Here is a 106648-nt window from a genome sequence, read left to right on the forward strand (position 1 = left end):
CATCCTTAACCTCAACTGCGACGAACAAGAGAGAAACCCAAGCTCCAGACGAGGCAGTTAAGAAGGTAAGCAAGCCGAAGGGCAATAAAACTTCGTCAACGGCTATGCTCAACAAAGACTTGGATGTATCTGGCCTCAAGGATTATTTTTCTGAGTTCGACACGAAAAAGGCCGCGGAACAAGCACTGATATTCACGATGTTTCTTCGTGAGGTCAGAGGGATAGTTCCATGCACCGCCGACGACATCTATACCTGCTTCTTTACTATGAAAGATCAACTCAAACTCCCCTCAATGACGAGCCTGTTCAACAACGATCGCGCGCGCACGGGATTTTTCAAACGTGTGGAAAATGGAAAAGTTGAGATCACGCAAATCGGCGAGAACCACTTCAATCACAACCTAAAGAAGATCGAGTCCTCGGACGACTAGTCAGTAAATCCCGCCTTCGACAACAGTTCTTCTATTGAAGCTCGGTAATCCAGCGCAATCTTGTCAATATCGCCGCGCCGGGCATTAAACTCGATCCTGTGCGCGGAGAAATTCCCCAAGTTCCGATAAGCTTCTAGTCGGGACTTGGTATTTCTTGATAACTTCAACGTAGAGTTAGTCTTTGCATCATTGACTATCGCCTCAAGTTTTTTGTGAGTTCCATCATTAGTCAGAATAGTGTTTTCAATCCCGAGTTTCCGATAACTTAGTATTATCAGAACTTCGAAAAGGCGCCTCATGAGCACTGCGCAGCCGTCAAATATATTGTTCTCAAAACTAGCATTAATCTGATCAGCAAGGCGCGAAAGGTAGCTAGGGCATGATGCATAAATCGTGCTCGGAATTATTAGGTCGCCCGAAATAATTTCTTCCGATTTCTTGCTAAGCTCAGGATACTCAGCGTCAAGTTCCTTTAGTGTGCTCGCGTGGAGTTTGACAAGTCGCTTCTCTGACGCCTTAATGAACCGCCTTGAGCTGGCAATTTTCTTGCTAAGTCTTGAAAGGTTCGGTCTGGGGTAGTGCAACTTTGCATTGGCTTCGATCACTGAGGTGAGTTCAACTTCCGACTTTTCTTCTCGGCGAAGCAGATAGAATGCTAACAACTCGATACGCTCAATTTCTTGAGCGGTAGAAAGGTTGGCTCGTTCGGCAAAAGTCTCTAAATTCATGACGTTACAGTTTGCAGAAATTTACGAGAGGCGCAACCTATTGGATGGCGCCTCGCCCCCCCAACACAGGGCAGCGCCCGAACCGAGGGGTGGGCGTAAAGCGCCCGCCCCGTGGGGGCGGTTCGGGCGCTGCCCGTGACGAGCACGGGCGGTCTGTGGCTGTTGCCCTTCCCGGCTCCGTCTGCGTAGGCACCGCCTTCCGAACGAGGCCCCGGATCAAGTCCGGGGCGGAGTTCGTTCCCCCCCTCACTCCTCCCCGAACGCGATCATCTTCGCGACGATCTCCTCTTCCGTCGTGCCGAGCCGGGCCAGTTCGCACTGGGCGCTGGTCAGGTCGGTGTGGGCTTTCACCTGGGCGAGGAACAGGTCGAAATCGCCAAGCTCCGGGCGGTCCCCGGCGCGGGTGGGGTTGGCGTCCTCCGGCCCCTTGACGAACCGGGCAAGCCGCGCGTGGACGAAGCTTGCCAGCACGTCGTTCATCCGGGTCTGATACCCCGGCCCCATCGCGCGGAAGAATTTGACCACGCTGTCCTCGACCCTCAGCGTCACGCGCGTCTTGCGGTCGGGGCAGCGGGCGGTGCCGATCTCGTGCCATGCGTCGGGGATCTGGGTGCCGGCACGGGTCCGCTCGGCCAGGTCCCATTCGACCTGCCGCATCACGTCGATCATGTGGCTGTGGTGGATACGCTCTGTCTTGGTCGGTGTGCGGGCGGCGGGCATCGCGGTCTCCTTGTTCAGATCGCGGCCAATATCGCGCCGATCCGTTAAGAAGGTGGAAGGCCACCGCGCGTATGCACAGGGTGTGCACAGGCGGTGCACGCCCCCTGCACGCCGGTCACACGCCGGTTTTCGGGAAAAGTGACGTTACGTCGCTTCGTCTTCCAGATGCAGCTTCATGTCCATCAAGACGTGCTGAAGCGCCAGCGTTTCGCGCAGCAGCCGCTTGGCTTCATTGACCGTAATGACCCCGTCTTCGATGGATTGACCATACTCCGTCATCAGCATCGCAAACCGCTGCGACAGCGCGATCACGTCGGAATTGACACCACCCTCGGGGGAGTTCGGGCCACGGTCGTCATAGGAAAGCGTGATTCCGCGAAGTTCTGCTAAGGCACTGGTAACATGAGGATATCTCGCCGCTGCTTCCAGAGATGCCACCGCGTCAATCGGCATGAAGCGGTCCTGATGCTCCTCCGCGTCAGAGTAATATCGCCCGAGCGTCGCCTTCGATTTCCCCGCCAATTCGCAGGCCGCTTCGATGCCCACGTCCTTGACCAGCGCCTCGGTATGTTTCTTCAGATAAGGGCCTAATTCCGCCATACAAATTCTCCTGTCCCCGCGGGGAAATACACTCGCCTTTTCCCATTAATGAGGTTGCAAGGTTTTGTCATTTATAAACCGACCCTAACGGTTTGGGATTGTATGAGTACCCGACCTCCCCATTGTCGGTTTTGGTTAGGGGTCCACTGCGTCGCTGCCATGTGGGATGACAGCGCCGGGAAACCGGACAATGCGCGGTGGGTCCGTCAGTAAGCGAAGGTGCGCAGGCCCGGATGACCACAAGCCACCACTTGGTCCGGGTTTGAAAGTCCCCCAACTGACGGGCTCACCGCCCATCGCGCACCGGATGGCGCGACTCTCTTGAACTTTGACGCGCCTTGGCCATAAGGAAGTATGGCAAAACTCTATTTTCATTACTCTACCATGAATGCCGGGAAATCGACTGTTCTTTTGCAGGCGGCCCATAACTACCACGAACGCGGGATGGAAACCTACCTTCTGACCGCGCGTTTCGACAACCGTGCGGGAGAGGCAAAGATCGCCTCTCGGATCGGGATCAGCATGGCGTCCGACACGTTTGAAACGGGCGAAGATCTTTTCACCAAAATCGAAACCCGCCTGTCCGATGGCCCCTGCGCCTGCGTGTTTATCGACGAAGCCCAGTTTCTTGAACCCGAACAGGTCTGGCAACTCGCCCGTGCTGTCGATGACCTGAAAGTGCCAATCATGTGCTACGGGCTGCGGGTCGATTTTCAGGGGCAGCTTTTCCCCGGCTCGGCAACGCTGCTGGCGCTCAGCGACGAAATGCGAGAGGTCCGCACAATCTGCCATTGCGGAAAGAAGGCCACGATGGTCGTGCGGCTTGGCCCCGACGGGGCGGCGTTGCGCGATGGTGCGCAGGTCCAGATCGGCGGGAATGAAACCTATGTTTCCCTGTGCCGCAAGCACTGGCGCGATGCGATGAACGGCGCGCCCCCGCCGCGTTAAACCGCCGGAACATTACCGCTGTCACTACGTTGATCCCTTGTAGGAAAGGAGGTCAGCAATGGACAGATTAGCCATCGTCCTCGCCGTTATAAGCGGCAGTAGCATAGCGGGTGCAGCGGTGATCGCCGCCCTCGCGCTCGGCTATTATTCATGGGTTTCTATTGCGATTTGCGTCGCTATCGGTGCTATCTTCGCGTGGCCGACCGGTCGGATGATTTCACGTCGGATCAAGCGCAACGATCCCGAGTGGAACCCGCGCCATAAGCCGGGTGACTTCGGCGTTGTCCCCCCGGCGGACGCACCGGAAAACTAAGGAGTCACACCCGGTTGGGCGGATCGTTCCCGTCGAAAAACGCGATGAGGTTTTCGACCGCCATCAGCCCCATCGCCTCTCGCACCTCAAGCGCGGCGGTGCCGAGATGCGGCAGGAGCGTGACGTTTTCAAGCGCCAACAACTCTGCCGGAACGGTCGGCTCTTTCTCATAAACATCAAGGCCCGCGCCCGCGATAACTCCGCTTTTCAGGGCGTCGATCAGCGCTGCTTCGTCAACGATATCACCACGGGCGATGTTCACCAGATGCGCCGTGGGGCGCATCGCGGCAAGCGTTTTCTTGTTGATCAGATGGTAGGTTTCCGGCGTCGCGGGCACGGCGATCACGACGATGTCGGCGGTCGCCATCACCTCCTCCAAACTGCCCAATTGGTGCGCGGAAACGCCCACGTCATCCACGGCGGAGCGGTTGTGGAACACCACATCCATGCCAAAGCCTGAATGCGCCCGTTTCGCGATGGCCTTGCCGATGCGCCCCATCCCAACGATACCGACGGTCTTGCCGGTCATGTGAAGGCCAAGCATTTGCGTCGGATGCCAGCCGTTCCAGTCGCCCCGGCGCAGCATCCGTTCGCCCTCACCCGCGCGACGGGCGGTCATCAACATCAGCGTCAACGCAATATCGGCGGTCGCGTCCGTGACCGCACCCGGCGTGTTGCTGACGGTGATCCCGGCGGCGGTCGCTGCGGCGACATCGATGTGGTTATAGCCAACCCCGAAATTCGCGAGCATTCGGCAACGCGGCGTTCCAGCCTTGGCAAATGTCTCAGCGCCCAGCGGATCGCCCAGCGTCGGCAGCAGCCCGTCATAGGCCAACAGCGCGACGACGACATCGTCCTGCGCCATCGGCTGCGTATCCTCGCGGATCGTAACGTCAAACCGCGCCTTGGCGGCTTCTAGCACCCGGTCCGGCAGGGGCCGTGTGATCAGAACCTTCTCGGTCAATACATCCTCCCGCCCAGTGGGACTTCCTTATCGGGGGTGAGCAGGACGACCTCATCGTTCGCGTCCGGCACTCCGAGGACGAGCACCTCGGACATGACCTTGCCGATCTGTCGCGGCGGGAAATTCACCACGCCTAGCACGCGTTTTCCCGGCAATTCCTCCGGCATGTAATGCGCTGTGATCTGGGCGGAACTTTTCTTTTCCCCAATCTCAGGACCGAAATCGATCCATAATTTGATCGCGGGCTTGCGGGCTTCGGGGTAAGGTTCGGCCCGCGTGATCTGGCCGACGCGGATGTCGACCTTCAGAAAGTCATCAAAGCTAAGATCGCTCATGCGCCGAGCTCCTTGCTACGGTCCGTCGCCGCCTTCACCGCCTTGTTCAAAAGCGCGGGAAAGCCTGTATCCGCGTTCATCAGCACTTCAAGCGCGGCTGCGGTCGTTCCCGCGGGGCTGGTGACGTTGACGCGCAGTTGCGCGGGATCTTCGTCAGAATCCTCGGCCAATTGGCCCGCCCCGCTGACCGTCGCTTTCGCGAGGGTCATGGCAAGATCGGCGGGCAACCCCTGCGCCTCCCCGGCCGCGGCAAGCGTTTCGATCAGGTGAAAGACATAGGCGGGGCCGGAGCCGGACACCGCCGTCACCGCATCCATCTGGTCCTCGGTCTCCAAGCGCACCGTCTGGCCGATGGCGGACAATAACGCCTCGGCCAGTTGCAAGCTTTCTTCGGTGATGTGGTCGTTACCGATGATCGCCGTAATCCCGCGCCCAATCGCCGCCGGTGTGTTCGGGATCGACCGGATCACCGGAGTCTGCGCGCCAAGCGTGTCTTCGTAGTATTTTATGGTCGTCCCCGCCGCGACCGATAGGAAAACCGTGTCGCCATTCCCCAGCTTCTTTAGCGACGGCAGCGCGTCGGCCATCATCTGCGGCTTGACCGCGACAAGGACGATGGCGGGGTTGTCGGGCAAGGGGTCATTCAGGTGCAAACCGTCACTGGCAAGCCCGGTCAACCACTCGGACGGATGCGGGTCAACGATCCACACCGCCTCTGGCCGCAGCCCACTGTCCAGCCAGCCCGAAAGCATGGCCGACCCCATTTTGCCGCAGCCCAGCAGAACCAGACCACGGCTTTCCAAATCATCAAAACTCATGCTGTCCCCCGTTGTTTCGGGGGAAGACTAGGCGCGGCCGTAAGCCTCTGCAATGGCAACTTGCAGTGCGTCTTCCGGGGTGCGGTCGGCCCAACTGACCAGTTGAAATGCGGGATAGAACCGTTCGGCTGACCCGACGGCGGCGTTGATCATCGTCGTGATCTGCTCTGGCCCCGCGAACTGACCACCGGCCAGCATCAGGCCGTAGCGATAGACCATCAGCCGTTGATCGTGCCAGTAGGTGAAGGCGCCCGACCAGCACATATCGTTGGTGCGGTTCAGCGCCTCATATAGCTCTGGCAGGCGATGCTCCGGCGGCTCCATCTCAAACGTGCAGATCAGGCGGAGCGTTTCGTCGTAGCCCGACCATGCAAGGGTGATCGAATAGGTGCGCCATTGCCCTTCGACCGCCATGGCGATCTGGTCATCAGCGACGCGGTCGAAATCCCATTCGTGGTGTTCGGCAAGTGTTTCAACAATATCAATTGGATGTAATTCGTCTGTCTGAATGTACTGCTCTGAGAGTGACATGCCCGGCCTCTTTTCGCTTTAGCTACAGGTGGGTGGCAGCCCACCAGAACTGGGTGTCGTTACTAAGATATGCAGGTTCCCCCCGCTATTCTTACTATATATGGTGTCGTGAACCCGGAGTCCTGTAAAGACATTTTTTGGATTTATCCCCAGACAATGTGCGAAATGACACTCTATCCACAGGGCTAAGCCGCATTGTTAACAGCCAGTTAACAAAAAACGCGCCCGGCAAGGGCGCGTTGCGTCGGTGACGAATTGTAGTGTGGCTTACTTGCCTTCCAGCGCCTCGATCCGGGCCTTCAGCGCTTCGTTTTCTTCCCGCGCCTTCTGGGCCATGGCGCGCACGGCGTCGAACTCTTCCCGCGTGACCAGATCGCGGTCGGCCAGCCATCGGTCGATCCAGCTTTTCATCGCGGTCTCGGCCTCATCCTTCGCGCCCTGGGCCACGCCCATCGCGTTCGTCATCAGCTGAGAGATGTCGTCAAATACCTTGTTGCGTGTCTGCATGGCGTCCTCTGGCTTTGCTTGCCGACTATATGGGGGTGTCAGGGCAAAATCACAAGGTTGACTTCACCTTGAGCGAACATCAGGAAGGCGACATGATCGGTCTTATCCCCTTCCCCGATATCGGGCCTGACATTTTCACCCTCGAAATCGGTGATTTCGCCTTTTCGCTCAGATGGTATGCGATGGCGTATATCGTCGGCATCATAATCGGTTGGCGGATCGCGGTTCGCGCAGTGAAAAACGCGAGCCTTTGGCGCAATGACACGCCGCCGATGACCCCTTCGCAGGTCGAGGATTTTTTGACTTGGATCGTGCTTGGTATCGTTCTGGGCGGGCGACTTGGTTTCGTTTTGTTCTATCAACCCGCCTATTACCTGCAAAACCCGGCAGAGATTTTGATGATCTGGCAAGGCGGCATGTCCTTCCACGGTGGGATGATCGGCGTAGTCCTTGCCGCGTTGATCTATTGCCGACGTCACTGGCTACCGGTCCTGAGCGTCGCCGACATGATGGCCATCGCGACCCCGCCGGGCTTGTTGCTGGGCCGCATCGCCAACTTCATCAACGCCGAACTTTGGGGGCGTCCGACCGACGCGCCTTGGGGTGTCGCGTTTCCCGGCGCGGCGGCGCAGGATTGCCCGGATGTCGTCGGCCTGTGCGCGCGTCATCCCTCGCAACTTTATGAAGCCGGGCTTGAGGGGCTGATCCTTGGCGGCGTTCTACTCTTCCTCGCCTGGTCTCGCGGCTGGCTGAAAGTGCCGGGGCAAATCACCGGGGCGTTTGGGGTTGGCTATGGCCTATCGCGCTTTATCGTCGAATACTTCCGGCAGGCCGATGCGCAGTTCATCACGCCTGACAATCCGATGGGTCATGTCCTGTCTCTCGGCCCGGTCGGAATGTCGATGGGGCAGCTTTTGTCCCTGCCGATGATTATCCTCGGAATCGCCCTCATACTCTGGGCGCGCCGCAGGGTATGACGGCGTTGCTGCCGCATCTTCTCGCGCGGATCGCGCAGGACGGGCCCCTGACAGTGGCCGACTACATGGCGGACTGTCTGCTGCACCCCGACCACGGCTATTATGCGACGCGCGATCCGTTCGGCGCGGATGGAGATTTCACAACCGCGCCCGAGATCAGCCAGATGTTTGGCGAGGTTCTGGGCCTCTGTCTTGCCCAAACATGGCAAGATCAAGGGGCGCTGACTTCCTTTACGCTGGCAGAGCTTGGCCCCGGTCGTGGCACCTTGATGGCCGACATCCTGCGTGCAACCGCACGGGTTCCGGGGTTCCACACCGCCGCGCGGGTTCATCTGGTCGAAGCCTCCGATACCCTGAAACGCGTTCAACGCGAGACGCTCTCCGCCAACGACGTGACCTGGTGCGATACGGTTGCAGACCTGCCCAACGCACCGCTTTTCCTTGTCGCCAACGAATTCTTCGATGCCCTCCCGATCCGGCAGTTCATTCGCGCGGGCGACGGCTGGCGGGAACGGCTGGTCGGGGCTGAGGGGAACGCGCTATCCTTTGGAACGAGTGCCGCAATGCCGGTTGACGCTTTGTCCGACCGGCTTGGCGATACGGCAGAGGGTGATCTGGTCGAAACCTGCGCACCTGCCCTTGCGATCATGTCGGACGTTGCCGACCGCATCCACCGCTTTGGCGGCGCGGCGCTTATCATCGACTACGGCGACTGGAAATCGCTCGGCGACACATTGCAGGCTGTGAAAGGTCACGCATACGACCCGGTCCTTGCCCATCCGGGGGAGGCTGACCTGACCGCCCATGTGGATTTCGAGGCACTCGCCGGGGCTGCCGCCCCTCTCAGCACAAGCCGGATGACGCCCCAAGGCGTGCTGCTGGAACGGCTGGGGATCACGGCCCGCGCGCAGCAGCTTGCCAAGATTCTGACCGGAGACGCCCTCGAAAACCACATTGCCGCACATCGGCGCTTGACGCACCCCGAGGAAATGGGAACGCTCTTCAAAGCGATTGCCGTTCACCCCGACGGCACCCCGACACCGCCCGGATTTGACCCATGACGCTGGAAATCTTGACTGCGGATACGTTAGCCCCCCTGCGGCACGGGTTCTTTACCCGCAAGGGCGGCGCATCCTCGGGCGTGTTCCACGGGCTGAACTGCGGGTTCGGATCGACGGATCAGTCGGACATCGTCACGATCAACCGCGCCCGCGTTGCCGAGGCGATGAAGGTTGAACCTTCGCACCTCGTCACTGTCCATCAAATCCACTCCGCCGATGTAATTACCGTTGACGGGCCGCATGACACGCCGCTGCCCAAAGCCGACGCGATGGTCACTGCCACCCCCGGCATGGCCCTGTCGGTGCTGTCGGCGGATTGCCAGCCGGTGCTGTTTGCAGACCACGATGCGGGCGTCATTGGCGCGGCCCATGCCGGATGGCGCGGCGCACTTGATGGCGTGCTTGAGGCGACGATCGACGCAATGGTCGACCTTGGGGCCGAACGCGGGCAGATCAACGCGGTGATCGGCCCGTCGCTCAGCCAACAGGCCTACGAAGTCGGGCCCGAGTTTGTTGAGGAGTTTCTGGACCACGACCACGACAATGGCCGTTTCTTCGCCGGCGGCAAAGGGGACCGCGCGCAGTTCAACCTGCCCGCCTTCGGGCTGCATCGGCTGAGAGAGGCGGGCATAAATTCCGCCGACTGGCTGCATCATTGCACCTATTCCGACCCTGACCGATTCTATTCCTACCGCCGCTCGATCCACGAAAAAGAGGCGGATTACGGGCGGCTGATTTCGGTTATCCGCCTCTAACACCGCCCCAATAGACACATCCGCCCGCTTTCGCGCCCCGAAACAGTCCGTTTCGTTGACAATCGCGCGTTTCTTCGGTCATCGTTTATCCAATCTCTCTGCATTTTTCGGTGGGGGCCGTCCGCAGTAATGAGATCGCCGAAAGGACAGATCGCATGCACGTCCCACCCCTCGCGCCCAGACCGGCGCAACAAACGGGCCTTGTTCCCGTTGGCCGCGCCAATCGTACACCCACCCCACAGCGAAACGGCCTTTTGCGCCGCTACCATGTCAGCAGCCTGAACGAAGCGGGCCACCTGACCGATTTTCAGCGCATCGCGCCCGCCCTTCCGGTGTTTGAGGCGGCGTTCTCCGCCTTTGCTCGCGGATCGATTGTGGCGACTGATGAAGGCCCGGTCGCGGTCGAAGACCTGATGCCCGGCATGAATGTTCAAACGGCCTGTGGCGACTATGCCAAGCTGGTCTGGATCGGATCGACCGCCCATGTCCCGTCGCAAACCCGCGATGGCGAACACGCCCGGTTGACCCGGATTTCGGCGGACAGCTTCGGTCTGGGGCGGCCAATGCCTGACCTGCTGCTCGGGCCATCGGCCCGGCTGTTTCAGGAAAACACAAAGCTATCGTCGCAAATGGGCAGCAAATCCGCCTGCCTTCCAGCGGCTGGTTTTGTCGACGGCGAAACGGTCATCAGCGTGACGCCGGTTTCGTCTGTTCAACTGTTCCACCTCGGTTTCGAAAGCCAGCAGATCATCCATGTCAACGGGCTTGACTGCGAAAGCTATCATCCCGGCGCGACCACCGATCAAATCCGAACGGACGAAATGCTGTCCGTCTTCCTGTCGCTGTTTCCGCATTGCCGGACGCTGGAGGATTTCGGCCCGACAGAAGTGCCAAGCCTGACGCTGGACGAAATGGAGCGCTTTCACGCAGCCTAGGAGGTTTGTTGAAGGCGGCTTTCCAGAACATCGAACGGCACGCCGGGGTCGTCTTTCGCGCCCCGGATGACCAGCGATGTCTTGACGCTGGCGACATTGTCGGCGGCCGTCAGGTCTTCGGTCAGAAAGTTCTGGAACGTCGACAGGTCCGGCGCGACGCATTTCAGGACGAAATCAACCTCGCCGTTCAGCATGTGGCATTCGCGGACCAGCGGCCATTCGCGGCAGCGTTCTTCGAATGCTGACAGGTCCGCCTCGGCCTGACTGACCAGCCCGACCATCGCAAAAACCTGCACCTCAAACCCCAAGGCACGTGCATCCACGTCCGCGTGATAGCCCTTGATGTAGCCAGATTCCTCAAGCGTGCGCACCCGGCGCAGACAAGGTGGTGCCGAGATTCCGACACGTTTGGCCAGTTCGACATTGGTCATGCGACCGTCTGCCTGAAGCTCCGCCAGGATCATGCGGTCAATCTCATCAAGTTTGGTGCCTGCCATTGAACGCCTCCGGTCTTTCGCAGATTGTAGGTGAAGCAACCCACCTGCGCAATTATATTTCAAGAATGCGCAATTAAGTTATATTTACCCGCAAGATCAAGCGTTTTTGTCAAAGCCGCCATGCGGGGGGTTTTAACGCCCGCGTCCTGCGTCTATATCGGCTCGGATTGCTGCAAACAATGGGGCCGACATGGCAGAGACTCGTCACACCAAAGTTCTGATTATCGGCTCCGGCCCGGCAGGTTACACCGCAGGCGTCTACGCCGCCCGCGCGATGGTCGAACCCCTACTGGTGCAGGGAATCGAACCCGGCGGACAATTGACCACGACGACCGAGGTCGAAAACTGGCCCGGCGATACCGAGGTGCAAGGCCCCGACCTGATGGTCCGCATGGAGGCGCACGCAAAAGCGATGGGGTGCGAGGTTGTGGGCGACATCATCACCGACCTTGATATTTCCAAGCGCCCGTTCACGGCGACCGGCGACAGCGGCACGATTTATACCGCCGATGCGGTGATCCTCGCCACCGGCGCACGGGCGAAATGGCTGGGCCTTCCATCCGAGGAAAAGTTCAAGGGATTCGGCGTGTCGGCCTGCGCGACCTGCGACGGGTTCTTCTACCGCGGGCAGGAAATCGCGGTGATCGGCGGCGGCAATACGGCGGTCGAAGAGGCGCTGTTCCTTACCAATTTCGCCTCCAAGGTCACGCTGGTCCACCGCCGCGACGAACTTCGCGCCGAAAAAATCCTGATCGACCGGTTGATGAAGAATGACAAGATCGAACCGCTCTGGGATCATGTGCTGGAGGAGGTCGTGGGCGACGAAAACCCGCTTGGCGTCACCGGCATCAAGGTGAAGCACGTAAAGACCGGAGAGATCACGGACATTCCGGCCAAGGGCGTCTTTATCGCGATCGGCCACGCCCCGGCGAACGAATTGGTGAAAGATACGCTGGAAACCCATATGGGCGGCTACGTCGTGACGAAACCCGACTCAACGGCGACGTCGGTTCCCGGTGTTTTCGCCGCGGGCGATCTGACGGACTATAAATACCGGCAAGCGGTGACATCCGCTGGCATGGGCTGCATGGCGGCGCTGGAAGCTGAACGCTTTTTGGCGGAGGATGAGGGATAATCTCCTCGTTTTTGCCAAATGGCGCGGGTTTTTGGTCTCATTTCCCGAAATCAGGCCGCTAACGCTTGAATCTGTCCGCTTGGGCAGGCTAAGCCGCGCTCAAAACCGGGATGTCCGATCCCGACCAGCTACGAAAGTAATACCATGACGATGTCGCCGAACCTCGCTCCTATTCCCGAACTCTATGTTTCCTATGATTCCGCGCAAAAGCTGAAAGTCGAAGCGGGCCAGCTGACAAGCTGGGATCTGACCCCGCGCCAGATTTGCGACCTGGAGCTTTTGATGAATGGCGGCTTCAACCCGCTGAAAGGGTTCCTGAGCGAAGAGGATTACGACGGCGTCGTCAAGGATATGCGCCTTGCCGATGGCAAGCTATGGCCGATGCCGATCACGCTGGATGTGTCTGAAAAATTCGCCGAGGGCCTAGAGATTGGGCAGGACATCGCGCTGCGCGATCAAGAGGGCGTGATCCTCGCCACGATGACCGTCACGGATAGATGGGAGCCGAACAAAGCGCTTGAGGCAGAAAAGGTCTTTGGTGCCGATGACACGGCCCATCCGGCCGTGAATTACCTGCATAATCAGGCGGGCAAGATCTACCTCGGCGGCCCCGTGACCGGTATTCAGCAACCGGTCCACTACGATTTCCGTGCACGCCGCGACACGCCCAACGAACTCCGCGCGTATTTCCGCAAGGTCGGCTGGCGGCGCGTGGTTGCGTTCCAGACCCGCAATCCGCTGCATCGCGCGCACCAGGAACTGACCTTCCGCGCCGCGAAAGAGGCGCAGGCGAACCTGCTGATCCATCCGGTTGTCGGCATGACCAAACCGGGCGACGTCGATCACTTCACCCGCGTCCGCTGCTATGAGGCCGTGCTTGATAAATACCCTGCCGCCACCACGACGATGAGCCTTCTGAACCTCGCCATGCGCATGGCAGGCCCGCGCGAGGCCGTCTGGCACGGCCTGATCCGCGCCAATCACGGCTGCACCCATTTCATCGTTGGTCGCGACCACGCCGGCCCCGGTAAAAACTCCGCCGGAGAAGATTTCTACGGCCCCTACGACGCGCAAGAGCTTTTCCGCAAGTATCAGGACGAGATCGGCGTCGAGATGGTCGATTTCCGGCACATGGTCTATGTGCAGGAACGCGCGCAATACGAACCCAATGACGAGATTGCGGATAAAGACAAGGTTACGATCCTTAACATCTCAGGCACCGAACTGCGCCGCCGCCTGGCCGAAGGGCTGGAAATCCCGGAATGGTTCAGCTTCCCCGAGGTGGTCAAGGAACTGCGCCGCACGCGGCCTGCCCGGTCAAAACAGGGCTTTACCGTGTTCTTCACCGGCTATTCCGGGTCCGGCAAATCGACGATTGCCAATGCGCTGATGGTCAAGCTGATGGAAATGGGCGGCCGCCCCGTGACGCTGCTTGACGGTGACATCGTGCGCAAAAACCTGTCGTCGGAGCTGGGTTTTTCCAAGGAGCACCGCGACCTTAACATCCGCCGCATCGGCTATGTCGCGAGTGAGATCACCAAGAACGGCGGCATCGCGATCTGTGCGCCTATCGCACCCTATGCGACGACCCGCCGTGCGGTGCGCGAGGATGTCGAAGCGTTCGGCGCGTTTGTCGAAGTCCACGTCGCGACCTCTATCGAGGAATGCGAACGTCGTGACCGCAAGGGGCTCTATAAACTCGCCCGCGAAGGCAAAATTAAGGAATTCACTGGAATTTCAGACCCCTACGACATTCCAGAAAACCCCGAACTGCGGGTCGAAACCGAAAATGTCGAAGTCGACAATTGCGCCCATCAAGTGCTGTTGAAACTTGAAAACATGGGCCTGATTGCTGGCTGACGAGCGAACCCAAAAATAACAACGGGCCGGGTAGGTTTCCCTACCCGGCCCGTTTTCGTTTCATCCACCCAACTTATGCTGCGGACGAGACGTTTACGATCATATGATTGCTTCACGCGGAAGCGCCATCCGGCAGCGCGGAAACCTACGAGTTGCGCTTGAGGAAGTCGTCGACTTCGCGCTCTGCCTCTTCGCGGGCCTTGCCATAGCGTTCCTGAACCAGACCGATCAGGCGTTCACGATCGCCTTCGGCTTCGGTCAGTTCGTCATCCGTCAACTCGCCCCACTGCTGTTTCGCGGCGCCTTTGATCTGTTTCCAATTACCTTTTAATTCGTCGAGATTCATTGTCGTTCTCCTTTCGGTACTATTGACTGCACTGATTGGAAAACGCGCCCCTCCCGCCCAAAGTTCCAGACAAAAATGCCGCTACGCGGAACCCGGCCGGACCACCGCGCGTTAGCTTTTTAACAAGAGGACCGTCCGCATGAAATCCGACGCAGCGCCCCGCTGGGCGATCGTGACTTTGGCCATCGTCGCGGCATTTGCTGCGTTGAAACTCGCCTCCGACATCTTTGCGCCAGTGACGCTGGCGTTGGTTGTTGGCGTGGTTCTTTCGCCGGTAACCGATCGGCTCGACCGGATCGGGGCACCGCACTTGCTCGGGGCGCTCTTCGGGTTGCTGCTGGGTCTTGGAGTGCTGTTCGCGATCATCCTTGGCTTTGGCCCGCTGGTCGGACAGGCGGTTGACGAAGCCCCCCGCATCTGGGCCGAACTGCGCGATACGATGGACTGGATGAAAGACCTTGCGCGCGGCTTTGACAATATGTCGGATGAGGTCAACCGCGCCATCGACCCCGAAAACACGGGCGCGACCCAGAACGGAGAAGCCAAGCTCGGCCTGCCAACCCTTGGCGATATTCTGTTCCTCGCCCCCGGTCTTGTAGCCCAAGCCCTGCTATTCGCCGGAACACTGTTTTTCTTCCTGCTGGGCCGGATCGAGATTTACGATTGGCTGTCGGCCAACACGCTTCCCAACACGCCCATCACGCAAAGCAGCAACCGCCTGCTATGTGCCGAACGTGTCGTCGCCCGTTATTTCCTGACCATCAGCATGATTAACGTGACCTTCGGCATTTTCGTCGCGGCGATGACCTATGCGGTCGGGTTGCCCTCTCCGGTCCTCTGGGGGCTGTTTGCCGCGTTGATGAACTACATCCTCTACCTTGGCCCGGCTATTGTCGCCGTGTGCCTGCTTGTCGCCGGGGTCATCGTGTTTGACGGGCCGATTGTCGTCTTGCCTGCGGGGCTGTTCGTTCTGATGAACGCGACCGAAGGGCAATTCGTGACACCGGGGTTGGTGGGGCGCGAAATGGCCGTAAATCCGCTGCTGGTTTTTCTATCGCTGGTGCTGGGGCTGTGGCTGTGGGGGCCGATTGGCGGCCTCGTCGCGATCCCGATCCTGATGTGGAGCCTTGTGATGTTCGGCTTGCTTAATCAGGATCAGACCATCTCATCCGGCAGGACGGGCACGGGTGTTCCGAACTCCTCAGCCGAAGCGACGTTGTAGGGCACGATAAAGCCGCGACGATTTTCGGGCGCTGCTTTCGCGTTGGAGTGCGCGAGCGCTACCCAAGCGTCAAACGCGGTCGAAAGGTCAAAGAACGCATGCCCCGCGTCCTGCGGCAACCAGTGGCAAAACACGCGCCTGCGCAGTTCAGCAACGTCGCCTTCGGCGTCCAGAAAAATGCCAGCCTCCGTGTCCCAATTCATGCTGCGCCCGTTCAGATTGGCCGAGGATACGACGGCCCGATCATCGTCAAAGATCGACACCTTGGCATGAACGTAGACCAGCGGCGCGCGGGCAAGCGTATCGCGGTCGCTCGTTTGCTTTTCAACCGGCTGAACCGGAGAGCCGATGAACATCCGATCCCCGAACGCTTTTTCGAGGATGCGAATACACTTCGCCTGCAAATGCTCACCGAACTTGGCATCAAGCCCATCGCTGTTTTCAAACGCCACATCCTCGGGCGCGGCGGGCAATATCAGCAGCAGGCGAAGGTTCGGATTTTTCCGCGCGGCCTCCGCCATGTGGCGGGCCAGTTTCGCGTCCCGGAAAAACTGCGTTTCGAAATAAAGCAGGTGACGTGTGGCGTCGATCAGATCCCGCTGGCGGTCTGACAAATCTGTCCGCAGTGGGTTGGGCGACAGATGCGCGATGTTCCAGCGCCGCTTGGCCGATAGCGTCGTCAGGAAATGGGCGTCAGCGTCCAGACACTCCCGATCCCCGGCGACCACCTGCCCGAAGGTTTCCAGATGCAGCGCCGCGCGGCTTGCCAGTTCGGCGTCTTCGATCAACAACTGCACGTCGTGCCAGGTGCGTTCCGCCGGGCGGTCATGGGCCTTCGTATCGTATCTTCGTTCATCCACATCCAGCCCGCCAATGAACAGTTTTGAGCGATCAAAAACCGCAAGCTTCTGATGATGCGTCACGGGATAGAGCGGCGGCAGCGAAAACCAGCGCGGCACCAGCCTTCCGTCGCGTTCGTCGATCACCCGGCGAAGACCCGGCATGTCACGAAGGCGGTTATCCCTGACCTTGCGGTCCAGCGCGTTCAGGTCGTCTAGCTGCTCTTTCAGTTTCGAAAACACTTTTGGCGCAAAGGCCAGCCGGGGGATCAGTCCGGCCCGCGCCGGGTGCATGCCGGGGATGACGCTCAGATCCGCACCCTTCCCTGCGATTTCCCGCGCGGCGGTGAACAGGCGGATGCTGTGCCATGTCGATTCATGCAGATCCGGCGCACCGATCGGGTCAAAGTCTGACAGCACAAACCGCAACCGGACGCCACGTTTCAGCGTATGCACGATCAGATCAAACCACGTCTGCCCGACCGCGCGCGCTTCATCTGACCGAAGGCGCGTTGACGGGTCAAAGACACGGAACCCTGCCGAAACCTCCTCCCTCGCATCAAGAAAGCAACGCTCAAGCGCGGGGAAGGCTTCTTCGGCGGTTATCAGAACCTCAAGCTTGCGGGGCATCGGATAACTCCTCCGCATCCTCCGCATCCTCCGCATCCTCCGCAGAGAAATCTGCAATCTTGAACACGACGCTTATCGTATGGCTGTCGTCAGTGACGTCGGTTTCAACGTCAGATTCCAATTGCATGGCAAAGGCGCGGATCAGTTGTTTGCCAAGTCCGGTGCTGACGACCTCCTTGTCTTGCACCAGCGGCGTCCCCAGCGAATTTGAAACCTCAAACCGCACCATCTGACCCTCAAGCGCTTTCAACTCGACACGCACCCAGGGGTCGCGACCCTCTGGCCGACCGATGTATTTCAGCGCGTTCGTCGCAAGTTCGCTCGTCAGCAGGGACAGCGGCACCGCCTGATCCGGATAGATCGTGACCGGGTCCATCGACACCTTGGTTTCCACGCCGACCCCGGCGGGCAGCGCCAGAATCAACAGTTGATCGACAATCTCACCCAACAGCTGATCCGCGCGCACCTGCGACAGGTTCTGCGTCATGTAAAGGTTCCGGTGGATCGTCGCGAGGCCGAGCACACGGTCCTGCACTTGCCGCAGGGCGGCGGTCGCCTCGGGGCTTTTCGATTTGCGGACCTGCATGTTGATGATGGATGAGATCAGTTGAAGGTTGTTCTTCACCCGATGATGAACTTCCTTCAGCAACACGTTCTTTTCATGAAGGGAATCCTCCATCGCCGCTTCATCCCGCATGATCGTGTCCGCCATATCAAGGAAGGTGCGGTCGATCTCCTGAAGCTCCTCCGGGGCAGAGCTTAGCGGGCGCGTATCAAGGGCCCGGTTGCCGCCGGCAAAGTTCGACATCTTCTTGCGCAACTGGCCGATATGCTTGATGACAAGCCGGTGCACCGCGAAATAGGCAACGACGAGGCTGACAAGCCACATCAGCGCCGGGAAGATCGCAGCGACGCGGGTGAAGAAGGTGGGCTGCACGATCTTTTGCTTCGGGGACCAAACGCCGAGCGCGTAAACGGTGTTCGGCACGATGGACAGAACAGTGAACGTCCGTTCCTGCCCATCGCGGGTCGTGCCGCGAAACACGAAATCCTCGCCGGTGACGAACTCGGCCAGATCACGCCCCAAAGGTAGCCCTCCAAGCTGGGTCTGATCCTCTTGATCCGATGCAAGAACGTCGCCGTCTTGATTGAAAAGAAACAATTTCTCTGGCCGATCGCCTTCTTCGCCAACGGTATTCAAACGAAGTCGACTCCGCGGGATCGATAGGGTGATGAACCCCCGCAGATCCCCTTGTTCAAAGGCCGGATGATTGATGAGCAGAACGGACAAACCCGTAATCGCGCCCGCCCCACGGGCCTGAAGAACGGGACGCGGGGCCGCCATAAGGGCCTCGACTCGCTTGGAATCCGTTAAGTCTCTCGGCGCGCCCATAGAGGCGCAGTTCATCTGCGCCCCGTCATCGATGAAGCCTGCAAAGACCAAACCACCGTCGGAATCAACGATGCGCCGCATGAACTCACTGCAAGCCTCGTCATCGTTGTTGGCCAGAAGAACCGTCTGCCCCAGTGACTTCGCCACACCAAACCCGCGCTGAATCTGTTGCCGTGCGATATCGACAGCGTCGGACGTTCGGCCAAGCATGGCGGCCTCGGTCAGACTGTTGATCTGATCGGCGACGCGGACAGTTTGGTAAACGGCAACGGCCCCAAGCGGTAGCAACACCAGCGCCAGCATCGCGACGATACGCGTCGCGAGTGCGTTCAGCAGGCTCCTCCCGCTCATCTGCTAGACGTGCGGTTGCCTGACATCACGGCCATCGTTGACTGATCCGTCATCTCCATCGCCTCGTTCTCATCAAGATGCAGCAAAACGGTCAGCCGCTCGCGGCCCCTGTTTGCGCGGCTCTTGATTGTGCCGACGGCGACACCGCACATTTCCGCAGCCTCTTCGTAGGAAAAGCCCGACGCGCCGACCAGAACCAACGCTTCGCGCTGCTCATCCGGAAGCTGCTTGAATGCCTCCTGAAAATCCTGAAGGGCAAGCCGCCCGTCATGATCGGGTTTCTGCGCCAGTTGTTCGGCATGGACGCCGTCAACGTCTTCGACTTCCCGTTTCGCTTTGCGGCGACCGGAATAAAACGTGTTGCGCAAAATGGTGAACAACCAAGCCCGCAAGTTTGTCCCGACCTCGTATTTTTCGATATTCGACCAGGCTTTGACGATGGTGTCCTGAACAAGGTCATCCGCCGCGGACCCGTTCCGGGTCAACGACAGCGCAAAGCCGCGTAGGGCTGGAAGATGCTCTACCAGCTCCTCTCTGGGGTCTTGGGCGCTCATTTTTCTGACTCTTGCTTTTTCAGCTGATCGATCAGGTCTTTGAAGCGATCAGGCAGTTCTTCATCGACCTTTTGCTGAAACACACGACGCAAATTCTCATCAATCTGCTGATCGATTTTATCTTTTTCCTTATTTTTCTTGCTCTTCATAAAGGTTCTTGCACCCGCATTGCCGAAGCCTCACATTTACCATACGCGCACGTAATTTCTTCGGAACCTAACGCGCTGAATCGGCGTTTGGTTCCGAAGAATATCAATAAGCAGGTGAAATAATGTCTCACTCTTCTGACACCGCGGACTTTGCGACTCGCATCGCTGGTGAGCTCCCGTATCTGCGTCGGTACGCCCGCGCCTTGACCGGAAGCCAGCGCAGCGGCGACCAATACGCCCTTGCCACGCTTGAGACGATGGTCAACGATCCCGACGGCGTCAACCGCGAAGTTTCTCCGAAAGTCGCGCTATTCCAAGGGTTTCACGCGATCTGGATCAGTTCGGGCGCACCGGTTGAGAACGAGGAAGAGGGCATTCGCGGCCGTGCACAAAGCCTGATGAACAAGCTGACCACGAACACGCGCGAGGCGTTGCTGCTGCATGTGATCGAAGAATTCAGCTATTCCGATATCGCGAAAATCATGCAGATTGATCAGGGCGAGGTCGAAGAATACATCCTGATCGCCCAGCGGGAACTTGCGGACACAATCAGCGGTAAGGTTCTTATCATCGAGGATGAGGCGATTATCGCGATGGATCTGGAAAGCATCGTGTCCGATATGGGCCACCGCATCACCGGCGTTGCCCGGACCCATCAGGGGGCGGTCGATCTTGGCCAGAAGGAGCGCCCGGACCTGATCCTTGCCGATATCCAGCTTGCCGATAACTCGTCCGGCATCGACGCGGTGAATGATCTGCTTGAAACACTCGGCGACGTGCCGGTGATCTTTATCACCGCCTTCCCCGAACGGCTGCTGACGGGTGAACGGCCGGAACCGGCCTTCCTGATTTCCAAGCCCTATACCGAAGAACAGGTGCGGCTGTCCGTCAGCCAAGCCATGTTCTTTGCATCCACGGAAACGCTGAACGTCTGATCGCGCGATCAGTGACAAAAAAGAAGGGCGGCCCGCTATGGCCGCCCTTTTTCGTTTCAATCCAATTGCCTGTTAAGGCGTTTTGCCGCGAAGCGCCCGTGCAACCATCGCGATCACGAACAGGACGATAAAGACGAAGAACAGGATTTGCGCGATGCCAGCCGATGCCGACGCGATGCCGCCAAATCCGAACACCCCTGCGATCAACGCAACCACAAGGAAAACCAAAGCCCAATACAGCATGTCGTATCCTTTCTGTTTGTCAGATGCGCCGATGGCGCGATTAGTGATAAAACGTCTAGTCTTTTCATTCGGTTCCGCGAAAAATCTATGGCCCCGCGACGGAACAATCCGGCAACTGGCGCGTTTGCACCGTGAGAATTGACTTGTTTAAGGAGAATATGATGGCTCGTTCCTCAACGAACAAAGCCCCGACGACCGAAGACCTTGGCGCGCAGATGGAGGCGCTGAAATCCGACCTAAGCAATCTGACCCGCACCATCGCCGACATGGGCAAGGCGCAGGGCCAGCAGTTTGCCGACACCGCAAAGGCCCAAGCCGACGCTGCCCGCGAGGCTGGCGAAGCGCAGCTTGCCCGCGCTCGGGATCAGGCCGTCCACATGACCAACCAAGCGGATGAGTTCGTGACAAAGAACCCGGCTGCGGCAATGGGGATCGCGGCGGGGGTTGGGTTCCTCGTGGGTATGATGGCGACCCGGAAGTAGGGCCGCGCATGTTTGATGCAGTCAAGCAATCCGCAGCCCGTGCAGCGCGCAAGACGGCTTTGTCCGTCGGTGCGCTGATCGCGTTGTGCGTTGGTATCGGGTTTCTGACGGCAGCGGGGTGGATACACCTGTCGCTGGCGCATGGATCGTTGACCGCCGCGCTGGTGATCGGGTTGATCTATGTCGGCATCGGTCTGGTGCTGATCGCTGTCGCAGGCTCCTCCGCCCCCGAAACGGTGGACAACCCGCGTGCCAGTGCGCACGCCGCCGAACCCGACGCGGAAACGCCGAACAATCTGCCGCCCTTGGCGCAAGCCTTTGTTTATGGGCTGAACGCCGGGGTGAAGGCAAAGCGCAGATAGGCAATGAAAAACCCGGCCCTTCGCGGGGCCGGGTTTTCTTTCCGTCAAATCCTGAAATCTCAATCCTGTTCGGCCAGCGCCTCGGCCACGCGACGTTCGATGCTGTTCACGGCGTGGTGGGTCAGGTTCTTTGGCACTTCGGCCACCAGTTTGCTCTGCACCTCCTGATGCAACCCGTCGCGCAGACGGCCCAGAACCTCTGGCCCGGCGACGATCACCAGCTTGTCAAAATCCCCGCGATGCGCCCTTTTGTAGAGCATATCGGAAAGATCCTCAGCGAACCGATCCTTGGCAAGCTCATGCCAATCCGTGTCCTGAACGGCAGAACGGTGGACGCTTGGCCCGTCGTTGAACCGACCCGGCCTGTTGGCGGATTGCTCCTCATCCGAGGGGTTTTCCTGTTCTTTCTTCCGGCGAAGTTCGAAATGCGGGTTTTGCGCATCGCCAATATTTTCAAGGAATAACGCCTTTTCGCTATCTGCGACCAGAACCCACGTTCCAGTATCAACTTTCAAAGGGGCCACGGGTCAGTCCTCCTCCTCATTCTCTTTGGTCACACGGGTTGCGCCGGCGGGGCGTTCCTTTGCCCGCTTCAGCTCGTCCTTTGAGCCGATCTCGCGTGCGAGGCGACCACCTTCGCGGCCCTGCCCGCTGACGGCCCCGTCCTCGCCCAGAATTTCCTCGGACTCTTTGTGCTTGTCGTTTGATCTGTGTCGCTCAGCCATCGTGCCCTCCTGAATTGGGTGAATGTCTGGGGACTCAACCCGCAACTGTGGGTGCGGGTTCCAAATTTGGGTGGCAATATCGGCGTGGTCAGGCGGTCGATCCGTCAGGACTCATCCCGCACCAGATGATCTGCGACATAGGCGCCGCGCTGCCCCATCGGGCGGTCGGGGCCGACGGTGCTGTCGCGCCTTGTGCGCAACTCAAGCTGCGCGTTGACGACGGCGCCCATCAGCACGACATAGGCGCTGATATAGAACCACATCAGCAAGGCAATCACCGCACCGATGGAACCATAGACTTCGTTGTAATTCCCGAAATTCGACAGGTAATAGGAAAACGCCACCGACAGCGCACCCCAGATGACCACAGCGACAACCGCGCCGGGGCTGATCCAGCCGATCCGCGCGTGCCGCCGGTTCGGGCCGAACCGATAGACGATTCCCAAACCAAAGATCGCAACCAGAAACGCGATAGTCCAGCGCGTCACCTCAAGCACATTCGTGGTGAAGTCACCCAGCGGAAAATACGCGATGGCAAGCGGCGCAATCACAACGCTGGTCATGGAGATCAGGCCGACCCCCACCAGCGCGAGCGTCAGCAGAAGCGCCGCGATATAGTGCTTTAGGCCGGGTCGATTGCTTTCTCGATAGATCGCGTTCAAGCCGCGGATCAACGCCGCAACCCCCGCCCGCGCGGACCAGATCGCCGCGAGGGTCGAAATCAGGGTCGTCCACCCCAGCGTGCTTTCATTCGCGCTAATCAGGGCGTTGACCTGCCGCTCCAATATCCGAAAGGCTTGATCCGGCACGAAACGGGCCAGCAATTGCAGCTGGCTTTCGATCACCACCGGGTCCGCGAAAATACCCCAGATCGAAATCAGCGCCGCGATGCCGGGGAAGATTGCAAGCATGGAAAAGAACGCAACCCCCGCCGCGATCAGGCCGAGGTTGCGATCATCAGATACCCGCGAAATGTTCTTCGCGGTGTTGATTAGTCTTTTATATGAAAGGGTTGGACCCTCGATCATGTCACCTATACGTGGCTCGCCGTGCCGCGTGGCCCAGCAATCAGCCAGATAATAAAGCCGACGATCGGCAATACAACGACCAACAGCGTCCAAAGGACTTTCTTACCGGTCGATACGGACGATCCAATGATCGACACGATTGCCCAAATATCGAGGGCGAGGATGATCAGGCCACCTAATCCGCTCAGTTCCATCATGGTTGCTCTCCTTCGCAACAGTTCCGTCAATCAAGGCGGGCGGAAGATCCGCGACCGGCCTCGGGTCTGGCTAATCAACGTGAAGCGGCGGTGTTTGGTTCCTCGGCAATGTGACGCCGGGGCGTGGACCAAAACAAAAAACGGCCCCACCGATGCGATGGGGCCGTCTGGTTCGGTTCAGAAAGCGTCGGTTCAGGCGGACGCCTGTGCCTTCTGAATATCTTTCTTGATTTTCAGCGCATTGGCGGACAGTTCCGAATCCTTGGCTTTCGCCAGGAACCGATCCAGACCACCACGGTGATCGACGGTCCGCAGAGCGGCAGCGCTGATCCGCATCTTGAACGCACGACCCAGAGTCTCAGACTGCAGAGAAACGTCGTTCAGGTTCGGCAGGAACCGGCGCTTGGTTTTGTTGTTGGCGTGGCTGACATTGTTGCCAGACATCGGCCCTTTTCCGGTCAGTTCGCAGCGGCGCGACATGGGGTTCTTCCTTGTCTTTATGGGGTCTGAGTGCAGAGCCCGATAACACAAACGGGCGCCGCGGCGGCAGCGCCCTGAATTTCGTCTGCGGTCAATACGCGGAATCACCCGGAGCGTCAAGCAGGACTGCGCAATCCAAGACGAATTCGCGACGGTGCCGATTTCAGCCCGATTTTCCAAGATGCGCAAGCACCTGACCGGCAGCCTTTCCCGGGGCAATCGCGCCCTCCGCGACCTCCTCCCCCAGCGTTTGCACCAGCGTCTTGGTCGCGTCATCGCGGCTAAGCTGGGCGAGCAAGGCGTGGCGCAGTTCTTCTTCGAACCAATGGCGGGCTTGGGCAGCGCGGCGCGACTCCCAATGCCCGCTTTCCTTGCGCCAATCGGCAAGCGCGGTCATCTCCTCCCACGCGGTTTGTAGGCCGTCCTCGGAAACGGCGGACACCGCCATCGCTTTCGGGAACCCCTCCGGGTCTTGCGGGCGTTTACGCAGCAGCCGCAGCGCCCCCGAATAGTCCGCACAGGTCCGGGTTGCCGTCGATTTCAACTCTCCATCCGCCTTGTTCACAAGGATCATGTCGGCGATTTCCATGATCCCGCGCTTGACACCCTGAAGCTCATCGCCGCCCGCCGGGGCCATCAGCAGAACGAACAGGTCCGACATCTCTGCAACCATGGTTTCCGATTGCCCGACGCCGACGGTTTCGATCAGGACAACGTCGAACCCCGCTGCTTCGCACAGCGCCACGGCCTCTCGCGTGCGGCGTGCAACGCCGCCAAGCTGGCTTTGGCTGGGTGACGGGCGAATAAACGCGTTTGGATCACGCGACAGGCGTTCCATCCGGGTTTTGTCGCCAAGGATCGACCCGCCGGAGCGTGCCGACGACGGATCAACCGCCAGAACCGCGACCCGCAGGCCCTGCCCGGTCAGCATCAGGCCAAATGCTTCGATAAACGTCGATTTTCCGACGCCGGGCGTGCCGGACAGACCAATCCGAAGCGCGGATCGGTCTGTATCGCCCAGCGCGTCTTGCAGGGCGAGCGCGTCGGCGCGGTGATCGTCCCGCCGGCTTTCGATCAGGGTGATCGCTCGGGCCAAGGCGCGGCGTTCCCCTTTTTTGACGCGGTCCGCAAGATCAGAAAGGTCCATGATTCCGTCCGATATCGTTTTGTCTGTGTCGCGGCCAAGGCCGGTCGGAGTCACCTTATGCCTTCCAGTTCCCGATATGAAAAGCGACAGATTTGCGCATTTGACCTGAAATCCCGCAAGGCCCCACGCTTGCAACCCCGCCCGCCATTCTGCACAACCAAACCACCCCACCTGCCGGAGCGTTGATGCCAACCACCCCCCGCCTGCCAATCGAAGACGCCCTACCCGCGCTGATCGACGCACTTAGCGGCACTGGTCGGGCCGTGTTGCAGGCCCCACCCGGCGCGGGGAAAACGACGCGCGTGCCGCTTGCGATGCTCGACTCCAAGCTCACCGAAGGGCGGATTTTGATGCTTGAACCCCGCCGCCTCGCTGCCCGTGCGGCGGCGGAACGCATGGCGCAAACCCTTGGCGAAGCGGTCGGCCAAACCGTCGGCTATCGCATCCGGGGCGAGGCGAAGGTGTCAAAGGCGACGCGGATCGAAGTCGTCACCGAAGGCATCCTGACCCGGATGATCCAGTCGGACCCGACGCTAACCGGAATCGGCGCGGTGATCTTTGACGAATTCCACGAACGGTCCCTGAATGCCGATCTTGGGCTGGCGCTGGTGATTGAGCTGCGTGACGCGTTCCGCGACGATCTGCTGGTTCTGGTTATGTCCGCAACGCTCGACGCCGCACCGGTTGCCAAATTGCTGAACGATGCCCCCGCGGTGGCATCCGAAGGGCGGGCCTTTCCGGTTGAAACCGAATGGCTCTCCAAACCACTGCCAAAAACCAAACGGTTCCCCGAGGCCGTCGCCGACCTGATCCAAAAAGCAGTCGCGGAAACCAACGGCAGCCTGCTGGTGTTCCTACCCGGCGAAGGCGAAATCCGCAGGGTTGAGGCGTTGTTGCGCCCCGCCCTGCCGGATGACTGCACCCTTCGCCCGCTTTACGGCGCGATGCCGTTCAAGGATCAGCGCGCGGCCATTCGGCCAGCAGAGTCCGGTCGCAAAATCGTGCTCGCGACTTCCATCGCTGAAACTTCGCTGACCATCGAAGACGTCCGCGTCGTGGTTGATGGCGGCCTTGCCCGACGGGCGCGGTTTGATCCCGGCTCCGGCATGTCGCGTCTGGTGACGGAACGTGTGACGAAGGCCGAGGCCGAGCAGCGCAAGGGGCGCGCCGGGCGCGTTGCCGAAGGCCGTTGCTATCGCCTCTGGACCAAGGGCGAAGACGGCGCGCTTGCCGCGTTTGCCCCGGCAGAGATCGAATCCGCCGACCTGACCGGCCTCGCGCTGGAACTCGCGCTGTGGGGGGCACGGTCGCCGGACGACCTCGCGTTTCTGACCCAGCCGAACCCCGGCGCATATGCTGAGGCGTGCGCGCTGCTGACAACTCTGGGCGCGCTCGACGGTGAGGGGCGCATCACAGACCACGGGCGCACGCTCGCCGCACTTCCGCTCCATCCGCGCCTTGCGCATATGCTCGCCGTGGCTGGCCCCGATGCCGCGCCGCTCGCGGCCTTGCTAGCAGATCGTGACCCGCTTGGCCGGGGCGCGCCTGTCAGTCTGTCCCTGCGCCTTGAGGCCATACGCGATCCACGCCGCTTTGCCGATCAACACAGCTTTGCCGTGAACCGGGGCGCGGTCGAGCGCATCAAGTCCGAGGCCCGCCGCCTTGCCAGCCTGACCAAAACCAAACCGAAACGCGCCTACGATCCGGCAGAGATGGCCGCCCTCGCCTACCCAGACCGTATCGGCCTGCACCGGCCCGGCGACGCGCCGCGTTGGGTTCTCTCCGGCGGCAAGGGGGCGGTGATGGATGCCGCCGACCCGATGGCCGCCGCCCGTCTGATCGTCGCAACGGACCTTGACGGCGACCCGAGGGAGGCGCGGATCAGACAGGCGAATGAGATCGGCGAAAGCGCCGTGCGCGACCTGTTCCGCGATCAGATCGTCTGGCGCAAGCGCTGCGATTGGTCGAAACGTGACAGGCGCGTTGAGGCGCGGGAGGAAGAAGCGCTTGGCGCAATCGTTCTGTCAGACCGGGTATGGAAGGACGCGCCGCCCGACCAGCGCGCGCGCGCCGCGCTTGATGGAATCCGCGACCTTGGCCTGCCAATGACCCCCGCCGCCCGCCGCTTCGCGACCCGTGTGGAACTTGTGCGTGGTGGTGGCGACGATTTTCCCGATATGTCGGAAACCGCCCTGCTGGCAACAGCGGAGGATTGGCTGCTGCCGCACCTCACCCGGATCAAAACCGCGCAGGATATCCGCGCGCTCGACCTGACCGAAGCGCTGCGGGCGCGGCTGGACTGGAACCAGATGCAAGACCTTGATCGCCTCGCGCCCAGCCACTTCAAGACCCCGCTCGGGAACCGTGTTCCGATAGATTATGACGGTGAGGCACCGGGGATTGAGGTTCGCTTGCAGGAACTGTTCGGCGTCACCCGCCACCCAACCGTGGGAGCGAACCGCACACCGCTGCGGATAACACTGCTTAGCCCGGCCCGGCGCCCGGTGCAGGTCACGATGGACCTGCCGGGCTTTTGGGCGACGTCTTACGCCGATGTGCGCAAGGATATGCGCGGCCGTTACCCAAAGCATCCGTGGCCCGAAGACCCGACCGAGGCCGATCCGACACTTCGCGCAAAGCCGCGCGGCAGGTAGATCAGATCAGCCGGACCTGCGTGCCGACCGGCGCAAGCTCATAAAGCTCAGCGATCTTTTCGTTGTAGAGCCCGATGCAGCCCGACGACGACCGCCGCCCGATCTTGCGCGTGTCATGCGTGCCGTGGATCAGATAGGCGGGCCAATCCAGATACAGCGCGTGCGTGCCCAGCGGATTGTCCGGCCCCGGCGGCATGTATTTCAGCGACGGGTCACGCGCCAGCATGTTCTGCGTCGGCGTCCAGTCGGGACCAACCCGCTTGCGAACCACCTTGGTGTAGCCACGCTTCGTCAGCTCTTCGGACATCGGAACGGATGTCGGATACAGCCGATAATCCGATCCATCCGCAGACCAGTAATGCAGCGCCCTCGATTGCGTATCCGCCAGCAGGGTCGCAACGCCAAGGCTGTCAAAGTGATCTTCCCAGCGCTGGGTTCGGAAGCTTGAGATATTGCGCCGCGCCTCAGCCGTTCCGCCAACGACGGTCGGGTCCGTCGCCTGTGCGCGCAGAACGCTCGGCATCGCAAGCGCGCCGCCGACCATCGCCAACATACGCCGACGAGAATGTTTATCTTGTGTCATCTACTCTGCCCTCAATCCTTTGGGGTTGGTTGAGCGCAATCTAGGCAGCCATATCTTTGCTGCAAGTGCGAAAAGCGCGAATTTACCCGCCCTCACAACAGTTTGATCGGCGACATTTGCGTTAATTCCCGTGGATAATTTTGCAATCATTGAAAAATACGTTATCTTATAAGGATAACAATAAAAACGAGCACAAGAAGTCAGGTTTTGAGATGTCTAACGTATTCATGAAAGCGTGGACCGATATGGTCCAGCCAATGCTGCAACGCCCGAATAGAATTCAGGTTGCAGCCCTGTGCCATCGCGTCGTCGATGGCGAAAAGAAAGTTCTTTTGGTCACAAGCCGGGGCACCGGCCGCTGGATATTGCCGAAGGGTTGGCCGATGGACGGCATGACAGCCTCTGGCGCGGCTATGCAGGAAGCCTGGGAAGAGGCTGGCGTAAAGGAAGGCCACGTCAATCCGCAGGCGCTTGGCAGTTTCGACTTTGAAAAGGAACTCGACACTGGCGGCACGGTGATTTGCACCGCCGAAGTGTTCGGAGTTGAGGTTGAGAAGCTGACAGATACGTTCCCCGAAGCCGATGAACGCACCCGCAAATGGGTAACGCCGGAAGAAGCCGCGAACATGGTGAGCGAGCCGGGCCTGCAAGAGATTCTACGAACCCTGTAGCAGAAGCGCGACGCCCGCTTTCTTTCATGACGTTTTTGCAATAGTTTTGCGACAAGCCTGTTGAATTGGCGTCGCTTCCCCGTTAGCCGTGCGCGCACGTCTATGGGGGATATGGACTATGTCGAACGCGCCGAAAGGCAACCAGTGGAAGACGCTGGACAAAGACCTTAACCGCATCAGCCAAATGGAATATGCGACGATGGCTGTGTCCAAGCCGTTGGTCGCGCCGGGCATTGCGCTCGCCTTCATGGTTGTCGCAGGGATCGCGGCGGCGCTGTTCTTCAACGAAACCCCTGTTTCCTTTGTCGTTGTGACCGCTGCGGTCTTTGGCGCTTACATGGCGCTGAACATCGGCGCGAACGATGTGGCCAACAATATGGGCCCGGCGGTCGGTGCGAATGCTTTGACAATGGGCGGCGCGATTGTGATCGCAGCCCTTTTTGAAAGCGCCGGGGCATTGCTTGCGGGCGGCGACGTGGTTGGCACGATTTCCAAGGGAATCATCGCGCCCTCATCCGTCGCGGATTCGGGCGTGTTCATCTGGGCGATGATGGCGGCGCTAATATCCTCGGCGCTTTGGGTCAATCTGGCGACCGTTTTTGGCGCGCCGGTGTCGACCACCCATTCGGTCGTCGGTGGCGTGATGGGGGCCGGGATTGCCGCCGCGGGCCTAAGCGCCGTGAACTGGACAACGATGGGCGCAATCGCCGCGAGTTGGGTGATTTCCCCAATTCTCGGCGGAGCGATTGCCGCGGGTTTCCTCGCGCTGATCAAGGCCAAGATCATCTATCAGGAAGACAAGATCGCCGCCGCCCGCCGCTGGGTGCCTGTGCTGATCGCGATCATGGCGGGTGCCTTCGCGGCCTACCTGTCGCTGAAGGGGCTGAAACGGATCATCAAGATCGACATCGGCACGGCGCTGCTGATCGGGGCCGGGATCGCCGCGCTGTCCTACGTTATCAGCGCCCCGCTGATCGCGCGCCAGTCCGAAGGGATGGAGAACCGCAACCGCTCTCTCAAAACGCTGTTCGGCTTGCCGTTGATCATCTCAGCCGCGCTGCTTTCCTTTGCCCACGGCGCGAATGACGTTGCGAACGCGGTCGGACCACTTGCCGCCATCGTCCACGCCGCCGAATTCGGTGATTTCGCCGACAAGGTCGCGATCCCTACATGGGTGATGGTGATCGGCGCTTTCGGTATCTCGTTCGGGCTGTTCCTGTTTGGGCCAAAGCTTATCAACATGGTCGGCAGCCAGATCACCAAGCTGAATCCCATGCGCGCCTACTGTGTGGCGCTATCCGCCGCGATCACTGTGATCGTGGCAAGCTGGCTTGGCCTGCCCGTCAGTTCGACCCACATCGCCGTCGGTGGTGTGTTCGGCGTCGGGTTTTTCCGCGAATGGCACGCCGAACGCCGCGCCCGCGCGCATAGTGCGTCGCGCCCGCCGGAACTGCGGATCGCCAAGGAAGAACGCCGTCGCCGCAAGCTGGTGCGTCGGTCGCATTTCATGACCATCGTGGCAGCGTGGGTGATTACCGTTCCGGCTGCGGCGGTGATCTCCGGGTTGATTTTCCTGATCCTGAACGCCCTGCTCGGCTGAGAAGGCCGCGCCCGGTCCAGACGGCTGGATTTGAGTATTTTTGGCAAGATGAAACTGGGGGGTTAGTCCCACCACGGGCCGTGATGCGCGCCTTCTGCGTCGATACGTTCAAAGCCATGCGCGCCGAAGAAATCCCGTTGCGCTTGGATCAGGTCGGTGGTGCCCCGCGCCTGCCGCATGGAATCAAACCACGCGAGTGACGCAGAAAACGCCGGGGTTGGGAGCCCTGCGCCAACCGCCGCCGAAACCACACGTCGCATGGCCGCGACGCCGTCCCGCAGCGGTGGAACGAAGGCCGGGGCCAGAAACAGGCGGTCTTCAGGAAGGTCAGAGCGGAACGCGTCCGCGATATCGTCCAGCAGCGCCGAGCGGATGATGCACCCCGCCCGCCAAATCTCCGCCACGACCGCGCGGTCGATGCCCCATTCGTATTCGTCTGACGCCGCGCGCAGGATCTGAAACCCCTGCGCATAGGCAATGATGCGGGCGGCGAGAAGCGCGGCCTCCAGATCGCTTTCGGAAAGGTCGACGGTGCCGGTGCCATCGTAGATGCCCGACGCGTATTCGCGGACCTGCTTTTCCGACGACCAGCTGCGCATCCCGACGGCCGCTTCGATCGCCGATGCAGACTGGCCGAGGCTGAGTGCTTCAATCACCGTCCAGCGCCCGGTGCCTTTCTGCCCGGCCCGGTCGAGGATCGCGTCAACAGCCGGCGCGCCGGTTTTGCTATCGGTTGCGGAAAGCACCTTGGCCGAAATCTCCATAAGGTAGGAGTTCAGCGGACCATCATTCCAGCGGGCGAACAGTTTGGCGACATCAGCCGGGAACCAGCCCGCGCCGTTGCGCAGCAGCCCCCAAACCTCAGCAATCAACTGCATGTCGGCGTATTCGATGCCGTTATGCACGGTTTTCACGAAATGCCCTGCCCCGTCCGGGCCAAGGTGGGCAACGCAAGGGGTGCCTTCGAACTTGGCGGAGATGGCTTCGAGGATGGGTTGCAACTGCGTCCAGCTATGATCCGTGCCGCCGACCATCATCGACGGGCCATTGCGCGCACCCGCTTCGCCGCCGGACACGCCCATGCCGACGAAGTGCAAATCCTTCTCGGCCAGCGCGGCAGAGCGGCGGCGCGTGTCGTGGAAATTCGCGTTCCCGCCGTCGATGATCGTATCGCCGGGCTCAAGCAGCGGAGCCACGCGTTCGATCATCGCATCCATCGGTTTGCCCGACGGAATCATAAAAAGGATCACCCGCGGGGTCGCGATATCAGCGATGAAATCCACCAGCTTGTGATGCGCGTGAAGGTTGCCGGAAAGATCATCAGCCTCTTTGATGAAATCCTCAATCCACGAGGTTTCGCGGTTAGTCACGGCGACCTCAAACCCGCTATCGGCCATGTTGAGCGCGAGGGCGCTGCCCATCGTGCCAAGCCCGTAGACCCCGATCTGTGCCTTGTCCGTCATCGCGCCGCACCTCCCCCTTTTTCCGGAAAGACCCTATCGGCTGGCGCCCCGCGCGCAAGCGGGAATGGATCGCCTCAGCGTTCGAGGCACCAGCGCATGATCGCCTTTTGTGCGTGCAGCCGGTTTTCTGCCTCGTCGAAGATCACTGAATTGGGGCCGTCCATGACGCTCGACGTCGCTTCGTCATCGCGGTGCGCGGGCAGGCAGTGCATGAACAGCGCGTCGGGCTTTGCCTGCGCCATCAGCTGATCGTTCACCTGGTAGCCGCGCAGCTGGTTATGCCGCCGTTCGCGCGCCGATTGCGGGTCGTGCATCGACACCCAGGTGTCGGTCACGATCAGATCAGCACCCTGCGCCGCCTTGTGGGCATCGCGTTCGATTTCGATATCGACCCCCTTTGACCGGGCGAGTTCCACAAACCCCGGTTCGGGGTCGAGCGTTTCGGGACCGGTGAACGTCAGGTTAAAACCGAACTGCCCCGCGGCGTGGATGAAGGACGCGCAGACATTGTTGCCGTCACCGGACCAGACGACCTTCTTGCCCTTGATCGGGCCGCGATGTTCCTCGAAAGTCAGGATATCGGCCATAATCTGACACGGGTGCGTGCGGTCGGTCAGTCCGTTGATGACGGGGACGGTCGCGTATTCCGCCAGCTCCAGCAGGGTCTGTTCTTCAAACGTGCGGATCATGATGAGGTCGACATAGCGCGACAGCACCCTTGCGGTATCGGCAATCGTCTCGCCGTGGCCAAGCTGCATATCGGCGCCCGAAAGCACCATCGTCTGCCCGCCCATCTGCCGCACGCCAACGTCAAAGCTAACCCGCGTCCGGGTGGAGGGCTTTTCGAAAATCAGCGCGACAATATGATCCTTCAACGGCAGATCATCGTCAGGCGCGCCTTTCGGGCGACCATCGCGGGCGTTCTTGATCCGCGCGGCGTTGTCTATGATGCCGCGCAGTTCATCGGGGTCGGTTTTGTGGATGTCCAAAAAATGTTTCATGCGTTGGCACCCCTTTCGACGGCCAAAGCCGCTAGGTCAAGGCGCGCGACCGCCTCGGCTATTTCGTCATCCGTGATGGTGAGCGGTGGCAGCAAGCGGATCACGTTGTCGGCGGCCGGGACGGTCAGAACCTCAGCGTCATAGCCGGCCTTTACCACATCCGCATTCGTCGCCTTGCATTTCAGGCCAAGCATCAGGCCAGATCCGCGCACCGACTCAAACACATCGGGGTGCGACGCGACCAGCCCCTCTAACTTTTGCCGTAACAGGCCCGCCTTGCGGTTCACTTCGGTCAGGAAATCTTCGCTGGCAACCTCCTCCATCACGGCGCAGCCGACGGCGCAGGCCAAGGGATTGCCGCCATAGGTCGATCCGTGGGTGCCCGCGGTCATGCTGCGGGCCGCATCCTCAGTCGCCAGCACCGCGCCGAGGGGGAAGCCGCCGCCGATGCCTTTCGCCACCATCATGATGTCGGGATCAATCCCGGCCCATTCATGCGCGAACAGCTTACCGGTCCGACCCATGCCGCATTGCACTTCGTCCAGGATCAGCAGCGTGCCGGTTTCGTCGCAAAGGTCGCGCAGCCCTTTCAGGCAAGCGTCGGGCAACGGGCGGATGCCGCCCTCGCCCTGCACGGGTTCGACCAGAATGGCGGCGACTGTGGCGTCCATCGCCTCGGTCGCGGCCGCGTGGTCGGCAAACGGAAGATGGATAAAGCCGGGCAGCAGCGGGCCGAAGCCCTTTGTCATCTTCTCGGACCCCGCAGCGGCGATGCCCGCAGCAGATCGGCCGTGGAACGACCCGTCAAAGGTGATGATCTTCACGCGCTCAGGCTGATCTTTGTCGTGCCAGTATTTGCGTGCCATCTTCACCGCCAGTTCACACGCTTCGGTGCCGGAGTTCGTGAAAAACGCGGTGTCCGCAAAGGTGTGTTCCACCAGCAAATCCGCCAGCTTTTGCTGCGCCGGAATGTTGTAAAGGTTCGATGTGTGCCACAGCGCGTTCGCCTGCTCACCCAGCGCCGCGACCAGTTTCGGGTGGGCATGGCCCAGCGAATTCACCGCGATCCCGGCCCCAAGGTCAAGGAAACGTCGGCCATCCGCCTCGATCAACCAACTACCTTCGCCTTTCACGAAAGTCAGCGGTGCGCGCGCATAAGTCGGCAGGACGGAGGGGATCATCGCAATATCCTTCTACAAGAAGCCAATGGGTGCCTTAGCGGCAAGCTCAAGTCAATATTTTCGGGGGGTTGCACCGGAAACGGCGCGGGAACACGGGCAGCGGGGCGTCAGGCGCGGATGCGTCGGCGTCGGGTCGCTGTCATATGCAAAATCGTGTTCATACCCGCTGCATAGGGTGAAACGGCGGACCTGTCCAGATGCGTAAACCAAAGCCGCTTTCCTTCCGGTCAAATCGTCACTACCGATAACGCATGACACATCCGCGCCAATCGAACCTTGTCGCCGTCGGCTTCATGCTGCTTGCCTCGGCCCTGATTGCGGGAACAAGCCTTTTGGCCAAGGCAATCGGGCACGGCGTTCTGGGCGACGCGCTGCATCCGCTTCAGATCAGCCACGGGCGGTTCCTGTTCGCTTTCATCGCGATCAGTTGCGCGGTTGCAGTGATCCGACCCCGCTTCACCAAGCCCGAGCTTGGGCTGCATGTGGTCCGCACGACCTGTGGCTGGGCCGGCATATCACTGATGTTCGCGGCCATCGCCTATATCCCGCTGTCGGATGCCACAGCGATCAGTTTCCTTAACCCCGTTTGCGCGATGATGCTGGCGATCCCGCTGTTGGGCGAACGGGTCGGGCCTGTGCGGTGGGGCGCGGCCGCCATTGCGCTTCTTGGTGCACTCGTTCTGCTGCGCCCCGGCACGGGCAGCTTTCAGCCCGCCGCGTTTCTGGCGCTTGGCGCCGCCGCTGTCATGGGCCTTGAAATCACCATCATCAAACTGCTTTCAGGCCGCGAAGCACCGATCCAAATTCTTATTGTCAACAACACGCTGGGGCTGATCATTGCCTCCATTGCGGTGCTGTTCGTCTGGCAAGCCCCGACCCCTTCGCAGTGGATCGCGCTGGCCGCCCTAGGCACGATGATGGCCCTTGCGCAAACCTGTTTCATCCAGTCCATGCGCCGGGCCGAGGCGAGCTTTGTCGCACCGTTTTCCTATGCCACGTTGGTTTTCGTGACGCTCTATGACCTCGTCATATTCAACACCCGCCCGGACGCGGTCAGCCTGATCGGGGCGGCGATCATCATTGCCGGTGCCGGCCTGCTGGTCTGGCGCGAGGCGCGTGTCAAATCGTCAGGCTTTCAACCGATACCCGCGCCGGAACATCCACCAGCACAGCGCGATCACCGCGGCTGAGGTGGCAACGCAGATCACCAGCCCAAGCACGGGCGAACTGTCAGACCGTCCGATCACGCCATAGCGCACGCCGTCGATCAGGTAGAAGATCGGGTTCGCATGTGACAGCGCCTGCATCAGCGGCGGCAGCCGTTCGATTGAATAAAACGTCCCCGACAGAAAGGCGAGCGGCGTGACAAGGAAGTTGGTAATCGCCGCCATCTGGTCGAACTTGTTGGCATATATCCCCGCGAAAACCCCAAGCGCGCCCATCAGCGTTCCGCCCACGATCACGAACAGCAACGCCCAAAGCGGATGCGCAATCTCGATCCCAAGCAGCAACACCAGCGCGAGGGCGATGGCGACCGAGACAAGTAACCCACGGATTACCCCACCTGCGACATAGCCCAGCACAAGTTCCAGCGGTGACAGGGGCGGCATCAGCGTATCGACGATATTGCCCTGCACCTTTGAAATCACGATTGAGGACGAGGTGTTCGCAAAGGCGTTCTGGATCACCGTCATCATCAAGATACCCGGCGCGAGGAAATGAAGGAACGGCACGCCCATCACGTCCCCCCGGTCCGCGCCAATCGCCAGCGTAAACACCGCCAGAAACAGCCCCGCCGTCGCCAGCGGTGCCAGCAGCGTCTGCGTCCAGACCGCGACAAAGCGCATGGTTTCCCGGCGGGTCAGGGTATACAGCCCCAGCCAGTTCACGCGGCCAAACCGCCGCATTCCCATATCTGCTGTGTTTTTCATCGCAATTCTGCCCGTTTTACCCTGACTCGGCCCGTTGTGGTCCTTGTATCCCGCCACACCATGATTAAAATAGGGGGTCAACGAAATTCTCTCATGCGGCAGTGAATTCAGACGGGCCTTGGGCCACGCCCTGTCGCATCATTTAAGGAAAGCGCATGTCCTGGACAGATGAACGCGTCGAGACCCTGAAGAAAATGTGGGGCGAAGGTCAGTCGGCCAGCCAGATCGCCAAGGAACTTGGTGGCGTGACCCGCAACGCGGTGATCGGCAAGGTGCATCGGCTTGGCCTGTCAAACCGGGCCGGCAGCGCGAAACCGGCGGCGAAGGAGAAGCCAGCGGCGAAAACCGCGGCCAAGGCAAAGCCCGCCGCGAAAACCGCGGCCAAGGCCAAGCCCGAACCGGCGACGCAATCCGCGACCCCGCCCCCGATGCCAGCGCGCAAGGCCATTATCCCGGCGGGCCAACCCTTGCCACCGCAACCCTCCGCAAACGAAATCAGCCCCGAGGCGCTCGCCTCTGTCCGCGAGGTTGAGAAGAAGGCGAAGAAACTGTCTCTGATGGAACTGACCGAACGCACCTGCAAATGGCCGATTGGCGATCCGGCGACGGATGATTTCTGGTTCTGCGGCCTGTCCGTGCAATCCGGCAAACCCTATTGCGAAGCCCATGTCGGCGTCGCCTTCCAACCGATGAGCTCCCGCCGCGACCGCCGCCGCTAAGGCGCGCCTGGGACCGAATGGAACCCCCGTAGCCGTGGCTGCGGGGGTTTTTTGTTTTTAACGAGATGTGAGGGGCGGGAAGTGTAGGCGGAGCGGACTTTCATTCAAAATGAAGTAGCGAAACGAAACATGAAGAGGGAAAGGAAGAGCGCGCCCCAAAGCGCCCACCGACCAACTCTCAGCTTGTTCTTGAAGTTCGTAACCTGCTCTTCGTTTAGTTCACCATCCATTGCCGAAAACAACGCCCTTATTGAAATATGAGCCAATCCGACAAGACTTAACACAACAAGCCAAGGCCATGATAACTCGTCTAAAATGGAATTCGAGCCAACTCTTGGAAAGAATATTCGAACTGCGAACTCAAAAAGGATGTCAAGAACAGGTTCAAGAATATCGCCTTTTGCCACTAGATGTCCCCGTAATACCGTTCTTCACATATGCGGAACATTTGCGAGTTCAAGCTCTTCGTAGAGATCGGCGTTTTCGACTGAGGCTAAAATACAAGATGAACACTCAGGGCTCGAAGCGGACCAACACGATCTGAAGCCTCGGCCCCCTACCCTCGGCGACGCACGCCCTCCTCACCGCCGTTCTGCGTGTGGAACTTGTCCTCCCTCCGGTCGCCCAGCAACTGCCGCCCTTCCAGATGCGCACGCTGGGCGTTGTAGAAGGCCGACAGGAAGGCGCGAGATGCGCCCGGCGGGATACGTTCGGCATAGCCGATTTTCTTGCGGATCGTTTCGGCCACTTTGCCATCGCGCTTGTAGGACATCTGCGACTCCGTCCGGTCGCGCAGGATATCTTCCAGCGATTGCAGTTCGAACTTGCCGTAATGTTCCAGATGAACGGGAAGAAAATCGAATTCCAACCCCGGCGCGGCGCGCATGTTGGTCAGTTCGGCCATCAGCTTGGCTTTCGGCTGCTGCACAACACAGGTGCCCGCGATCATGTCGCCCAGCCGTTGCTTTTGCTTGGAAAACACCGGGATCGCCAGCACGATCAGCAGCCAGACCGCCATTCCCCATTGGACGTAGCCCGAACTCGTCCCGATCCCGAATAAGAGGCCAAGGGGGGTGAACACTTCCGCCTCTTTCATCAGGTTGCGCACGACGACCTGATGCGGCTCAAGCCGTCGTCCGTTGACCGAGATGACGCGGATTTTAACAAGGCGCTTGCCGATGGTTCGCCCGTTCCAGACAAGCTCTGTCAGGATGTAATAGGGAATACGCAGAAGGAACGACAGCAACGCGAACAGCGCCGATGCCGTCGGCCACGACATCCTGCTGTTGAACAGGACCAACAGGATCAGCGCGAACAGCGTGCCGTAGGTCAGCAACAGATCTATGAACTGCGCCCCGAACCGGGAACTGAGCGTCGCGCGTTCTAGGCCGATTGGCACACCTTCGGGCGGGGTAATGCGCAGGATGCGCTTTTCACGCTTTGCCTGTTCCGCCTGATGCAGATCGGCGGCGTTTACGATCTTTTTCTTGCGGCTCATCCCGAATGCTCCGCCGGGGTGCGCCCCGCCAGCGCCAGCCAGGCGACCCATAGGCCGCCGATGCCCCAACCGATCAACAGGCGCAGTTCGGCGGATTGGACAAGCTGGCGAAAGAACCCTTCAAGGATCGCCGCGGCCAGCAGCATCACCGCCGCAAGGATCAACAATTTCGTCGCATCCCGCCCCCTGATCCGCAACGCATCCTTGCGCGTCATCTGCCCCGGCATCAGCACCGCCAGACCCAGTTGCACCCCACCAGCACAAGCGATGCAGATCGCGGAAATCTCGGTCACGCCGTGGATCGACAGCCACGCGAAAGCGTCATAGCCTAGCCCCTTGTCGGCGAATAACGCAAAGAACGCGCCAAGCATCGTGCCGTTGTAGAACGTCAAAAGAAAGCTCGGTGCCGTGCAGAAAACGCCCAGCGAAAACACGAGGATCGCGACCTGCGTGTTATGCGAAAACAGGGTCGAGGCGAAGGACGCGAGCGAATTCATCAGCGTATCGTCCTGCCCGTAAAGCGTGCGTTCCAACATGGCGGGGCTTGCGGCGGGGGTGCGGGTGGCGGCCAGCTCTCCGGGGACGAAGGTGTAGAACCAGCTGCTGTCCTGTTGATAGAGGAAATACCCCAGCAATGCGCCCATGAACATCAGGCCGAACCCGATCAGCAGCACCCCACCGGATCGCCGCACCGCCTGCGGGATGCCTTGGGTGAACAGCCGCGCGACGACGCTGGTGAGGCGGGCTTGGGGCGCATAGATCACCAGATACGCCCGCGCCGCGAGGTTTTCGAGGTAGGCCAGCAGCGCCCGATCCAGCGATATTTCCCGCGCGACGCTTAGCGAATTGACGGTCTGGCGGTAGAATGACGCAAGGTCGCGGGCTTCCGCGAAGTTAAGGCTGGTCATGCCAGATCGTTCGACCTTCATCACCAGCGCTTCAAGGCGGGTCCAGCCGGCCTCCCTCTCCTTGCGGAACCGGACGGAGCGCATGTCCGTCGTGCCATTTGTCGCGTCGGTCATATCATCTCCCGCGCTTTGATATCGAGATAGGCCGAGACAAGCTCAGGCGTCAGTTTGTCGGGTTCGATGTCAAGACACACGACACCCAAGCGGCGCAACTGGTCCAGCACGATCTGCCGTTCGCGGTGGATTTGCGCCGCCGACACCGCCATCGCGACATTGCCAAGGCTCGGGTCTTCGGGGTTCACCGTCCGTTCAAGCGAGGGGTCGCGCAGGGCTACGAACATCAGCAGGTGATGACGGCTGAGAACGGCGAGGTTTTCGACCAGCAACTCCGCCGTGATCTGATCCACAAAATCCGAGAACACGACGATCATCGACCGCCGATTCAACTGCCCGTTCAGATGCGCCAGCGCCAGCGTGTGATTGCTTTCGACGCTGTTATATTCAAGGCTCGCCGCTTCCATCCGAATGCGGTTGAACGCGGCCCGGCCGGGTGCGGGCGGCAGATACAGGCGCGGGCGGCTGTCAAAGCTGTAGAACCCGACCAGATCACCGCCAAGCCCCGCCGCCCATGTCGTTGCCAGCGCCCCGTTGATGGCGCGGTCGATCTTGGGCAGGCCGTCTATGACCTCTCGCATCAGGTAGCCGTTGTCGACGCACATGATGATCTGGTGGTTCCGCTCTGCGTGGGTTTCGCGGGCGACAAGGCCGCCATGCCGCGCGGATCGCTTCCAGTCGATCATGCGCGGGTCCATCCCCGCCGTGAAATCGCGAAGCTGGTGGAATTCCGACCCTTCCCCGCGGACCGAGGTGCTCTTGACCCCGTAAAGTTGCGCCTGCACCTGCGTCGTGATCTGCCCCGACAGAACCGGCTGGATGTTCGGCACACCCTTGACGGTTTCATCGATCTTCTTGCGAGAGATGATGTCGAACAGCCCGAATTTTGACGGCCATTTCAGCCACATGCGGCTGAACGTGAACGTACCCCGCGCGGTGCAGTAAAGCGGCACGTCGGCCACGGAACTTTCAGCGATCGCCCCGTTCGGGCCTGTAAAATCGCCAACCTCAAGCGCATCGTCAAGATCGAACCGCACATCCAGACCCTTCGGCAAGGCGCCGCGCCGGGACGTGAGGGTGAACGTCGCAGGCGCCGAGGTGCCGACGAATATCTGCGCCGGAACATCATGATCGACCGCCACGCTCCGCCCCGTGCGGGACAGCAGCAGATCGATCACCGCGACCGCCGCCAGACCGCCCCACGCCACCTGAATGGCAAAGCCCGCGTCAACCGGCATCAGCGCGACAACGCATGTCACCAGAAGCAGCGCGATGGCCAGTATCAGCAATAGGCGGGACGGACGCATGGGCGATTTACCTCGGCGCGTCGATGCGGTTCAGGATGTTGTTCAGCACATCTTCCGGCGTGCGGCCCTCAATCTCCGCCGTTGGGCCAAGCACGATCCGGTGGCGCATCGCCGGGATCAGCAGCGCCTGCACATCGTCGGGGATTGCGTAATCGCGCCCTTCGATCGCCGCCTTCGCCCGAACCGCATTGGCCAGCGCATCCGCCGCGCGCGTTGACGCCCCGTGCCGAATTTCCGCATCATTCCGCGTCGCGCGGATCAGATCGACGATATAGCTCAGGATCGTGTCGTCCAGCCGAATGCTATCGACATGCGCACGCCCGGCGGCCAAAGTCTCTCCGCTCAGCACCTTGTTGATCCCGGTCGCGATCCCGTCATCACCGACCGGCTTGCTGCGGTTTCGGCTGAGAATTTCAAACTCCGCATCGCGGTCCGGAAATTCGACCTCAAGCTTGAACAGGAACCGGTCAAGCTGCGCTTCGGGCAACGGATAGGTGCCCTGCTGCTCAATCGGGTTTTGCGTCGCGATCACAAAGAAATTGTCGCCCAGCGGATAGGTTTCGCCGTCAATCGTCACCATCCGCTCGTTCATCGCCTGAAGCAGCGAAGACTGCGTCTTGGGTGGGGCGCGGTTGATCTCATCCGCCAGCAGAATATCGGTGAACACCGGCCCCCGCGTCAGTTTGAATTCGCCGGTCTGGAAGTTAAAGATGTTCGCCCCCAGCACGTCCCCCGGCATCAGGTCCGGCGTGAACTGAATCCGCCCGAAATCAAGGTCCATCGTCTGTGCCAAGGTCCGCGCCAGCAGGGTTTTCGCAGTGCCGGGTGGCCCTTCCAGCAGGCAATGCCCCCGGGCAAAGACCGACACCAGCAGCGTCGTGACGATTTCATCCTGCCCGTGGACAGCTTTGCCGATTTCAGTTCGCGTCGCGTCAACGACGTCGCGAAACGTTTCCAAGTTCATCACGTATTCTCCGATAGGATTCTTCAAATGTCTCAATCCGGCGCATCAACTCGCCCGCCGGGGTCTGTGCGTCGGTTGTGTTCAGGCTGACCATCGCCTCTTCCAGATGGCCTGCGTCGCTTGGGGCAATCGCTTTCAGTCGCTTGAACAAAAGCGTGCGATCCTGCCCGACATGCTTGCCAAGCAACGCGGAGGACAGATCGTTGATCCGGTTATTCGCAAACTCCGCAACCAGCGCGTGATCCTGTCCGGTCAGGCGCAGCAGGTAGGCTTTCGCCTCAATCGACGCGGTTTTCGATGCGCCGACTTCGTCATTATCGACCCGCGCCGGGGGGCCGAACCGGATCAGGCCGCGCCAGAACGCGATCAGGAACAGAAAGCCCGTGCCAAGCCACAGCAGCGAAAACGGATAAGTGAAATAGCGCGACAGGTCATCCGCCGTGCGGGGCCGCGCTTCGCGTTCAAGGTTGCCCTCCCAGCTTAGCAGGATTTCGTCCGATGTGTCGTGATAGACGATGCCCTCCCGCTCCGCCGCGATGTCTTTGATCGCGTTCAGCGCGACGGTCGCATTGTCGCCAAGCGTCAGGCCGTGGTTGTTCATCAGGTCGGGGTCCGACAGTAGGAAAAGCGGCTCGCTTTTCGGCAGGGTGCAGCGGGCGATCAGAACACCTTCGGGGATCGACAGATATGGCGTGCAGATACCTTTGACAAAGCGCCTGTCAAACACCTGCGGCTCATAAAGCACGACATCGCCCTGCCCGTCGGTCGTTGCTTCCAGCAGCGTCACATCCGGCCGCGTGATCGCCATTTTCGGCAGGCCAAGCTGGTTCAGCAGCCGCTCCAGATGCCCCTCGGGGATCAGCAGGGAGTCGTGCGCAACGCTCAGCATCGTCACACCCGTCCGCCATTTCGGCAGCATGACGAGCGATCGCACGTTGACCGTTTTCTCCATCACAATGTTCAGCGCAATCTCGCGCTGGGTGGTTTGCGCCCGCTGTTCCAGATTATCCACCGGCGGGCGTTCTTCGGCCAAAAGGTCCGTATCAAACAGCGGCAATAGCCTGAGGGAAACGTTGTCTTCGGGCAATTCCACCCGGCGATGCGACTGCGCAACCTCAACATCGCTGGCTTGCAGCCAAGTATAAAGCCCGTTCGTCCCGATGGCGGATGCCTCCAGCCGCCGGTTCCCGTCACCGCTCACCAAATAGATCAGCAGGATCACCGCCGCGACAAGGCCGCCAAACACGAGGAAGGAGGATTTGCTGTCACCCAACGGCCCGCCCCCCGGTCAGTATCCGCGCACCATCTTGCAGCGACGCCTCATAGGCGGTGTCGTCAATCTCCCGCCCGCCATAGTGGACAAGTTCCGTCTGTTGCAGCAGCCGTTTCAGCAGATCAAACCGCGTCCACCGATCAGGCAAGCGGCGCAGCGCGTCGCGTTCCGTATCGGCGCGGGCAAAATTCGTGTCGGTTTCCTGCGCGGCTTGCAGCAGGCAGTGGCGCAGAAGCAGGATCAGCGCCTCGCGCCGGTCGGTCATCGCGCGGATTTGCGACAGGATATCGCCCGCGGGCGCATCTTCGGCCCGCAATCCCCACCCTTCGGCGCGTTTGCGGCGCGGCTTGCCCTCTTTCGGGTCAGCCCGAAGAAGCGTCCCGCCCGCCCCGAATTTCAGGAACAGGAACAGCAATAGCGCGATGACCGCCACGACCAAGAAAACGCCGAACCCGTTGCCAGAGCCACCAATCGGAAGCGATCGGGGCTCTGTCCGCCGCACGACTTCGCCATCGGACAGGAAATTCTGATCGGTCTGGTCGACATAGTCGATGTCGGTGGTCAGGCCGCGGCGGGCGACCGCTTCGCTGTAGGCCGCGCTGCCGGACCCTCGTGGCATGTCAAGGAATGTCGTCTCGCTCTCCTGCGCCCATGACATGGGCGGCGCGGAACACAACAACACTAGCGGTAAAAGAAAAAGAATGGACCGGCGCATGTTCATGCGCCGGTATTTGGCTCGCATTAGGCGAAAATTTCAGCTTCACCGCCACGCAGCGGGTCGGGGCCGAACTTGTTCGGACCGTCAGTGCCCTTCAGAACCGTGATGACGAAAATCACGAGGCTGGCAGCGTATCCAATCAGCGGAATGGTTTCTGGGGGTATTAGGCTAACGATAAAAGCTGCCAAATACCACCAACCCGACAGATTGTAGTCGTGGAAGCGACGCACAGTGACCGAAATGGTGGGCAGGATCATACCAATAAAGAATATACAAAAGAGCACGGCGAGTATAATGCCGGCGGCGCCTAACTGGGGAAAACCCGGAGCCGCCAAAGTGCCGAGACCGACGACCAGCGAAAACGCTAGCACGAACGCGAGGGTGACGAGGATAGTAAACAGGGCGAACCACCAGTATTCAGAGCGCGAGGCGCGCCCGGAAAACGTCACATATTTTTCCCGAAGGCATGTTCTTACGGAGTCGCTGAAAGTCATGGTCTCAATCCTGTATGGTCAAAGGTTATAATTGCTCGATCGTGCTAGGGACAATTTATGGCAGCTTTTTGTCCGAGTTAAGAACAATCCTAGATTGCAGCCCGAAACAGCGGGTTTTCGTCGCGAAATATGGTAAAAATGCAAGGTTTCCGCGGGCCGGAAAACGCGCCTAATCGCCCCCCAAAAGGCGGCGCAGACCCTCGGCGGCCTCCTCCTCCAGCCGCCGTTTCAACGCGTCCTCGACATCCTCGCCTTCCTGCACCTCGACGCCCAGCCTCTCCTGGGCCTCTTGGCGCAGACGCTCCTCAAGCGCTTCGCGTTCATCGGCCAACTCCCGGTCGATAAGCGATTGTAAATCGGGGCGGAATTTCGGATCGGCCCAAGTGCCGGTAATCAGCACCGGCACCGAAAACCCGCCGCTGCCATCGTCACCCTGCAAGGCCACCGGCACCACGCGGTAGTTGAGCGTTCGTTCCCCGATCCCGACCGTTCCGGCCCCCGTCGCCGTCACCAAAGGTGAGCGGAAGGACAGATCATCGTTGCTCAGCACCCCGCCTGCCATGTCAAAGGTCGCGCCGATACTCTCAAATATCGTTTTGGAGCCTTCGCCCTCGTAGGACGCATCCAGATTCCGCAGCATTCCGACCAGATCAAGCCCGCGAAGCTCTCCCGCGCCAAGAAGGAACGCCCCCTTGCCAGACAGGCTTTTCATGATCGCATCGACGCTGTTGCCAACGCCGAGGAATTCAAGCTCCATATCCGCGGTGCCGATCAGGCGTTCATAGCCTGACAGGTCGGTCAAAAGCGGCTGCATCGCCATCTCGCTGGCCCTGAGGTTGCCACCGACCGAAAGCCCGCTCCGGTTGTTCATCACGAATTGCCCGGTGACGACGCCCTCGTAGGCATTGACCTCTCGCAGATCGAACACGATCCGGCTCCGGTCGTTGGTGGCAAGCGCACGTGTCGGGCCAAGCTTCAGCGTGCCAAGGTCAATCGCATTGGCGCGAAAGGCGATCTGTCCATCAAAGCTCGACAGGGCACTCGCGTCGATGCGATCCGTGGACCAGCCGTCACCTGCCGCCCCGGCATTGCCGCCGCTATCGCCGTCGTCGCCCGCCGCGAGCGAGGAGAAGTCGAGCTTATCCGCCGTGAACTGCGCGTTCACCCTTGGTCGTTCGCCCGACATATCGACATCCGCCTCACCAGTCAGCGTATTCTGATCCAGCGTCAGTTTGCCCTCGCGCAGATAGGCGACTCCTTCCGCCGTGTAGGTCAACTGCCCCGACATCGACGCTTGCCGTCCCAGCCCTTCGGGCAAGTCCGGCGCGGTTTGTCCCAGCGTTGCGAACAGCGCCGACATATCCGACAAATCCGCCGTCACGTTCCCCTCAAACACCGTCGGCGCATACCCCCCGCGCCCGGCGATTTCGACCTTGGACCCGCCAACACCCAGATCGGCGGACAACCCGGTCACGGCCCCACTCAGGAACGTATCGAACCGCGCGACATCCGCCTTGATCGTCTGGACCGTGCCGTTGATGATCGCCGACAACGACAGCTCCGCCGGGCCTGCGAACTCCGGCAGGCTCAGGTCCAGATCCATATCGGACAGCGCGACGTCATAGCCCGTCGCGCGGTTGCGATAGCGGACCGACCCGCCCCGCACCATTCCGTTGTCGAGCGAGAATTCAGGGATGCTCCCCGACGCCTCGTCCGCGCCAACCTCGGTCGCGGGGGCGGTGCCGGTGTCAAAATCCCAGTTTGTGCGCCCGTTCTCGGCGACCTCAAGCTGCACGACGGGGCCGACAACCTCCACCCGTTTGATCCGCACCTCTCCGGTCAGCAGAGGCATCATCGCGACGCCCACGCTCACGCTTTCGGCGGTCACCATCGGGCCCGAATCCGACCAGTCGGCATTCGCGACCTCAATCCCCTCAAGCTGCACGCCAAGCTGCGGGTAGATCGTCGCCCTGACGTCGCCGCCGATGGTAACCGCGCGGCCGGTCGCCTCTTCAAACTGACGCTCCGCGATCTTGGCGATCCGGTCACCGGGGATCAGCATCAGCGCGCCGACCCCGACAATCGCCAGAACCAGCAAAAAGACCACGAACCGAACCAAGAACCGCACCGGGCTACTCCCTCAAACTGTTTTGCCCGAAGTCTAGGCCGCACCGCCGCCGCCCACAAGCAATCCCGCAATGCCCCTTTCCGCGCCGCACCGGTCAGGCTATATCCCGCGCATGAAAGCAAACCCGCCGAACCTGCGCCCCGACCTCGCCCCCAAGGCCCGCATCACCGACTCCCCGCGCGCCCGAACCGATGGAAACCAGCCGAAGATCGGCATGGTCTCCCTCGGTTGTCCCAAGGCGTTGGTCGACAGCGAACGCATCCTGACCCGCCTCCGCGCCGAGGGCTACGCGATCTCGCCCGACTACGGCGGGGCCGACGCGGTGATCGTGAACACCTGCGGGTTCCTCGACTCCGCCAAGGCGGAATCGCTGGAAGCCATCGGTGAAGCGCTCACCGAAAACGGCCGCGTCATCGTCACCGGCTGCCTCGGCGCGGAGGAGGACTATATCCGCGGCACGCACCCCTCCGTCCTCGCCGTCACCGGCCCGCATCAATACGAACAGGTGCTCGACGCCGTGCACGGGGCCGTCCCGCCCAGCCCCGATCCCTTCGTCGACCTTCTGCCCGCGACCGGCGTGTCACTGACCCCGCGCCACTACAGCTACCTCAAGATTTCGGAGGGCTGTAACCACAAGTGCCGCTTCTGCATCATCCCCGACATGCGCGGCCGCCTGCAATCCCGCCCCGCCCACGCCGTGCTGCGAGAGGCGGAAAAGCTCGTCGAAGCCGGCGTCAAGGAACTGCTCGTCATCTCGCAAGACACCTCAGCCTACGGGCTCGACCGTAAATACGACGTAAACCCGTGGAAGGGCGGCGAGGTGCGCTCCCACATCACCGATCTCGCTCGCGAACTCGGGCAACTCGGCGCGTGGGTGCGGCTCCACTACGTCTACCCCTACCCCCATGTGCGCGACCTGATCCCCCTGATGGCCGACCCGGATAACGGAGTCCTCCCCTACCTCGACATCCCGTTCCAGCACGCCCACCCGGACGTCCTGAAACGCATGGCCCGCCCCGCCGCCGGGGCCAAAACCCTCGACGAAATCGCCGCGTGGCGGCAAATGTGCCCCGACATCACCCTGCGGTCGACCTTCATCGTCGGCTATCCGGGCGAGACGGAGGCCGAATTCCAGACCCTGCTTGACTGGATGGACGAAGCCCAGCTCGACCGCGTCGGATGCTTCCAATACGAAAACGTCGACGGCGCGCGGTCAAACGCCCTGCCCGGTCACGTCGCCCCCGAGGTCAAACAGGACCGCTGGAACCGCTTCATGGAAAAGGCGCAGGCGATTTCCGAAGCCAAACTCGCCGCGAAGGTCGGCACCCGGCTGGAGGTCATCGTCGACGAAATAGACGACGAAGCCGCCACCTGCCGAACCAAGTCCGACGCGCCGGAAATCGACGGGAATCTGTTTATAGATGAAGGGTTTGAAGGGTTGAGCGTCGGGGAGATCGTGACGGTCGAGGTCGATGAGGCGGGGGAATATGATTTGTGGGGGCGAGTGGCGTCTCGGAAATGATCCGGGGGATCATTTCAGCCACGAGCGGGCAGAGCCCAAAGTGGCGGCGAAGCAAGCGCTACTCGATTGGGCTTGATCCGCAGAGAATTTCGATCTCGTTGTTTAGCAATATCCGATCGCTTTCGCATAGATGTCGAAACGCCCAACCTGCGACAGCGATTTTCTTGATTAATCCGCCGCATCTGGAAACAATCAGAGGAAGCCCGCTCAACTCAAGCGACCATCCTTTGGGTGTGAAATGAGCGAACTCGCGTCGAAGGCGGTGAAGGCTATTGAACGCATTAGTTTCGTCTTTCGTGACTATAACCAAGCCACCTGCACCTTCACGAATATCCGCATCTCCGATCACTCGTTTGAATAGTTCGTTTGCATCTGCAAGCATTTCGTCCGGGTAATCTTTCTCGATTCCTTGACGGTCTTCCTCGTGCCAAGAAAGTGCTTTCTTTATCGAGTCTTTCCGAAGCGCCCCCAACTGGGCAGAACCTGACAAGTGACACACCATCGCGCCTTGCAGCGCGTTATGAACCGCCAGAATTACCCACTTCCATTCACCCGGCTCCTGCTTCGCACAAATGATGCATTTGTTCGCGTGTCTAAGCGAGATTAGCACGTCGGTAGCTTCATCGATTTCCAGCCATGCTTCATCATTGTTCATGACGGCGTCTCGAATCGGGCTCCAAGGCATATTTGTTCGCCTAACCAATCGCTTTCGATAACTCGCAGACTTTCAAGTAGACCTAACACCGTAGAAGCGGACGAATGTATCACACCCCCCCTCACCCCCGGCTCACCGAAAACAACACATACCCCTGCGTCCGCGCCACCTCGGTCTCATCCACCTCACGCATGAACACGCCGATACCTTCGTAATTCTCGGGACACCCCACCAGATCGGCGGAGTCGTCGAGGAACTGGTTGGTAAAGTCATTCTCCCCCACGATGCGGCATTGGTCGGCGGGGTCGCGGTAGCCGGCGAGAAGGGGCAGCCCCTCTTCGGTCGGGGTCGGCTGACAGGCGGCAAGGATCGCGACGGGCAAGGCGGAAAGGATAATGCGGTTCATGGGATGCTCCTGAATGAATGTCGCGGCAAGCCTAGCACGGCTTCGCCGCCGCGTTGAAGGGGCTAGCCGAACAGCACCATGACCCACGCGATCCCGGCGGCGATGGCGGCAACGGCGACGCCCGCGCTGCCCGCGTCCTTCGCGCGTTTGGCCAGCGGGTGCTCGTCGGTCGAGATGTAATCGACGCTGCGTTCGATCGCGGTGTTGATAAGCTCCACCGCCAGCACGATCACCCCCAGCGACAGGATCAGCGCCCGGTCGCCGGACGACAGCGGCAGCGCAAAGGCCAGCACGGCGGACACGAGGTTCGCCCAGACCCAGGTGCGGAAGGAATGTTCGCTGGCCCAGGTGTCACGGACGCCCGCAAGGCTCCAGATACAGCGCAGGCGCAGGCGTTTCAGGAAATACATCATCGGCGTCCCTCCCCCCGGATCGCGGCCCCCGCGCGCGCCCCGTTCATCCGGCGCGCGGTGCATATCGTATGCACAATGTGTGTACAGGTTGTGCACGCGCCCTGCACGCGTTGTGCATGGCTATTTTTGATTGAAATCAGTGCGTTAACCAGAGTCGCCCCCTCACCCGATCAAAACCACCAACCACACCGCCCCCGCCGCGAAGGCCGTCACCATGACCGCCGCGCTTGCCACGTCTTTCGCCCGTTTCGCCAGCGGATGACGCTCGACCGAGGTATGGTCGACCGCCGCCTCAATCGCCGTATTCATCAGCTCCGCCGCCATGACAAGGATGCCGAACCCGATGATAACGGCACGCTCCGCCGTCGACATTTCAAACGCGAATGTCAGGGCTGCGGACACCGCATTGGCCAGCGCCCATTGGCGCAGGCTGCGTTCCTCTTTCCAGCAGTCGGATAGCCCTTCAAACGACCAGACAACACGTTGAAGAACATGGGAAATATGAGTTTTCAGCAAGCGCGGTTCTCCAGATAAAATCTCACCGCGTCCTGCACCCTGCGGAAGCGATCTCCGCCGAGTTTAACGCCCCCATACCAGCGCGTCACCACAATGATGTGATTGGTCAGCCCTTCGCGTTCCAGCATCCGCAGGATCACCATCCCGGCGCCGGATTCTCCGTCGTCGTTTTTCAAGGGGGCATCGTCCAGAAGAACCGCCCATGTATTATGGGTGGCCTTGCCGAATTTCTTCTTGCGGCACAGGGACTTGATGAATTTTTGTGCCGCGTCCCGGCTGCTGACAGAGCCGCCGGACACCGCGTATTTCGATCCGCGATCGGTCAGGATATTGTCGAAAACCTGCATCCGGCCTGACTACACCGAAGCGGTTGATTTGGCGAGTTATTCCGGCACGCGCAACCGTTCCAGAACCGCCTTGTTGCGGCAATACCCCGGTGTCTGTGCGGACCCGTCGGCGTGGGTTTCAAGCCAGTCGTGGCAGCCCCCCGGATTGTCGCACCCCATGCAGCGCATCACAGTGCTGCGCAGTTCCTCCGGCGGCATCTCGCCCCGCATCGCCTTGTCACCCAGATCAACGCCCAGCACGTCCGACATGCGGCCCACAAGTTCTGCGTGGCGACTGAATTTCGTGAACATGTTCATCCATCATCCTCCATCCTGCCCGGCCGGGCATAGACAAAGGATGACAGGCGGATGCCAATGCTTCCTTGATCTTGATCAAAGTCCCGCAGCCGTCCGCCGCACGGTTTCAATCCGGTCCGCATTCGGCGGGTGAGAGCCGAGGAACCGGTTGCCAGGGTCAGGAATCCGTTGAAAATAAGCCGCGCCCCGGACGGGGTTATAGCCAGCACGCGCCGTGATGATCGTGCCAAGCGCATCTGCCTCAAGCTCGAAATCCTTGGAGAATCTGCGCGCGCCGACGCTCGCGCCAAGGTTCTGCGCGGTCTGCACATCGGTCCCCAGCACCGCAGCCGCCAGCCCGCCGACAATCGCGCCCGCCACGGCACTTTGCTGCGCCCGCGGGATATGACCGGCGATGTGGTGCGCGGTTTCGTGGCCCATGATAAAGGCGATCTCATCGCGGTTCCGCGCCTCAGCGATCAGGGCAAGCGTGAAGGCGACGACGGGGCGACCGTTACGATCAACCGTCTGAAACGCGTTGGGCGGCTGGCCCCGGCGATCATCGACGACGATCTGAAAATCACAGTTCAGGCTCGGCGCGCGGCGGCGACATTCGCGTTCGGCCACAGGCTCCATGCTCGATACGACGGTAACGAAATTCCGCACGGCGGTATCCGCGTCAAGGCGCGTGGGCGGCGCGGAGCTTTGCGTCGGCGCCGGTCCGGGGGCCGGACGTGTTTCGGTCGGAACGTCGCAGCCTGCCAGCGCAAGCCCAACGATCAGCGCCCCAAGGCGCGGTATGATCTGTGTCGCTTTCATGGGGTGGATCATAGCAAACTCATCAGCCTCATCCAGCCCGATTTGCACGCTCGACCCGGAACCATGCCCCGCCGCCTGATCGGGGTTGCAATCGCCCCCTAAGCGCCTAATCTGAGGTTATGTTTACGATTGAGCATGACTTTGACGCGACCGTCATCACGCTGGTGGATGAACCGGATTCTCATCTAAAAGAAGACGTGGTTATCAACGCGTTTGACGATTGCGTGACGATTGAACAGCTTGATACGCAGACCGAAAAGGTTCAGAAAATCACGCTGTCCCTAGCGCAGTTGAATGACCTGTCGGCCGCGCTTGATTTGCCGGAAGGGGTCTATCGCCTCGTCCGGTCCGAGGAAAAAACCTAGCCGCCCAGCTTTGACAGTTTCGACTGCAAATCGGCGAGCTGTTTCTTGATATCGTCAAGGTCGCCCTCCGTCTCTTCGGCCTTGGCCTTCGGCTCAGCGGGTGTTTCCGCCTCATCGCCATCCTGTCCCGCCCATCCACCGGTCATCGCTTTCAGAAACGCTTTCTGCTGGGCCTTCATCGCTTCAAATCCCGGCATGGAGGCCATCGGGTTCATCGCGCCCAAATTCTCCATCACGCGGCTTTGTCCGTCCTGCAACATCTCAAACGACATGGCGAGGAATTCGGGCACAACGCTTTGCGCCTGTGAGGAATAGCTGCGGACCAGATCCGTCAGCACGTTGATCGGCAGAACGCTTTCGCCACGGCTTTCGTGTTCGGCCACGATCTGAAGCAGGTATTGCCGGGTCAGGTCATCGCCGGACTTAAGGTCAACGATCTGCACCTCACGGCCATCACGAATGAAGCCTGCGATGTCTTCGAGCGTCACGTAGTCGCTTGTTTCGGTGTTGTATAGCCGCCGGCTCGCGTAACGCTTTATCAAAAGCGGTTTGTTCGTATCGGCCAATGCGTTCTCCCCTTCTGCGGTGCAGAGAAGATTAGGCAGGTGCAGCGCGATTGCAAGAAAAACTAAAGGCGGGCCCACATGGGACCCGCCTTTTTCCCGGCACCGTCAGGGAGGGGGACAGCGCCGATATGCGTGCGTCGCTTACTTCGCAGCAGCTTTTGCAGCTTTGGAAACGTCAGCAGTTGCTTTTTTGACAGCAGCCGTTGCGTCTTCACCAGCTTCTTTGCCAGCAGCCAGGATCAGTTCAACGGTTTCCATTTGAACTTTCTTGGCAACTTCAGCGAAGGCGGCCATGTTTTCAGCAGCAGCTTCAGCAGAAGCAGATGCGAAATCGGTGAGCGACTTGGTGTAGTCGGTCGGCTCGTCTTTGACTTTGGAAACGTCGGTCAGGCGAGCGAGCGTTTCTTTGGTCCACTTAGAAGAAATCTCGGTGGATTTTTCAGCGGCTTCCAGAGCAACTTTCGAGAATTTCTCGCCGAAAGCAGCTTGCGATTTGAATGCGTCCTGCATTGCGTTCGTGTCAACCGGGAACGAACCCATCATGTCTTGCATGACTTTGGTGAAGTCTTGAGTCTTAGTCATTTCTATTCTCCTGATCGTGCGGGGGGTTACTTGGGGAGCCCCGCGGAATTTCTGCGTGTGCAAAGAATATGCATGCTGCATCGCCGCATTTCAAGGGTTTTTTGCTGCAGTGCAGCAAAAAATATTTAATCGTTAAAGATCAGGTGTTTGGCTTAGCCAAAACATAGGTTCCGGGGGCCGGACAGATAGGTTTATGCTTAGAATCACCCGGTTCCCTAGCGGCAACTTGCTTGCCAGACCGCCCAGACAGCCACTCATCCCAATGCGGCCACCACGACCCTTCATGGAAATCGGCGCTGTCATACCATTCATCCGCATTGGTCATCGGGCCGTCATTCATATAGTGGCCATACTTCTTCTTTGAGGGCGGATTGACGATGCCCGCAATATGGCCTGACTGGGACAGGATGAAGGTCTTTGACTTACTGCCGAACTGCTTGATGCCATCAAAGCTCGATTTCCACGCGGCGATGTGGTCGGTTTCGCAGGCAATCGCGCAGACCGGCACGGCGATGTCCGACAGCTTCACCTTTTCGCCCAGAATCTCAAACCCGTCGCGGGCGAATTCGTTCTTCTGACAAAGCGACCGCAGATATTCGAGCGTCATGCGCCCCGGCAGGTTGGTGCTGTCGCCGTTCCAGTAAAGCAGATCGAAGGCAGGCGGCGCCTCACCCATCATGTAGCTTTTAATGGCGGGGGTGTAGATCAGATCGTTTGAGCGCAGGAAGGAAAACGTGCGCGACATGAAATAGGCTTTCAGGATGCCGTCGTTTTTAACCTGCTCTTCAATTCCATCGACGAAATCGTCGGTCAGGAAGACACCGAATTCGCCCTGATCCTCAAAATCCGTCAAAGTCGTAAAGAACGTCGCCGACTTGATCGACGTATCCTTGCGCTTTTTCAGCAGCGCGAGCGTCAGGGAAAGAACGGTGCCCGCGACGCAATAGCCAACGGCGTTGACCGCAGGCTCTTTCGTGATCTTCTTCACGGTGTCGATCGCGGTCAGATACCCCTCCTCAACATAAGTATCCAAGCCGACATCGGCGAAGCTGGCGTCAGGGTTGACCCAGCTGACCACAAACAGCGTGTAGCCCTGTTCAACCACCCAGCGGATCAGCGAATTGGCGGGCTTCAGATCCAGAATGTAGAACTTGTTGATCCACGGCGGGAACAGCACGATGGGCGTTTTGTGGACAGTTTCGGTCTTGGGGCTGAATTGTATTAGCTCCATCATCCGATTACGAAAAACGACCTCACCCTCGGCCGTCGCGATGTTTTCACCGACGCTGAACGCTTCTTTGTCGGCGAGCGAAACGAGCACTTCGCCGTTATTCGCCTCAATATCGCGCACGAGGTTTTCCAGCCCTTTGACAAGCGACTCGCCTTCAGTTTCCACCGCGCGGCTTAACGCATCGGGGTTCGTGCCGAGGAAATTCGTCGGAGCGAACATATCGATGATCTGGCGGGTGAAATACTCCAGCCGTTGTCGGTCCTTGCCCTCGACGCCCTCTATTTCTGCGACTGCACGCTCCATCGCCTCAGAGTTCAACTGATATTGGCGTTTCACGAAGTTGAAGTAGGGGTGCGAGCGCCACAAAGGGTTCGTAAACCGGCGATCTTCCGGGCCGGGATCTTCGGGCGCTTCGAGCTTGCCTTGGACAAGCGCCTGCTGCGCTTCCATGAAATGTTTGACGGATTTCGACCAGAAAGCCACCTGTTCTTCATAGATTTTCGAGGGATTCTGCATCATTTCCGCCATCATGGCGGTGCCTGCCTTTAGGTAAAGCTCCTGCCCTGGCCCTTCCAAAGACGGGTTCGGCGGGGCCTTCTGTGACAAAGCCGCTACAAGTCGTTGCGATAATTCTTCCACTTTGGCCAAGTTGTCGTTCAAACGCTCCAATTTTGCGTCCTCGGCCTCGTGATCGCTTGTCATCGTCGAGAATCCCCTATAAGTTCGCTGCACCGCAGCATGGCGTGACCCTACCGCAGTTCGGTTCAAGGTTACATAGCCCCTGCATGATCTGGAAGGACCGAATATGCGTTATATGGCAACTTACGACCTGATGGAAACCGTCCGCAATACCAACCAATGGCTGGGTGCTTCGGCGCAGGCTCTCGCATCTTATCCGGTCACTGGATTGTTCCCGCATCCGATGTTTCAGGTCATGGCCGCATGGGGCGAAGTGACGGAGCGGACGTTTTCCCGCATGGTCACGAAACCTGACTGGGGTATTCGCACATTCACCTGCCGCGACGGACGCGACCATCTTGTGCAGATCGAAACCGTGGTCGAACGGCCCTTCGGCGACCTGATCCACTTCCACGTGCCGGGGCGCGAACCCAAGAAACGCAAGGTCATGCTGGTCGCGCCGATGTCCGGCCACTACGCAACCCTTCTGCGCTCCACCGTGAAAAGCCTGCTGGTCGATTGCGATGTTTACATCACCGATTGGCATAACGCGCGGGACATTCCGGTTTCCGAAGGCAAGTTCGATGTTGAGGATTACACCCTCTACCTTGTCGATTTTATGAAGCACCTTGGCCCGGAAACGCATGTGATCGCGGTTTGTCAGCCGGTGCCGCTGGCGCTTGCCGCCACCGCTTACCTTGCGGCTGAGGAACCTGCGGCACAGCCGCGCAGCCTGACGCTGATTGGCGGGCCGGTCGACCCCGACGCCGCCGCAACGGACGTTACAGACTTCGGGCGCCGCGTCACGATGGGTCAGCTAGAAGAAACCGCGATCCAACGGGTCGGCTTCAAATACGCCGGCGCGGGTCGGATGGTTTATCCGGGGCTGCTGCAACTTGCGTCCTTCGTGTCGATGAACGCCGAACGCCATACGCAGGCCTTCACCAACCAGATTCTGAAAGTGTCGAAGGGCGAGGCATCGGATCACGATGCCCACAACCGCTTCTATGACGAATACCTTGCCGTCATGGACATGACCGCAGAGTTCTATCTGTCGACCGTCAAACGGATCTTCAAAAATCGTGAGATCGCCGAAAACACCTTTGTCGTGAACGGCAAAAAGGTCGATATCGGCGCAATTACCGATGTTGCGGTGAAAACCGTCGAAGGCGCGAAGGATGACATCAGCGCACCGGGTCAGTGCATCGCGGCGCTTGATCTGCTGACTGGGCTTCCGGACAGCATGAAAGCCAGCCATGTAGAACCGGACGCAGGTCACTATGGTATCTTCGCGGGCAAAAGCTGGCGCAATAACATCCGCCCATTGGTGTTTGATTTCATCGACGCGAATTCTGGCCCGCGCGGCAAAGGTGCCAAGCTGAAAGCGGTCTAACCGGCTACCTCAGGACAAACGGGGCAGTCAGCCATTCGTTCAGCGCGGCGGTCGTCGCCTCCGGCGCTTCGATCATCGGCAAGTGCCCTGCGTCTTCGATGATCCGAAGGTGGCCGTGGGGGATCAGTTCCGACATGAACTCATGCCGCCGCACCGGATTGATCGTATCCATCCGCCCGCAGATCACAAAGGCCGGGACACGGGTGATCCGAAGCGTCTTTTGCTGATCCGGCCGACGCTGCAAGGCTCGGGATTGCCGGAGGAACACGTCCGGCCCCAGCGATCCGGCCATATGTTGAAAGAGGGCGAGCACATCAGCCTGTAACGGCCCCGCCGCAAGGTTATCTGCAGTCACGAGCTGCGAAATAACCTCTGCCAACCGTCCGCTTTGCGCGAGCACCATCTGCGGTTCCCGCTCTGCCGCTTGCGCGGGGCGTTCGGCCTGCGCATGGGTTGAGATGAGGGCGACACGCGATAAACGCTCGGGCGCGCGGCGCACAATCTCCATCGCGACGATGCCGCCCATGCCATGCCCGGCCAGCGCAAATTTCGGCGGGGCAGTGTCCAGAACGGACTCCGCGATGTCTTCAATCGTTTCGTGTTCGGTGATCTGGGCCACATGCACAGGCCGCGTTCCTGAAAACGCGACGATCTGCGGCAAGAAAACATGCGCGTCGCACATCATGCCCGGAATAAGAACCAGCGGCTCTGCCATGCCTGCCCCTCGGCTGTTTCTTTCGGTTCAGCTTAGGCCACAGCAACAGTTTTGACCACGGGTTTCAAGCGCCTGCCCGGTTAATGTGGCACGACAAAGCCACCGGGCGGCACGGGCGGCGGGCATCCCCGAAACGGCGGGAAATCGGCATAGCGTTTTTCGCGCTGGTTCAACGGTTCTACCGGATCTTCGCCCGCCCGGATCAGAACGCTGTTGCCGCCGATCCATCCACGAATTTCGCGCTTTGGCACCTCATTCCATGTCAGGTTGAACGCGCAAAGTTTCGGAAAGAACCGCAGTTCCGAATACGGCAAGTGATCGTGTATCCACCACGCCAGATCGTGCCAGTGCCGACCACGATCATACTGATCCGCGAACCACGGGATAACCAACGAAACGCAGGCGCCCATACGCCCGTCAGCGTCGCGCCGGTCCCAGATATGCCCCGCCGCATCATTCGCGTTCGACGCGCAGTTCAGCGCGTTTTCGTTCCCGAAACCATTGACCGCCTCAGACCGCAGACCGGATCGCAGATTGATGACTCCGAACGTCTGAACCAAAGGGTCTAGCAGGTTTTGGCAAAGCCCCTGCCCGGCTGCGATTGCAAGGTTCGGGTCATCCGGGATGTTCGGTATCTGATGAAAGCTGCCGATTTCAGAATACAGAAACGGGCGCATAAAGAAGTATTTTGACAGACGCACACGGCCCAGCGTCTCAAGGCTCCACATGCTCTGCGGGCGACGCATTGGTTACGCGCCGTTCCACTGGAATTCGCCGCCTGCCCCGAGGGGGGAGAAGGGGTTATGCGCAACCTCCCAGACATGGCCATCGGGATCGGCGAAATAACCATGATGCCCGCCCCAGAACACGTCCTGCGCCGGCTTCAGTATCCGCGCGCCCGCCGCTTCGGCCTTGGCGAGCAATGGCGCAACGTCAGCCTTGTCGCGCACGTTATGGCCCAGCGTCTGGCCGGAAAATCCACCGATGTCGCTGACATCGATCCCAAGCTCCTCCGCAAGGCTTTGTTTCGGATAAAGCCCCAGCGTCTGCCCGATCAAGTCAAATGCGATGACCCCGTCCGGGCAATCCACACGCTTCCAACCGAGCGCTTCGTAGAACCCGGCGGCGCGGTCTATATCCTCAACGCCGAGGGTGATCAGACTGACCCGTTGCTCCATCATCCGCATACTCCCTTGTTATGAGACGTCCACGACAGCCCGTTCGATCAGGCGAAGGCAAGCGTCGTCCGAAAACCGATGATCCGCGCTTTTCACGAGAGTCAGGCGAATATCGTCGCCCTCCGCATGATCCAGCAGGCGCAGCGCGACCGAGAGTTCTACGTCTTCATCCGCAGTCCCCTGCAACAGGCGCACCGGGAATGGCAGCGGCAACGGGTCGCGCAGCACGAGCTGATCGCGCCCCTCTTCGATCAGGCGCCGGGTAATGATGTAAGGCTCATCCGAGTAATCTGACGGCAGCTCCACCTGCCCAACCTCGGCCAGTGCAGCCCGCTGCGCGTCATCAAACCCGGCCCACATGCTGTCTTCGGTAAAATCGGGCGCGGCAGCGATGCCAACCAACCCGGCAACCCGTTCGGACATCGCGCGACACACCAGCAGCGCGATCCATCCGCCCATTGAGGAGCCGACCAAGACCTGCGGCCCGTCGGTCAGTTCGGAAATCGCGGCCATCGCGTCTTCGGCCCAATCGCCGATGGACCCGTCGGTAAAGGACTCAGACGATTGACCATGACCGGAATAGTCAAACCGCAGAAACGCCCGCCCCTGCGCCTTGGCCCAGTCCTCAAGATAGATCGCCTTCGTGCCTTCCATGTCCGACTTGAACCCGCCAAGAAAGACGACCCCCGGCCCTGCCCCATCGGTCTTGTGATAGGCAATGCGACGACCGGATGAGGTGTTGAGATAGTCAGGCACGAAGCTCTCCTTTCCACTGCTTGCCCCAGTCCTAGCGGCCTCAGCGCGAAACGCAATCACTCTGCCAGTGCTTCGACCTCGTTCAGTCCGAGCGCGACGACGGCCCCGGCAAAGCTAAGCGCCGCGAAGAACGCAACGACAACCACCGGCCCAAGGGCGGAGGCGATAAGGCCGAAAAGACCGCCCGCAAGCAGGATCAGCCCAACCAGCGTGTTGGAAACCGCGGTATATGCGGCGCGGCGATCCTCTGGTGCCATGTCGACAAGGTAGGTCGAACGCGCCTGCCGAACCCCGTGATAGGACACCATCAGCACGAACAGCAGTAGGGGTAACACCCAAAGCTGCCCCATGATCCCGACCGCCCCCGCAAAAGCCGCGAGCGTCAGAATCCCCCCGGCAATGGCACCGGCGGCGATCAGAACCCGGCGGCTCGACCAATCGGCCATGCGCCCCCAGACGTAGGATGAGATCATGGACGCCCCCGCAGAAGCGAACAGCAGCAGGCCGAGGTGCTGAAACCCGCCCTCACCGGACCCTGCGGACATCAGGATCAGATAGGGTGGTGCAAGCGCTGTAGCGACGAGCAATCCGCGCGCCGCGACAAAGCGGGCAAGCTGCGTGTCCTGCCGAAGCAGCGCGAATTGGCGAAACGGGTTGTTCGTCGGGTCTTGCGGCTTTGCCTCGGCCTCGTCCATCCCGGCGAATATTGCCGCCGCGACGAACCAAAGCAGCGCAGCAGCCGCGAGGGCGAAGAATACGACGATCTGACGCTCCGCCCAGCCAAGCAGGAGGAAGCCGCCGAACAGGATGACCCCCGCCGACGCGACGGACCCGGCCAAGCCTGTGACCGTTCCCCGGCGAGATTTACCGACGGTGCGGCCCAGAACATCCTTGTAGGACACGGAACAAAAACTCCGCGCGACGGCAAGAACCGCAAGCGCACAACACGCCACCGCACCCAAAACCCAACCTTGAAGCGCCAGTGCAGCCAACAGGATCACCCCGACAGCAATCCCCTGCACAGCGCTTCCGCCCGCCCATGCCAGTTTGCGCCGGGACCGTGCCATGATCCGGTTCGAGATGAAAATTTGCGGCAACAACGCCCCCGCCTCGCGGATTGGAACCAGCATCCCGATAAAGATCGACGGCACGCCAAGATGGTTCAACAGCCACGACAGCACCAGCTTCGGGTCAAGCAATCCGTCTGCGGTTTTCGTCATCGACAGCGACAGCGCGTGGCGAAAAAAGTTGTGCACTTCGGACGGCGGCGCGTCACTGTTGCGGCCGTCCGGGTCAGCGCCTGTTACCACCTCAAATGCGCGATCCAGCGGTTCGGTCTGTTCGTCTGCCAAGTCTTGCTCCGTCCTTGTGTTGACAAAGCTATCCGCTCTCGCCAGATAGGGCCAACACATAACCCGCAACCGGGCGTTCCGTGGGCGCCAAACTGACGAGGAGGCCGATATGGCACAAATCTCCCTTACTTTTCCCGATGGCAATGCACGCGACTTCGACGCAGGTGTAACCCCTGCCGAGGTGGCCGCTGGAATCTCAAACTCTCTCGCCAAGAAGGCGATCAGTGCAACTGTGAACGGCCAGCACTGGGATTTACAGTGGCCGATCGAAAGCGACTCCTCAATCGCGATCCACACCATGAAGGACGACGCGCAGGCGCTTGAGCTGATCCGCCACGACTGCGCCCACATCATGGCCCGCGCGGTGCAGGAAATCTGGCCGGATGTGAAAGTCACCATCGGCCCGGTGATCGAAAATGGATTCTACTACGACTTTGACCGGGAGGAGCCGTTCACCCCCGAAGACCTCGGCGCCATCGAAAAGAAGATGAAAGAGATCATCAACAAGCGCGATGAGGTCCGCACCGAAGTCTGGGACCGCGCCCGCGCGGTGAAGCACTACGAGGACAACGGCGAGCCCTACAAGGTCGAACTGATCGAGGCGATTCCGGGCGACGAGCCGCTGCGCATGTATTGGCACGGCGATTGGCAAGACCTCTGCCGCGGTCCGCATTTGCAGAACACCGGTCAGGTGCCCGCCGATGCGTTCAAACTGATGTCCATCGCCGGGGCCTATTGGCGCGGCGACAGCGACCGCGCCATGTTGCAGCGGATTTACGGCGTCGCCTTCCAAAACAAGGAAGGGCTGAAAAAGCACCTGCATATGCTTGAAGAGGCCGCCAAACGTGACCACCGCAAGTTGGGCCGCGAGATGAACCTGTTCCACATGCAGGAAGAAGCGCCCGGTCAGGTCTTCTGGCATCCGAACGGGTGGAACATCTACACCACCCTGCAGGATTACATGCGCCGCAAACAGCGCGCCGACGGCTATCAGGAGGTGAACACCCCGCAGGTCGTCGACCGTAAATTGTGGGAGGCGTCAGGCCACTGGGATAAGTATCAGGAACACATGTTCATCGTCGAAGTGGACGAGGAACACGCCCGCGAAAAGGCGATAAACGCGCTGAAGCCGATGAACTGTCCGTGCCACGTCCAGATCTACAATCAGGGCATCAAATCCTACCGCGATCTGCCCTTACGGCTGGCCGAATTCGGATCGTGCAATCGGTATGAGCCGTCCGGCGCGCTGCACGGCATTATGCGAGTGCGCGGGTTTACGCAGGATGACGGACACATCTTCTGCCGCGAAGATCAGATTGAATCCGAATGTGCGAAGTTCATCGACTACCTGTCGAGCGTCTATAAAGACCTCGGCTTTGATCAGTTCGAGATTATGTTCGCGACCCGCCCGGAAAAACGCGTTGGGACCGAGGAAAGCTGGGATCACGTCGAGGCCGCGCTTGAAAACGCGATCAAGGCGACCGGTCACTCCTATACGCTCGACCCCGGCGAAGGGGCGTTCTACGGGCCAAAGCTCGACTTCAAACTGACCGACGCGATTGGCCGCGAATGGCAATGCGGCACGTTTCAGGTGGACCCGAACCTGCCCGAGCGGCTGGAAGCGACCTATATCGGTGAGGATGGCGCGAAGCATCGCCCGTTCATGATCCACCGAGCCTGCCTTGGCAGCTTTGAGCGTTTCTTGGGAGTCCTGATCGAAAACTCCGCCGGGAAGCTGCCGTTCTGGCTTGCGCCCCGGCAGGTTGTTGTCGCGTCTATCGTCTCGGATGCCGATGAATACGTGCAGGAGGTCGTGTCCGCCCTCCAAGCCGCTGGCGTCCGAGCCGAAGCTGACATTCGCAACGAAAAGATCAACTACAAGGTCCGCGAACACAGCCACGGCAAGGTGCCCGCGATCCTTGCCATCGGCATGAAAGAAGTCGAGGAGCGTACAGTCTCCGTCCGCCGTCTGGGCGAGAAACAAACGAGTGTTGAACCGCTTGACGCCGTCGTGAAGGCGTTGTCGGTTGAGGCGACTCCGCCCGACCTTCTGTAAGAGAAACTGCAACATTTGCGGCTTGCGCGGAAATGTGCCCGCGCAGGCCGCATGTGTTTTCAATAACTTACGCCTGATTTTTCCTCACAAGATCTGACCTCTGCTCACGCACGCGTTACTAACGACGTTGTGAGTAGGAGAAAAACCTTCCAGTTGAGTAAGGTTTCCCTGTCGCCATCTGAAGCGGCCTGTAAGATTGTCAAAAGGAAATGTCTGATATGTCCAACCACATGAAATCCCTCGCTGTTGCCGGTGCTGTTGCTGCTGCTCTCACCGCCCACGCTGCTACGCCTGCACAAGCTGCCGATGGCGAAAAATGCTACGGCGTGTCGCTCGCTGGTGAAAACGACTGCGCCGCTGGTCCGGGCACGACCTGCGCTGGCACCTCGACCGTCGACTATCAGGGCAACGCTTGGAAAGTTGTTGCTGAAGGCACATGCGAAACCATGGAACTGCCGGCAATGGCCGACGGTGGCGAACGCATGGGGTCGCTGGAAGCGCTTGAGCGCGACCTGCCGGAGTCCTAAGCTATTCGCATCCTCGCCCATCCGGGCGGGGATGCAACCAACCCGTCCGACGAAGGGAAACAAACAATGCCTAACCACGTGAAATCACTCGCCGTTGCAGGCGCCGTCGCCGCCGCGCTGACCGCCCACGCAACGACCCCCGCCCAAGCCCAGGAAAACGTGAAATGCTACGGCGTCGCCCTTGCCGGTCAGAATGACTGTGCGGCAGGCCCCGGCACGACATGCGCTGGCACCTCGTCCGTTGATTATCAGGGCAACGCTTGGAAACTGGTTGCGGCCGGATCTTGCGAATCCATGGACCTGCCCGCGATGGCCGATGGCAGCGCGCGCACCGGATCGCTTGAAGCCCTGGAACGCGATCTTCCGGCGTCGTGAACACGAACGCGCCGCGGCCCGGTTTCGGGCGGCGGCCCCCTCTGCCTTTGTGGCGGCCCCCATTTCAGGTACAATGACCCATGCTTGACGCCGCTCGACATTCCTTCGACGCGCTGCCCACCCGACCGGGTGTGGGCTACAAGCCGCAGCACTTTTCCAACATCATGGAGGATGCCGCGCCGGTCGAATGGCTGGAAATCCATGCAGAAAACTACATGGGCGATGGCGGGCGGCCGCTGGCGCAGCTTCGTGCGTTGGCCGAGCGGTTTCCATTCTCCGTCCACGGTGTCGGCCTATCGATTGGTGGGGAAGCCGCACTTGACCCCGATCACCTGACGCGTCTTGCGCATCTCGTTGGCTGGCTGAACCCCGCGCGGTTCTCCGAACACCTCGCGTGGTCAACGCATGACAGCCATTTTCTGAACGACCTGCTGCCGCTGCCCTATACCGAGGCGACGCTGGCCCGTGTCGTCGAACATGTCGACCAAGTGCAAAATGCCGTTGGTCGTCAGATGCTCCTGGAAAACCCTTCGACCTACCTGGCCTTTACCGAAACCACGATGGAGGAGGTTGATTTTCTGGCAGAGATCGCCCGCCGCTCTGGCTGTGGTTTGCTGCTGGATGTGAATAACGTCTTTGTGTCCGCGACGAACCAGAAAACCGACGCGAAAAGCTATATCGACGCCTTCCCGCTGAAGTATGTCGGCGAAATTCACCTTGGCGGCCATGATGAGGATGCGGACGACACCGGTGCACCGCTATTGATCGACAGCCACGGAACCGAGGTCGTCGATCCCGTCTGGGCACTGTATGACTATACGATCAGTAAAACCGGCCCGATGCCGACGCTGATCGAATGGGACACGGATGTGCCCGATTGGCCGACGCTCGCCGCCGAAGCCTCCCGCGCCGCGCGGGTTCTGGACAAGGTCGCTGCATGAGCGTCGATCAGACCCGGTTCACCACGGCGCTGCTTGATCCCGAATGCGCTGTGCCCGATGGCCTGACCGATCCCGAAGGCCGCCCTGCGGGCAAACGCTTTGCCGTTTATCGCAACAACGTCGCCGTAAGCCTCACCGAAGCGCTGATCACCGCGTTCCCGGTCATCTACAAACTGGTCGGCGACGCGTTTTTCCGCGCAATGGCGGGCGTCTACCTTCGGCAGCACCCACCAAAATCTGCCTTGATGATGTTCTACGGCGCGGAAATGCCGGAATTCCTTGCAGATTTCGAACCTGCGCAGCATTTGGGCTATCTGCCCGACATCGCGCGATTGGAACTCGCCATGCGGGCGTCTTACCACGCTGCCGACGCGACCCCGATTGCCCCGGACGCACTGCAATCGCTGCCAGCCGATAGGCTGATGTCGGCGCGGATCGGGCTTGCCCCAGCCGCACGGCTGATCCGGTCGCCTTGGCCGATCCACGCGATCTGGCGGGCGAATATGGTGGCCGACGCCCCGAAGCCGACGATGCGGGCCGAGGATGCGCTGATCACCCGGGCGGAGTTTGACCCGACGATCACCGCCCTACCCCCCGGTGGCGGCGCGTTCGTCGAAGCGCTGATGTCCGATGCCACGTTTGGCGATGCCTTGGACGCAGCAACCGCCGAGGCCGAAACATTTGACCTGACCCCTGTTCTTGGCGCCCTGCTTTCAGGTGCCGCCCTCATTTCAATCAAAGAAGGCGACCCCGCATGAACGCCCTGATTTCCCTGCATAATTTTATATTTTCACGCCTTGAATCCGGCCTGAACGACTGGTTCCTGTCGACCCTCGCCCGGTTCGCATTCGCCGCGACCCTTTTGATCTATTTCTGGAAATCCGCAGTCACAAAGGTGGGCGACGGGATCTTTGGCGTGTTTTCCCCCTCCATCGGCGGCTACGCCCAGATCTTTCCCAAAGCGATGGAAGCGGCGAGCTTCAATGTCAGCGAACTGACAACCTTCCATTGGGCGGTCGTGGTCGCCGGAACGATTGCCGAATTCGTCCTGCCCGCCCTGATAATCGTGGGCCTGCTGACGCGGATCGCGGCGCTTGGGATGATCGGCTTCGTCTTTGTCCAAAGCCTGACCGACATCTACGGCCACAACGCGGATGAAACGACCATCGGCGCGTGGTTTGACCGTGCATCCGACAGCCTAATCCTCGACCAGCGCTTGTTCTGGGTCACGATTCTGCTGATCCTCGTCGTGAAAGGGGCCGGCCCGCTTTCGCTCGATCGGTTGTTTAATGCGGGTCGGGCTGACGCGCAGCAATAGCCAGAATACCGCCAAGCGCACACATCGCGATCGGGAACATCGTGCTGAAGCCAAAGCTGAACGCGTAATACATCAGCGCGGCTGAAATCAGCATAAGAACACCCCCCACCATCGCCTGCGACCGCGCCATAGCGCCCCCTGCGATGGCCAGCAGCGGCGAAAACAGGCTGGCAAACCGGACGAGCCCCACACGATCCACCTGTTCCAGCGTTCCGGGCGCTTCTGTGCTCAGCCAATCCACGAATTCCGTGAAACCGTAGGTGAAAAATCCGACGATCATCCCGATGACACCACCGATGATGCCCAGCACCAAGGCTGCGTTGCGCATCTGCTCACTCCTCTTTGTTTGAAATCAGATAGGCGCGGCGGCGTCAGTTGCCAAGCCACTTTGCCGCGACATCTGCCGACCACCCCAGCGTCAGCCGTGCGCCATCCTCGACCACGGGCCGTTTCATCAGCGCCGGGTGTTCTGCCAACAACTCCAGCGGGTTGCGGGCGCGGTCTTCATCCGACAGCCCGCGCCATGTCGCAGAGCGTGTATTTACAAGGGCTTCGCCGAAAACGGCATGAAACCGCTGAATATCCGCCACAGACAGCCCATCCGCGCGAACATCGATAAAATCGACGGTTTTTCCGTTTTTCTGCAGCGATTTCATTGCTTTACGGCACGTATCGCAATTCTTCAGCCCATAAACGCGCATGTCACCCCCCTGTTACGCGCGGCCACTATAACGGCAGCGCAGCAAGGGGGTAGGGGAATTTCCTTGCCTTTTGGCGAAATCACACGCAGAGTCCCAAGCGTGACAACAGAGTTTTTCTTGACGACCGCCTCTCTCTACCGAGGCAGCCGGAAGACCTGAAGACCTGGCTGCACGACCCCGTCACACGACGTCGACGGGTACTGAGAGAAGGAGAAAGCGGATGGCCACTGGCACCGTGAAATGGTTCAATACCACAAAAGGTTACGGCTTTATTGCGCCGGACGCCGGCGGCAAAGATGTGTTTGTGCACATTTCTGGCGTTGAACGTTCTGGCCTGACAGGGCTTGCCGACAACCAGAAGGTCGAATACGAGCTTCAGGAAGGCCGAGACGGCCGTGAATCGGCTGTGGATATCAAACCCCTCTGACCATTCAAACTGCTCGTGAACCGTGCAAACGGACGTTTCGGCGTTTTCGTATGGTTCGCTGCGGTCCTCATAAAACCAAACTCCCCGGCAGTAAGGTCGGGGCGTTTTTACTAGCAGGATACCGGGCGGCGCTCTCATTCCGGGAAAAATCGCCCCCTGCCTTCCGCGTCCGACGTGGCGCAAACTGAAAGAGACTAAAATGGCTACTGGCACCGTAAAATGGTTCAACTCCACCAAAGGCTTCGGCTTCATCGCACCCGATGGGGGCAGCTCTGACGTGTTCGTCCACATCTCTGCTGTTGAGCGCGCTGGCCTGACCGGCCTGGCCGACAACCAGAAAGTGGAATTCGACATCGAAGAAGGCCGCGACGGTCGTTCTTCCGCAACGAACCTCGTTGCTCTCTAATATCTTTGTGGGGGCTTTGGCCCTCGCATCGTGAGACTGAAAGCCCCTCGGACAACCCGTCCGGGGGGTTTTTTGTTGCCGATATCTAGGGGGAATATGCAACATTCCGCCGCACATTCCCTTGTTTTGCGGGCTTTGGCGGACCTACGCTGATCGGTCGTTAACATTTTGGCAGCGGTTAGCCGAAAACTGCCATAAACCACGCGCCCCATATCCTGACGCTGCACCACAGCATAGATTACCCTTCAGACCATTTGGAGGCAGCAGTAGAATGGCATTTCGACACGAGGATCTTCAGGGACAGCGGTATGAGCTGTCGGAGCGCCCCCCGCGGGATGCGGGCAGCTGGTTTCTGGCTGCCGCGGTCTTTGTCATCAGCCTGCTGTTTGGGCTGACCCTTCTGAATGGCCTGATCGATCAAACCGACGCACCACAAACTTCGCGCATTACCGACGAAGAAGCCACCACTCCACTCACATCCGTCACCACCACTCAGTCCACCACATCGGACTAGACTGCCCGATACACGAGCCTTCACCGCCTCCAGCGAATGGGTTCGTGTATCGGGTGGTTGGGGGTGTGGGGCAGACTAGAACGAACCCCAAAGGCGTGCGATCGCGACAGAAAATGCCATGAGCGGCACGGCAAGATACCAGACATAAACAACAAACCCAGCGGTCAACGAAACAGTTTTGAAACCTGGGCGGATATCATCCAATACTGACTCTATTTCTTCAATTCGACGCCGAGCATCGGCTACGTACTTCTCAATGGACTTCACTGCGCTTCGCTGTCGATTCAAGTCATCGTATACGTCCTGTGCAGACCAATCTCCTTGGGGCTCAAGGTCGGCTGGGGACGTCACTTGCTGATCTATCGACTCACTGAGTTCGCTGAGTCTTTTGGCCCTCTCGACAAGGCCAACTGTCATAGTTTGAGAGCTTTTCCGAAATGAGCCGATTGCATCCAAAGAGTCGGTCGGAATCGCATTGGTCTGAAACCATTTCGTAAATGCAGTGTGGTCAGCGAGCCAATTAACCAAATGCGCGACTGCGACAAATACTAGAACAATCGTAGCTATCTCTTTGAACTCTATGGGTGACAGTTGCCTGTCGGCGATGTTCCATGCCGTCGTGTTCAACTCGTAATGCATTACGAGAAACACACTGCCCGACAGAATTAACAGACTACGCGAACTTGTCTGCGTATTTCGGGATACAAGATCCACAGACTGAACTCTCAAACTTCCTCCATCGATCTGGCTGCGCCATGGGCGCGCCCGTTTTTCACTCAAATCGCTCCACCGGAGCGATTTGCCCCGACTATGCCGGGTTGTTCAAAACCCCCTCAAACTCCCGCCATTCCCCTTTGCTCATCCCGCTGTTCTCCTGCGTCACGGTCTCCCCCTTCAGCATCCGGCGCACGCAGTCCAGACCCTTGGCCGACAAATTCGCTCCCCCCATGCGGTAGTCCTCGAACGCCTTATACGCCGCCGGAACCCAATCCTTCACCATGTCGCAGATCGCCTCGGCGTAGACGCGGATTTCGTATTGGGCGTGGCTGTCGGCGCGCAGGCGGAGGAAGTGGAACAGGTTGTGCAGGTCGACCTTCCAGTACCACTGCGTGTAGATGTTCGCGGGCAGGTTCATGCGCGCAAGCTCCCGCGCCAGGCCGTCCTGCCCGTCCTGTGAGATCATCGCCTCGTAATTGTCGTAACACCGCGTCGAATCCGCCTTGAGGATTTCGAGGACGCGAGCCGCTTCATCCCCTTCCAGCACGCCGCCGCGGCCCTGGTTGTTCACCACCGACTGCGCGTTGATGTGTTCCGGCGCGGGAATGTAGAATTCGCGGTCGAGGATCGAATAGCGGGCCGAATATTCGTTGACGTTGGCCGTCCGGTGCCTGATCCACTGACGCGCGACGAAGACGGGCAGTTTGACGTGCAGCTTGACCTCGCACATTTCGAACGGCGTCGAATGCCAGTGCCGCATCAGGTAGCGGATCAGCCCTTCGTCATTCTGGACCGATTTCGTGCCCTTGCCGTAGCTGACCCGCGCCGCCTGGCAGATCGCCGCATCGTCGCCCATGTAGTCGATCACCCGCACGAACCCGTGGTCAAGAACGTCATGCGCCTTGTAAAGATGCGCCTCCATCCCCTCGCTCACGGTGCGGAGGGTCGGGGTCGGGCTGGCGCGCAGCTCTTCGATTTCGGCCTGCTGGTCGGGGGAAAGCGGCATGTGGGCATCCTTTGCGTCGATTTGGAAATGAGTCGCTGGCCACTATATATATGCGCCCGCTCAGTGGGAACGACGATATGGGGTAGAAACGCGGCATTTTCACATTTCCGCGCGGGCGTTGACTTTGCACAGCCCACGGGGGAGTTTGCGGGGCGCAAAACAAGGCAATCCGGCAAGAATGGCAGACGCGGGCACCCGTTATATCGAACGCCGCATGGGCGACTGGACCCGCGACAGGCTGCCGCCAGCGGTCGCCGAATTCGTGATGTTCGTCCTCAAGCAAGGCTGGGCGAGCCTTTTCGGCGGGCTGCTCTTGCTTGCCATCATCATCACTAAACTCATCTGGCAGGACGACTGGCCCATCGCCCGCTATGACGCGCTGTTCCTGTTCGCCATTGCCGCACAAGCGCTGTTCCTGTGGCTGCGCCTTGAAACACTGGACGAAGCGAAGGTCATCTTGTTGTTCCACTTGACCGGCACCGCCATGGAGATCTTCAAAATCTACGCTGGATCATGGGCTTACCCCGAATCGGGGACCATCAAGCTCGCCGGCGTGCCGCTGTTTTCGGGGTTCATGTATGCCGCTGTCGGGTCCTACATGGCGCGGGTGATCCGCATCTTCGGGATGCAATTCGCCCCCTACCCGCCGTTCCGGGTGACGATACTGCTGGCCGTCGCGATCTACGTCAACTTCTTCGCGCATCACTACCTGCCGGACATCCGGCTGGCGCTGTTCGCCGCGACCGTCCTGCTGTTCTGGCGCACCCGCATCTGGTTCTATGTTGGGGACACGCCGCGCTGGATGCCCCTGCCCCTCGCCGCATTCTTGTCCAGCTTCTTTCTGTGGGTCGCGGAAAATGTCGGCACGCTGACCGGCACCTGGGTCTATGCGGGCCAGAACGAATTTCAGATGGCGAGCCTGTCAAAGATGGGGTCGTGGTATCTTCTGCTTTACGTCAGCTTCGTTACCGTGACGGTGGTTTTCCGCGATGTGCTGTCCCGCGCCCCCTTGCGCCCGGCGCCGAGGGCGGGTTTCCTGTCAACAGGCAGAGGGGCCGCACCGACCCCCGGCGAATAGCGAACGGAGACGCATATGAACATCACCTATCTGCACACGATGGTCCGGGTTCTGGACCTCGATAAATCAATCGCGTTCTACAAACTGCTGGGCCTCGAAGAAACCCGGCGGATGGAGAACGAGGGCGGCCGCTTCACGCTTGTGTTCATGTCCCCTCCAGGTCAGGAAAACGCAGCGGTTGAGCTGACCTACAACTGGGATGGCGATGAGGGCTTGCCGTCGGATAGCCGCCATTTCGGGCACCTCGCCTATCGCGTCGATGACATCTACGCGCTGTGCCAACACCTGATGGACAACGGCGTCACCATTAACCGCCCGCCGCGCGATGGCCACATGGCCTTTGTTCGCTCGCCCGACAATGTGTCGATTGAACTATTGCAGCGCGGCGATCACCTGCCCCCGCAAGAACCGTGGGCAAGCATGGAAAACACCGGGCATTGGTAAGGGCACTCGCCTTTTTCGGCGCGCTGATCGTCGGCGCGCCAGCCTCGGCAGGTTGTCATCTGGCGCTTGCCCTCGCGCTTGATGTGTCATCGTCCGTGGATGAGGCGGAGTATCGGCTGCAACGTGACGGTCTGGCCCTCGCCCTTTTGTCGGAGGAGGTTCAGGCCCATCTGTTCCTGTCCGAGTCCGATTGGATCGCGCTCGCCGTTTATGAGTGGAGCGGGAGCAGACAGCAGCAGATCGTACTCGACTGGGTGGCGATCCGATCGCCAGAAGTGCTGACCGACGTGGTCGAACAAATCGCGACCTCAACCCGCAGCCACGATGATTTCCCGACGGCGCTTGGCTACGCCCTTGGCTATGGTGCGACACTGCTGGAGCGGGCACCGCAATGTGACCGGAAAACCATTGATGTGTCCGGCGACGGGATCAGCAACGATGGCTTTAGCCCCGCCCTTGCCTACAACGCCTTTCCCTTCGACGGCGTGACCGTCAACGGCCTGGTCATCGGCGGTGGCATCCTGGAGGTGGAGGAGTTCTACACCCGCGAAGTCATCCGCGGCACGAACGCTTTCGTCGAAACCGCGACCAGTTATCTGGATTTCGAGGATGCGATGCGCCGCAAGCTGATGCGAGAGATCGGAGTCCGCGCCGTCGGGCAAATCCCCAGCACGCCAACCGAGGGGTAAGCCATGCGGATCACGCACGCGATCTTGTCCGTCCTGCCCGCGCTGCTTCCGACTGTGGCGAATGCCTCCTGCCGACTGGCGCTTGCGCTTGGCCTTGATGTCTCCGGCTCCGTCGATGCGGCGGAGTTTCAGCAGCAGACCGTTGGCCTTGCCGCCGCGTTGCAAAGCAACAGTGTCCGTGACGCCCTGCTTGGCTTTCCCGACCGCCCCGTCGCGCTGATGGCGTTTGAATGGAGCGCGGTGAACCATCAGAAGGTGATCGCGGATTGGCAGGTGGTCGACAGCGCCGCGACCCTCGACAGCTTCGCCGCCCGCATCGCCACGCATCCGCGACAGGCGGCGCCCTATCCGACCTCAATCGGTGGCGCGATGGAATTTGCCGCCGCTGCCCTTAACCGCAGCCCGGCTTGTGATCGCCAAGTGCTCGACCTGTCCGGCGATGGTAAAAGCAACAACTGGCCGCCGCCCGAACGGGTCCGCGACACGCCCGCCTTTGCCCAGATCACTGTGAACGCCATCGTCATCGGGTCGGACAGGCCCTTGGGCGGGAACAACCTGCGGACAGAGCTTGAAGAACTCGATGCGTATTTTACCGCCAACGTGATCCACGGCTCTGGCGCATTTGTCGAACGCGCCGCCGGATACGCCCAGTATGAAGAGGCGATGACCCGCAAGCTGCTGCGAGAGCTTGAGGGGCAGGCCTTCACCTACCTGATTCCCGCCGACGCCCCCGCCGCCATTCAGTAGATATAGCGGATCTGATCCGTCCAATACCGTTCGACCCGGCGCAGGGCGGTGTTTATATCTTCAATCCCTTCCTGCCCCAGCACGCCCTTGGATTGCAGCCCATCCGCGTGACGGGCGAACAGCTCTGTCACGACGTCCCGAATTTCGCGCCCCTTCGGCGTCAGCCGCACCCGGACGGAGCGGCGATCAACCTCACACCGTTGATGGTGCATGAACCCCATCTCCACCAGTTTCTTGAGGTTGTAGGACACGTTCGACCCTTGATAATAGCCGCGGGATTTCAGCTCCCCGGCTGTCACCTCGTTATCACCGATATTGAACAGCAACAGCGCCTGAACCGCGTTGATTTCAAGTATCCCGACCCGTTCGAATTCATCCTTGATGACGTCGAGCAACAGGCGATGCAACCGCTCCACCAACGCCAATGCTTCGAGGTAGCCCACCATGAAAACCTGCTGGCCCGGGGCACCGACAACTGCTTGAAAACTCATCTATCTCTCCGCCGACGCTTCATTCACGACGACAGTGAGCGGAAATGCCAAACATTCCGTTAAACGGCGAAAATCAGGATTTTCTGTTGTTTTCCGCGATGGTGGAGATCAGCCCCAGATAATGCTCCGGCGTCGGAACCTGCCCCGACACCCACTGGTAAAGGTCGTGATCGTTCTCTTCCAATAGCACTTCGTAAAGGTCCAGCGACGCAGCATCCAGCCCCGCCAGCCCATGCCGTGCAAACCCGCCGAGGATCAGGTCCATCTCCTTGATCCCCCGGCGCGACGACCGCATGGTCAGCCGCTTTAGCCGGGTTTCCGGCGTTTCGCTCATTGCTCGGATTTCAGCGTCGTCCGCAACCGCTTCTCAACGCGGCCCAGCCGGTCGCCGGTTTGCGCAATCTGCGATTTTAGATCGCGGATCTCTGTCAGCAGATCGTTCACGTCGGGCGACAGCGGCGGCTGTTCGTCGGGACCGTTGATTCCGTCGCCTTCGCTGTTCAGCAGCCACGTGATCGACACGTTCAACAACCCTGCCAGCGCTACCAGCTTGTTCGACCGCGGCTCTGCCAGATCGTTTTCCCACGCGCGGATCGTCTTCAGCTTGACGCCGAGGCGCTTGGAGAGATCGTCCTGCGACATACCCAACGCTTCGCGCGCACCTGCCACACGGTCGCCGAAGGTCGAAATCTCATCGCTGTACCAGTCAACTACCGGGGTATTCATCAAGTGCTCCTGCGCTATTGGCTTGATTGGGTCAGGGGCACAACCTAAGACATGGAGCGCCGACATTCAAACCAGAGGCGACCATGTCCTTCCTATCCGCGACACTATCACGCGTTAAGCCATCGCCAACGATCGCAATTACGACGAAAGCGCAGGAATTGGCCGCCAAAGGCCGCGACATCATCGCCCTCAGCGCGGGTGAGCCGGACTTTGACACGCCCGAAAACATCCGCGACGCGGCAAAAGCGGCGATTGACGCAGGCAAGACGCGATATACCGCCCCCGATGGCATCCCCGAGCTGAAACAGGCCATTTGCGACAAGCTGCTGCGCGACAACACGCTTAACTACACGCCCGCGCAGGTCAGTGTCGGCACGGGTGGCAAGCAAACGCTCTACAACGCGCTGATGGCGACCCTCAATCCCGGCGACGAAGTCGTGGTTCCCGCGCCCTACTGGGTCAGCTATCCCGACATGGTGCTGCTCGCCGGCGGCACGCCCGTCCCGGTCGCCGCGACGCTTGAAAATGACTTCAAGCTGACCGCCGATGCGCTTGAGGCGGCGATCACCCCGAAAACCAAGTGGTTCATCTTCAACTCCCCTTCCAACCCCACCGGCGCGGGCTATACCCGCGACGAACTCAAGGCACTAACCGACGTGCTGATACGCCACCCGCATGTCTGGGTGATGTCCGACGACATGTATGAACACCTCACCTTTGACGGGTTCCGCTTCTGCACCCCGGCGGAGGTCGAACCCGGCCTTTACGACCGCACCCTGACCTGCAACGGCGTCAGCAAGGCCTACGCGATGACCGGCTGGCGGATCGGCTATGCCGCCGGGCCGGAACCGCTGATCGCCGCCATGCGCAAGATCCAGTCGCAAAGCACGTCGAACCCCTGTTCCGTCAGCCAATGGGCCGCGGTCGAGGCGCTGAACGGCCCGCAAGACTATATCGCCGAGCATAACAAGGTGTTCGTGCGCCGCCGCGACCTTGTCGTCGCGGCCCTGAACGCAATGCCGGGCATCACCTGCCCGACGCCCGAAGGCGCGTTTTACGTCTACCCCTCGATCGCCGGTTGCATCGGCAAAACCTCGGCCGGCGGCACCGAAGTCACTGATGACGAAACCTTCGCCACCGCCCTTCTGGAAGAGACCGGCGTCGCCGTCGTCTTTGGCGCGGCCTTCGGGCTTTCCCCGAACTTCCGGGTCAGCTACGCTACATCGGATGACGCCCTGACAGAGGCGTGCGCGCGCATCACAACCTTCTGCGCGGGACTGAGGTGAGGAGCAGATGACCGGAGAGCTACCAGAATACTATTTCCGCGTCCGGGAAAACGGCGCCGTCGTCTTTCGTATCGACACTGAAAACCGGCAGCGCCGGATCGATATGGACCAGATCGCCGTCATCAACATCCGCAACGGAGAGGTGAAGCCCCATGGCGGGCGCGACCTGTCTGAAACGGATATGCAAACCATCCGCGATTGGATGGACGCCCGCCAAGCGCTGCTCGCCAAACGCGATATCGACGATATTCACCGCGCGGTCGATTACCTGAACCTGACGACCCAATGGGCGCAGTCAAAGGCCAGCGAAGAGCAGCTTGAAGATGTCACCGACGCGCTGTTGCTGGCGATGCACGACCTGCGCTCTGTGCTCGTGCGCAAGAAGGCGGACCGCCTGATGAAAGAACACAAGGACAAGTAGCGCCGCTTGGCGACTCTCAGCGGACCGATGCCTGATCTGTGCTACGCTCTGCCCGGTATTGCAGCAGAGAGAGATTTCAGATGTCTATTGCCATCATTCAGGCGCATGTCGCCAATGTTCTGTCCACCCCGGCCAAGGGCGATGCCTTCGACGCCCGCCTTGACGAAATGGCGGCGGCGGCCGGCACGCCCCTGACCCCCAAATCCCGCAAGCGGATGCGCAAGCACACGGCGACTTACGTTGATGGCTCCGTCTGGCTGCTGGCGCAGGTCGACTTGGTGACGACGCAGATGGGGCTTCAGGCCATCGCCGCGCCGCTGATCCAGACGGCGGCACAGTATTACCTTGCCCCGCACGACATGATCCCGGATCAGGCGGGGCTGTATGGTCTGATGGATGACGCCTATCTGACCGTCCGTTTCATGACCCGCATGTCCGAGATGTTTCAGGCCCAGGCCGGGGTCGCGCTATATGACACGTCGCTTGACGAAATGTCCCCGCGCATCCGCGACTTGATTGGCGAACCGCTTGCCAGCCATCTGGATCAAACCGTTGAAAACAGCCTTGCCCTCGCGGTGCAGCAGGCGAACATGGCCGCGATGCAGCCCGTCGGCTTTCAGGACAAGGCCGCGTGGGCACAGCACTTCCGCACCCAGGAACGCATTGCCACAGAGACTGAGATCATGGCCATCGCGGGCGGGTCGTTCTAGGCCGCTACCCCGATCTTGGCCGACCGCCGCCAGAACCGAAGGTGCATCAGCACGCCCGCAAGCCCAAGCCCGATAACAAGTCCCATCCAGATGCCGACCGCACCGAAATCCAATATGAAACCAAGCACATAGCTCGAAGTCATCCCGACGGCCCAATAGCTGAGGCCGGCGATGAACATCGGCCCCTGCGTGTCCTGCACCCCCCGCAGCAGGCCCAGCGCCATGACCTGCGCGCCATCGGCCACCTGAAACAGCGCCGCGACGATCAGCAAGCTGACCCCGACGGAAATAATCTCGGGGTATTGGGGATCGTTCGCGTCAAGAAAAAGACTGATCAGCCATTCCGGCACCGCAAGGAACAGCGCAACGGTCAGCAGCGCCGCGATGGCCGAGAGGCCGACGGCGACAATGCCGCCCCTGCGCAACTCCACCTCATTTCCCCGCCCGGCGGCGCGGCCGGCGCGGACGGTGGCGGCGGTCGACAGCCCCAGATGGATCATGAAGGTGATCGACGCGATCTGAAGCGCGATCCCATGCGCCGCCAGCGCCACGGTCCCGATCCAGCCCATCATCACGGTGGTCGCGGCGAACAACCCGACCTCGGCCAGATTGGTCAACCCGATGGGCCAGCCGAGCTTATAGACCGTCGCCATCGCCTCCCAATCCGGGCGCCATAGCCGCTGGAACAGCGCGTGTTGCGGCAACCTTCGCAGCGCGTAAACCGTGAGGTAAATCAATGCGATAGCGTTCGCTCCGACCGACGCAATCGCCGCGCCCTGCACCCCAAGCTCTGGCGCGCCCCAGTTCCCGAAGATCAGCGCGTAGTTCACAATCGCATTCAGCACGGCGGACGCAATCGTCGCCCACAGGACGACCCGCGTGATCTCCATCGCCGACAGGTAGCTTTTCAGCACCATCACCAGCAGTTGCGCCAGCATCCCCCACGCCGCGATCCGGGCGTAGGTTTGGGCGATGGTGGCAATCACCTCTTCCTGCCCCAGCATCAGCAGGAAGGTCTTGGACCACAGAAGGATCGGCAGCACGCAGGCAAAATAAAGGATCGACAGCCACATCCCCATCCGCGTCGTGCGGCGGATCTGCACGTCGTCCCCGGCTTCGGACGCCGCGGCGACCAGCGGCATGACCGCAAAGGCAAAGCCCGACCCGACGATGAAGAACACGAAGCTCATCGTGCCCATCAGCGTCACGGCGGCCAGTGCCTCGACGTCATACCACCCCAGCATCACCGTGTCGGTCACGGTGACGGCCATCTGCGCCAGGTGGCTCAGGATAAGCGGCCCGCCGAGAAGCATCAGCTTCGAGGCGTGCTCCTTATATGGGATCTGATCGGCCATCCCAGCGGCTTATGCCAGTTTCACTGCCCAGGCAAGGACCGCGAGGATGGACGCCCAGCGCCGGCTACCGCCCGCTTGGGTGCAGGGTCGCGCCCAGAATGTGATCGGCCTGATGAATAACGTGGCTTGCGTGGCCCACGATCAGCGGATCTGGCGGGGTCGCGATCTTGGGGTCTTTGTCGGGATAATCCAGCGTCGACAGAAAGTGCTTCATGCAGTTCAGGCGCGCACGTTTCTTGTCGTTCGACTTGATGATCGTCCACGGCGCATCGGCGGTGTCGGTGTAAAAGAACATCGCCTCTTTCGCCTCTGTGTAGTCGTCCCATTTCGACAGGCTCGCCTGGTCGATGGGTGACAGTTTCCACCGTTTCAGCGGATCGGACTTGCGGCTTTCAAAACGGCGGCGTTGTTCTTCTTGCGTGACGGAAAACCAATATTTGTAAAGCTGAACGCCCGACCGGGCCAGCATCCGCTCAAGCTCCGGGGTCTGGCGCATGAATTCCAGATATTCGCCGGGGGTGCAGAACCCCATCACCCGCTCAACACCCGCGCGGTTATACCAACTGCGGTCGTAGAATACCATTTCGCCCGCCGTCGGGAGGTTTTCGATATAGCGCTGGTAATACCACTGGCCACGCTCGTGATCCGTCGGCTTGTTCAGGGCGACGACCCGCGCTTCGCGGGGGTTCAAATGCTCCATGAACCGCTTGATCGTGCCGCCCTTCCCCGCCGCATCGCGCCCTTCAAACAACAGCGCGAATTTCTGGCCCGTCTCGGAAACCCATTTCTGCACCTTCAAAAGCTCGGCCTGAAGCTCTGCCTTCTCCGCCTCATAGGCGCGTTTCGACAGCTTCACGGTATAGGGATACTTCCCCGTCTCAAACGCTTGGCGGATCTTGTCCGGCGTTACGGTCGGGAAACCCGGATCAACGGAATTTTTCGCAGCATTTTGGGATTGCGGCATGTGGCGTCTCCTGTCCTCTGTTCACATGCGCAATCGTTGCATATGCGACAGAAACGCGCCTTGACGTGGATCAACGGTTTTGGAGTTTTTCACACAGTAGAAATCAACAAACGAAAGACACGAAACGAAAGCGAAGCGTTCAAAAAATTCTGGGAATATAGATACCGTCCCCCCTCCGGGGAAATCTCGTCGGTGCCATCAGGCGATAGGGACGGTATGTAGATTGTCAGGTTTGAGCGCCGGGAAACCTCCGTCGGCCACTGCGTTTCAGGCGATGAACATGTTTTCCGTGTGGCGGAACATCAGACGCTGAGACCGTTCGGCTTTGCGTTTTGCTGCATGATCCCCAAAATCAGCAACATTTCCGGCATGGTCGTCGCGGCGGCGTGACAGGCTTTCAAGTGCAGACAGGCGGCCGTTGCGTGCTTTCATGATCAGGTCGTTGGACATTGTGTTTCTCCGATTGATGAGTGTGTCAGTCGTGTTCTTGGTTGAGTGTTACCCTTCGATGACTTCAACGATCCTGTTGAAATGTGGCGTATTTTGGGCAAATATGGGCAAAAGGATGGCGGCGGGGGCCCCGCATTAACCTGTATTAAGGCCGAAAATCGGCGTTTTACGGCCCTGTTTTTTTGAGCAAAATACTGATATTATTGGGAAATTTTGCGCGTCGCGCGGGATCGCGGCCCTGTTTTTCCAATGGAATCGCCCGCCCGAAAAAAGTGCCCTTTGGACATGTCTAAAAGTCAGGTTTTGGAAACGGTGCAAAATTTCGGGCCACAAAAAAGCCCAGATTGGAAACGAACGCACTCTCCTAATGATAGAATCAGTGGGGCGATTTTCACCCCTCCCGGCACGCCCCGTCACATGACCCCGTGAAATCACCGGGCGACTCCGCAAATCTCCGGCGCTCAGGGCCGATCACCCGTTGCCCCGCCCGGTCGCCCTGCACTAAGATAACGCCAACGACACAATAAGAGCAGCACACATGGCCGACGACCTGCTGGGTGGTATGGACCCCGAGAAAGAATATGACGCCTCATCGATTGAGGTGCTGGAGGGGCTGGAGCCTGTCCGCAAGCGCCCCGGTATGTATATCGGCGGCACCGACGAACGCGCGCTGCACCATATGGTGGCCGAGGTTCTTGATAATTCAATGGACGAGGCCGTCGCGGGTCACGCCACACGGATCGAGGTTGAACTCCACGACGACTACGCCGTCACCATCCGCGACAACGGCCGCGGCATCCCGATCGATCCGCATCCGAAATTCCCCGACAAGTCCGCGCTTGAGGTGATCCTTTGCACCCTTCACGCGGGCGGCAAATTCTCGGGCAAGGCCTACCAGACCTCCGGCGGCCTTCACGGGGTTGGCGCGTCCGTCGTGAATGCCCTGTCGGATTCCATGGTCGTGCAGGTCGCGCGGAACAAGGAACTCTACGAACAACGCTTCAGCCGGGGCGTCCCGCTTGGCCCCATCGAAAAGATCGGCGCGGCCCCGAACCGGCGCGGCACCACCGTCACCTTCCACGCCGACCCCGAAATCTTCGGCCACCACCAGTTCAAGCCCAAGCGTCTGATGACGATGGTGCGCTCCAAGGCTTACCTGTTCTCCGGCGTTGAAATCCGCTGGAAATCCGCCATCGACCACGGCGAAACCCCGACGGAGGCCACCTTCCACTTCCCCGGCGGGCTGGCCGACTACCTGAACGAGACCCTGGGCGGAGCCTCCACCTACGCCGAAACCCCCTTCGCGGGCAAAGTCGACTTTCAGGAAAAGTTCGGCGAAACCGGATCGGTTGAATGGGCGATCAACTGGACCCCGGCGCGCGATGGCTTCCTGCAAAGCTACTGCAACACCGTCCCCACGCCCGAGGGCGGCACCCACGTCACCGGCTTCTGGGCCGCGGTGCTGAAGGGCATCCGCGCCTATGGCGAACTCGTCAGCAACCGCAAGGCCGCGCAGATCACCCGCGACGACCTGATGAATGGCGGCTGCGCGCTGGTCTCCTGCTTTATCCGCGACCCGGCCTTTGTCGGCCAGACCAAAGACCGCCTTTCGACGGAATCCGCAGCGCGGCTCGTCGAAAACTCCGTCCGCGATCACTTCGACAACTGGCTGGCCGGGAACACCAAGGCCGCGGGCGCGATCCTCGACTACCTCGTGCTGCGATCCGAAGAACGCCTGCGCCGCCGGCAGGAAAAGGAAACCGCCCGCAAATCCGCAACGAAAAAGCTGCGCCTGCCCGGCAAGCTGACCGACTGCACCGCCAAGACCCGCGAGGGGACCGAGCTGTTCATCGTCGAGGGTGACTCCGCCGGTGGCTCCGCCAAGGGTGCCCGCAACCGTGAAACGCAGGCGCTGCTGCCGCTCAAGGGCAAGATCCTGAACGTGCTCGGCGCGGCCTCCTCCAAGCTGACGACCAACGCCGAAATCAGCGACCTTTGCGAAGCGCTTGGCGTCGGAATGGGATCGAAATTCAACATCGACGATCTGCGCTACGACAAGATCATCATCATGACCGATGCCGACGTCGACGGGGCGCATATCGCCTCGCTCCTCATGACGTTCTTTTTCATCCAGATGCGCCCGCTGATCGACCGGGGACACCTCTACCTTGCCTGCCCGCCCCTGTTCCGCCTGACCCAAGGCGCAAATCGCGTCTATTGCGTCGACGAGGCCGAAAAGGACGCGCAACTCGAAAAAGGCCTTGGCGGCAAAGGCAAGATCGACGTCAGCCGCTTCAAGGGTCTGGGCGAGATGGACGCAAAAGACCTCAAAGAAACCACCATGAACCCCGAAACCCGCAAACTGATCCGCGTCAGCATAGACGAGGACGAACCCGGAGAAACCGGAGACCTCGTCGAACGCCTCATGGGGAAAAAGCCCGAGCTGCGGTTCCAGTATATCCAGGAGAACGCGAGGTTCGTGGAGGAGTTGGATGTTTGAGGGTTAAGAATGCGATGTATTTCGATAAAGCGGCTAAAGATCCACGAGCTAGAAGCTACGCTTCGCTATCTTCATAAAGATGATCAAGTGTGGACGCGAAAATCCGCCATATATGGCGAGATTCAAGATAAAGCGATCAAGTCCTTTGTAGTATTTTTGGGGAAAATTGTGATCGCCTACTTGATCGCAACCTCATTGCGCAATGGAAATGAACTAGCTTTAAAAGTCTCTAACTTTGAGGCATCTGTGCCTGCGGCCTTTTTTCTCTTCGCCGTTAGCCTTCTCTTGTTGATATCGGCGATGGCATTCAATCATTTGTCCGCAGCGATGACGCTAAAAAACTCGTTAGCGACTAAGATCAAGCTAATCGGATTCTCGGTCAACGCATATGATCTCCTCCAAAACCGAAGCGACAACGCGCTAGGTGTTCCGGTAGTTATCAACCCGTTCTTCAGAGAAGCTCTTCCGATTTCTTCGATGCTTGCGCATTTACTGCTGATCGCGATGTTTACTATACTCGTCCCAATCGTCGCATTTGGCTACTATGTTTTCGACGAACTGGTCATGCTGGGGATGAACAGCCAGATATCTGCGCCCGAGCGAATTTCGGCGTTTGCGGGCGCCGCTATTACAATCTTGTCGGCCATGTATGTTGTGCTGTTTCACCTACCACTACCGGTTATCAAGAACACAAAAGGCATCAGATGGGGGTTCCTTTACAGCCTTCCACCTCATCCGTCGGATCAAGAAAAATTCAGTCGCTGGAGTAGAAGCTAGGTCGGGATCTGGTGTGGATCGCTACTCCCACTTTCTAGCAAGAACGACAAACGTATAGTCCCCCAAGGGCGCAAAGGCCCGCGGGGTGGCGCAATCGCGCCGCCCCATGGGGGCGGGTCGGCACGGCCCGGCGTTCTCCGCCGGGCGTAACCCCCCATTGCCAATCCGCCACCCCCGTCCCAAACTCCGCGCACACCAAACCGCCGGAGTCCTCCTTCATGCCCCCCACCCTTCTCTACGCCCTCACCATGCTCGCCGCTGGCATCGGCATCCCAATCCTCGCGGCGTTGAACGCGGCGCTGGGGGCGCGGCTTGGATCTCCGGTGGCGGCGGCGTTCTTGCTGTTCATCGTGGCGCTTGCGGGGACGGCCTGCGTGTTGCTGGTCTCCGGCCCCGGCGCGTTGAAGGGGGCGGCAGGGGCGCCGAAGCACCTGTTCCTCGCCGGGTTGCTCGTCGCGTTCTACGTTCTGACGATCACTTGGGTCGCGCCTAAATTCGGTGTCGGCAACGCGGTGTTCTTCGTGCTGCTGGGGCAGTTGATCTCCGCCGCCGCGATCGACCATTTCGGGCTGTTCGGGGCGCAGGTCTCTCCGCTGTCGCTGACCCGCGCGGGCGGCATCGCGCTGATGGCGGCGGGGGTTTTCGTTACCCAGCAGGTCTAGGGCGCGGGCGGGGCGTTAACCACGCCGGGGCGGACAATCGTATGCACAGGAGTCATACGTTTGTCATACGCATATCAGACGCAAGTCATACATGGTTTTCCGCATGAAATCAGCGCGTTAACCCGCTTCTCCCCGCGCCAGTCCCGAAACCAGCGCCCACACCGCGTCCGGCACATCAACCGGGTCAGCTTCCCGCTTTCCCTGCCCCGGCATCCGCGCCCCGTCCTCGGCGTTGATCGCCTCGGCCAACTGCCGCAGCCGGTCGGGAAATGCCCCCGAAACCGAGGGGTCGATCAGCAGGTAGAATTGCCCCAGATCATGCGGCGCACCCTCCGGCGCTTTCAGCGGTTTCACGTCCTGCGACAGCACCCCGCCGGTCATCCCGGCGGCAAGGATTTCCGCCATCAGGCCAAAGCCCCAGCCTTTGTAACCCCCTGTAGACACTAGGGAACCTTGCAAGGCGGCCTCCGGATCGGTGGTCGGATTTCCGTCCTTGTCAACGGCCCACCCCTCGGGGATTTTCTCGCCCGCGGCCTTCGCCATCGTGATCTTTCCAAGCGCGACGGTGGTGGTCGACTGGTCGAACTGCATGGCGATTCCGCCCGCCCCGTCCGGCACCGAAAACGCGATCGGATTGGTCCCGATCACCCGCGTCTTGCCCCCCGGCGGCGCCACGATGGGCGAAGCATTGGTCATCCCCAGCGCGATCATCCCCGCCCGCGCGATCTGTTCGGTGAAATAGCCCAAGGACGTGCAGGTATGCGCATGACCTATGGCCAGCGTCGCCGTCCCGTTTAATTGAGCCGCCCCAATGGCTTGCGGCAATCCACGAGCAAAGGCAGGCTGCGCGAATCCGTATTTCGCATCGACCTGGACGACCCCCGGACGGGGCTGCGAAACGACAGGTTCGGCATCGCCCTTGACCCGGCCCGTCCGCAATTGCTGGCAGTAGCTTTCAAGGTAATACAGCCCGCAGATCCGGTTGCCCACGGCCTCGGCCTTGCGCACCGCGCGGGCGACCTCTTCGGCGATCCATTCGGCCGCGCCGTGGCGTGTAAGCGCTTGTTTCGTTATGGTTTCGATCTCGTCCAGCGTGACCTGTGGCATCTGTGTCCGTCCTCCCTGTGAAGGTCAGACCAGCCGACCGTCCTGCAAATGAAGCACACGATCCATCCGCCCCGCAAGCTCTAGGTTATGGGTGGCGATCAGCGCGGCGAGCCCGGTTTCGCGGGTCAGCACCATCAGCGCGTCAAACACCCGGTCCGAGGTCGCGGGGTCGAGGTTCCCTGTCGGCTCATCCGCGAGCAATAGCTTTGGTTTATTGGCCAAAGCACGGCACACCGCGACGCGCTGTTGTTCACCGCCCGACAGGGCGGCGGGGCGGTGATCGGCGCGGTGGTCGATGCCGACGCGGGTCAGCAGATCGCGCGCCCGCGCCTCAGCCGCCGCTTGTGCCACGCCATTGGCAAGCTGCGGAAGCACTATGTTTTCAAGGGCCGAAAACTCCGGCAGCAGGTGGTGGAACTGATAGACGAATCCGACATCCCGCCGCCGCGCCTCTGTCCGCTTCCTGTCGGATCGGCCCGACATGACGGCGCCCCCGATCGCGACGTCGCCGGTATCGGCCGTGTCGAGCAGCCCCGCGATGTGCAACAGCGTGGATTTCCCGGCACCCGAGGGCGCGACCAGCGCCACAACCTCGCCCGGCGTGATCGCCAGATCGACGCCCTTCAGCACCGCGACCTCGCCCGGTTTGCCTTTGTTGTAAGCCTTGTAGATGCCCGACAGGGACAGCACCGGATCACTCATACCGCAGCGCCTCCACCGGGTTCATTCGGGCGGCACGGCGGGCCGGAAAGATCGTGACGACGAACGAAAGCCCAAGGGACAGGACGACGGCAGAGACGACATCCTTCACCTCAAGCTTGGCCGGAAGGTTGTAGATGCCCCGGATCGACGGGTCCCAGACCCCTCCACCCGAGATGTAGTTGACCGCCGAAAACACCGTGTCGATATAGATCGCGAACAGGCAGCCAAGGATCACCCCGAGGATCGTGCCGATCAGCCCGGTAAACGCGCCACAGATGAAAAAGACCCGCAGGACAGACCCTTCGGTCAGGCCCATCGTGCGCAGAATTCCGATGTCGCCACCCTTGTTTTTAACGAGCATTATAAGGCCCGAAACGATATTCATCGCCGCGATCAGGACGAGGATCGCCATGATGACGAACATCACGTTATCCTCGATATCAAGCGCCCGCAGGAACGCGCCGGACCGGTCGCGCCATGTCCAAAGCTGTGTGCGCTCGCCCCCCGCAGCCAGCAGATCGCCTGACATTTCGTCAATCATTTCGGGGTCTTCGACCATCACCTCAAGCTCATCCGCGACACCCTCGCGGTTGAAATATCCTTGCGCCTCATCGAACGGCAGGTAAAGCCGTGTGCGGTCGATGTCATAGCGCCCGGCGGTGAAGATATAGACAACCTCGTAGACATTGACGCGGGGGCTGGTGCCGAACGCAGTCCGCACCCCGTTGGGCGAGATCAGCTTGATCTTGTCGCCGATGCCCAAACCCAGCTCCCGCGCGACGCCAGAACCGATCGCGGCCCCTTCGTTGAACCGTTCAATGTCGCCCAGCGCGTCTTCGGGGTTCGCGACCCGTGGGATGCCCTTCAGGTTTTCCAGCGTGATTCCATAGACTTCAACGCCGCTATTAGACTCTCGGTGATTGGCCATCACCTGCCCTTTGACCAAGGGCGCGACGCGGGTGACGCCCGGCACGGCGCGGATCGCTTCGGCGCGTTCTTCGAAGTCTTCGATCACGCGCGATGTTTGGCCAGTGTCCGAAACTTCGATGGCATTATAGACGGTTACGTGGGCATTCGCGCCAAGGATCGTATCGACAAACTCCGCCCGGAACCCCGATCGCACGGCCAGTGTCGCGATCAGCGCGAACACGGCAAGCGTGATGCCGATCAGGGAAATCCACGTCATGACGCTGACGCCGCCCTCGGACCGACGGGCGCGCAGGTAGCGCCATGCGATCATCCATTCAAAACGTGAAAACGGGGCGGTTCGGGCGGCCATGTTGGTTTTGTCCTCTACATACTCCGCCAGCCTGCCGTTCGGATGGCCGATGGCGCGGTGCGACGTTCGATTCCGTCAGGTTACAGCCAAGTGTGGAACGACCGGTTCGCCATCGGCTCCACCTCTTTGCGCAGCATCGGGTGGTGGTCGGCGTAGATGTCGATGACCTTTTCAATCGCTTTTTCTGGCGGCAGCTCCTCGCTCTCGCCCGTCCGGCGAGAGGTGAGTTCGACCACACCGTTCTTCAACCCACGCGGGCCGACGGTAATCCGCCAAGGCAACCCGATCAGGTCCATAGACGCGAACTTCGCCCCCGCCCGTTCATCGCGGTCGTCATAAAGGGGTTCAAGCCCACGGGCAGCAAGCGCGTTATATAGCCCCTCACACGCCTTGTCGGCCTCTGCATCGCCCTGCTTCAGGTTCACGATGCCACAGTGATAGGGCGTGACGCCCTCGGGCCAGATGATGCCCTTGTCGTCATGACTCGCCTCGATGATCGCGCCAAGCAACCGGCTGACGCCGATGCCGTGCGATCCCATGTGGACGGGCACGCGTTCGCCCTTGTCGTTGACGACATTGGCCCCCATCGCATCGGAATACTTGGTGCCGAAATAGAAGATCTGCCCGACCTCGATCCCGCGCGCCGACCGGCGCCGCTCCTCCGGCACCTTGGCGAAGGCGGCTTCGTCGTGGGTTTCATCGGTGCGGGCGTATTTCGACGTGAACTCCTCCAGCACCGACTGGCACTGCGCGTGGTCGTCATAGTCGATGTCCCGGTCTCCGAAGGTCAGATCGGTGACGGCGCTGTCGTAAAACACCTCCGACTCCCCAGTTTCGGCGAGAACGAGAAATTCATGCGTGTAATCGCCGCCGATCGGGCCACCATCCGCGCGCATCGGGATCGCTTGCAGGCCCATCCGTTCGTAGGTGCGGAGGTAGCTGACCAGATGGCGGTTATAGGCGTGCAGCGCATCCTCTTTCGTCAGGTCGAAATTATAGCCGTCTTTCATCAGGAATTCGCGCCCGCGCATCACGCCAAAGCGTGGGCGGACCTCATCCCGGAATTTCCACTGGATGTGGTAAAGCGTCAGCGGCAGGTCTTTGTAGCTGTTCACATGGCTGCGGAAGATGTCGGTAATCAACTCTTCGTTGGTCGGGCCGTAGAGCATATCGCGCCCGTGACGGTCGGTGATCCGCAGCATTTCCTCGCCATAGTCGTCGTAGCGCCCGCTTTCGCGCCACAGATCGGCCGATTGCAACGTCGGCATCAGCATCGGGATATGCCCGGCGCGCTGCTGTTCTTCATGCACGATGTTTTCGATCTTGCGCAGCACTTTGAAGCCAAGCGGCAGCCACGAATAGATCCCGGCGCTGGCTTGTTTGATCATCCCGGCCCGCAGCATCAGACGATGGCTGACGATCTGGGCGTCGGCGGGGGTTTCCTTCAGAACGGGCAGGAAGTAGCGGCTGAGGCGCATGTGCGTTTATTCCTTGCAGATATCGTGGTCTGCACCGTCTAGGCCAATTGCAAACCCCAGACAAGAGAGGCCCGGCCCCATTGCGCCCCGGATTGCAATAAGGCCCCCGAAAATCGGGGGCCTCGTGGTTGCCTGTCTGTCGTGTCGTTACATTATTGTGGTATGTCCCCGTATTTTGCAGAGAAGCTTAGCAACGTCAGCCCACCCACCGGTGGTGGCGTGTTGCCTGCCTCTTCGCTGGCCAATGATCGGAAAACGCGTTGCGCACGCTCCGAGTGGCCGTTGGTGTTCAAATTCGGGACTTCCATCTGGCTGTGATCGGCGTCGGCCAGCCGCAATGACGGCCCGCCGGTGCGGTCAGTATCGGCGGCCAGCGGAAGCGCGACCATGCCGAGCATGAACGCGAAAATCGCAACAAGGCGTCTCATGGTGCTCTCCTTTCCATACTGGCAAACTCACTCTTGTTATGGAAAGGATGTGTGGTCGCGCGGGCCTCTCTTCAACGCACAATGCCGTGACGGCGGCGGGAGCTGTTCGTGCCAGAGCTCAACTTGAAGGCGGCATGAAAAAGGCCCCGACAGCGGGTGTCGGAGCCTTGTTCCAGTCGTATGTCAGGGGTCAGCCGTCGACGCGGATCGCGGCATTCGTCGGGTCATAGGGGCTGTCTTCCACGACCTCGGCGTCCCAAAGCTGCTTCAGGATACGGACCTTCAGCTTGGTGCCGACCGCCGCATGTTCGGGCTTTACATATCCCATGCCAATGGATTTCCCGAAAGCGACCGAATAGCCGCCCGAGGTCAGCCGCCCAACCCGTTCGTCCCCGGCAAACAGCACTTCGCGCCCCCAGGGGTCCGCGTCATCCGGCCCGTCGATCAGGACCGTCACGCATTTGCTACGGATACCGATCTTTTCCATCTCGGCTTTACCGTTGAAGTCTTTCGACAGGTCCACGAACCGCGGCAGGTCTGCCTCAAGCGGCGTTGCATCGCGCCCCAGTTCATTGCCGAAGGCGCGGTAGGATTTTTCCTGCCTGAGCCAGTTCTGCGCCCGCGCCCCGACCAGCTTCAGCCCATGCTTTTCACCAGCCTTCTCAAGCAGATCGAATAGGTAGTTCTGCATTTCGATCGGGTGGTGAAGTTCCCATCCCAACTCCCCGGTATAGGCAACACGGATCGCGTTGACCGGGCACATTCCAAGTTCGATCTGACGCGCCGAAAGCCACGGAAAACGCTTGTTCGACAGGGCGGTGTCCGGGTCTGCGTCCTTGATGACCTCTTTCAACAGATCGCGGGATTTCGGCCCGGCGAGCGCGAATACACCCCACTGGGTCGTCACGTTCTGGATTTCAATATAGCCGAACTCGCCCGCCTTATCCGCGGCGGATGTGCGCAGGAAATCAGCGTCGTAATCCGTCCACGCCCCGGCACTGACGAGGTAATATTCATCCTCCGCCAGCCGCACGATGGTGTATTCCGTCCGCGTCGTGCCTGCATCGGTCAGCGCATAGGTCAGATTGATCCGGCCCACTTTCGGCAGCTTGTTACAGGTGAACCAGTCAAGGAACTGTGTCGCGCCCGGCCCTTTGACGATATGCTTGGTGAACGCCGTCGCGTCGACCAGCCCGACGCCTTCGCGCACCGCTTTCGCCTCGTCCACCGCGTATTGCCACCAACCGCCGCGCCGGAAGCTGCGGGAGTCGTGATCGCTGAACCCTTCAGGCGCAAAATAGTTGGGCCGTTCAAACCCGTTGACGCAGCCAAACTGCGCGCCCCGTGCCGCCATCCGGTCGTAACACGGAGCAGTCCGCAGCGGACGACACGCCGGGCGTTCTTCGTCGGGGTGGTGGAGAACATAGACGTGGTCATACGCCTCTTCGTTCTTGCGGGCGGAGTATTCTGTCGTCATCCAAGACCCAAAGCGTTTCGGGTCAAGCGAGGCCATGTCAATCTCGGCCTCGCCCTCAACCATCATCTGCGCAAGGTAGTAACCCGTGCCGCCCGCCGCCGTAATGCCAAAGCTGAACCCTTCGGCCAGCCACATATTCCGCATCCCGGGCGCAGGCCCGACCAGCGGGTTACCATCCGGCGTGTAGCAGATCGGGCCGTTGAAATCGTCCTTCAGCCCGACCTCTTCCGACGATGGTATCCGGTGGATGAAGGACATGTATTCTTCTTCGATCCGCTCCAGATCGAGCGGAAACAGATCGGCGCGGAAGCTGTCGGGCACGCCGTATTCAAACCGTGCCGGCGCGTTTTGTTCATAAGGGCCGAGTATCCAGCCGCCCCGTTCCTCGCGGACGTACCACTTGGCATCGGCATCGCGCAAAACCGGGTGTTCGCCATGCGTTTTGCGATATTCGACCAACGCCGGGTCGGGTTCGGTCACGATGAACTGATGTTCAACCGGGATCGCTGGCATCTTGAGGCCCAGCAGCTTTGCCGTCCGCTGTGCGTGGTTGCCGGTGGCGGTGACGACGTGTTCGGCGTGAATCTCAAACGTCTCGTCACCTGGAACAAGGTTGCCGCCCTTTTCGACCATCACGGTCCCGCGCACGATCCATTCGCTGCCGGTCCATTCATAGCTGTCAACCTGCCGTTTGCGGACAATCTCAACCCCGCGCTGGCGCGCGCCCTTAGCCATCGCCATCGTGACGTCGGCGGGGTTAATGTATCCATCGGTCGGGTGATAGATCGCGCCTTGCAGGTCTTCGGTCCGCACCAGCGGCCAGCGTTCTTTGATGTCATCGGCACTCAGCCACTCAAACGGCACGCCGACGGTTTCCGCCGTGGTGGCATAGACCATGTATTCATCCATCCGCGCCTGGCTTTGCGCCATCCGCAGGTTACCGACGACCGAAAACCCGGCATTGAGGCCGGTTTCTGCCTCAAGCGTTTTGTAGAATTTCACGGAATAGTCGTGGATGTGGGTCGTCGCATAGCTCATGTTGAACAGCGGCAGCAGTCCGGCAGCGTGCCAGGTTGACCCCGACGTCAGTTCATCCCGTTCCAGCAGGACAACGTCTTTCCACCCGGCGCGGGCAAGGTGATATGCGACCGAGGCGCCGATGGCCCCTCCGCCGACGACCAGGGCTTTGACATGCGTTTTCATGGCGCGACTCGTCTCCATCGTGATTTGGCGTCACTCTGCCGTAAATCCGGGTCGTATGTCATGTGCAGCCGACCGAAAGCAGCGCAAAACCGACCTGCCCCCGCCGCCTCGGCAGAAATTATTTTGCAGTTGCAGCATTATCTTGCCATAACTCCCCCATACGAAGGACAAGGTGAGGGCGATGAAGGTTTGCCGCACTGTTGAAGAGATGCGCGCAGCCGTTGCGGCCCTACGCGCCGATGGCGACCGGATCGCGCTTGTGCCGACGATGGGCGCGCTGCATGCCGGGCACATGGCGCTTGTCGCCCGTGCGGGCGAGGTCGCCGATCACGTCACCGCCTCGCTTTTCGTCAATCCGACGCAGTTCGAAAACCCCGAAGACCTGTCCGCCTACCCGAAAACCACCGACGGCGATCTGGCAAAGTTCAAATCCGCCGGGGTCGCCGCCGTTTTCATGCCCAACCCGGATGAGGTTTACCCCGACGGCGCCGAAACCATCGTGGAGACCACCAAGCTCGCCAATATGCTGCACGGCAAGGTCCGTCCGGGTCATTTTCGCGGCGTCACCACCGTTGTCTGCAAGCTGTTCAACATCTGCCAGCCGAATGTCGCGCTGTTCGGCGAGAAGGACTATCAGCAGCTTCAGATCATCAAGCGGATGGTGCGTGACCTGTTCATCCCGGTTGAAATTATCGGCGTGCCAACAGTGCGAGAGGATGACGGCCTCGCCATGTCCTCGCGCAACGTCCGCCTGACGTCTGAGGATCGCGCGGCCGCCGTCGTGCTGAACCAATCGCTTGCCCTTGCCGAACGCATGGTGGCCGACGGCACCACAGCCGAAGACCTGCGCGCAGCCGTCACCGCCCATATCACCGCTGAGCCTCGTGCCACCGTCAAAGCCGTCGACATCACCGACGCCAGTGACCTGACCGAAGCCACCGGCCCCATCACCGCCCCCGTCGCCTTGATGATTTCCGCCCAGTTCGGCGATATCCTGTTGATCGACCAGCGCGTCGCCACGCCCTGAGAAGGAGAGACCCATGTCCACCCAATCCACGATCCGCCGCACCACAGTGCCCCAAATCGCCAGCCGCAAAGGAGGGGAGCCGATCGTATCGCTGACCTCCTACCACGCGCATACGGCGGCCATCGTGGATAAATACGCGGATTTCATTCTGGTCGGGGACAGCCTTGGCATGGTGATGCACGGGATGGATTCCACCGTCGGCGTGCCGCTTGATCTGATGATCATGCACGGCAAAGCGGTCGTGCGCGGCACCGAAAAGGCGCTGATCGTGGTCGACATGCCCTTCGGCACTTACGAGGAAAGCCCTAACATGGCCTTCCGCAACGCCGCGCGGATCATGAAAGAAACCCATTGCGGCGCGATCAAGCTGGAAGGCGGCGTGCGGATGGCCGAAACCATCCGCTTTCTGACCGAACGCGGTATTCCGGTTATGGCGCATACCGGCCTGACGCCGCAAAGCTCTCACGTCATGGGCGGCTTCAAGACCCAAGGCCGCGACGAAGACACCTGGCCCGCGCACGAGGCCGACGCCAAGGCGGTTGCCGAGGCCGGTGCCTTCGCTGTTGTCCTCGAAGGCATGGTCGAACCCCTCGCTGCCAAGATCACCAAGCAGATCGACATTCCGACCATCGGCATCGGCGCCTCCGCCGATTGCGACGGCCAGATCCTCGTGCTCGAAGACATGCTCGGCATGAACCCCTGGACCCCGAAATTCGTCAAGGTCTACGGCACACTCGGCCCGATGATCGAACAGGCCGTCAGCGACTACGCCGAGGAAGTCCGCAGCCGCGCGTTTCCGGGGGAAGAGCAGACGTATCGGTGAGCGGGAGCGGCGGCTTCGAGCCCAGACCTACCAAATGCATCGGACTTCAATTAGTTCACTAAAATGCGAAGATAAAATACCGAATTCTTGCGGGATGAAGATGTCCGAAACAATCGAGATATACGTCTATCTAGAAGATGAGGGCGTCGATGTTTGGCGCCCCACCACTGCTAAACCATTAGGAAATGGCAGATTTATGCTTCTGGCAACACCCGACTACGATCCAGGGTTTGAAAGATGGGAGTTTGTTCCGGGAAGCGTGGTATCTTGCCGAACGAAACGCTTTCAAGGAGAGCAGGAGCAAAAGCTAATAGCTGTGTCCGCTGATTGATCAACGGCAGCACCGTCCGCAAACACCCCCTACCCCGCATCCACCGCCAGCATCCGCCGCCAGTAATCCCGTATCTCCGGATAGCGCCAGATCGTTTTGTGGAACTTGTGGGTGACAAGCTGCCCCTCTTCCATGTCGACGAGGTATTCGGGTTTCAGCGACACGCCGTGGAAGGTCAGCACCGCCTGCCGCTTCCGCCGCGCCTTGATCCACGGCATGTGGTTCTTCAGCTTCGCGATGGCGAGGATCGGGGACATGTATTCCTGCGTGAACTTGATTGCGACATCGCGCGGGAAGACCCGCAGCTTGCCCTGTGCGGCGTGGCTGATGATGTATTCATTTCCACCGACATAGAGCTTTTTCAGATCGGGGTCGAGCGTCTCGTCGCCCTCGTGGAACCTATGATACGTCTCGCGAAATTCCTTCGGGATGAACCGCCAATCCTCGGGATAAAACGCCATTATTGCGGTGTTTGACAGGTAATACCGCTTTGGTGCGATCAGCTTCATCAGCCCCGGCACGCGCCAGTATTGGATCGCGTGGCGCGACAGCGAATACAGCCCCCGCTTTTGTTTGAGGCACCAGGCCAGCCGTTCGATATCGCCCATCACTGCTGAATCGAGGTCGATATACGCGGTTTCGACCCCGTCTTTCAGCACACCTTCGACAAAGATCCCAAGCTTCAAAAGCGACCCGCCCCGCGCCTTCAACGCGTCTTCCGGCACGCCCAGATCGGGGAAGGGCAGCGCCACGATGCGCTCGTCCAAGCCCTTGTCATCATCGGTCAAACAAACGAAGCGGACCTCGGCCGTGGTGTTCGCCAATGTCGCTTCAACCAAGGCGTTTACATAGGCCGCCGAATACTTCGTGCCCCATTTTACAAAGACGACTTGCAGCATGATCCAATCCTTCTCGACACGCCCATCGGGGCTGTCGGCATTCGCTCAGCCGCGCTCTAGCACTGTTTGACGATGGGGAACAGGGGGCGACCCGGCGTCATAGCATCCCAGGCAGCACCTGATCCGGTGGGCGGTGGCCGTCGGCGAAAGTCTTAATGTTGATGATAACCTTTTCGCCCATCTCAATCCGCCCTTCCAGCGTCGCGGAGCCCATATGCGGCAGCAAAACCACGTTCTTCAGCTCGCGCAGGCGCGGGTTGATTTCGGCGCCGCGTTCGAACACGTCAAGACCCGCACCGGCAAGCTCTCCCGACCGCAGCATCCGGGTCAGCGCGTTTTCGTCGATCACCTCACCCCGCGACGTGTTGACGATCACGGCAGACGGTTTCATCAGCTTCAGCCGCCGAGCATTCATCAGGTGGAAGGTCGATGGCGTATGCGGGCAGTTGATCGACAGGATATCCATCCGCGCGACCATCTGATCGAGGCTTTCCCAATAGGTCGCCTCAAGCGACTCCTCAACGCTTTGGCGCAGGCGTTTGCGGTTGTGGTAATGCACCTGCATCCCAAACGCCCGCGCCCTGAGCGCGACCGCTTGGCCGATCTGCCCCATCCCGAGGATTCCGAGCCGCCGTCCGCCGACACGCCCGCCGAGCAGCGCCGTCGGCGCCCACCCGGCCCAATCGCCGGACTGCATCACGGACAGCCCTTCGGGAATGCGCCGGGTCACACCGAGGATCAGCGCCATCGTCATATCGGCGGTGTCGTCCGTGACGACACCCGGCGTGTTTGACACCAGAACACCGCGCTGCCGTGCGGTCTGGACATCAACGTGGTCGATCCCGGCGCCATAGTTCGCGATCAGCTTCAACTTGTCGCCCGCCGCCGCCAGCATCCCGGAATCGATCTGGTCCGTCAGCGTCGGCACCAGCACATCGGCGGATTTCATCGCGTCGATCAGTTGTTCGCGGGACAGCGGCGTATCGTCATCGCGCAATTCGACGTCGAAAAGCTCCTTCATCCGGGTTTCGACCACTTCGGGCAACCGTCGCGTGACAACAACACTCAGACGATCTGATGGCATTCAGGCTCTCCCTTTTCTTTTCAACCCGGATCGGTCATGTCAAAGTGGCCGATAGTAACGCGGGGCACAAGAACCCGGATGCCGCATGATGGCAAAAAAGTTGAGCAGATACAGGATCGGGCACGTCAGCATGGGTCGTCTATTCTTGATCGCATCCCTCATCTGGATGGGTGTCGCGGGGGCTGCCCTTGCGCAAGAACGCGGATCTGAAACCAACCTGCCGATTCCACGTTTCGTTTCCATGAAGGCGAAAGAGGGCAACGTGCGCCGTGGCCCGTCGCTGACTCATCGGATTGACTGGGTCTTTCGCCACCAGAATATGCCGCTTCAGATTACCGCAGAATACGGGCATTGGCGGCGGGTCGCAGACCGGGACGGGGCCGGAGGCTGGGTGCATTATTCGCTGCTGTCCGGCGTGAGGACCGTGATCGTAGAGGAAGACTTCCTCGCTCTGCGCAGCTCTCCCGATGACAGCGCGCTGGAAAACGCTCGGCTTGAACTTGGCGTGATCGCCCGACTTGGGGAATGCCAACCGGAGTGGTGCCGGATCAGCGCCGACGGGTATCGCGGCTGGGTTCGTAAATCAGCGATCTGGGGTGTCGGAGAAGACGAAATCCGCGACTAGGCGACCTTGTCGAGCCCCCTACCCTTCAACAACGCATCCACCCCCGGCATCCGCCCCCGGAACGCTTTGTAAAGCACGTCCGGTTCGTCTGAGCCGCCAGCGGACAAGATATGCTCTTCCAGCTTACGGGCCAGCGATCGGTCAAACGCGCTGCCAGCCTCTTCGAACGCCGCGAAGGCGTCGGCATCCATCACCTCGGACCACATATAGCTGTAATAGGCGCTGGAATAACCGTCCCCGGCAAAGACATGCGCGAATTGCGGGGTGCGGTGGCGCATCTCGATGGCTTGGGGCATGCCGATCTCTGCCAAAACTTCCGCCTGCCGCGCCATCGGATCAGGGGGCGCTGCGCCGGCGTGGAAATCGAGGTCCACAAGGGCCGAGGCGACATATTCGACGGTCTGGAACCCCATGTCATAAGTCTGTGCCGCCAGCAGCCGGTCCAGCAGCGCTTTCGGCATCGGTTCACCGGTTTCGGCATGGGTCGCGTATTCGGCAAGGACTTCAGGAACCTCCAACCAGTGTTCGTAAAGCTGGCTTGGCAGTTCAACGAAGTCGCGCGCGACGGAGGTGCCGGAGATCGCCTCATACGTCACGTCCGATAGCATCTGGTGCAGCGCGTGGCCGAATTCGTGAAACAGTGTCCGCGCGTCGTCATAAGACAACAGCGCCGGCGATCCCGCCGCCGGTTTGGCGAAATTGCACACGTTGATGACGATGGGTTGCGTGTCACCGTCCAGCTTTTTCTGCTGCCGCATCGCCGAGCACCACGCGCCTGAGCGTTTGGAACTGCGGGCGAAGTAATCCCCGATGAAAAGCGCCACGTGTTCGCCATTGCGCGTGACCTCCCACACCCGCGCGTCGGGGTGGTAGAGCGGCAGATCGAGCGCTTTGAAGCTAAGACCGAACAGGCGGTGTGCGCAGTCGAACGCCGCCTCGACCATCCGATCAAGCTGAAGGTAGGGTTTCAGTTCCGCCTCATCCAAATCATGCTCTTCCTTGCGGCGCTGTTCTGAATAATAGCGCCAATCCCAAGGCTCCAGCGGGCCGTTCTGGCCGTCGGCCTTCATTCGTTCTTCGAGCTTTTCTGCATCTGCCTCGGCCTGTGCACGCGCTGGTTTCCAGACGGCCATCAACAGATCACGGACCGCCTCGGGTGTCTTCGCCATCTCGGTTTCCAGCTTGTAATCGGCAAAACTGTCATAGCCGAGCAGCCCAGCCCGTTCTTCGCGCAGTTTCAGCGTTTCGGAGGCAATCCCCCGGTTGTCGGTTTCGCCGCCATTCGCTCCGCGCGCGGCCCATGCGCGATATGCTTTCTCGCGCAGCTCCCGCCGCTTGGAGAATTGCAAGAACGGCACGATCAGGGATCGGGACAACGTGATGACGTGGCCCTCGATCCCCTTTTCGTCGGCTGCGGATTTTGCGGCAGCGATCAGGAAATCCGGCAGACCATCCAAGTCGCCCTCGCCCAATTCCATATGCCATTCGCGTTCATCCGCCAGCAGGTTCTGGGTGAATTCCGTACCAAGCACGGCAAGTCGGTTCTTGACCTCTTTCAGCCGATCCCGGTCGTCGCCCGTCAACTGCGCCCCAGACCGCACGAAGTTCCGACGATAAAGCATCAACAACCGCGCCTGTTCATCCGTCAGATCAAGCGCATCGCGCCCGTCCCAAAGTGTTTCTATCCGCTGAAACAGCGACGGATTCATAGTGAGCTCTGATCCATACGCCGCAAGTTTTGGCGCAAAATCCCGCTGCAACGCCTCGCGCGTCGGATTGCTGTCCGATCCGGCGAGCGTGTAGAACACCGACAGCACCCGGCCCAGCGCTTCATCGGCCAGTTCCAGCGCTTCGATCGTGTTGGTGAAGGTCGGGGCGTCGGGGTTGTCGGCAATCGCCGCAATGTTCGCCCGCGCCTCTTTCATCGCGGCCTCGAACGCAGGGGCGAAATCGTCGTCGCTGATCGTATCGAACGGGGCGATTTCAAACGGTGTGGTCCAGCGGTCGAGCAGCGGATTGGTCATGGCGATCTCCTTTCCCTGCAAGCTATGTGCGGGGAAGGGGATGGTCCAGTGCGTCAGGGATATTTCTTCCTCATCCGCTCTTCCAGCTTGCGCAGGCCCAGCGACAGAGTGACGGTCAGCGTCAGGTAAAGCAGCGCGACCATGTTGTAGGTTTCGAAATACCGGAAATTCCCGGCAGCAGTGACCTTGCCAAGCTGCGTGATGTCGAGCACGCCGAGCACCGACACGAGTGAGCTGTCCTTTATCATCGCGATGAAGTCATTGCCCAGCGGCGGCATGATCGTGCGGATGGCCTGGGGAAAGACGATGTGGCGAAACCGCTGCCAGCCGTTCAGGCCAAGCGCCTCTGCCGCTTCGATCTGCCCGGTTTCGACGGATAGCAGGCCGGCACGAAACACCTCTGCGATGAAAGCGGAATAACCGATTGTCAGGGCAATGATCGCGCGCCACAGGAAGGTGAAATCACGGGTCCGGACCGGGTCAAGGCCCAACCCGTCCGCGATCCAGTTCCAGCCATGCACCATCGCCGGCGCCACGACGAAGGACACATAAAGCAGGATCACGAGGATCGGCAGGCCGCGGATGACCTCGATGTAAAACCGCGCGAACTGGCGAAACACGATGAACCGCGACAGGCTGGCCACGGCAAGCAGCAGGCCGATCAGCGACGCCATCGCAAAACCGACCAGCGTGACGAAAATCGTGATCTTCACGCCTTTCGCCAGCTTTTCCAGCACCTGCGTGTAAAGCGGATTGGCTGCCACCGCGATGCCCGCAAGAACACCCAGCGCGACAATCGCGACCAGCCAATACGGAAAGTCCGGCTTCTGCTTGGAGGATCGGTTCGGAATCATCGCAGGCCGCGCCCCGACCGGGCCGGGGCGCGTTTCACATCAGCCGCCAAGTTTATATTCAAGGAACCACTTGGTGTTCAGCGCATCAAGCGTTCCGTCGGCGCGCATATCCTCGATCGCGGCGTTGATCGGTTCGACCAGGTCTGAGCCTTGCGGGAAGATGAACCCGAAATCCTCGGTGCCCAGCTTTTCGCCGACGATCTTCAGCCCTCCGTCAGAGGACGCGACATAACCGTTGCCCGCCGTTCCGTCCGTCAGCACGAGGTCGACATCGCCGGTTTTCAACGCCTGAACACCAGCGCCGAAGGTTTCGAACAGCTTGATCCTTGGGTTCGCTTCGTCCCCATCCAGCACTTCGTAGACACCAACATAAAACGGCGTCGTGCCCGGTTGCGCCGCCATCAGCAGATCTTCATCCGCTGCAAAACCCGCAGCATCGGCAAAGCGGTCTTCGTCACCGCGCACCAGCATCACCATCTCGGACCGCATATAGGGGGCCGAGAAATCGACGACCTCGGCCCGGTCATCGCGGATCGTGATGCCGGTCATGCCAAGGTCAAACTGACCCTCAGCCACCGCCGGGATCATCGCGTCCCAACTGATGTTTTCGTAAGTCACGTTGATGTTCAGCCGCTCCGCGATTTCGGCCATCGCGTCATATTCCCAACCGATTGCGTCGTTCGTATCGGGGTCGATGAATTGCAGCGGGGGATAGGCGTTTTCGGTAACAACGGTCACTTCGCGGCCATCAAGGTCGGGCATATGGCCGTCGGCCTGCGCCAGCGTGGCGGTAAGGGCGGTCGCAAGGCCCGCAAACAGCAGTTTGAGTTTCATGGCAGTCTCCCTGTCAAATAAGACGACCCTGTCACTATGGCGCGTCAGGGGCGCGTTGCAAGCGGCGCGTTGCACAGACCGGGCAATCGGCGCGGGGTTTCACGGTGATCCGGCGCGTATCGGCGTAAAGCGCGTCATAGATCAGCATGGCACCCTTCAACGGCTCTCCGGCCCCTGCGATCAGTTTTATTGCCTCAACCGCCATCAGCGACCCCATAACGCCGGGAAGCGGGCCGAGCACTCCGGCCTCTGCACAGGATGGCGCGAGGCCCGCGGCGGGGGCTTCCGGGAACACGCATTGATAGCAGGGCGCGCCGCTGGCCGGGTCGAACACGCTGATCTGCCCCTCATACTGCGCCATCGCGGCGGAAATCAGCGGCGTGTCCGTTTCCACCGCCGCCCGGTTCACTAGGTAGCGCGTGTCGAAATTATCGCTGCCATCAAGGATCAGATCGTAGTCGGCAAACAACTCCGCCGCGATGTCTTCTGTCAGCCGCCGATTGTAGGGCCGCATCGCGACAAAGGGGTTGAGGTCAGCGATCCGACCGGACGCGGAAAACGCCTTGGAACTGCCAACGTCCAAATCGTCATGAATAATTTGCCGTTGCAGGTTTGATGCGTCGACAACGTCGTCATCAATAATGCCAAGCGTTCCGACCCCCGCCGCCGCCAGGTACATAAGCGCGGGAGAGCCGAGGCCACCGGCCCCCACAACCAGCACCTTCGCCGCTTTCAGCTTTTTCTGCCCCGGCCCGCCGATTTCGCGCAGCACGATGTGGCGGGCGTAGCGTTCAAGCTCAACCTCGGAAAACGTCCCGGTTGCCGCAGGCTTGGTGTCTGGTTTCTTCGCCTTCAACCGCGCCAAGACACGGGTGTAGCCATAGACAAGCACGCCCGCCCCGCCCAGCACCAGCCACCCGCCGAACGTGCCGCCCAGCGTCAGGATCAGCGGATTGTCGGCAGGCAACACCAGATGGGCAAGCAGCACTGCAACATAAAGTGCGCCAATCATCGCAAACCGCGCCCTGTAAGGTGCCCGCATCAACGATCCGATCCCCCAAAGCGCCGCCGCCATGACCAGAAACAGAAACATCAGCCGCGCCCGGTGGACCCGAAACCACCCGCACCGCGTTCGGTCGCGGATAGCAGCTCAGCCTCTTCAAACTCAGCTATTACTACCGGGGCCACGACCATCTGCGCGATCCGGTCGCCGTGGGCGATGTGAAACGGTTCTGCCCCGCCATTCTGGAGGATGACGCCGAGCGGGCCGCGATAGTCGCTGTCGATGGTGCCGGGACTGTTGGGCAACGTGATCCCATGCTTCAGCGCGAGGCCGGAGCGTGGGCGGATCTGCACCTCAAACCCCGGTGGGATTTCAACAATCAACCCGGTCGGGACCAGCGCCCGCGCGCCAGGCAGCAATGCCAACCCGTCGCGTCGGTCGCTTTCTGCCAAATTTGCCCGCAGATCGGCCCCCGCCGCGCCGCTGGTTGCGTATCGTGGGAGGCCGAGCGCCCTATCCGCCCCGTCGATCCAGCGGCATCTGATATTTGGTCGCATCTGTGTCTGGTCCAAATCTGCGCCGAAAAGGCGGTGTTTCGTCAGCCGAGAGTCTCTGCAATCCGCGCGGCGAGCCGACCCGCGACCTGATCCTTGGTCATGCGCGGCCAATCCTCGGCCCCGTCTGCGGTGATGATCGTGACGTCGTTGTCAGACCCGCCCATAATCCCGGTTTCCGGGCGCACATCGTTTGCCACGATCCAATCGCACCTCTTGCGTTTCCGCTTGGCGGTTGCGTTCGCGATGACATCATCCGTTTCAGCCGCAAACCCCACGACGAGCGTTGGACGCCCTTTCTTGAGGCCCGCGACAGTGGCAAGGATGTCCGGGTTCTCTGCAAATTCCAGCACGGGCAGGCCCTTGCCGTCTTTCTTGATCTTCGACCCACTTTCCTTCGCCATCCGCCAGTCCGCAACCGCAGCCGCGCAAACGACCGCATCGGCGGGCAGCGCCGTATTGACCGCTGTCAGCATCTCTTCCGCCGTTTGAATGCGCACGACGCGTACCCCAAGCGGCGGGTCACGATCTGCGGGGCCGGTGATAAAGGTCACCTCCGCCCCAAGCGCGGCGAGCGCCCCGGCGATTGCTGTGCCTTGTGCGCCGGATGATCGGTTGGCGATATAGCGCACCGGGTCAATTGGTTCGTGCGTCGGGCCAGACGTCACGACCACATGCTTGCCCTTCAACGGCCCGTTGGCCAGCGCATCCTCAACCGCCGCGACGATGTCGGGCACCTCGGCCATCCGGCCCGGCCCATATTCGCCGCAGGCCATGTCGCCCTCCGTCGGGCCGACGGTCAGGATGCCGTCATCCTCAAGCACTTGCCGATTGCGGCGGGTCGCGGGGTGTTGCCACATCCGGACATTCATCGACGGCGCGATCAGAACGCGCTTGTCCGTCGCCATCAAAACGGTGGAGGCAAGGTCATTCGCCAGCCCCGCGGCCATCTTTGCCATAAGATCAGCGGTGGCCGGAGCAACCACGATTAGATCGGCAGAGCGACTAAGTTCGATATGCCCCATCTCGGCCTCGTCGGTGAGGTCGAATAGGTCGCGGTAAACCTTCTGCGCGGCAAGGGCAGATGCGGACAGCGGGGTCACGAATTCCTCCGCCGCACGGGTTAGGACGGGGGTCACAGACGCGCCCCTTTCGCGAAGCCTGCGGATCAGGTCAAGCGACTTGAAGGCGGCGATCCCGCCACCGACGATTAGAAGAATGCGTTTGCCTGCCAGCATTTTCGGGCCTTTCGCTCACTCCTTCACAGGTTTAGGGGGCGTCGCGCCGACTGACAAGCGGCGGATTGATGCGAATACCCCTACCCGGAGGCGATCCCGCTTGGTAGGGCTGGACCAACAGCGCAATATCGAAGGTGCCAACCATGCTGCCTGCCCTCACGCTTATCGTCGGTGCTGCCGCCTCGGGTAAATCAAGCTTTGCGGAGCGTTTGGTGAAACACGCCGGACGCCCCAGCGTCTATATTGCGACGGCGCAAACGCTGGATGACGAAATGCGCGACAAAGTCCGCAAACACCGCGAACAACGCGGCCCCGACTGGCGCACGGTTGAAGAACCGCTTGACGTGACAAGCGCCCTGATGGGCGTCAAGGCGGGCGAAGTCGTACTGTTTGACTGCGCAACACTTTGGCTGACGAACCACATGTTAGCCGATCACGATCTGGTCGCGGAAGAGGCGCATCTTCTCGCCACCCTCACCACCTGCGCCGCCCCCGTCGTTGTCGTCGCGAATGAGGTCGGCGCCGGGATCGTGCCGGAAAATGCGCTCGCCCGACGGTTCCGAGAGGCGCAGGGAAGGTTCAACCAGAAAATCGCCAGCGCGTCCGATCTGGTCGTCACAACCATCGCCGGACTGCCTTTGGTCCTGAAAGGCACCCTGCCGGACGGTTTCAAATGACAACCTGGTGGTGGGTGCGGCACGGCCCGACGCACCGCAAGGACATGATCGGCTGGACAGATGCGCCCGCTGACCTGTCGGACACCGGGGCACTGTCCCGCCTGCGATCTTTCTTGCCCGACGCACCTGTCGTCTCATCCGACCTTATCCGCGCCGTCGAAACCGCGAATGCAATCCAGTGCGACCGCCCGCGCCTGCCTCATAGTCCAGCGCTTCGGGAACTACACTTCGGCGCGTGGGAGGAGCGGCGATTTCAGGAGTTTGAAGGGGCTGAAATCCAACAGCTCCGCGCGTTTTGGGATCAGCCGGGGGCGCAAAAGGCCCCCGATGGCGAAAGCTGGGATGACATCGTGGCCCGCGTCAGCGGCTTCGTCGATACATATGTCGGATCGTCGCATGTCATCGCGGTGGCGCATATGGGCGCGATCCTGACCCAAGTTCAGCGGGCGCTTGGCATCAGCGCTTACGACGCTTTCGCGCATAAGATCGACCCGCTTGGTGTCACGGTTCTGTCCCGCCGCGACGATGATTGGGACGTTCGGCACATCAATCACTTTCCGTGATCGAAACCCCCACCAGAAATTGTTATCGCCACGGCGAAACCTCCGGTAGCGTCGCGCCATGACATATCAATTGATCCTCGGCGACCGCAGCTATTCCAGTTGGTCCCTGCGCGGCTGGCTGCTGTTTGAAAACTTCGGCATCCCGGTAAATAGCCGCTTCGTCCACTTTGAAACCCGAGACGTGCGGGAACAAATGGCCGACTTTGCCCCAGCCCGAACGGTTCCGACGCTGATCACACCAGAGGGTGCGAGCGTTTCGGACTCGTTGCCAATTGCGGAGGAGCTTGCATCTCGCCACCCCGACGCAGGGATATGGCCAACCGACCCATTGGCGCGCGCGACGGCACGAACACTCGCGGCAGAAATGCACGCGGGCTTCGCAGCACTTAGGGAAGACTGCCCGATGAACCTGCGCGTCGCTTATTCCGGCTATGCGCCGTCCGAGGCGGTAACCGCCGACGTCCGCAGATTGGAAGAGATTTGGGGCCACGCACGCACCACCTGCACCCCGTCCGGGCCGTGGCTTTGCGGCGATTATTGCGCGGCGGATGTCTTCTATGCCCCCGTCGCCGCACGGATCGCGGGGTATGGGCTGGATGTAAACGAGCAGGCCAAAGCCTACGTCGCTGCACATCTTTCCGACCCCGCCTTCCGCCGCTGGCGGGCGATGGGGCTGATTCAGGGTGAAAGCCTGCCATGGTATGCGCGTGAATACGCGACGCGAGACTGGCCCGGCCCGCCGCCACTCGCGGCAAAAGCAGTTGATGGCGGCATGGCAGAGAACGAAACCTGCCCCTATTCCGGCAAGCCAGTCACTCATTTGATGGAGATCGAAGCGCGTATTTTTGGCTTCTGCAATGCCTTCTGCCGCGACAAGACCGTAGCCGACCCGGCAGCGTGGCCCGCATTTATGGCCATTTACGGCCTTATGTAGGAAACGCACCAAGCCCGCGAGGGCTGAGCGATGAATAGGACTCCACAACCTGATTTCGCTCCGTTATCGTGGGTTGTCGCTGGTTTTTCGGGCCTGATTATCTACGCTGTTGCCGTATTTATTTACGGCACCGGGCAACAGCGTTCAGTTCGTTCGCGCTATGACGCCAAGTTCATGCAGGAGGCTGGCGGCGTTGACCCGTTGGCCAGAGTTTTCGAGGGGAAGCGAATCTACTTGAATGATTTTGTTTTGCCTTCGAATCCCCAAGTTATCGGAAAGACCTTTGTGGACTGTGAAATTGTTGGCCCATCCAATATGTATTTTGAGGCCGATAACTCGATTGATGATGTAAAGCCAGGATTAGTAGATGCTGTTTCGCTCTCCGGCGAACGTCAATTTTTTAACGGCATTCTGTTCCGAAACTGCAAATTCCGGGGGTGCACGTTTCACCGTGTAACTCTCTTCTTTCAGCCGGTGGAGTCTCTGAGAATACAGCACCTTGCTTGGCTCAACTGGATTTCACCATTACCAACGGCGGACCTGCTATCGGACTTGGAAAAGCCTAGCTTAATCGAAGATCAGTCTGACCAATCGCCTCCAGAGATTGAAGAAGAAAAGCAGCGCTGAATTTGCCGCGTGACAGCTTGTTGCGAATATTTACCTCTTTTTCATCAATTAGTTCAGCCAGTTGGGAGTAGGTTACTCCTTTTCGTTTTAACTCGGCCTTCAAGAGGTTCGCGGCCTTCGCTTCCCATTCGTTTTGTGTCGGCATGTATCACCCGTAGCGTTAAAAGTATCTTTTTCATTACTTATGCCCTTGTAGGTGATACGTCAACGCACTATATCTGTTACATAGGTAATGGATACGATACAAATGGCACAGCACTTTCTTCTCTCAGCAGCATCCCGCACCCTAAGCCTTCGTTCGATCTACAAGGCAGGTGAAGATGCGGCGTATCAGACATTCTGCGAAATGCGCTGGCCTGAAACCAATGGCGAAGCGGTTTGCCCTCGTTGTGGCAACCACGAAACCTACACCATCACCACACGCCGCAAGTTCAAGTGTAAGGGCTGTGCGCACCAGTTTTCGGTTACGTCCGGCACGATCTTCGCCAGCCGCAAGATGGACTTTGTAGACCTGCTGGCCGCGATCTGCATCATCGTGAACGCTTCCAAGGGCGTTTCCATGGTGCAGCTTTCCCGTGATCTGGACTGCCAATACAAAACGGCCTTCGTGCTGGCCCACAAGCTGCGCGAAGCAATGGCAGAAGAAATCCACACGGGCGAGGTTCTGGAAGGGCACATTGAAATCGATGGCGCGTATTTCGGAGGTCATGTTCGCCCCGCCAACGTGAAAGAAAACCGCGTTGATCGCCGCAAGAAAGAACACCAAACAGGCAAGCGCCGCGTTGTTGTTGCGCTGCGTGAACGCGAAGGCCGCACACTACCTTTCGTCGCCATGAATGAGTCCGAAGGCGTTGCATTGGCGAACGAGAATGTAGACCGCCTAGCAACCATGTCAGCCGACGAAGCAAGCCATTGGGATATGCTGCACAACGCATGGAACGTAGACCGCGTGAACCATAGTGAGTGCTACAGCGACCACGGCAAGCACACCAACATGGCGGAAAGCTACTTCTCACGCTTGCGCCGCATGGTCGTCGGTCAGCACCACCACGTTAGCCCGCAATATCTGCACCAGTATGCGAACCACGCTGCATGGTTGGAAGACAACCGCCGGAGCGACAACGGCGAACTTGCACACCGCTTGGTTTCAAACGCGATGGACGCGCCTGTTAGCCGGAACTGGAAAGGGTATTGGCAGCGGGCAGCGTAACGGTCGAGCATTGAAACCGGAAACCCAATGGTCTATGTTTGTTCTACTAAGGAGACATAGAACAGCACCATGAAAAGTAGCAAGACTGTAGCGAACGAGTTTGTAAGGCTCGCCCGCGATGCGGGGGAGTCCCTGACCCCTATGCAGGTTTTGAAGCTGGTCTATATCGCGCACGGGTGGATGCTCGCGTTATACAACCGTCCATTGATACGCGATGAAGTCCAAGCGTGGCAGTATGGCCCGGTCATTCCGATTCTCTATAACCAAGTGCGAAATTTCCGGAGCGGCCCAGTTACCGGCATTTCACCCGCCCACGGGGAAGCACTGGACTCGAATGAAGCCGATTTGGTCCGTCAAGTTTACGACCAGTATGGTCACCTCAGCGGCCCCGCTCTGTCTAGAATGACTCACGCAAAAGATACTCCGTGGGAATTGACATACGAGCCTAATAGCTTCGGATTGACTATCCCGAACGACCTGATTGAAGATCACTATTCGAGACTTGCTGGGTGACTGAAAAGCAGCAAGAAAACAAAAAGATACCAGAACATTCGGCTGAAAAGGAAGCCGCTCAAAAGGACACGCCGTTCGACCGTAAGGCAACACAAGAGGCTAAACAGCTTTCGAGCGGCAGATCAGCGAAAGAGCTAGAAGAAGATGCTCGCAAAGCTGAGGCGCTCAGGACTGAGAAGTTTCGAAACCATTTTGAGATTCTGGCCGTTATTTCACTATATATTGTTTGGGCTGCAATCGTCGCAGTCGGGTTAACTTGGCTATATCACCTGATAGCGCCTGCGTGTTGGCCACGATTGCCTGAAGAACAAGTAGGTAATATCCAAGCGATTGTGACAGGTGGTGTGATAGCCGGAATCGCAAGCGGCCACATGAAGAAGCGTCTGCATTAGCTAAGTCATTCGCCACATCGGACTACGCCACTCATTCCCGCGCGTTGCCACACCCGCCCGCTTCAATTCGGACAAGCACCCCGCAACGCTTGGATAGATCGCGTCAGCGTCCAGTTCAGGCGCTTTACGCGCTATTCTCGCGCACAATTCCCGCGATGTAGCTGGACCCTCTCTCAGGGCGCTAACAACGGCTCTGCGACGGTTTGCCCGCCCCTTGAACCGACGCGGCATTTTCTCTGGAACACGATAGGCGTTCGGGTCATGCCCTCGTAGTGCAAGCAGGGCATCAACGTGATTGA

Annotated in this window: 126 protein-coding genes (1 of these 126 only partly in view); 51 read left to right on the forward strand and 75 right to left on the reverse strand. The window is 60.1% G+C overall.

Annotated features, from left to right (window positions below; genetic code table 11):
- Positions 1-431 carry the 3' portion of a hypothetical protein gene (locus tag ACEWPJ_RS11930; protein WP_416513318.1) on the forward strand. It extends 100 nt beyond the left edge of the window, so only the last 431 of its 531 coding nucleotides appear in the window; its start codon lies beyond the left edge, outside the window; the stop codon is at positions 429-431.
- On the opposite strand, the gene ACEWPJ_RS11935 is transcribed toward ACEWPJ_RS11930, so the two are convergent.
- From ACEWPJ_RS11935 to ACEWPJ_RS11945, 3 genes are all read right to left on the reverse strand, one after another.
- Positions 428-1159, reverse strand: a complete 732-nt coding sequence (locus tag ACEWPJ_RS11935) for a hypothetical protein (protein WP_416513319.1) — start codon at positions 1157-1159, stop codon at positions 428-430. The two genes, ACEWPJ_RS11930 and ACEWPJ_RS11935, sit on opposite strands and share 4 nt — an antisense overlap.
- A gap of 246 nt (positions 1160-1405) precedes the next feature.
- The gene (locus ACEWPJ_RS11940) at positions 1406-1978 is read right to left on the reverse strand and encodes a BrnA antitoxin family protein (RefSeq protein ID WP_416513320.1); all 573 of its coding nucleotides are present in this window, start codon (positions 1976-1978) and stop codon (positions 1406-1408) included.
- Positions 1979-2023: 45 nt separating this feature from the next.
- Positions 2024-2479, reverse strand: a complete 456-nt coding sequence (locus ACEWPJ_RS11945; RefSeq protein ID WP_416513321.1) for a hypothetical protein — start codon at positions 2477-2479, stop codon at positions 2024-2026.
- Positions 2480-2833: 354 nt separating this feature from the next.
- Here ACEWPJ_RS11945 and ACEWPJ_RS11950 point away from each other — a divergent pair, with 354 nt between their 5' ends.
- Together ACEWPJ_RS11950 and ACEWPJ_RS11955 are read left to right on the forward strand one after the other, a co-directional pair.
- Positions 2834-3427: a thymidine kinase gene (locus tag ACEWPJ_RS11950; protein WP_416513322.1), complete on the forward strand. Its 594-nt coding sequence runs from the start codon at positions 2834-2836 to the stop codon at positions 3425-3427.
- 58 nt (positions 3428-3485) lie between these two features.
- On the forward strand, positions 3486-3740 hold the full coding sequence (locus tag ACEWPJ_RS11955) for a hypothetical protein (protein ID WP_416513323.1): 255 nt from the start codon (positions 3486-3488) through the stop codon (positions 3738-3740).
- A gap of 4 nt (positions 3741-3744) precedes the next feature.
- On the opposite strand, the gene ACEWPJ_RS11960 is transcribed toward ACEWPJ_RS11955, so the two are convergent.
- The 5 genes from ACEWPJ_RS11960 to ACEWPJ_RS11980 all read right to left on the reverse strand — a co-directional run bounded on the left by ACEWPJ_RS11960 (position 3745) and on the right by ACEWPJ_RS11980 (position 6895).
- Positions 3745-4704: a 2-hydroxyacid dehydrogenase gene (locus ACEWPJ_RS11960; RefSeq protein ID WP_416513324.1), complete on the reverse strand. Its 960-nt coding sequence runs from the start codon at positions 4702-4704 to the stop codon at positions 3745-3747.
- A complete protein-coding gene (locus ACEWPJ_RS11965; protein WP_416513325.1) occupies positions 4701-5039 on the reverse strand; it encodes a tRNA-binding protein in 339 nt (112 codons plus the stop codon). The genes ACEWPJ_RS11960 and ACEWPJ_RS11965 overlap by 4 nt, the downstream gene beginning before the upstream one ends.
- Positions 5036-5857, reverse strand: coding sequence for a pyrroline-5-carboxylate reductase (gene proC, locus ACEWPJ_RS11970; protein ID WP_416513326.1), 822 nt, complete (start codon positions 5855-5857; stop codon positions 5036-5038). The genes ACEWPJ_RS11965 and proC overlap by 4 nt, the downstream gene beginning before the upstream one ends.
- A gap of 27 nt (positions 5858-5884) precedes the next feature.
- The gene (locus tag ACEWPJ_RS11975) at positions 5885-6388 is read right to left on the reverse strand and encodes a YbjN domain-containing protein (protein ID WP_416513327.1); all 504 of its coding nucleotides are present in this window, start codon (positions 6386-6388) and stop codon (positions 5885-5887) included.
- 267 nt (positions 6389-6655) lie between these two features.
- The gene (locus ACEWPJ_RS11980) at positions 6656-6895 is read right to left on the reverse strand and encodes an accessory factor UbiK family protein (RefSeq protein ID WP_416513328.1); all 240 of its coding nucleotides are present in this window, start codon (positions 6893-6895) and stop codon (positions 6656-6658) included.
- A 92-nt stretch (positions 6896-6987) separates the two neighbouring features.
- On the opposite strand from ACEWPJ_RS11980, the gene lgt reads away from it, so the two are divergent.
- The 4 genes from lgt (at position 6988) to ACEWPJ_RS12000 (ending at position 10623) form a co-directional block, all read left to right on the forward strand.
- The gene (lgt, locus tag ACEWPJ_RS11985) at positions 6988-7872 is read left to right on the forward strand and encodes a prolipoprotein diacylglyceryl transferase (protein WP_416513329.1); all 885 of its coding nucleotides are present in this window, start codon (positions 6988-6990) and stop codon (positions 7870-7872) included.
- Positions 7869-8933, forward strand: coding sequence for a class I SAM-dependent methyltransferase (locus tag ACEWPJ_RS11990; RefSeq protein ID WP_416513330.1), 1065 nt, complete (start codon positions 7869-7871; stop codon positions 8931-8933). The genes lgt and ACEWPJ_RS11990 overlap by 4 nt, the downstream gene beginning before the upstream one ends.
- Complete coding sequence (pgeF, locus tag ACEWPJ_RS11995) at positions 8930-9688, forward strand: peptidoglycan editing factor PgeF (RefSeq protein WP_416513331.1); 759 nt, start codon at positions 8930-8932, stop codon at positions 9686-9688. The genes ACEWPJ_RS11990 and pgeF overlap by 4 nt, the downstream gene beginning before the upstream one ends.
- Positions 9689-9843: 155 nt before the next feature.
- A complete protein-coding gene (locus tag ACEWPJ_RS12000) occupies positions 9844-10623 on the forward strand; it encodes a Hint domain-containing protein (protein WP_416513332.1) in 780 nt (259 codons plus the stop codon).
- On the opposite strand, the gene ACEWPJ_RS12005 is transcribed toward ACEWPJ_RS12000, so the two are convergent.
- A complete protein-coding gene (locus ACEWPJ_RS12005) occupies positions 10620-11120 on the reverse strand; it encodes an Lrp/AsnC family transcriptional regulator (RefSeq protein ID WP_416513333.1) in 501 nt (166 codons plus the stop codon). The genes ACEWPJ_RS12000 and ACEWPJ_RS12005 overlap by 4 nt on opposite strands.
- Before the next feature lie 190 nt (positions 11121-11310).
- Here ACEWPJ_RS12005 and trxB point away from each other — a divergent pair, with 190 nt between their 5' ends.
- Positions 11311-12255, forward strand: a complete 945-nt coding sequence (trxB, locus tag ACEWPJ_RS12010; RefSeq protein WP_416513334.1) for a thioredoxin-disulfide reductase — start codon at positions 11311-11313, stop codon at positions 12253-12255.
- 144 nt (positions 12256-12399) lie between these two features.
- Positions 12400-14115 (forward strand): bifunctional sulfate adenylyltransferase/adenylylsulfate kinase, encoded by a 1716-nt coding sequence (locus ACEWPJ_RS12015; protein WP_416513335.1) that lies wholly within the window; start codon positions 12400-12402, stop codon positions 14113-14115.
- Between the two features lie 145 nt (positions 14116-14260).
- Here the strand turns inward: ACEWPJ_RS12015 and ACEWPJ_RS12020 are convergent, their stop codons facing one another.
- A complete protein-coding gene (locus ACEWPJ_RS12020) occupies positions 14261-14461 on the reverse strand; it encodes a CsbD family protein (RefSeq protein WP_416513336.1) in 201 nt (66 codons plus the stop codon).
- A gap of 139 nt (positions 14462-14600) precedes the next feature.
- Between ACEWPJ_RS12020 and ACEWPJ_RS12025 the strand changes: the two genes are divergently transcribed.
- Positions 14601-15683, forward strand: a complete 1083-nt coding sequence (locus ACEWPJ_RS12025; protein ID WP_416513337.1) for an AI-2E family transporter — start codon at positions 14601-14603, stop codon at positions 15681-15683.
- Here the strand turns inward: ACEWPJ_RS12025 and ACEWPJ_RS12030 are convergent.
- Genes ACEWPJ_RS12030 through ACEWPJ_RS12045 form a run of 4 tightly spaced genes read right to left on the reverse strand, consistent with a single transcriptional unit; the run spans position 15617 to position 19599 of the window.
- Entirely contained in the window at positions 15617-17152 is a 1536-nt protein-coding gene (locus ACEWPJ_RS12030; RefSeq protein WP_416513338.1) for a phospholipase D family protein, read from the reverse strand. The two genes, ACEWPJ_RS12025 and ACEWPJ_RS12030, sit on opposite strands and share 67 nt — an antisense overlap.
- Complete coding sequence (locus ACEWPJ_RS12035) at positions 17136-18896, reverse strand: sensor histidine kinase (protein ID WP_416513339.1); 1761 nt, start codon at positions 18894-18896, stop codon at positions 17136-17138. Before ACEWPJ_RS12035 ends, ACEWPJ_RS12030 begins: the two co-directional genes overlap by 17 nt.
- Entirely contained in the window at positions 18893-19450 is a 558-nt protein-coding gene (locus tag ACEWPJ_RS12040; protein WP_416513340.1) for an RNA polymerase sigma factor, read from the reverse strand. The genes ACEWPJ_RS12035 and ACEWPJ_RS12040 overlap by 4 nt, the downstream gene beginning before the upstream one ends.
- The gene (locus ACEWPJ_RS12045) at positions 19447-19599 is read right to left on the reverse strand and encodes a NepR family anti-sigma factor (protein ID WP_416513341.1); all 153 of its coding nucleotides are present in this window, start codon (positions 19597-19599) and stop codon (positions 19447-19449) included. Before ACEWPJ_RS12045 ends, ACEWPJ_RS12040 begins: the two co-directional genes overlap by 4 nt.
- 122 nt (positions 19600-19721) lie before the next feature.
- On the opposite strand from ACEWPJ_RS12045, the gene ACEWPJ_RS12050 reads away from it, so the two are divergent.
- Complete coding sequence (locus ACEWPJ_RS12050; protein WP_416513342.1) at positions 19722-20534, forward strand: response regulator; 813 nt, start codon at positions 19722-19724, stop codon at positions 20532-20534.
- 72 nt (positions 20535-20606) lie between these two features.
- Here ACEWPJ_RS12050 and ACEWPJ_RS12055 read toward each other — a convergent pair whose 3' ends face one another.
- A complete protein-coding gene (locus tag ACEWPJ_RS12055) occupies positions 20607-20777 on the reverse strand; it encodes a DUF1328 domain-containing protein (RefSeq protein WP_416513343.1) in 171 nt (56 codons plus the stop codon).
- A 161-nt stretch (positions 20778-20938) separates the two neighbouring features.
- Between ACEWPJ_RS12055 and ACEWPJ_RS12060 the strand changes: the two genes are divergently transcribed.
- Positions 20939-21259, forward strand: a complete 321-nt coding sequence (locus tag ACEWPJ_RS12060; protein ID WP_416513344.1) for a DUF883 family protein — start codon at positions 20939-20941, stop codon at positions 21257-21259.
- 8 nt (positions 21260-21267) lie between these two features.
- Positions 21268-21621 carry a phage holin family protein gene (locus ACEWPJ_RS12065; protein WP_416513345.1) on the forward strand — a complete coding sequence of 118 codons (354 nt, stop codon included), beginning with the start codon at positions 21268-21270 and terminating at the stop codon, positions 21619-21621.
- Between the two features lie 59 nt (positions 21622-21680).
- Here ACEWPJ_RS12065 and ACEWPJ_RS12070 read toward each other — a convergent pair whose 3' ends face one another.
- The 6 genes from ACEWPJ_RS12070 to meaB form a co-directional block, all read right to left on the reverse strand.
- The gene (locus ACEWPJ_RS12070) at positions 21681-22145 is read right to left on the reverse strand and encodes a host attachment family protein (RefSeq protein ID WP_416513346.1); all 465 of its coding nucleotides are present in this window, start codon (positions 22143-22145) and stop codon (positions 21681-21683) included.
- Positions 22146-22148: 3 nt separating this feature from the next.
- Positions 22149-22346 (reverse strand): hypothetical protein, encoded by a 198-nt coding sequence (locus tag ACEWPJ_RS12075; RefSeq protein ID WP_416513347.1) that lies wholly within the window; start codon positions 22344-22346, stop codon positions 22149-22151.
- Positions 22347-22450: 104 nt separating this feature from the next.
- Positions 22451-23374: a YihY/virulence factor BrkB family protein gene (locus tag ACEWPJ_RS12080; RefSeq protein WP_416513348.1), complete on the reverse strand. Its 924-nt coding sequence runs from the start codon at positions 23372-23374 to the stop codon at positions 22451-22453.
- Between the two features lie 5 nt (positions 23375-23379).
- Entirely contained in the window at positions 23380-23571 is a 192-nt protein-coding gene (locus tag ACEWPJ_RS12085; RefSeq protein ID WP_416513349.1) for a PLDc N-terminal domain-containing protein, read from the reverse strand.
- A 192-nt stretch (positions 23572-23763) separates the two neighbouring features.
- Entirely contained in the window at positions 23764-24051 is a 288-nt protein-coding gene (gene rpmB, locus ACEWPJ_RS12090; RefSeq protein ID WP_416513350.1) for a 50S ribosomal protein L28, read from the reverse strand.
- A gap of 163 nt (positions 24052-24214) precedes the next feature.
- Entirely contained in the window at positions 24215-25198 is a 984-nt protein-coding gene (gene meaB / locus ACEWPJ_RS12095) for a methylmalonyl Co-A mutase-associated GTPase MeaB (protein ID WP_416513351.1), read from the reverse strand.
- Positions 25199-25383: 185 nt separating this feature from the next.
- Here meaB and hrpB point away from each other — a divergent pair, with 185 nt between their 5' ends.
- The gene (hrpB, locus tag ACEWPJ_RS12100) at positions 25384-27852 is read left to right on the forward strand and encodes an ATP-dependent helicase HrpB (RefSeq protein ID WP_416513352.1); all 2469 of its coding nucleotides are present in this window, start codon (positions 25384-25386) and stop codon (positions 27850-27852) included.
- A gap of 1 nt (position 27853) precedes the next feature.
- Here the strand turns inward: hrpB and ACEWPJ_RS12105 are convergent, their stop codons facing one another.
- On the reverse strand, positions 27854-28435 hold the full coding sequence (locus tag ACEWPJ_RS12105) for a L,D-transpeptidase (protein ID WP_416513353.1): 582 nt from the start codon (positions 28433-28435) through the stop codon (positions 27854-27856).
- Between the two features lie 212 nt (positions 28436-28647).
- Between ACEWPJ_RS12105 and ACEWPJ_RS12110 the strand changes: the two genes are divergently transcribed.
- Both ACEWPJ_RS12110 and ACEWPJ_RS12115 read left to right on the forward strand, forming a co-directional pair.
- Positions 28648-29106, forward strand: coding sequence for an NUDIX hydrolase (locus ACEWPJ_RS12110; protein ID WP_416513354.1), 459 nt, complete (start codon positions 28648-28650; stop codon positions 29104-29106).
- 118 nt (positions 29107-29224) lie between these two features.
- Positions 29225-30706 carry an inorganic phosphate transporter gene (locus ACEWPJ_RS12115; RefSeq protein WP_416513355.1) on the forward strand — a complete coding sequence of 494 codons (1482 nt, stop codon included), beginning with the start codon at positions 29225-29227 and terminating at the stop codon, positions 30704-30706.
- Between the two features lie 62 nt (positions 30707-30768).
- Here ACEWPJ_RS12115 and gndA read toward each other — a convergent pair whose 3' ends face one another.
- The 3 genes from gndA to ACEWPJ_RS12130 all read right to left on the reverse strand — a co-directional run bounded on the left by gndA (position 30769) and on the right by ACEWPJ_RS12130 (position 34351).
- The gene (gene gndA / locus ACEWPJ_RS12120) at positions 30769-32169 is read right to left on the reverse strand and encodes an NADP-dependent phosphogluconate dehydrogenase (protein WP_416513356.1); all 1401 of its coding nucleotides are present in this window, start codon (positions 32167-32169) and stop codon (positions 30769-30771) included.
- Positions 32170-32243: 74 nt separating this feature from the next.
- On the reverse strand, positions 32244-33170 hold the full coding sequence (gene argF, locus ACEWPJ_RS12125; protein WP_416513357.1) for an ornithine carbamoyltransferase: 927 nt from the start codon (positions 33168-33170) through the stop codon (positions 32244-32246).
- The gene (locus ACEWPJ_RS12130; RefSeq protein ID WP_416513358.1) at positions 33167-34351 is read right to left on the reverse strand and encodes an aspartate aminotransferase family protein; all 1185 of its coding nucleotides are present in this window, start codon (positions 34349-34351) and stop codon (positions 33167-33169) included. Before ACEWPJ_RS12130 ends, argF begins: the two co-directional genes overlap by 4 nt.
- A gap of 251 nt (positions 34352-34602) precedes the next feature.
- Here ACEWPJ_RS12130 and ACEWPJ_RS12135 point away from each other — a divergent pair, with 251 nt between their 5' ends.
- Positions 34603-35541 carry a DMT family transporter gene (locus tag ACEWPJ_RS12135; protein ID WP_416513359.1) on the forward strand — a complete coding sequence of 313 codons (939 nt, stop codon included), beginning with the start codon at positions 34603-34605 and terminating at the stop codon, positions 35539-35541.
- Here the strand turns inward: ACEWPJ_RS12135 and ACEWPJ_RS12140 are convergent.
- Positions 35479-36282: an ABC transporter permease gene (locus ACEWPJ_RS12140; protein WP_416513360.1), complete on the reverse strand. Its 804-nt coding sequence runs from the start codon at positions 36280-36282 to the stop codon at positions 35479-35481. The genes ACEWPJ_RS12135 and ACEWPJ_RS12140 overlap by 63 nt on opposite strands.
- A 155-nt stretch (positions 36283-36437) precedes the next feature.
- On the opposite strand from ACEWPJ_RS12140, the gene ACEWPJ_RS12145 reads away from it, so the two are divergent.
- Complete coding sequence (locus ACEWPJ_RS12145) at positions 36438-37001, forward strand: GcrA family cell cycle regulator (protein WP_416513361.1); 564 nt, start codon at positions 36438-36440, stop codon at positions 36999-37001.
- 104 nt (positions 37002-37105) lie between these two features.
- On the opposite strand, the gene ACEWPJ_RS12150 is transcribed toward ACEWPJ_RS12145, so the two are convergent.
- From ACEWPJ_RS12150 to ACEWPJ_RS12190, 9 genes are all read right to left on the reverse strand, one after another.
- Complete coding sequence (locus tag ACEWPJ_RS12150; protein ID WP_416513362.1) at positions 37106-37408, reverse strand: hypothetical protein; 303 nt, start codon at positions 37406-37408, stop codon at positions 37106-37108.
- A 149-nt stretch (positions 37409-37557) separates the two neighbouring features.
- Positions 37558-38499 (reverse strand): RDD family protein, encoded by a 942-nt coding sequence (locus ACEWPJ_RS12155; protein WP_416513363.1) that lies wholly within the window; start codon positions 38497-38499, stop codon positions 37558-37560.
- Positions 38496-39521: a stage II sporulation protein M gene (locus tag ACEWPJ_RS12160; protein ID WP_416513364.1), complete on the reverse strand. Its 1026-nt coding sequence runs from the start codon at positions 39519-39521 to the stop codon at positions 38496-38498. Before ACEWPJ_RS12160 ends, ACEWPJ_RS12155 begins: the two co-directional genes overlap by 4 nt.
- Complete coding sequence (locus ACEWPJ_RS12165) at positions 39518-40828, reverse strand: DUF58 domain-containing protein (RefSeq protein ID WP_416513365.1); 1311 nt, start codon at positions 40826-40828, stop codon at positions 39518-39520. Before ACEWPJ_RS12165 ends, ACEWPJ_RS12160 begins: the two co-directional genes overlap by 4 nt.
- A gap of 7 nt (positions 40829-40835) precedes the next feature.
- Entirely contained in the window at positions 40836-41792 is a 957-nt protein-coding gene (locus ACEWPJ_RS12170; RefSeq protein ID WP_416513366.1) for an AAA family ATPase, read from the reverse strand.
- On the reverse strand, positions 41761-43065 hold the full coding sequence (locus ACEWPJ_RS12175) for a hypothetical protein (protein ID WP_416513367.1): 1305 nt from the start codon (positions 43063-43065) through the stop codon (positions 41761-41763). Before ACEWPJ_RS12175 ends, ACEWPJ_RS12170 begins: the two co-directional genes overlap by 32 nt.
- Complete coding sequence (locus ACEWPJ_RS12180; RefSeq protein WP_416513368.1) at positions 43058-43723, reverse strand: hypothetical protein; 666 nt, start codon at positions 43721-43723, stop codon at positions 43058-43060. Before ACEWPJ_RS12180 ends, ACEWPJ_RS12175 begins: the two co-directional genes overlap by 8 nt.
- Before the next feature lie 83 nt (positions 43724-43806).
- Positions 43807-44277 carry a DUF805 domain-containing protein gene (locus tag ACEWPJ_RS12185; protein ID WP_416513369.1) on the reverse strand — a complete coding sequence of 157 codons (471 nt, stop codon included), beginning with the start codon at positions 44275-44277 and terminating at the stop codon, positions 43807-43809.
- A 169-nt stretch (positions 44278-44446) separates the two neighbouring features.
- Positions 44447-46405 carry an AsmA family protein gene (locus ACEWPJ_RS12190; protein WP_416513370.1) on the reverse strand — a complete coding sequence of 653 codons (1959 nt, stop codon included), beginning with the start codon at positions 46403-46405 and terminating at the stop codon, positions 44447-44449.
- Between the two features lie 112 nt (positions 46406-46517).
- Between ACEWPJ_RS12190 and rimO the strand changes: the two genes are divergently transcribed.
- Positions 46518-47927, forward strand: coding sequence for a 30S ribosomal protein S12 methylthiotransferase RimO (gene rimO, locus ACEWPJ_RS12195; RefSeq protein WP_416513570.1), 1410 nt, complete (start codon positions 46518-46520; stop codon positions 47925-47927).
- A 58-nt stretch (positions 47928-47985) separates the two neighbouring features.
- On the opposite strand, the gene ACEWPJ_RS12200 is transcribed toward rimO, so the two are convergent.
- The 7 genes from ACEWPJ_RS12200 to ACEWPJ_RS12230 all read right to left on the reverse strand — a co-directional run bounded on the left by ACEWPJ_RS12200 (position 47986) and on the right by ACEWPJ_RS12230 (position 51359).
- Entirely contained in the window at positions 47986-48582 is a 597-nt protein-coding gene (locus ACEWPJ_RS12200; protein WP_416513371.1) for a hypothetical protein, read from the reverse strand.
- A 121-nt stretch (positions 48583-48703) separates the two neighbouring features.
- A complete protein-coding gene (locus ACEWPJ_RS12205; RefSeq protein WP_416513372.1) occupies positions 48704-48988 on the reverse strand; it encodes a hypothetical protein in 285 nt (94 codons plus the stop codon).
- Between the two features lie 62 nt (positions 48989-49050).
- Complete coding sequence (locus ACEWPJ_RS12210; RefSeq protein ID WP_416513373.1) at positions 49051-49398, reverse strand: diacylglycerol kinase; 348 nt, start codon at positions 49396-49398, stop codon at positions 49051-49053.
- A gap of 165 nt (positions 49399-49563) precedes the next feature.
- Positions 49564-49917: a diacylglycerol kinase gene (locus tag ACEWPJ_RS12215; protein ID WP_416513374.1), complete on the reverse strand. Its 354-nt coding sequence runs from the start codon at positions 49915-49917 to the stop codon at positions 49564-49566.
- The gene (locus tag ACEWPJ_RS12220) at positions 49911-50264 is read right to left on the reverse strand and encodes a YigZ family protein (protein ID WP_416513375.1); all 354 of its coding nucleotides are present in this window, start codon (positions 50262-50264) and stop codon (positions 49911-49913) included. The genes ACEWPJ_RS12215 and ACEWPJ_RS12220 overlap by 7 nt, the downstream gene beginning before the upstream one ends.
- Positions 50265-50300: 36 nt before the next feature.
- Positions 50301-50561 (reverse strand): DUF6455 family protein, encoded by a 261-nt coding sequence (locus tag ACEWPJ_RS12225; RefSeq protein WP_416513376.1) that lies wholly within the window; start codon positions 50559-50561, stop codon positions 50301-50303.
- Positions 50562-50636: 75 nt separating this feature from the next.
- Positions 50637-51359 carry a M48 family metallopeptidase gene (locus ACEWPJ_RS12230; RefSeq protein WP_416513377.1) on the reverse strand — a complete coding sequence of 241 codons (723 nt, stop codon included), beginning with the start codon at positions 51357-51359 and terminating at the stop codon, positions 50637-50639.
- Between the two features lie 119 nt (positions 51360-51478).
- On the opposite strand from ACEWPJ_RS12230, the gene ACEWPJ_RS12235 reads away from it, so the two are divergent.
- Positions 51479-51724: a hypothetical protein gene (locus ACEWPJ_RS12235; RefSeq protein ID WP_416513378.1), complete on the forward strand. Its 246-nt coding sequence runs from the start codon at positions 51479-51481 to the stop codon at positions 51722-51724.
- Here the strand turns inward: ACEWPJ_RS12235 and phaR are convergent.
- From phaR to ACEWPJ_RS12250, 3 genes are all read right to left on the reverse strand, one after another.
- Positions 51721-52290, reverse strand: coding sequence for a polyhydroxyalkanoate synthesis repressor PhaR (phaR, locus tag ACEWPJ_RS12240; RefSeq protein WP_416513379.1), 570 nt, complete (start codon positions 52288-52290; stop codon positions 51721-51723). The genes ACEWPJ_RS12235 and phaR overlap by 4 nt on opposite strands.
- Before the next feature lie 141 nt (positions 52291-52431).
- A complete protein-coding gene (locus ACEWPJ_RS12245) occupies positions 52432-52872 on the reverse strand; it encodes a phasin family protein (protein WP_416513380.1) in 441 nt (146 codons plus the stop codon).
- Positions 52873-53011: 139 nt separating this feature from the next.
- Positions 53012-54805, reverse strand: coding sequence for a PHA/PHB synthase family protein (locus tag ACEWPJ_RS12250; protein ID WP_416513381.1), 1794 nt, complete (start codon positions 54803-54805; stop codon positions 53012-53014).
- A gap of 103 nt (positions 54806-54908) precedes the next feature.
- Between ACEWPJ_RS12250 and phaZ the strand changes: the two genes are divergently transcribed.
- On the forward strand, positions 54909-56174 hold the full coding sequence (phaZ, locus tag ACEWPJ_RS12255; RefSeq protein ID WP_416513382.1) for a polyhydroxyalkanoate depolymerase: 1266 nt from the start codon (positions 54909-54911) through the stop codon (positions 56172-56174).
- Positions 56175-56178: 4 nt separating this feature from the next.
- On the opposite strand, the gene ACEWPJ_RS12260 is transcribed toward phaZ, so the two are convergent.
- The 5 genes from ACEWPJ_RS12260 to ACEWPJ_RS12280 form a co-directional block, all read right to left on the reverse strand.
- Positions 56179-56889, reverse strand: a complete 711-nt coding sequence (locus ACEWPJ_RS12260) for an alpha/beta fold hydrolase (RefSeq protein ID WP_416513383.1) — start codon at positions 56887-56889, stop codon at positions 56179-56181.
- Between the two features lie 80 nt (positions 56890-56969).
- Positions 56970-57635 (reverse strand): hypothetical protein, encoded by a 666-nt coding sequence (locus ACEWPJ_RS12265; protein ID WP_416513384.1) that lies wholly within the window; start codon positions 57633-57635, stop codon positions 56970-56972.
- A gap of 3 nt (positions 57636-57638) precedes the next feature.
- Positions 57639-58067, reverse strand: a complete 429-nt coding sequence (locus tag ACEWPJ_RS12270) for a VOC family protein (RefSeq protein WP_416513571.1) — start codon at positions 58065-58067, stop codon at positions 57639-57641.
- A gap of 18 nt (positions 58068-58085) precedes the next feature.
- Positions 58086-58823: an alpha/beta hydrolase gene (locus tag ACEWPJ_RS12275; RefSeq protein WP_416513385.1), complete on the reverse strand. Its 738-nt coding sequence runs from the start codon at positions 58821-58823 to the stop codon at positions 58086-58088.
- Positions 58824-58879: 56 nt separating this feature from the next.
- Positions 58880-60175 (reverse strand): MFS transporter, encoded by a 1296-nt coding sequence (locus ACEWPJ_RS12280; RefSeq protein ID WP_416513386.1) that lies wholly within the window; start codon positions 60173-60175, stop codon positions 58880-58882.
- 109 nt (positions 60176-60284) lie between these two features.
- Between ACEWPJ_RS12280 and thrS the strand changes: the two genes are divergently transcribed.
- The 6 genes from thrS (at position 60285) to ACEWPJ_RS12310 (ending at position 65392) form a co-directional block, all read left to right on the forward strand.
- Positions 60285-62231, forward strand: a complete 1947-nt coding sequence (gene thrS, locus ACEWPJ_RS12285) for a threonine--tRNA ligase (protein ID WP_416513387.1) — start codon at positions 60285-60287, stop codon at positions 62229-62231.
- A gap of 218 nt (positions 62232-62449) precedes the next feature.
- Positions 62450-62758 carry a DUF2282 domain-containing protein gene (locus ACEWPJ_RS12290; RefSeq protein ID WP_416513388.1) on the forward strand — a complete coding sequence of 103 codons (309 nt, stop codon included), beginning with the start codon at positions 62450-62452 and terminating at the stop codon, positions 62756-62758.
- A 66-nt stretch (positions 62759-62824) separates the two neighbouring features.
- The gene (locus ACEWPJ_RS12295) at positions 62825-63133 is read left to right on the forward strand and encodes a DUF2282 domain-containing protein (protein ID WP_416513389.1); all 309 of its coding nucleotides are present in this window, start codon (positions 62825-62827) and stop codon (positions 63131-63133) included.
- Between the two features lie 80 nt (positions 63134-63213).
- Positions 63214-64074 (forward strand): DUF692 domain-containing protein, encoded by an 861-nt coding sequence (locus tag ACEWPJ_RS12300; RefSeq protein ID WP_416513390.1) that lies wholly within the window; start codon positions 63214-63216, stop codon positions 64072-64074.
- A complete protein-coding gene (locus ACEWPJ_RS12305; RefSeq protein WP_416513391.1) occupies positions 64071-64832 on the forward strand; it encodes a DNA-binding domain-containing protein in 762 nt (253 codons plus the stop codon). Before ACEWPJ_RS12300 ends, ACEWPJ_RS12305 begins: the two co-directional genes overlap by 4 nt.
- A complete protein-coding gene (locus ACEWPJ_RS12310; RefSeq protein ID WP_416513392.1) occupies positions 64829-65392 on the forward strand; it encodes a DoxX family protein in 564 nt (187 codons plus the stop codon). Before ACEWPJ_RS12305 ends, ACEWPJ_RS12310 begins: the two co-directional genes overlap by 4 nt.
- Here ACEWPJ_RS12310 and ACEWPJ_RS12315 read toward each other — a convergent pair.
- A complete protein-coding gene (locus tag ACEWPJ_RS12315) occupies positions 65361-65720 on the reverse strand; it encodes a hypothetical protein (protein WP_416513393.1) in 360 nt (119 codons plus the stop codon). The two genes, ACEWPJ_RS12310 and ACEWPJ_RS12315, sit on opposite strands and share 32 nt — an antisense overlap.
- 43 nt (positions 65721-65763) lie before the next feature.
- Positions 65764-66093, reverse strand: a complete 330-nt coding sequence (locus ACEWPJ_RS12320) for an arsenate reductase family protein (RefSeq protein ID WP_416513394.1) — start codon at positions 66091-66093, stop codon at positions 65764-65766.
- A 220-nt stretch (positions 66094-66313) separates the two neighbouring features.
- Here ACEWPJ_RS12320 and ACEWPJ_RS12325 point away from each other — a divergent pair, with 220 nt between their 5' ends.
- The 3 genes from ACEWPJ_RS12325 to ACEWPJ_RS12335 all read left to right on the forward strand — a co-directional run bounded on the left by ACEWPJ_RS12325 (position 66314) and on the right by ACEWPJ_RS12335 (position 67440).
- On the forward strand, positions 66314-66520 hold the full coding sequence (locus ACEWPJ_RS12325; protein WP_416513395.1) for a cold-shock protein: 207 nt from the start codon (positions 66314-66316) through the stop codon (positions 66518-66520).
- A 199-nt stretch (positions 66521-66719) separates the two neighbouring features.
- On the forward strand, positions 66720-66926 hold the full coding sequence (locus ACEWPJ_RS12330; RefSeq protein WP_416513396.1) for a cold-shock protein: 207 nt from the start codon (positions 66720-66722) through the stop codon (positions 66924-66926).
- Positions 66927-67197: 271 nt separating this feature from the next.
- Complete coding sequence (locus tag ACEWPJ_RS12335) at positions 67198-67440, forward strand: hypothetical protein (RefSeq protein WP_416513397.1); 243 nt, start codon at positions 67198-67200, stop codon at positions 67438-67440.
- Positions 67441-67515: 75 nt separating this feature from the next.
- Here the strand turns inward: ACEWPJ_RS12335 and ACEWPJ_RS12340 are convergent, their stop codons facing one another.
- Both ACEWPJ_RS12340 and thyX read right to left on the reverse strand, forming a co-directional pair.
- Positions 67516-68220: a hypothetical protein gene (locus ACEWPJ_RS12340; protein ID WP_416513398.1), complete on the reverse strand. Its 705-nt coding sequence runs from the start codon at positions 68218-68220 to the stop codon at positions 67516-67518.
- 28 nt (positions 68221-68248) lie between these two features.
- Positions 68249-69163: an FAD-dependent thymidylate synthase gene (gene thyX, locus ACEWPJ_RS12345; protein WP_416513399.1), complete on the reverse strand. Its 915-nt coding sequence runs from the start codon at positions 69161-69163 to the stop codon at positions 68249-68251.
- 178 nt (positions 69164-69341) lie between these two features.
- Between thyX and ACEWPJ_RS12350 the strand changes: the two genes are divergently transcribed.
- The 4 genes from ACEWPJ_RS12350 to ACEWPJ_RS12365 are packed head-to-tail and all read left to right on the forward strand — an operon-like array spanning position 69342 to position 72121.
- Entirely contained in the window at positions 69342-70241 is a 900-nt protein-coding gene (locus ACEWPJ_RS12350; protein WP_416513400.1) for a DUF817 domain-containing protein, read from the forward strand.
- Positions 70242-70256: 15 nt separating this feature from the next.
- Entirely contained in the window at positions 70257-70685 is a 429-nt protein-coding gene (locus ACEWPJ_RS12355) for a VOC family protein (RefSeq protein WP_416513401.1), read from the forward strand.
- A complete protein-coding gene (locus tag ACEWPJ_RS12360; protein WP_416513402.1) occupies positions 70679-71374 on the forward strand; it encodes a DUF1194 domain-containing protein in 696 nt (231 codons plus the stop codon). Before ACEWPJ_RS12355 ends, ACEWPJ_RS12360 begins: the two co-directional genes overlap by 7 nt.
- A 3-nt stretch (positions 71375-71377) precedes the next feature.
- Positions 71378-72121, forward strand: a complete 744-nt coding sequence (locus tag ACEWPJ_RS12365) for a DUF1194 domain-containing protein (RefSeq protein ID WP_416513403.1) — start codon at positions 71378-71380, stop codon at positions 72119-72121.
- Here ACEWPJ_RS12365 and ACEWPJ_RS12370 read toward each other — a convergent pair.
- From ACEWPJ_RS12370 to ACEWPJ_RS12380, 3 genes are all read right to left on the reverse strand, one after another.
- Positions 72115-72612 (reverse strand): MarR family winged helix-turn-helix transcriptional regulator, encoded by a 498-nt coding sequence (locus ACEWPJ_RS12370; RefSeq protein ID WP_416513404.1) that lies wholly within the window; start codon positions 72610-72612, stop codon positions 72115-72117. The two genes, ACEWPJ_RS12365 and ACEWPJ_RS12370, sit on opposite strands and share 7 nt — an antisense overlap.
- Before the next feature lie 73 nt (positions 72613-72685).
- Complete coding sequence (locus tag ACEWPJ_RS12375) at positions 72686-72946, reverse strand: succinate dehydrogenase assembly factor 2 (protein ID WP_416513405.1); 261 nt, start codon at positions 72944-72946, stop codon at positions 72686-72688.
- Entirely contained in the window at positions 72943-73338 is a 396-nt protein-coding gene (locus ACEWPJ_RS12380) for a helix-turn-helix domain-containing protein (protein WP_416513406.1), read from the reverse strand. Before ACEWPJ_RS12380 ends, ACEWPJ_RS12375 begins: the two co-directional genes overlap by 4 nt.
- An 83-nt stretch (positions 73339-73421) precedes the next feature.
- On the opposite strand from ACEWPJ_RS12380, the gene ACEWPJ_RS12385 reads away from it, so the two are divergent.
- The 3 genes from ACEWPJ_RS12385 to ACEWPJ_RS12395 all read left to right on the forward strand — a co-directional run bounded on the left by ACEWPJ_RS12385 (position 73422) and on the right by ACEWPJ_RS12395 (position 75755).
- Positions 73422-74624 (forward strand): pyridoxal phosphate-dependent aminotransferase, encoded by a 1203-nt coding sequence (locus ACEWPJ_RS12385; protein WP_416513407.1) that lies wholly within the window; start codon positions 73422-73424, stop codon positions 74622-74624.
- A 7-nt stretch (positions 74625-74631) separates the two neighbouring features.
- Entirely contained in the window at positions 74632-75045 is a 414-nt protein-coding gene (locus ACEWPJ_RS12390; protein WP_416513408.1) for a hypothetical protein, read from the forward strand.
- Positions 75046-75125: 80 nt separating this feature from the next.
- Entirely contained in the window at positions 75126-75755 is a 630-nt protein-coding gene (locus tag ACEWPJ_RS12395; protein WP_416513409.1) for a hypothetical protein, read from the forward strand.
- Here ACEWPJ_RS12395 and ACEWPJ_RS12400 read toward each other — a convergent pair.
- The 3 genes from ACEWPJ_RS12400 to ACEWPJ_RS12410 form a co-directional block, all read right to left on the reverse strand.
- Positions 75752-77110, reverse strand: coding sequence for an MATE family efflux transporter (locus ACEWPJ_RS12400; RefSeq protein ID WP_416513410.1), 1359 nt, complete (start codon positions 77108-77110; stop codon positions 75752-75754). The two genes, ACEWPJ_RS12395 and ACEWPJ_RS12400, sit on opposite strands and share 4 nt — an antisense overlap.
- A gap of 64 nt (positions 77111-77174) precedes the next feature.
- Positions 77175-78074, reverse strand: coding sequence for a polyphosphate kinase 2 (ppk2, locus tag ACEWPJ_RS12405; RefSeq protein WP_416513411.1), 900 nt, complete (start codon positions 78072-78074; stop codon positions 77175-77177).
- Between the two features lie 267 nt (positions 78075-78341).
- The gene (locus ACEWPJ_RS12410) at positions 78342-78524 is read right to left on the reverse strand and encodes a hypothetical protein (RefSeq protein WP_416513412.1); all 183 of its coding nucleotides are present in this window, start codon (positions 78522-78524) and stop codon (positions 78342-78344) included.
- Positions 78525-79062: 538 nt separating this feature from the next.
- Between ACEWPJ_RS12410 and parE the strand changes: the two genes are divergently transcribed.
- From parE to ACEWPJ_RS12425, 3 genes are all read left to right on the forward strand, one after another.
- A complete protein-coding gene (gene parE / locus ACEWPJ_RS12415; protein ID WP_416513413.1) occupies positions 79063-81024 on the forward strand; it encodes a DNA topoisomerase IV subunit B in 1962 nt (653 codons plus the stop codon).
- Positions 81025-81033: 9 nt separating this feature from the next.
- Complete coding sequence (locus tag ACEWPJ_RS12420; protein WP_416513414.1) at positions 81034-81801, forward strand: hypothetical protein; 768 nt, start codon at positions 81034-81036, stop codon at positions 81799-81801.
- Between the two features lie 218 nt (positions 81802-82019).
- Positions 82020-82463 (forward strand): DMT family transporter, encoded by a 444-nt coding sequence (locus ACEWPJ_RS12425; RefSeq protein ID WP_416513415.1) that lies wholly within the window; start codon positions 82020-82022, stop codon positions 82461-82463.
- Between the two features lie 117 nt (positions 82464-82580).
- On the opposite strand, the gene ACEWPJ_RS12430 is transcribed toward ACEWPJ_RS12425, so the two are convergent.
- The 6 genes from ACEWPJ_RS12430 to ACEWPJ_RS12455 all read right to left on the reverse strand — a co-directional run bounded on the left by ACEWPJ_RS12430 (position 82581) and on the right by ACEWPJ_RS12455 (position 90137).
- Entirely contained in the window at positions 82581-83570 is a 990-nt protein-coding gene (locus tag ACEWPJ_RS12430; RefSeq protein ID WP_416513416.1) for an Ldh family oxidoreductase, read from the reverse strand.
- 24 nt (positions 83571-83594) lie between these two features.
- A complete protein-coding gene (locus tag ACEWPJ_RS12435) occupies positions 83595-84272 on the reverse strand; it encodes an ABC transporter ATP-binding protein (protein WP_416513417.1) in 678 nt (225 codons plus the stop codon).
- Complete coding sequence (locus ACEWPJ_RS12440) at positions 84265-85551, reverse strand: lipoprotein-releasing ABC transporter permease subunit (RefSeq protein ID WP_416513418.1); 1287 nt, start codon at positions 85549-85551, stop codon at positions 84265-84267. The genes ACEWPJ_RS12435 and ACEWPJ_RS12440 overlap by 8 nt, the downstream gene beginning before the upstream one ends.
- 80 nt (positions 85552-85631) lie before the next feature.
- The gene (gene proS / locus ACEWPJ_RS12445) at positions 85632-87029 is read right to left on the reverse strand and encodes a proline--tRNA ligase (protein ID WP_416513419.1); all 1398 of its coding nucleotides are present in this window, start codon (positions 87027-87029) and stop codon (positions 85632-85634) included.
- Between the two features lie 152 nt (positions 87030-87181).
- The gene (locus ACEWPJ_RS12450; RefSeq protein ID WP_416513420.1) at positions 87182-87457 is read right to left on the reverse strand and encodes a hypothetical protein; all 276 of its coding nucleotides are present in this window, start codon (positions 87455-87457) and stop codon (positions 87182-87184) included.
- A 190-nt stretch (positions 87458-87647) separates the two neighbouring features.
- Positions 87648-90137, reverse strand: a complete 2490-nt coding sequence (locus tag ACEWPJ_RS12455) for a GcvT family protein (protein WP_416513421.1) — start codon at positions 90135-90137, stop codon at positions 87648-87650.
- 181 nt (positions 90138-90318) lie between these two features.
- On the opposite strand from ACEWPJ_RS12455, the gene panC reads away from it, so the two are divergent.
- The 3 genes from panC to ACEWPJ_RS12470 all read left to right on the forward strand — a co-directional run bounded on the left by panC (position 90319) and on the right by ACEWPJ_RS12470 (position 92318).
- Positions 90319-91164: a pantoate--beta-alanine ligase gene (gene panC / locus ACEWPJ_RS12460; protein ID WP_416513422.1), complete on the forward strand. Its 846-nt coding sequence runs from the start codon at positions 90319-90321 to the stop codon at positions 91162-91164.
- Between the two features lie 13 nt (positions 91165-91177).
- Positions 91178-91987 (forward strand): 3-methyl-2-oxobutanoate hydroxymethyltransferase, encoded by an 810-nt coding sequence (gene panB, locus ACEWPJ_RS12465; protein WP_416513423.1) that lies wholly within the window; start codon positions 91178-91180, stop codon positions 91985-91987.
- A 100-nt stretch (positions 91988-92087) separates the two neighbouring features.
- Positions 92088-92318 carry a hypothetical protein gene (locus tag ACEWPJ_RS12470; RefSeq protein WP_416513424.1) on the forward strand — a complete coding sequence of 77 codons (231 nt, stop codon included), beginning with the start codon at positions 92088-92090 and terminating at the stop codon, positions 92316-92318.
- Positions 92319-92347: 29 nt separating this feature from the next.
- Here the strand turns inward: ACEWPJ_RS12470 and ACEWPJ_RS12475 are convergent, their stop codons facing one another.
- Complete coding sequence (locus ACEWPJ_RS12475) at positions 92348-93217, reverse strand: hypothetical protein (RefSeq protein ID WP_416513425.1); 870 nt, start codon at positions 93215-93217, stop codon at positions 92348-92350.
- 97 nt (positions 93218-93314) lie between these two features.
- Positions 93315-94301 (reverse strand): 2-hydroxyacid dehydrogenase, encoded by a 987-nt coding sequence (locus tag ACEWPJ_RS12480; protein ID WP_416513426.1) that lies wholly within the window; start codon positions 94299-94301, stop codon positions 93315-93317.
- 130 nt (positions 94302-94431) lie between these two features.
- Here ACEWPJ_RS12480 and ACEWPJ_RS12485 point away from each other — a divergent pair, with 130 nt between their 5' ends.
- A complete protein-coding gene (locus tag ACEWPJ_RS12485) occupies positions 94432-94926 on the forward strand; it encodes an SH3 domain-containing protein (RefSeq protein WP_416513427.1) in 495 nt (164 codons plus the stop codon).
- Here ACEWPJ_RS12485 and ACEWPJ_RS12490 read toward each other — a convergent pair.
- The 6 genes from ACEWPJ_RS12490 to coaBC are packed head-to-tail and all read right to left on the reverse strand — an operon-like array spanning position 94923 to position 101433.
- Positions 94923-96950: a M3 family metallopeptidase gene (locus ACEWPJ_RS12490; RefSeq protein WP_416513428.1), complete on the reverse strand. Its 2028-nt coding sequence runs from the start codon at positions 96948-96950 to the stop codon at positions 94923-94925. The genes ACEWPJ_RS12485 and ACEWPJ_RS12490 overlap by 4 nt on opposite strands.
- 53 nt (positions 96951-97003) lie before the next feature.
- Entirely contained in the window at positions 97004-97804 is an 801-nt protein-coding gene (locus ACEWPJ_RS12495) for an amino acid ABC transporter permease (protein WP_416513429.1), read from the reverse strand.
- Between the two features lie 39 nt (positions 97805-97843).
- The gene (locus ACEWPJ_RS12500; RefSeq protein ID WP_416513430.1) at positions 97844-98638 is read right to left on the reverse strand and encodes a transporter substrate-binding domain-containing protein; all 795 of its coding nucleotides are present in this window, start codon (positions 98636-98638) and stop codon (positions 97844-97846) included.
- A gap of 34 nt (positions 98639-98672) precedes the next feature.
- Positions 98673-99731 carry a HesA/MoeB/ThiF family protein gene (locus ACEWPJ_RS12505; RefSeq protein WP_416513431.1) on the reverse strand — a complete coding sequence of 353 codons (1059 nt, stop codon included), beginning with the start codon at positions 99729-99731 and terminating at the stop codon, positions 98673-98675.
- A complete protein-coding gene (gene dut, locus ACEWPJ_RS12510; protein WP_416513432.1) occupies positions 99731-100198 on the reverse strand; it encodes a dUTP diphosphatase in 468 nt (155 codons plus the stop codon). Before dut ends, ACEWPJ_RS12505 begins: the two co-directional genes overlap by 1 nt.
- A gap of 41 nt (positions 100199-100239) precedes the next feature.
- On the reverse strand, positions 100240-101433 hold the full coding sequence (coaBC, locus tag ACEWPJ_RS12515; protein ID WP_416513433.1) for a bifunctional phosphopantothenoylcysteine decarboxylase/phosphopantothenate--cysteine ligase CoaBC: 1194 nt from the start codon (positions 101431-101433) through the stop codon (positions 100240-100242).
- A 143-nt stretch (positions 101434-101576) separates the two neighbouring features.
- On the opposite strand from coaBC, the gene cobU reads away from it, so the two are divergent.
- The 4 genes from cobU to ACEWPJ_RS12535 are packed head-to-tail and all read left to right on the forward strand — an operon-like array spanning position 101577 to position 104234.
- Positions 101577-102110: a bifunctional adenosylcobinamide kinase/adenosylcobinamide-phosphate guanylyltransferase gene (gene cobU, locus ACEWPJ_RS12520; RefSeq protein WP_416513434.1), complete on the forward strand. Its 534-nt coding sequence runs from the start codon at positions 101577-101579 to the stop codon at positions 102108-102110.
- Positions 102107-102673 (forward strand): histidine phosphatase family protein, encoded by a 567-nt coding sequence (locus ACEWPJ_RS12525; RefSeq protein ID WP_416513435.1) that lies wholly within the window; start codon positions 102107-102109, stop codon positions 102671-102673. The genes cobU and ACEWPJ_RS12525 overlap by 4 nt, the downstream gene beginning before the upstream one ends.
- 58 nt (positions 102674-102731) lie before the next feature.
- Complete coding sequence (locus tag ACEWPJ_RS12530; RefSeq protein WP_416513436.1) at positions 102732-103607, forward strand: glutathione S-transferase; 876 nt, start codon at positions 102732-102734, stop codon at positions 103605-103607.
- A 30-nt stretch (positions 103608-103637) separates the two neighbouring features.
- Entirely contained in the window at positions 103638-104234 is a 597-nt protein-coding gene (locus ACEWPJ_RS12535) for a hypothetical protein (protein ID WP_416513437.1), read from the forward strand.
- On the opposite strand, the gene ACEWPJ_RS12540 is transcribed toward ACEWPJ_RS12535, so the two are convergent.
- Positions 104170-104379 (reverse strand): DUF6471 domain-containing protein, encoded by a 210-nt coding sequence (locus ACEWPJ_RS12540; protein ID WP_416513438.1) that lies wholly within the window; start codon positions 104377-104379, stop codon positions 104170-104172. The two genes, ACEWPJ_RS12535 and ACEWPJ_RS12540, sit on opposite strands and share 65 nt — an antisense overlap.
- A 102-nt stretch (positions 104380-104481) precedes the next feature.
- On the opposite strand from ACEWPJ_RS12540, the gene ACEWPJ_RS12545 reads away from it, so the two are divergent.
- From ACEWPJ_RS12545 to ACEWPJ_RS12555, 3 genes are all read left to right on the forward strand, one after another.
- Positions 104482-105444 carry an IS1595 family transposase gene (locus ACEWPJ_RS12545; protein ID WP_416513439.1) on the forward strand — a complete coding sequence of 321 codons (963 nt, stop codon included), beginning with the start codon at positions 104482-104484 and terminating at the stop codon, positions 105442-105444.
- Between the two features lie 69 nt (positions 105445-105513).
- The gene (locus ACEWPJ_RS12550; RefSeq protein WP_416513440.1) at positions 105514-105957 is read left to right on the forward strand and encodes a Panacea domain-containing protein; all 444 of its coding nucleotides are present in this window, start codon (positions 105514-105516) and stop codon (positions 105955-105957) included.
- Positions 105954-106349 (forward strand): hypothetical protein, encoded by a 396-nt coding sequence (locus tag ACEWPJ_RS12555; RefSeq protein WP_416513441.1) that lies wholly within the window; start codon positions 105954-105956, stop codon positions 106347-106349. Before ACEWPJ_RS12550 ends, ACEWPJ_RS12555 begins: the two co-directional genes overlap by 4 nt.
- Positions 106350-106648: the final 299 nt, after the last annotated feature.

Origin of the sequence: Aliiroseovarius sp. YM-037 (assembly GCF_048060095.1) — a bacterium.
GTDB lineage: Bacteria > Pseudomonadota > Alphaproteobacteria > Rhodobacterales > Rhodobacteraceae > JBLUOA01.

Excerpts from the sequence above, each read along its gene's own strand:
- ACEWPJ_RS11935 (WP_416513319.1), bottom strand. The coding sequence starts at position 1,159 with ATGAATTTAGAGACTTTTGCCGAACGAGCCAACCTTTCTACCGCTCAA.
- ACEWPJ_RS11945 (WP_416513321.1), bottom strand. The coding sequence starts at position 2,479 with ATGGCGGAATTAGGCCCTTATCTGAAGAAACATACCGAGGCGCTGGTC.
- ACEWPJ_RS11950 (WP_416513322.1), top strand. The coding sequence starts at position 2,834 with ATGGCAAAACTCTATTTTCATTACTCTACCATGAATGCCGGGAAATCG.
- ACEWPJ_RS11955 (WP_416513323.1), top strand. The coding sequence starts at position 3,486 with ATGGACAGATTAGCCATCGTCCTCGCCGTTATAAGCGGCAGTAGCATA.
- ACEWPJ_RS11965 (WP_416513325.1), bottom strand. The coding sequence starts at position 5,039 with ATGAGCGATCTTAGCTTTGATGACTTTCTGAAGGTCGACATCCGCGTC.
- proC (WP_416513326.1), bottom strand. The coding sequence starts at position 5,857 with ATGAGTTTTGATGATTTGGAAAGCCGTGGTCTGGTTCTGCTGGGCTGC.
- ACEWPJ_RS11975 (WP_416513327.1), bottom strand. The coding sequence starts at position 6,388 with ATGTCACTCTCAGAGCAGTACATTCAGACAGACGAATTACATCCAATT.
- ACEWPJ_RS11980 (WP_416513328.1), bottom strand. The coding sequence starts at position 6,895 with ATGCAGACACGCAACAAGGTATTTGACGACATCTCTCAGCTGATGACG.
- lgt (WP_416513329.1), top strand. The coding sequence starts at position 6,988 with ATGATCGGTCTTATCCCCTTCCCCGATATCGGGCCTGACATTTTCACC.
- ACEWPJ_RS11990 (WP_416513330.1), top strand. The coding sequence starts at position 7,869 with ATGACGGCGTTGCTGCCGCATCTTCTCGCGCGGATCGCGCAGGACGGG.
- pgeF (WP_416513331.1), top strand. The coding sequence starts at position 8,930 with ATGACGCTGGAAATCTTGACTGCGGATACGTTAGCCCCCCTGCGGCAC.
- ACEWPJ_RS12000 (WP_416513332.1), top strand. The coding sequence starts at position 9,844 with ATGCACGTCCCACCCCTCGCGCCCAGACCGGCGCAACAAACGGGCCTT.
- ACEWPJ_RS12005 (WP_416513333.1), bottom strand. The coding sequence starts at position 11,120 with ATGGCAGGCACCAAACTTGATGAGATTGACCGCATGATCCTGGCGGAG.
- trxB (WP_416513334.1), top strand. The coding sequence starts at position 11,311 with ATGGCAGAGACTCGTCACACCAAAGTTCTGATTATCGGCTCCGGCCCG.
- ACEWPJ_RS12015 (WP_416513335.1), top strand. The coding sequence starts at position 12,400 with ATGACGATGTCGCCGAACCTCGCTCCTATTCCCGAACTCTATGTTTCC.
- ACEWPJ_RS12020 (WP_416513336.1), bottom strand. The coding sequence starts at position 14,461 with ATGAATCTCGACGAATTAAAAGGTAATTGGAAACAGATCAAAGGCGCC.
- ACEWPJ_RS12025 (WP_416513337.1), top strand. The coding sequence starts at position 14,601 with ATGAAATCCGACGCAGCGCCCCGCTGGGCGATCGTGACTTTGGCCATC.
- ACEWPJ_RS12030 (WP_416513338.1), bottom strand. The coding sequence starts at position 17,152 with ATGCCCCGCAAGCTTGAGGTTCTGATAACCGCCGAAGAAGCCTTCCCC.
- ACEWPJ_RS12035 (WP_416513339.1), bottom strand. The coding sequence starts at position 18,896 with ATGAGCGGGAGGAGCCTGCTGAACGCACTCGCGACGCGTATCGTCGCG.
- ACEWPJ_RS12040 (WP_416513340.1), bottom strand. The coding sequence starts at position 19,450 with ATGAGCGCCCAAGACCCCAGAGAGGAGCTGGTAGAGCATCTTCCAGCC.
- ACEWPJ_RS12045 (WP_416513341.1), bottom strand. The coding sequence starts at position 19,599 with ATGAAGAGCAAGAAAAATAAGGAAAAAGATAAAATCGATCAGCAGATT.
- ACEWPJ_RS12050 (WP_416513342.1), top strand. The coding sequence starts at position 19,722 with ATGTCTCACTCTTCTGACACCGCGGACTTTGCGACTCGCATCGCTGGT.
- ACEWPJ_RS12055 (WP_416513343.1), bottom strand. The coding sequence starts at position 20,777 with ATGCTGTATTGGGCTTTGGTTTTCCTTGTGGTTGCGTTGATCGCAGGG.
- ACEWPJ_RS12060 (WP_416513344.1), top strand. The coding sequence starts at position 20,939 with ATGGCTCGTTCCTCAACGAACAAAGCCCCGACGACCGAAGACCTTGGC.
- ACEWPJ_RS12065 (WP_416513345.1), top strand. The coding sequence starts at position 21,268 with ATGTTTGATGCAGTCAAGCAATCCGCAGCCCGTGCAGCGCGCAAGACG.
- ACEWPJ_RS12075 (WP_416513347.1), bottom strand. The coding sequence starts at position 22,346 with ATGGCTGAGCGACACAGATCAAACGACAAGCACAAAGAGTCCGAGGAA.
- ACEWPJ_RS12080 (WP_416513348.1), bottom strand. The coding sequence starts at position 23,374 with ATGATCGAGGGTCCAACCCTTTCATATAAAAGACTAATCAACACCGCG.
- ACEWPJ_RS12085 (WP_416513349.1), bottom strand. The coding sequence starts at position 23,571 with ATGATGGAACTGAGCGGATTAGGTGGCCTGATCATCCTCGCCCTCGAT.
- rpmB (WP_416513350.1), bottom strand. The coding sequence starts at position 24,051 with ATGTCGCGCCGCTGCGAACTGACCGGAAAAGGGCCGATGTCTGGCAAC.
- meaB (WP_416513351.1), bottom strand. The coding sequence starts at position 25,198 with ATGGACCTTTCTGATCTTGCGGACCGCGTCAAAAAAGGGGAACGCCGC.
- hrpB (WP_416513352.1), top strand. The coding sequence starts at position 25,384 with ATGCCAACCACCCCCCGCCTGCCAATCGAAGACGCCCTACCCGCGCTG.
- ACEWPJ_RS12105 (WP_416513353.1), bottom strand. The coding sequence starts at position 28,435 with ATGACACAAGATAAACATTCTCGTCGGCGTATGTTGGCGATGGTCGGC.
- ACEWPJ_RS12110 (WP_416513354.1), top strand. The coding sequence starts at position 28,648 with ATGTCTAACGTATTCATGAAAGCGTGGACCGATATGGTCCAGCCAATG.
- ACEWPJ_RS12115 (WP_416513355.1), top strand. The coding sequence starts at position 29,225 with ATGTCGAACGCGCCGAAAGGCAACCAGTGGAAGACGCTGGACAAAGAC.
- gndA (WP_416513356.1), bottom strand. The coding sequence starts at position 32,169 with ATGACGGACAAGGCACAGATCGGGGTCTACGGGCTTGGCACGATGGGC.
- argF (WP_416513357.1), bottom strand. The coding sequence starts at position 33,170 with ATGAAACATTTTTTGGACATCCACAAAACCGACCCCGATGAACTGCGC.
- ACEWPJ_RS12130 (WP_416513358.1), bottom strand. The coding sequence starts at position 34,351 with ATGATCCCCTCCGTCCTGCCGACTTATGCGCGCGCACCGCTGACTTTC.
- ACEWPJ_RS12135 (WP_416513359.1), top strand. The coding sequence starts at position 34,603 with ATGACACATCCGCGCCAATCGAACCTTGTCGCCGTCGGCTTCATGCTG.
- ACEWPJ_RS12140 (WP_416513360.1), bottom strand. The coding sequence starts at position 36,282 with ATGAAAAACACAGCAGATATGGGAATGCGGCGGTTTGGCCGCGTGAAC.
- ACEWPJ_RS12145 (WP_416513361.1), top strand. The coding sequence starts at position 36,438 with ATGTCCTGGACAGATGAACGCGTCGAGACCCTGAAGAAAATGTGGGGC.
- ACEWPJ_RS12155 (WP_416513363.1), bottom strand. The coding sequence starts at position 38,499 with ATGAGCCGCAAGAAAAAGATCGTAAACGCCGCCGATCTGCATCAGGCG.
- ACEWPJ_RS12160 (WP_416513364.1), bottom strand. The coding sequence starts at position 39,521 with ATGACCGACGCGACAAATGGCACGACGGACATGCGCTCCGTCCGGTTC.
- ACEWPJ_RS12165 (WP_416513365.1), bottom strand. The coding sequence starts at position 40,828 with ATGCGTCCGTCCCGCCTATTGCTGATACTGGCCATCGCGCTGCTTCTG.
- ACEWPJ_RS12170 (WP_416513366.1), bottom strand. The coding sequence starts at position 41,792 with ATGAACTTGGAAACGTTTCGCGACGTCGTTGACGCGACGCGAACTGAA.
- ACEWPJ_RS12180 (WP_416513368.1), bottom strand. The coding sequence starts at position 43,723 with ATGTCATGGGCGCAGGAGAGCGAGACGACATTCCTTGACATGCCACGA.
- ACEWPJ_RS12185 (WP_416513369.1), bottom strand. The coding sequence starts at position 44,277 with ATGACTTTCAGCGACTCCGTAAGAACATGCCTTCGGGAAAAATATGTG.
- rimO (WP_416513570.1), top strand. The coding sequence starts at position 46,518 with ATGAAAGCAAACCCGCCGAACCTGCGCCCCGACCTCGCCCCCAAGGCC.
- ACEWPJ_RS12200 (WP_416513371.1), bottom strand. The coding sequence starts at position 48,582 with ATGAACAATGATGAAGCATGGCTGGAAATCGATGAAGCTACCGACGTG.
- ACEWPJ_RS12205 (WP_416513372.1), bottom strand. The coding sequence starts at position 48,988 with ATGAACCGCATTATCCTTTCCGCCTTGCCCGTCGCGATCCTTGCCGCC.
- ACEWPJ_RS12210 (WP_416513373.1), bottom strand. The coding sequence starts at position 49,398 with ATGTATTTCCTGAAACGCCTGCGCCTGCGCTGTATCTGGAGCCTTGCG.
- ACEWPJ_RS12220 (WP_416513375.1), bottom strand. The coding sequence starts at position 50,264 with ATGCAGGTTTTCGACAATATCCTGACCGATCGCGGATCGAAATACGCG.
- ACEWPJ_RS12225 (WP_416513376.1), bottom strand. The coding sequence starts at position 50,561 with ATGAACATGTTCACGAAATTCAGTCGCCACGCAGAACTTGTGGGCCGC.
- ACEWPJ_RS12230 (WP_416513377.1), bottom strand. The coding sequence starts at position 51,359 with ATGAAAGCGACACAGATCATACCGCGCCTTGGGGCGCTGATCGTTGGG.
- ACEWPJ_RS12235 (WP_416513378.1), top strand. The coding sequence starts at position 51,479 with ATGTTTACGATTGAGCATGACTTTGACGCGACCGTCATCACGCTGGTG.
- ACEWPJ_RS12245 (WP_416513380.1), bottom strand. The coding sequence starts at position 52,872 with ATGACTAAGACTCAAGACTTCACCAAAGTCATGCAAGACATGATGGGT.
- ACEWPJ_RS12250 (WP_416513381.1), bottom strand. The coding sequence starts at position 54,805 with ATGACAAGCGATCACGAGGCCGAGGACGCAAAATTGGAGCGTTTGAAC.
- phaZ (WP_416513382.1), top strand. The coding sequence starts at position 54,909 with ATGCGTTATATGGCAACTTACGACCTGATGGAAACCGTCCGCAATACC.
- ACEWPJ_RS12260 (WP_416513383.1), bottom strand. The coding sequence starts at position 56,889 with ATGGCAGAGCCGCTGGTTCTTATTCCGGGCATGATGTGCGACGCGCAT.
- ACEWPJ_RS12265 (WP_416513384.1), bottom strand. The coding sequence starts at position 57,635 with ATGCGTCGCCCGCAGAGCATGTGGAGCCTTGAGACGCTGGGCCGTGTG.
- ACEWPJ_RS12270 (WP_416513571.1), bottom strand. The coding sequence starts at position 58,067 with ATGGAGCAACGGGTCAGTCTGATCACCCTCGGCGTTGAGGATATAGAC.
- thrS (WP_416513387.1), top strand. The coding sequence starts at position 60,285 with ATGGCACAAATCTCCCTTACTTTTCCCGATGGCAATGCACGCGACTTC.
- ACEWPJ_RS12290 (WP_416513388.1), top strand. The coding sequence starts at position 62,450 with ATGTCCAACCACATGAAATCCCTCGCTGTTGCCGGTGCTGTTGCTGCT.
- ACEWPJ_RS12295 (WP_416513389.1), top strand. The coding sequence starts at position 62,825 with ATGCCTAACCACGTGAAATCACTCGCCGTTGCAGGCGCCGTCGCCGCC.
- ACEWPJ_RS12300 (WP_416513390.1), top strand. The coding sequence starts at position 63,214 with ATGCTTGACGCCGCTCGACATTCCTTCGACGCGCTGCCCACCCGACCG.
- ACEWPJ_RS12305 (WP_416513391.1), top strand. The coding sequence starts at position 64,071 with ATGAGCGTCGATCAGACCCGGTTCACCACGGCGCTGCTTGATCCCGAA.
- ACEWPJ_RS12310 (WP_416513392.1), top strand. The coding sequence starts at position 64,829 with ATGAACGCCCTGATTTCCCTGCATAATTTTATATTTTCACGCCTTGAA.
- ACEWPJ_RS12315 (WP_416513393.1), bottom strand. The coding sequence starts at position 65,720 with ATGCGCAACGCAGCCTTGGTGCTGGGCATCATCGGTGGTGTCATCGGG.
- ACEWPJ_RS12320 (WP_416513394.1), bottom strand. The coding sequence starts at position 66,093 with ATGCGCGTTTATGGGCTGAAGAATTGCGATACGTGCCGTAAAGCAATG.
- ACEWPJ_RS12325 (WP_416513395.1), top strand. The coding sequence starts at position 66,314 with ATGGCCACTGGCACCGTGAAATGGTTCAATACCACAAAAGGTTACGGC.
- ACEWPJ_RS12330 (WP_416513396.1), top strand. The coding sequence starts at position 66,720 with ATGGCTACTGGCACCGTAAAATGGTTCAACTCCACCAAAGGCTTCGGC.
- ACEWPJ_RS12335 (WP_416513397.1), top strand. The coding sequence starts at position 67,198 with ATGGCATTTCGACACGAGGATCTTCAGGGACAGCGGTATGAGCTGTCG.
- thyX (WP_416513399.1), bottom strand. The coding sequence starts at position 69,163 with ATGCCGCTTTCCCCCGACCAGCAGGCCGAAATCGAAGAGCTGCGCGCC.
- ACEWPJ_RS12350 (WP_416513400.1), top strand. The coding sequence starts at position 69,342 with ATGGCAGACGCGGGCACCCGTTATATCGAACGCCGCATGGGCGACTGG.
- ACEWPJ_RS12355 (WP_416513401.1), top strand. The coding sequence starts at position 70,257 with ATGAACATCACCTATCTGCACACGATGGTCCGGGTTCTGGACCTCGAT.
- ACEWPJ_RS12365 (WP_416513403.1), top strand. The coding sequence starts at position 71,378 with ATGCGGATCACGCACGCGATCTTGTCCGTCCTGCCCGCGCTGCTTCCG.
- ACEWPJ_RS12370 (WP_416513404.1), bottom strand. The coding sequence starts at position 72,612 with ATGAGTTTTCAAGCAGTTGTCGGTGCCCCGGGCCAGCAGGTTTTCATG.
- ACEWPJ_RS12375 (WP_416513405.1), bottom strand. The coding sequence starts at position 72,946 with ATGAGCGAAACGCCGGAAACCCGGCTAAAGCGGCTGACCATGCGGTCG.
- ACEWPJ_RS12380 (WP_416513406.1), bottom strand. The coding sequence starts at position 73,338 with ATGAATACCCCGGTAGTTGACTGGTACAGCGATGAGATTTCGACCTTC.
- ACEWPJ_RS12385 (WP_416513407.1), top strand. The coding sequence starts at position 73,422 with ATGTCCTTCCTATCCGCGACACTATCACGCGTTAAGCCATCGCCAACG.
- ACEWPJ_RS12390 (WP_416513408.1), top strand. The coding sequence starts at position 74,632 with ATGACCGGAGAGCTACCAGAATACTATTTCCGCGTCCGGGAAAACGGC.
- ACEWPJ_RS12395 (WP_416513409.1), top strand. The coding sequence starts at position 75,126 with ATGTCTATTGCCATCATTCAGGCGCATGTCGCCAATGTTCTGTCCACC.
- ACEWPJ_RS12400 (WP_416513410.1), bottom strand. The coding sequence starts at position 77,110 with ATGGCCGATCAGATCCCATATAAGGAGCACGCCTCGAAGCTGATGCTT.
- ppk2 (WP_416513411.1), bottom strand. The coding sequence starts at position 78,074 with ATGCCGCAATCCCAAAATGCTGCGAAAAATTCCGTTGATCCGGGTTTC.
- ACEWPJ_RS12410 (WP_416513412.1), bottom strand. The coding sequence starts at position 78,524 with ATGTCCAACGACCTGATCATGAAAGCACGCAACGGCCGCCTGTCTGCA.
- parE (WP_416513413.1), top strand. The coding sequence starts at position 79,063 with ATGGCCGACGACCTGCTGGGTGGTATGGACCCCGAGAAAGAATATGAC.
- ACEWPJ_RS12420 (WP_416513414.1), top strand. The coding sequence starts at position 81,034 with ATGCGATGTATTTCGATAAAGCGGCTAAAGATCCACGAGCTAGAAGCT.
- ACEWPJ_RS12425 (WP_416513415.1), top strand. The coding sequence starts at position 82,020 with ATGCCCCCCACCCTTCTCTACGCCCTCACCATGCTCGCCGCTGGCATC.
- ACEWPJ_RS12430 (WP_416513416.1), bottom strand. The coding sequence starts at position 83,570 with ATGCCACAGGTCACGCTGGACGAGATCGAAACCATAACGAAACAAGCG.
- ACEWPJ_RS12435 (WP_416513417.1), bottom strand. The coding sequence starts at position 84,272 with ATGAGTGATCCGGTGCTGTCCCTGTCGGGCATCTACAAGGCTTACAAC.
- ACEWPJ_RS12440 (WP_416513418.1), bottom strand. The coding sequence starts at position 85,551 with ATGGCCGCCCGAACCGCCCCGTTTTCACGTTTTGAATGGATGATCGCA.
- proS (WP_416513419.1), bottom strand. The coding sequence starts at position 87,029 with ATGCGCCTCAGCCGCTACTTCCTGCCCGTTCTGAAGGAAACCCCCGCC.
- ACEWPJ_RS12450 (WP_416513420.1), bottom strand. The coding sequence starts at position 87,457 with ATGAGACGCCTTGTTGCGATTTTCGCGTTCATGCTCGGCATGGTCGCG.
- ACEWPJ_RS12455 (WP_416513421.1), bottom strand. The coding sequence starts at position 90,137 with ATGAAAACGCATGTCAAAGCCCTGGTCGTCGGCGGAGGGGCCATCGGC.
- panC (WP_416513422.1), top strand. The coding sequence starts at position 90,319 with ATGAAGGTTTGCCGCACTGTTGAAGAGATGCGCGCAGCCGTTGCGGCC.
- panB (WP_416513423.1), top strand. The coding sequence starts at position 91,178 with ATGTCCACCCAATCCACGATCCGCCGCACCACAGTGCCCCAAATCGCC.
- ACEWPJ_RS12470 (WP_416513424.1), top strand. The coding sequence starts at position 92,088 with ATGTCCGAAACAATCGAGATATACGTCTATCTAGAAGATGAGGGCGTC.
- ACEWPJ_RS12475 (WP_416513425.1), bottom strand. The coding sequence starts at position 93,217 with ATGCTGCAAGTCGTCTTTGTAAAATGGGGCACGAAGTATTCGGCGGCC.
- ACEWPJ_RS12480 (WP_416513426.1), bottom strand. The coding sequence starts at position 94,301 with ATGCCATCAGATCGTCTGAGTGTTGTTGTCACGCGACGGTTGCCCGAA.
- ACEWPJ_RS12485 (WP_416513427.1), top strand. The coding sequence starts at position 94,432 with ATGGGTCGTCTATTCTTGATCGCATCCCTCATCTGGATGGGTGTCGCG.
- ACEWPJ_RS12490 (WP_416513428.1), bottom strand. The coding sequence starts at position 96,950 with ATGACCAATCCGCTGCTCGACCGCTGGACCACACCGTTTGAAATCGCC.
- ACEWPJ_RS12495 (WP_416513429.1), bottom strand. The coding sequence starts at position 97,804 with ATGATTCCGAACCGATCCTCCAAGCAGAAGCCGGACTTTCCGTATTGG.
- ACEWPJ_RS12500 (WP_416513430.1), bottom strand. The coding sequence starts at position 98,638 with ATGAAACTCAAACTGCTGTTTGCGGGCCTTGCGACCGCCCTTACCGCC.
- ACEWPJ_RS12505 (WP_416513431.1), bottom strand. The coding sequence starts at position 99,731 with ATGTTTCTGTTTCTGGTCATGGCGGCGGCGCTTTGGGGGATCGGATCG.
- dut (WP_416513432.1), bottom strand. The coding sequence starts at position 100,198 with ATGCGACCAAATATCAGATGCCGCTGGATCGACGGGGCGGATAGGGCG.
- coaBC (WP_416513433.1), bottom strand. The coding sequence starts at position 101,433 with ATGCTGGCAGGCAAACGCATTCTTCTAATCGTCGGTGGCGGGATCGCC.
- cobU (WP_416513434.1), top strand. The coding sequence starts at position 101,577 with ATGCTGCCTGCCCTCACGCTTATCGTCGGTGCTGCCGCCTCGGGTAAA.
- ACEWPJ_RS12525 (WP_416513435.1), top strand. The coding sequence starts at position 102,107 with ATGACAACCTGGTGGTGGGTGCGGCACGGCCCGACGCACCGCAAGGAC.
- ACEWPJ_RS12530 (WP_416513436.1), top strand. The coding sequence starts at position 102,732 with ATGACATATCAATTGATCCTCGGCGACCGCAGCTATTCCAGTTGGTCC.
- ACEWPJ_RS12535 (WP_416513437.1), top strand. The coding sequence starts at position 103,638 with ATGAATAGGACTCCACAACCTGATTTCGCTCCGTTATCGTGGGTTGTC.
- ACEWPJ_RS12540 (WP_416513438.1), bottom strand. The coding sequence starts at position 104,379 with ATGCCGACACAAAACGAATGGGAAGCGAAGGCCGCGAACCTCTTGAAG.
- ACEWPJ_RS12545 (WP_416513439.1), top strand. The coding sequence starts at position 104,482 with ATGGCACAGCACTTTCTTCTCTCAGCAGCATCCCGCACCCTAAGCCTT.
- ACEWPJ_RS12550 (WP_416513440.1), top strand. The coding sequence starts at position 105,514 with ATGAAAAGTAGCAAGACTGTAGCGAACGAGTTTGTAAGGCTCGCCCGC.